Here is a 115343-nt window from a genome sequence, read left to right on the forward strand (position 1 = left end):
CAGCCCCGACGACCCGGTAAAGCGCCCCCGATCGTCGAAATAATAATTGTCGCCATAGATCAGGCGCCGGGGATGTTCGGCGATGATCTGCACCATCTGCCCCTTCGTCCGCGGATCGTGGACAATGACATAATAGGCCGCAACGTCCGGAAAACGCGCTTTCATCGTGCGCAGCGCCGCGGCGATGTCGGGCAAGGGCGCGGCGGCCTCGTCCGTGACGGCATCCCGGCCAAAGATCGGCGTATAAACATCTTCGACCTTGCCCTTGTAAAAGCCCTCGGCGAGGCCAAAGCTCACCACCGATCCCAACCCGATCGCGGCACCGGTAACGGCAATCGCCAGGGTGAAGGGCAAGGTCCACACCCCCAGCCGGTTGTGCCAGTCGGCAAGGCCGACGCCGCCCCGGCTGCGGGCGCGCAGGCGAAAGGCATCGCGAAAGATGCGCGGGTGGGCCAGCACCCCCGACATAATCAGGCCGACCATCATGACGCCCAGCCCGCCGACGATCGTGATGCCGAGTGTCGAAGGCAGGTGCAGACGGTAATGAAGATGCAGCAGGAAATCGGACCAGCCATTCTCCTCGGGCACCGTCAGTCGCCCCGCACCATCGACATGCCAGGCCTGTGTATCGGTGATAACGGTGGTCCGCGGCAGGTCGCTGGTCGGCAGATGGAGGTAAAGATGCGTCGTGGGCTTGATACCCGAAGCATCCTCGCGCGCGAGGATCGATGCCGCCGCGCGCGCGGCGGCGTCGGGGTCGGCGTGGATCATTTCGGGCGCATTCGGCTGTTCGATGCGCTGCCACTCATCGTAAAAGACCAGCAGCGTGCCGGTAAGGCTGATCAGATAGAGCAGCGCCCCGGCGAGCAGCCCCACCGCCGCGTGCGCCGACAGCGCGCGTTTGACGACGTCCTTGTCGACGGCAACGCTCATATATTCCCTCCCGATATGATCGCCACGCCGCCGGCCAGCGCGGGGGCCGCAAGCCAGAGCGACTGGCGCGCCCGGCTTGGTTCGATCAGCAGGATGGTCGACAATATGGCCCAGATCACCGGCACCGCCATCAGGGCCAGCACATTGCCGTCGGCGTCGTGCCAACCGGCCATTCCCGCCGCCGCCCGCAGCGCGAGCCCGGCCAGCAAGGCGGCGATCAAGCCCAAGGGAACGGTGAACAGGAAGGTCAGCGTCCGGCGCCCGAGATGCCAGGGCTCGCGCCCTTGCGGCATCATATGGGCGCGCCGCTGCGATGCACCGCCACGCCCAGGCGCGGCGGTATAGGCCGCTCGGCCAAGGCAGGCCGTCGCCGCCGCCATCGCCGCCAGCGATGCCATGGCTACGCCCCAGGCGCCATGTCCTGCCGCTGCCAGCAACACCCCTAGCGCCAGCACGGCCCAGGCCCGGCCGTTCGCATGGGCATCGCGCCGCTCGCCTCCCCAAGCGGTGCGGAGCAGCAATATTCCGCCCGTCGCCGCCGCGGCGCCCGCCGCCACCGTCATCGCCCCGCTGTCCATCAGAAGCTGTAGGTCAACGTGCCGAACACATTGCGTTCGGATCCGATGAAACAGTCGCCGCGCGCCAGGCAAGCGGCATAATATTTACGGTCGAACAGGTTCGTCGCGTTGATCGAGAAACGCCACTGGCGCCAGGCAAGCTCTGCCAGGGCATCGACCAAAGTGTTCGCGGGCGTGCGAACGACGCCGCGTGAATAATTGGCGCCCGAATGGCGCACGCCCGCACCGATCCGCAGCATCGCGTCGTCGCCAAGCGCAATGCTTTTGGTGCCCCACAGCGAGGCGTTGTGCTGGGGTACATTGTCGAGTTGAAACGCGCTGCCCGACACCCGCGCCTGATTATAGCTATAGTTGGCAACGATATCGAAATTGCCCGGCAGGCTTCGGCTTGCCTCGATCTCGAAACCCTTTGACGTCAGCAACCCAGCCTGCATCTGATCGCGCGGATCGGGGGTGGAGGGATCATCCACCGGGCGGTTGCTCTCGCGGATATGATAGGCGGTCGCGGTGATCAGCGTCGCATCGTCGGGATGGAATTTGATCCCCGCCTCAAACTGACGGCCGCGTTTCGGGACAAAGGGATTGCCATTGCTGGCGATTCCCGAAATCGGCTCGAAACTCTCGGTATAGCTGAAAAAGGGCGATACCCCCTTTACCAGTTCGCCGATGATCCCGGCACGAAAGCTGGTTGCATTGGCCTTTTCCGCTGCGCGGCCCGCCGCGCGGGTACGGACATGATCGCGGCGCACGCCCAACACCAGCGATACCCGGTCATAAAAGCGGATCTGGTCCTGAAGATAAAAGCCGAGCTGACGCTGGCGGCTGTCCTCGAAAGAGGCGCGAATGAAGCCCGGATGATCGGCCGTCGGCAACCCGCCGCCAAAGTCCGACAACGCATCATAATCGATATCATACAGGTCGATCCGTTCCAGAGCGAGACCGCCGCGTTTGCGCACCCGGTTCCAGCTATAGTCCGCACCGACAAGCAGCACATGTTCTATTCCCGGGCCGGTGTTGAAATCGACCCGGACATTATTGTCGGTCGAAAAGACATTCATCCGGGCAAGGCTGCCGCTCGCATAATTGCCGATGATGCGCGCGCCCGCGTCAAGGAACGGATTGGCCGGATTGCTGTAGCTGTTCGGATAATGGGTGAAATAGGTGACGTCGCTGTCGATGTAGCGCGCCTTCAGGCTGATCCCGACCGCTTCGCCAAAACGGTGTTCGACGACCGCGCTGCCCTGCAGCAAGCGCCCGTCGTACCGGTCCCAGCCCGGCTTGCCCACGAAAGTACTGTTGGGCAGTTTCCCGTTGGGATTGTCATATAGTGTGCCGACAAGCGGCAGGAACTGCACCGTCGATCCGCCGTCATCCTCCTGATACAGGCCGAGCAGCGTCACGCTGGTATCCGGGCCCGGCTGCCAGAGCAACGACGGGGCGACCATCACGCGGTCGTCCGGCACATGGTCGGTCTGCGTATCGGCGTCGCGTACCCGCGCCACAATGCGCCCGGCGAGCCCGTCAACGACCGTCCCCATTATGTCCGCCAGCACTTCCTTTCGGTCGTATGCGCCGTACCGCAGCGCGATCTCGCCGCGAGGCGCAAACTCGGGGCGCTTTGACACGCTGTTGATCAGGCCGCCAATCGATCCTGAACCATACAGCACCGATGCGGGGCCGCGCACGACTTCGATCTGGGAAAAATTATAGGGGTCGGACCGGATGCTGGCATAATAGCTGAACAGGTCGCGCATGCCGTCGCGGAATTGCAAAGCGCTGATGCCGCGGATGAAACCTCCGTCGACGCGCGAATCCTCGCCAAAACTATTGGCCTGCACCCCGGCGACATAGCGAAGCGTGTCGGCCACCGAAATTGCCCCCTGCGCCAGATAGACATCGTCGGTGACGACGGTAATCGGCTGCGGCGTTTCGACGGTCGGCGTGTCGGTCTTCGTGCCCGCCCCACTGAAGGGCCGCTCGCCTGTGACGACAATGGCGCCTCCCTCGTCGGCCGCCTCTTCGGCGGCAAAAGCGGGCGATACGCCGAGTGCCGTGGCTCCCAACAGCGCGAGCTTCGCAAATCTCATGTCTTCCCCTTTTCAATGGCTCGCGGCGGCCCCTCCCCCGCGATTCGCGAAACCAATAATGAGAGTCACTATCATTATCAACATTTCACCAATCTTTGATCGACGCCGCGCGCTTTTTTGGGGAAACGGCAGTTCGGGCTGGCGCATCGGCAAGCGATGCCGCATGCTGGCACGATGCAAATCCCAGCCTTCCTCGCCCTGCTTTCACTCGCAACTGGACCGAGCGCCCCTGCGCAACCGAATGTTATGCTTGGCGAATATCGCGTGACCGGCAGCCCGGACATCGGCGGTGGACTGCTGATCCGCGACGACGGGCGCTTCGCCTATGTCCTGATCGCCGGTGCGCTGGATGAACGCGCGGAGGGCCGGTGGGAACGGCGCGGCGACCAGATTTGCCTGTTCACCGAACCCGCCCCCGTCCCGCCCGCCTTTACCCGGATCGACCCGGTAAAGGTCGACGATGCCATTCCCACGATTTTCGCGAGCTGGCCGAACGGATCGGGAATCGCGGGCATCGATTTCGTCATCGGCTTCGATGAAGGCGATCCGATCACGGGCTATACGCAATCCGACGGCTGGACGATGCCCGACGATGACCAACGGGTTCCGCGCTGGATCGAAGTGCAGGAACCGATCTACAATGTCACCGCCCCCCGTTTCGAACTCGCCGATAGCGACGGGGGCAGATTGCATGTCCGCTTGACCCCGAATGACATGGGGATTGTCCGTTACGACGGCACCGCCTGCCTTCGGCAACAGGGAGACGGTTTCGTCCTCGACCGGAACGACGGCCGGATACGCTTCCGCCGCGTCGTCGACACCCAATAGCCGCCCTGGCAATGCCCACCCAGTAAAGAGCACCCCGCAGGGGCGCCCCTTCCCCCTTGCGCTAGCATCGCAAATCGTCCACAACTTTACGTGAACGTAAAGGTAAAGGCCTGCCCCAGCGACGAGAGGATTCTTCCCCATGACCGACCTGCCCAGTTTCGACACCATCAAGTTCGGCGTCGCCGACAATGTCGCGACGATCACGCTGAATCGGCCGGACCGGTTGAACTCGATGCCGCCGGCCATGGCCGACGACATCCGCGCGGCGCTCGACTGGCTGGGCGTGGCCGGCGCACGGGCATTGCTGATCACCGGGGAAGGGCGCGGATTTTGTTCGGGGGCCGATCTGGCCGGCGATCGCACGGGGTCGGCCATCGGTGGCGGCGCGAACAGCCGCAAGGCATTGCGCGCGCACTATAATCCGATGCTGCTGGCGCTTGCCAACCTCGACATTCCGGTCGTGACCGCGGTCAACGGGCCGGCTGCCGGCGTCGGGTGCAGCTTTGCCCTGTCGGGCGACTTCACGATTGCGGGACAAAGTGCCTATTTCCTGCAGGCCTTCGTCAACATCGGACTGGTTCCCGACGGCGGCTCTTCGTGGCTGTTGCCGCGCCTCGTCGGCGTCCCTCGCGCGCTGCAGATGATGATGCTGGGCGAAAAGATCGGCGCCAATCAGGCCGCCGACTGGGGCATGATCTATAAATGTGTCGATGACGCCGACCTGATGGACGAGGCGCGCGCACTCGCGACCCGCCTTGCAAACGGCCCGACGGTCGCGCTGGGCACGATGCGCAAGATTTTGCGCGACGGTTTGTCGCAAAGCTATTCCGACACGCTCGACGCGGAAGCAAAGGGCCAGTATGTTGCCGGCAACAGCAGCGATGCCGTCGAAGGCGTCATGGCCTTCGTCCAGAAACGCAAGGCCGCGTTCAAGGGCAATTAGGCCGCGGCTTCCCGGCGCCGATGCGCCGAAACAAGTTACCTAGGGAACTGCCCCGGCCAATGTGCCGGGGCATTTTTTATTCGGCGGCCTCTACCGCCCGCCGCTTGTAGATGCTCTGCCGCGGCTTTCCGCAAAGGCGCATCACCATGGGTTCGAAAAATTCGAGCGGCAGCGTGTCATAGTCCGGGTCGAACGCGGGCTGATCATATTTCTCGCAAAAATCAGCGCACGCCTGGAAATAGGGGTGGCCCCGGAACTGGTCGCGCATGTCGCGGTCCAGGCCGACATAGTGAAAGAAATAATGCCCCTGGAAAATCCCGTGATGCTGCACGATCCAGTGATTCTCCTCCGACAGAAATGGCTTCAGGATCGCGGCGGCGATGTCCGGATGATTGAATGCGCCCAGCGTGTCGCCGATATCGTGCAGCAGGGCCATCACGACATATTCCTCGTCGCGTCCGTCGCGATGGGCGCGGGTTGCCGTTTGCAGGCAATGCGTCAGCCGGTCGATCGGAAAGCCCCCATAATCGCCCGCCAACAATTTCAGATGCGCCAGAATGCGGGCACCATTATCGGGTGCGAACCGCTTCTGCTCGGCCGAAATAATGTCCCAGTCCTGCTGCGTTCCTTCGGCCATCGCGCGAAAACGGGCACGCGGATGCGACATGTCGTTCATGATGAGCTCTCCCTTGTGCCCACCAGTTTACGCAATCAGTTGCACTTTGCAACGCTGGCGCCAGCCGCCGGGGCGGGTATCTTCAGTCCCCGGTCGCGTTGGCGACATTATATTGCAGCACCTCGGCCTGTGTCAGACAGCGGCGGGTCGATTTGTCGGCGCCCTGACCGGCCACCGCCTTTTGCTGATACATGATGTCGGTCAACAGCTTGCGCGACACGCCCATGCGGATCAGGAAATCATTGTCTTCGCTCGCCAGCAACGCCGCATCCTGTTCGATTTCCCCGATCAGCTCGGTCGTCGCATCGGTCCCCATTGCGACGCTCATGTCGATCGTCCCGCGATCGCCTGTGCGCGTGAACATATGGACCATGAAAATCCCGCCGGGTTCAACGACGCGAAGTTGACCGCCCATGAAAATGAAATTGCACGCGCTGAAACAGGTCCACCCCTTGGGGATGCGGGTCAATATGCCCGGATTCTGCCGGATGATCCGCCCGGCGGCATTTCCGGCCCGCGCATCGCCCCCGGGCGAACTCAGCCACACCTCCTCAATGTCGGAATTGGCGGCGAGCACGGCCTTCAAACGATCCGGCAAACCGGAATCGACGCGCCCCTCGCCCGCCAATATCTTTCGCCCGCCAACGTCACGCACGGTCAGCTTCATCACCGGGTTCGCGGACCAGCCGGGCGAGGCCGGGCAGGTCGGATTCGCGGAATCCATCGGCGCGGCCCCCATCAGGGCGCTGGCGGCAGCAACCGCGCCCAGCGATCGGTAAAGGCGCCTGAACTTAGGCTGCGATGACATAGCGCGCCTCGCCCGGCCGCTTGCACATGCGCTTCGACACCATTGTTTCCTCGCCTTCGACGATGATGACGTCGGTGACGTTCATGCATTTGCGGCCTCGGCCGCCATCGTCGATCGATGCGATGGTCGACGACCCGCTGACCCCTTCGCGGGTTCCGCTTGTCCAGCTTGCGGTCGCGCCGACCTCTTCGCCGCGCGTGACCTCTTCGGTTGCGGCGGCGGCCTGCACCTGCTCCGCGGGGTCGAGACGGCAGGCAATGGCGTCGGTCAACGTCCCGCTCACCTCGGCAATCGGAACATAGCTATAGACGCCCGCCTTGCTGGCGGCGTCACCGACGGCATCGCGAATGACGCCGCCCAGAATGTCGCGTCCCACGCTGCTGCCCGATTTGCCCTTCGGACAGCCACCATTATCCTTTTCACTCGGGCTAGGCGCCGGAGTCGGACTTGTGACCTTCCGCAACAAACTGCCGAACTGTGCACCCGCCGGAGCAACCGCCAGCAGGGAAACCGCCAACGCCGCGGGAACACTCCAAATTTTGCGCATGTCTTCTTCACCTTCGTCGCGCCGCATAGGGCCTGTTTCGCGACCTGTTTTATCGGTCGATCATGCCACCCGCCGTGATTTTCAGCAACACCTTCGGAAATCTCATCCTGACAGGTTGAATTAAGCGGCAATATGGCTCACTAAGCGCCGCCATGCTTTCGCAAAAGACCCGCTACACGATCCGCGCCTTCCAGCATCTTGCCGACCATTGGGGCAAGGGGCAGGTGCAGCTGGCGGACATCGCGGACGCACAGAATATCCCTCCCAAATTCCTGACCGTGATCCTGTCCGAAATGGCGCGCGAGGGATTGCTGATTTCACAGCGCGGACGGGACGGCGGATATCAGCTCGCACTGCCACCCATCGATATCAGCTATGGCGATCTTGTCCGGTTGACGCGCGGTTCGCTGGCGCTCGTTCCGTGCGCCAGCCGCAACGCGCACGAGCATTGCAAAAACTGCCTGCCCGAGACCGAATGCCGTATGCGCAGCCTGATGCTGAAGGTACGCGACGATACCGCGGCGATCCTCGACCGCATCACATTGGCCGATCCGATCCGCATGGAAGCGGTGTTCGAGAACGAACCCACCGCCCACTGATCGCGCGAATACCGGCCCGGCGTGGCCGTGACCCTCCCCAACCCAGCTGCCCCGACAGGACTCCGGCAAGAAAAAAGGCCCCGGCGCGATGCGCGGGGCCTTTTTCGGGGAATGGTGGAGCCTAGCGGGATCGAACCGCTGACCTCTACAATGCCATTGTAGCGCTCTCCCAGCTGAGCTAAGGCCCCGTGCCATTTCCGAACGATCGCGTCTGGGTGATGCGATCGGGACGCCGCCTTTACCAGTGCGGGCGTCCGATGCAAGGGGGCAAATGCATCCAGCGATGCTTTTTTGTCCCCTCGCCCGAAAACTCAGCTTTCGTCTTCGTCGTCGTCGCCGGTCGCGACGCCCAGATCGTCGTCACCGCCAAGGTCGACGTCATTATCCGGCGAATCATTGTCCTCGTCGACGTCGACGTCCAGATCCAGATCGTCGTCGGCCGTCTCTTCCTTGACCTTGCCCGGCTTTTCGACTTCCTCAAACGGGATCGGCTGCTTCGATTTCAGCACCGATTCCGGGATCCAGGCATAGCCGCAATTGATGCAGGTAACCGGATCATCCTTGGTCAAATCATAGAATCGGGTGGCGCATTTCGGGCAGCTGCGCTTCGCGCCCCATTCAGCCTTTACCATATATGCCTCGTATCCCTCTGGAAACAGGATGGAAATATCGGAAAAACAACGGCGCCTGAATAGCTATCCGTCAAATCGGCGTGCGCCTTGCCAGATTGTCGGGCCGCTGTCAAAAGCCGCACGCCATGATAGACCCGATCGCCACGCCGCGCAGCTTTTCCGCCTCACCGCCGCTCAGGGGGCAGATTGCCATTCCCGGCGACAAGAGCATCTCGCACCGCGCGCTGATGTTCTCGGCGCTGGCCGTCGGAACCAGCCGCGTGACCGGCCTGCTCGAAGGGCATGATGTGCTCGCCACCGCCGCCGCCATGCGCGCAATGGGCGCCCACATCGAACGGGGCGCATCGGGCGAATGGCGCATCGACGGCGTCGGCGTCGGCGGCCTGCTCCAGCCGCAAGCGGCGCTCGACATGGGCAACAGCGGGACCTCGACCCGCCTGCTGATGGGGCTGGTCGCCAGCCACCCGATCACCGCCACCTTTATCGGCGACGCCAGCCTGTCGGGCCGCCCGATGGGCCGGGTCATCGATCCCCTGTCCCAGATGGGCGCCGACATTTCGGCATCGCCCGGCGCCAACGGGACCCAGACACTGCCGCTGATGGTGCGCGGCATGGCCCCGGCCATCCCCCTCTCCTATCGCCTGCCGATGGCGTCGGCACAGGTGAAAAGCGCGGTGCTGCTCGCCGGGCTCAACACGCCGGGCATCACCGAGGTGATCGAACCCGTCGCGACGCGCGACCATAGCGAACGCATGTTGCGCGGCTTCGGCGCCGACCTCTCGGTCGAGATCGACGCGGACGGCGCCCGCCATATCCGCATTCGCGGCGAGGCCGAACTGAAGCCGCAGACGATAGAAGTGCCCGGCGATCCGTCGTCGGCCGCCTTCTTCATTGTCGCGGCGCTCTTGGTTCCGGGGTCGGACGTGACGATCGCCAACGTCGGCCTGAACCCGACCCGCGCCGGCCTGGTCGAGGTTTTGCGCGCGATGGGGGGCGACATCGAACTGGTCGACGCCCGCGACGTCGGCGGCGAACCGGTCGCGGACCTGCGCGTCCGGCACAGCAGCCTGTCGGGAATCGACGTCGACCCGGCCGTCGCACCCAGCATGATCGACGAATTCCCTATCCTCTTCATCGCGGCCGCGTTGGCCGAAGGGCGCACGGTGATGACGGGCCTTGACGAACTGCGCGTCAAGGAAAGCGACCGCATAGCGGTGATGGCGACGGGGCTTCAGGCGATCGGCGCCCGCGTCACCGAGACCGAGGACGGGATGATCATCGACGGCACCGGCGGCGCACCGCTTCCCGGCGGGGCGACCGTCGCGGGCCATCTCGATCATCGCATCTGCATGAGTTTCGCGATCGCGGGCCTCGTCAGCAAGGACGCCGTGACGATCGACGACATGACGCCGGTCGGAACCAGCTTTCCCAATTTCGAAACCCTTTTGACGGAGTTGACCCCATGAAGATGCTCCACCTGCCGGTCGCGGCCCTGGCCATGATCGCAACGGGCGCCTGCGCCGCTTCCGCCCCGACCGCCGTGTCGGCGACGCCGGCCGCGCCCGCCACCCTTCAGGATCGGGTCGACAGCAGCTTTTCGCCCCTGGCGATCAACAGCCGCCTGGCCGACGTCAAAGCTGGCCTCCAGATGATCACGGAAAATGATTGCCTGGAAATGGACGAATGCGAGTGGCGCGATGCGGAAGGCGTGCGACACTTCTTCTGGAGCGATTCGTCGGACACGCCGAAATTGCTGGTCATCAAGTTCGTCGTCGCATCGGAATTCGAAGGACGGGCAATTTCGGCGCTCGGCATCGGCAACGCCCGCATGAAAGCCGATGTCATCGACCGCGTCCGCGCCTTCGACCCGCGCATGCAGGTCGAATGCGACGGAAAGAATGTGTCCGGCAACGTCGGCGTTCAGGAATGCGCCGCAACGGTCGGCGACGGGTGGGTTCAGATCGGTTTCGATGCCGATGACCGGCTGACGAAAATCCGCTTCGACGGCTATCAGTTCATCTGAGGCGAGGAGCGAAGCCGATGATCATCGCCGTCGACGGCCCGACCGCTTCGGGCAAAGGCACCATCGCCAAGGCGCTGGGGTCGCATTTCGGATTGCCTGTGCTCGACACCGGCCTTCTCTATCGCGCGGTCGGATATCAGACCCAGCTCAACCACGGCGATGCCGACAAGGCCGCCGATGCCCTGGCTGCCTGCGCCTTTCCCGACACCCTGCTGGACGACCCGGCGCTGCGCTATGAAACCACCGGCGGCCTCGCAAGCCGGGTTTCGGTCCATCCGGAGGTGCGCGCCGCCCTTTTCCAACGCCAGGTCGATTTCGCGAACCAGCCCGGCGGTGCCATACTCGACGGGCGGGATATCGGGACGGTCATTGCCCCCCATGCGGACGCAAAGCTGTTCGTTACCGCCTCCGCCGACGAGCGCGCGCGGCGGCGCCATGCCGAATTGCTGTCGCGCGGGGTCGAGGTCGGCTTCGATGTCGTGCTGGCCGACATTCGCGCCCGCGATGCCCGCGATACCGGACGCGCGGATGCGCCACTGGTCCGGGCGGCCGATGCCCTGCTGCTCGACACCAGCATGATGGACCGCGACGCCGCTGTCGCTGCCGCGATCGCCTTCGTCGACCAGCAGCGCGAGCGCGAGCGCTAGAATTCGGCCTTTTTCCTTGCTCGGGGGCTGGCCAACGCCTATAGGCGCGCCGTCCGATGGGCGTTTTCGCCGGTCGAGGCATGGACAATCCGCCGCCCGATATCGGGCGTCGGGCGTGACGGAAATACCCCGTTGCGCCCCTTTTGCGTTGCCCGTGCCTTGCCGGTGCCGCGTTCAAAGGATGTTTTGCATTGCATTCGGCAGGCAAGACGGATCGGCCAAAAGACCAGCGGAACCAACCGCTTGGCCGGAACAAATGAAGTAAGGAACATATTTATGGCCTCTACGGCTTTTCCGACTCGCGACGATTTTGCCGCGATGCTCGATGAATCGCTGGGCGGCGCCGACGGCGGCTTTGAAGGCCGCGTCGTCAAGGGCACCGTAACCGGCATCGAAAACGACATGGCAGTGATCGACATCGGCCTGAAGAGCGAAGGCCGCGTTGCGCTTCGCGAATTCGCGATGCCCGGCCAGAAGGCCGATCTGAAGATCGGTGACGAAGTCGAAGTCTATGTCGACCGCGTCGAAAACGCCAATGGCGAAACCATGCTGTCGCGCGACCGCGCTCGCCGCGAAGCCGCCTGGGACCGCCTGGAAGAAGAATTCAACAAGGAAGCTCGCGTCGAAGGCGTGATCTTCGGCCGCGTCAAGGGCGGCTTCACCGTCGACCTCGGCGGCGCCGTGGCCTTCCTTCCCGGAAGCCAGGTCGATATCCGCCCCGTGCGCGACGTCGGCCCGCTCATGGACCTGCCGCAGCCCTTCCAGATCCTCAAGATGGATCGCCGCCGCGGCAACATCGTCGTGTCGCGCCGCGCCATCCTCGAGGAAACCCGCGCCGAACAGCGTTCGGGCCTGATCCAGAACCTCGAAGAAGGTCAGATCATCGAAGGCGCGGTCAAGAACATCACCGATTACGGTGCGTTCGTCGACCTCGGCGGCATCGACGGCCTGCTCCATGTCACCGACATGAGCTACAAGCGCGTCAACCACCCGAGCGAAGTCATCAACATCGGTGACACCGTCAAGGTTCAGATCATCCGCATCAACCGCGACACGCAGCGCATCAGCCTGGGCATGAAGCAGCTCGAAAGCGATCCGTGGGAAGGCGTCGCCGCCAAGTACCCGGTCGGTGCAAAGCTGTCGGGCACCGTCACGAACATCACCGACTATGGTGCGTTCGTCGAACTGGAACCCGGCATCGAAGGCCTGGTCCACGTCAGCGAAATGTCGTGGGTCAAGAAGAACGTCCACCCCGGCAAGATCGTTTCGACCAGCCAGGAAGTCGACGTCATCGTCCTCGAAGTCGACAGCGAAAAGCGCCGCATCAGCCTGGGTCTCAAGCAGGCTCAGTCGAACCCCTGGGGCGCGTTTGCCGATGCGCATCCGGTCGGCAGCGTCGTCGAAGGCGAAGTCAAGAACGCGACCGAATTCGGTCTGTTCGTCGGCCTGCCCGGCGACGTCGACGGCATGGTTCACATGTCGGACATCGCCTGGGGCATCTCGGGCGAAGAAGCGCTGCACCTTCACCGCAAGGGCGAAAATGTACAGGTTGTCGTTCTCGACGTCGACGTCGAGAAGGAACGCATCAGCCTGGGCATCAAGCAGCTTGAAAAGGGTGCACCCGCGATCGGCGCCGGCGCTGGCGCTGGCTCGCTGAAGAAGAACGACGTCGTCACCGTCACCGTCCTCGAAGTCCGCGACAACGGCCTCGAAGTTCAGGCTGGCGACGATGGCGCGACCGGCTTCATCAAGCGCGCCGACCTTGGCCGCGACCGCGACGAACAGCGTCCGGAACGCTATCAGGTCGGACAGAAGTTCGACGCGATGGTCACCGGTTTCGACCGTTCGAAAAAGCCGAACTTCTCGGTCAAGGCGATGCAGATCGCCGAAGAGAAGCAGGCTGTCGCCCAATATGGTTCGTCGGACTCGGGCGCATCGCTCGGCGACATCCTCGGCGAAGCGCTGAAGGCTGGCAAGAAGGACTAACCCTTCTTCCTCTCAAGCCATTGGAAAAGGCCCGCAGAGTGTCTCTCTGCGGGCCTTTTTCGTAGCGTCATATCTTTTGACCGAATGCCGATTCATGTTACTCTCCACAGTGCGTAGGGAGGGGTCCTCACGCACTGGTTTTCCGGCAACGACCGGAAGATGATTGCGTCCGTCGCAGACGCGCGTGAAAACAAGGGGAAGCATATGATCCGGTCGGAACTGGTTCAAAAGATTGCAAGCGAGAACAGCGACTTGCGCCTGGAGGAGGTCGAACGCATCGTCGACGCCTTCTTCGATTCCATTGTCGAACAGCTGGCCGCCGGGGGGCGGGTCGAGCTGCGAGGCTTCGGGGCCTTTTCAACCCGGGCGCGCGAGTCGCGCACGGGACGCAATCCCCGCACCGGCACGCCGGTCGCGGTGAGTGCGAAAAATGTGCCCTATTTCAAGCCCGGCAAGGAAATGCGCGAGCGGCTGAACGGCTAGCCTCGAACCGAACAATCCGCGACGGCTACCGATTCAGTTCTTGAGCCGGTAGCCCGTCCGGAACATCCAGAAGATGACCGCGAGACAGATCGCGAAGAACAGGGCCACCGCGCCCATGCTCACCTCTATCGCCACATCGCCCTGACCAAAGAAGGTCCAGCGAAAGCCGCTGATCAGATAGACGACCGGGTTGAACAGCGTCACGGTCTGCCAGGCCTTGGGCAACATATCGAGCGAATAGAAGGCACCGCCAAGGAAGGTCAGCGGATAAACGACCAGCAGCGGGATCACCTGCAACTGCTCAAAGCTCTGGGCCCAGATGCCGATGATGAAACCGAACAGGCAGAAAGTCACGGCCATCAGGATCATGAAGGCCGCCATCAACAGCGGATGCGCGACCTCGACATCGACAAACAGATGCGCGGTCGCAAAGATGATGCTGCCTATGATCACCGATTTGGTCGCCGCCGCCCCGACATAGGCGATCAGCAGTTCGAGCGGCGACATCGGCGCGGACAGCATCTCATAGATCGTGCCGGTCCATTTCGGCATATAGATGCCGAAGCTGGCGTTGCTGATGCTCTCGGTAAACATCGTCAGCATCATCAGCCCCGGTACGATGAACGCGCCATAGGAAATGGCGCTGATCTCGTTCATCCGGCTGCCGATCGCCGACCCAAAGACCACGAAATAGAGCGCGGTGGTAATCACCGGCAGCATCAGGCTGGTCCAGAACGTCCGTCCGAAACGCGCCATTTCGAAAAGATAGATGGCGCGGATGCCGCGCATATTGCTGATCATCGCCCTTGCTCCTCGCCGTTCCGATTGTCGTGGACCAGTCCCACGAAAATATCCTCAAGCGAGCTTTGCTTCGTATTGAGATCCTTGAAGGCGATGCCAAGATCGCTCATCCGCCGTAACAGGGATGGCACCCCGGTCGCCTCCGCCTGGCTGTCGAATTCATATACCAGTTCGTGCCCGTCACCGGTCAGCTCCAGCTTCCAATCGGCCAGCGCTTCGGGGATCGCGTCGAGCGGTTCGGCAAGGTTCAACGTCAGTGTCTTGCGCCCCAGCTTCTTGATCAGCGCATTTTTTTCCTCGACCAGAATCAGCCGCCCCTTGCTGATCACCCCGACGCGGTCGGCCATCTCTTCGGCCTCCTCGATATAGTGGGTCGTCAGGATGATGGTGACGCCGCGTTCGCGCAAGGACCGCACCATGTTCCACATGTCGCGGCGCAGCTCGACATCGACACCGGCGGTCGGCTCGTCGAGAAACAGGATTTCGGGCTCATGGCTCAGTGCCTTGGCAATCATCACGCGGCGCTTCATTCCGCCCGACAATTCCATGATCTTGCTGTTGCGCTTGTCCCACAGCGACAGGTCGCGCAGCAATTGCTCGACAAATGCCGGATCGCGGCGCTTGCCGAACAGCCCGCGCGAAAAGCTGACCGTCGCCATCACCGTTTCAAAGGCGTCCGTATGGAGTTCCTGCGGTACCAGTCCGATCATCGTGCGGGCGCCGCGATAATCGCGGGCATGATCGTGGCCGCCCACGGTAACGGTTCCGCTGCTCGCGGTGACGATACCGCATATGATGCTGATCATCGTCGTCTTGCCCGCGCCATTCGGCCCAAGCAGCGCGAATATCTCGCCCTTCGCGATTTGAAGATTGACGTCGGACAAGGCCTGATGCCCGCTTTTATAGGTTTTCCCGAGGCCGACGATATCCAGGACAACTTGCATGGGGCCGACACCTAACCGACTGAGCCCACTGGGTGAAGCGCTAAACATTGCTTGACCTTGCCCCGTCCATCGGCTTTTCCCGGCGACGGTGCTGCGGACGTGGCGGAACCGGTAGACGCAGCAGACTTAAAATCTGCTATCCTTTTGGGTGTATGGGTTCGAGTCCCATCGTCCGCACCAACGGACCGTCGCGGCGACGCGGCATGGCTATCGACGGCGATCGATGGCGACAATGTGGTCGCCGACCATTGCGACTTCCCCCTTCGACGGGCAACGCCTATTCGGGTGTCGGACCGCAAGGCCAGGATCGGCCGGAACAAGTGAAGGATCGGATGCAATGGCGGGAATGCGCAGCCTATGGCGAACAGCGGCTCGCGCCGTGGCCGGAGGGCTCCTGCTTTCGGCGACAGGATGCGGCCTGTTCGGCGAACCAGGCCCAGTACGCGTCGCGGCGATCGGCCCCCTCAATCCGAGTGCGAACCCCGTCAACGGTGAACTGTCGGCCGCCAACGCCGCCCTGCTCGACGCGACGTCCCAGGGCCTTGTCGGGTTCGACAATGAAGGACAGATCGAACCGGGGCTCGCCGAACGCTGGACAGTGACCACCGACGGGCGCAGCTATATTTTCCGGATCCGCGAGGCGAAATGGGCCGATGGCCGCAAGGTAATGGCGGACGAGGTGGCCACGATCCTGCGCTCCTATGTCGCCGCGCGCAGCCGTCATGTTCTGAAGGATGATTTTCCGGAGGTCGAGGCGATCCGCGCGATGACCGACAGCGTCATCGAAATTCGGCTCGGGGTTCCGCAATCGGCGCTGCTCGAACTGCTGGCCCAGCCGTCGATGGCGATTGTCGGAAAAGGTCGCGGCTGGGGGCCGATGCGGGCGCGCCGGGCGGGCCGCGCCATGCTGCTCTCCCCCGTTCCAGACCCCCTGGCCGAGGATGCCGAAGCCGCACAGGCGGCCGCGAACGACCCGGCCGCATCGGTCGAACTGATCGGCACCGACGCGCCGCGCGCCCTGGCGCGGTTCAAAAATGGCTATGCCGACGCCGTGCTCGGCGGTCGCTTTTCCACCCTGCCCTATTTCGCTTCTTCGAACGTCGCGCGCGCGCGATTGGTCGTCGACCCCGTCCCCGGACTGTTCGGCCTCGCCTTTGTGCGCCCCGAAGGATTTCTGGCAACCGATACCAATCGCGACGCGCTGACCCGGCTGATCCGCCGCGAACGGCTGACCGAAGCCTTTGGCCTGTCCGAATGGCGCCCGCAATTCACCCTGCGCCCGTCGGTTCACGCCCGCGATGGCGGCCCCGCCGCACTGGTGCCGGCATGGACCGAATATGACGATGCCTCGCGCTTGACTCAGGCGCGGCGGGTCATCGACGCCTGGCGCGGGGCCGGGCGCGACATACCGACGCTGCGTATCGCGCTTCCCGACACGCCGGGCGGGCGGATATTGTTCGCCTATGTCGCCGCTGATTTCGCGCGGGTCGGCATCAAGAGCGAACGAGTGGCCCTCGATGCCGTCGCCGACCTGAAACTGATCGACGAGGTGGCGCCGAACGACGATCCCGTCTGGGCGCTGCGCCGCCTTTCGTGCCGTCGCGATACGCTGTGCAATCGCGACGCACAGAATTTGATCGATCAGGCGACAGCCAATGTCGACGCGGGGCAACGCGGCCAGCAAATCGGCGAGGCAGAGGCCGTCCTTGCCCGCTATGTTCCCTTCATTCCGCTCGCGACGCCGCTCCGCTGGTCGGTGGCGGCCCAACGCCTGACCGGGCTGCGCGCCAATGGCCGGTCGCAGCACCCATTGAATCGACTGATCGCCAATCCCAACTAATGATTGGCGCGCGCCGTGCGCGCTTGTTGAAAGGACCCCGATGGCCCCTTCGAAGGCGAACCCCGATGCGATCTTCGACGCATTCATACCCGATCGGAACGATCCCGCCGCGCTGCGCAAGCGCGTCGAAACGCTCGAAATGCTGCTCGAACGCAGCTTCGTCATTCCCGGCATCAATCGCCCGGTCGGCTTGGACGCGATCGTCGGGCTTGTTCCGGTCATCGGCGACGTCGTGACCGCCGCCATGGGCGCCTATCTGATCTGGGAAGCGCGAAACCTGGGCATGCCCAAGTGGAAAATTGCGCGCATGATGGGCAATCTCGGCGTCGATACCGCGCTGGGCGCCATTCCGTTCGTCGGCGATGCCTTCGACTTCCTGTTCCGTTCGAACAGCCGCAATCTGCGGATCATCAAACGGCACCTCGACAAGCATCATCCAGGCACGATCGTCATCGACCAGTAAGCAACACTCTTCCATCGCGGTGTGTGATGGTGCTAGCACAGCCCATCCGCACCGCCTTGGAGATGACGATGATCCGCGCCCGCCTTGCCGCGCTTGCCTTTGCCTGTTCCACCGCCGCCATCGCGATCGCCGCCGAACAGGGCGCCGATCCCTGGCTGTGGCTGGAGGATATCGAGGGCGCAAAGGCGCTCGACTGGGTGAAGAAGGAAAATGCCGCAACCGACGCGCTGTTGCTGAAACGGCCGGGGTTCGAGGCTGACCGCCAGCGCGCCCGCGCGATCCTGGACGATGATCGCCAGATCGCGATGCCCGGCACGGTGATGGGCGACAGCATCACCAATTTCTGGCGCGATGCCAAGAATCCGCGCGGCGTGTGGCGGCAAAGCCCGCTCGACGCCTGGCTGGCGGGCAAGCCCCAATGGTCGACGCTGATCGACGTCGATGCGCTGGGCAAGGCCGAAGGGAAAAGCTGGGTCTGGCACGGCGCTGACTGCCTTGCCCCCGAATATCGGCGCTGCCTCGTCTCGCTGAGCCCAGGCGGCACCGACGCCGATGTGGTGCGCGAATGGGACCGCACGACCAAAAGCTTTGTCGCCGACGGCTTTACCCTGCCCGAAGCGAAGAGCAGCGTTACCTGGGAAGATGCCGACACGCTGCTGGTCGCCACCGATTATGGGACGGGCAGCATGACCGCGTCGGGTTATCCCCGCATCGTCAAGCGCTGGAAACGTGGCACCCCGCTCGCCCGCGCGGCAACGGTGGTGGAAGGCGCGCATGAAGACGTCGGCATGGGCGTGTTCGCCGCGATGGACGGCGATCAGCGCTGGACGATCATCAGCCGCAACAAGACCTTCTATACCAGCGACTATTTCATCCCCGGCGCGGGCGGCGACAGCTATGTTCAGGCGCCGATCCCCGACACCGCCGACCTGCGGGAGATATTGGCGGGCCAGGCGATCATCTTCCTCAACAAGGCGCAGGACGGTTTTGCGCAAGGGTCGCTGATCGCCATGCCGCTCGCCGACATGGCGGCAGGACGCAAAGCGGCGCCGGTCGCGGTGATGGCTCCGACCAAGGCACAGGCGATCGAGGATGTCGCGGCGAGCGACAATATCCTGTGGGTCAAGGCACTCGACGATGTCGAGGGTCGGTTGTTTGCGCTGCGCCGCGACCCCGCAACGGGGACATGGCGCCAACAGCCGGTGCCGCTCGCCGACAATGCCACGGTGCAGATCGCCGGGACGGTCGGCAAGCGCGACATGGTTCTTGCCACCGCAGAAACCATGCTGACGCCCCCGACCCTCTATGCCGCCGGAACCGATGGCATGCCGCGGGCGGTGCAAAGCCTGCCTGAAAGCTTCGACGCTGGCGGGATGACGGTCGAAAAGCGCTTCGCAACGTCAAGCGACGGCACGAAAATCCCCTATTTCCTCGTCCGCAAAACGGGCGCCAAAGGCCCCGTCCCGGCGCTCATCCACGCCTATGGCGGCTTCCGCTCGGCACAGACCCCCGCATATCTGACCGGCCAGCCCTATCGCGCGGGTCCGCTCGGCCTGTTCTGGGTCGAGGACGGCAATGCCTATGTCCTCGCCAATATCCGCGGTGGCGGCGAATATGGCCCCGCCTGGCATCAGGCGGCACTGCGCGAAAAGCGCCAGAACAGCTTCGACGATCTCCATGCGGTGGCAGAGGATCTGGTCCGCACCGGGGTCAGTGCAAAGGGCCGGATCGCGATTTCGGGTCGCTCGAACGGCGGCGTACTGGTCGGTGCGGCGATGACCCAGCGCCCCGATCTTTATGGCGCCGTCATCTCGGGCTCGCCGCTCAAGGACATGCGGCGCTATAACAGGATGCTCGCGGGCGCCTCGTGGGTCGCCGAATATGGCGATCCCGACAATCCCCAGGATTGGGCCTTCCTGTCGAAATATTCTCCCTATCAGAATATCCGCAAGGGCGTGAAATATCCGCCGATCTTCCTTTACCTCTCGACCAAGGACGATCGCGTCCATCCCGGCCACGCGCGCAAATATGCGGCGCGGCTCAAGGAAAATGGCAACCGCGTCTATTATCACGAATATCTGGAGGGCGGCCATTCGGTCGGCGCCGATCATGCCGAGGATGCGGTGCGCGCCGCGATGCTCCACGGCTTTTTACAGCGCGAACTGGTCGAACCCAAATAATCGTGTGGCTCCCCCGGCTCCGGCCGGGGGCGTTTCGCTAACGCTCGAGCTTTGTCGCCAGGATCACCGAAGTGGTCGTGCGCTCGACCCCCTCGAACAGGCCGACATCGTCGATCAGCTCGTTGAGCTGGACGCTATCGTCGGCTTCCAGCATCGCGATCATGTCATATTCGCCGCTGATCGCATGGATCGCCTGCACCTGCGGCAGGCTGGCGAGCGCCTGTTCGACCTCGCGGTGATAACGGGGCAAGGTCTTGATCATCATATGCGCCCTGACGCGACTGGCAGCGAAAGCATCGCCCAGGCGGACGGTATAGCCCGCAACCACATTTTCTTCTTCCAGCCGCGCCAGGCGCGAATAGATTTGCCCGCGTGAAATGCCGACTTCCTTGGCAAGCTGTGCTATGGTCTGGCGCGCATCATCGCGAAGAAGGGTGAGCAGGCGTTCATCGACCTCATCCAGATTGATGCCGCCCGGCAGCATCAATCAGCCCACGCTTCGTCGGCAAAAATCGCCGTTTCCGGAGGCTGCCCCGCACTCATGCGCCCTCTATACATGCCAAGGTCGTTGATGGCAAAGGCCGGGCGCCCGTCAGGTCCGATGGCGATCAGGCCGCCGTCACCGCCGATGGCGCCCACCGCCATGATCGTTGCCTCGGCCGCCGCCTTCAGGCTCTCGCCCTTCCAGGCCACCCGGTCGCAAAGCTGACGGGCCGCGCTTTCACGGATAAAATATTCGCCCGAACCGGTCGCGGACACCGCGCACCATCCGTTTTTTGCATAGGTCCCGGCGCCGATCACCGGCGAATCGCCGATCCGTCCCCAGCGCTTTCCGGTCATTCCGCCGGTCGATGTCGCGGCGGCCAGATTGCCCTCGCTGTCGATGGCGACCGCGCCGACGGTCCCGAACAAATGCGTCGGATCGACCGCCGCCGCCTGTTTCTCGCGCCAGCGGAGCATCTGTTGCCACCGGTCCTCGGTCCGGAACCAGACCGGATCGACCTGCGCAATGCCGCGTTCGACCGCAAACCGGTCGGCGCCCGCGCCCGACAGCATGACATGCGGGCTCTTTTCCATCACCGCGCGGGCAAGGTCGATTGGATTGCGGGTCCGGGTGACGCCCGCGACCGCCCCCGCCTTTTGCGTCCTGCCGTCCATGATCGCGGCATCAAGTTCGTTCCGTCCCTCGGCGGTAAACACCGCGCCGCGCCCGGCATTGAACAGCGGATCATCCTCCAGCACCCGAACCGCCGTCGCGACCGCGTCGAGCGCCGCCCCGCCCTGGTCGAGCACCGCGCCGCCCGCGCGCAGAGCGGCGTCGAGCCCGGCGCGATAGGCCTTGTCCTTGTCGGGGGTCAGCGCGCCGCGCTCGATCACGCCCGCACCGCCATGAATGGCGAGCGACCAGCGCGGCACCTCCACCAATTCGCCAGCCCGCGCGGCATAGTGGCGCTCGAACACCGGTCGGTCGACCCGTCCCGACGGCAGGTGGACGACCGATCCCGCCCCCACGCCGGTCACTTTGACGCGCGGCGCATCGAGCGGCCCGCGTCCCGCGACGCCGCGCAGCCTGGCGCCGTCGACGACCCACGCATAGCCGTCGGGCGCGGTGGCATAGATGCGCCCCGTCCCGTCGGGCTCAACGGCCAGTGCCGCGCTTTCATCGACGCCCAAGCCGATCATTGCCGGGCGATCGTCAGCGCGGCCGACCTGCGCCTTCGCGACAAAGGCGAACAGGCGGCCGAGCCGGTCGCGTTCCTTGAAATGCGTGTCGGTGACGATACCGGTCAACAGCGGGAAATGCAGGAAATCGCCCTCGATCGTATTCGCCGGGCCCAGCGGGTCGGCGAGCGCCTCGGGACTTTTGATGCTGCCATCGTCCATCGCGCCATAGAGTTTCTCGCCCTGGATCGCGAGCCCCGCGCTGGTCCCGGCGAGCGGTTTGCCCGCTGCGACATGCGCGTCGAGTATCTCGGCCACCGGCGTCCCGCGCCAATATCGGACATAGCGGGCCTGGTCGCCGCCCGCGATGAATATCCCGTCGGCCTTGCGCAGCCGGTCGAGGATCCGGGGGTTCGTCGCCTGTGACCGGGCGTGAAAGACGAAGATCTCGGTCGACTGGATACCGCCGATCTCGCGATAGAATTCCTCGCCAATCTCCTTGCCATAGGACGCGCTGATCACGACGATATGGCCATGTCCGGCTTTGGCGAAGAACCATTTCATCGCGTCGATGTTGCGGTCCCCCCCACCCATCAACAGCAACCCGCCCGAGACCGGACCGGGGGTCGGCGTATCGCGCTTTCCGAACACATAATGCTCATAGGGCTTTTCCTTGCCCGATCGGGCCGCCGCCGGCGTCATCGACAGACTTACGGCCGCGAACAGCAGCCCCAATATTCTCACCACTCGACCAAGCACCGCCCTCTCCTTCCGCCCGCGCCATCACGAGGCACGATGTTACATAATGATTGTACATATCGACAATATGATTCCGTAAACAATCATATTGATTGAAATATTGAACGATATTTGTTCAGAGGGATCGGATTTTGATCGAAAAATAGGGCGCGATTCGCGCCGCACAGATGGTGAGGGGTGGATAATGGTTGGTTTCCGACACAGGTCTTTTCGTACACTGCTGGCCATCGGGGTTTGCGCGCCGGCGATGATCAGCTCTGCGCATGCGCAGGAAAGCGCGGCGGGCAGCGATGAAATCGTCGTGACCGGATCGCGCATTCCCACCATTCGCGACCAGGGGCCGGCCCCCGTTACCACGATCGATTCCGACAGCATCCGCGCCAATGGCTATACCAGCGTCCCCGAACTGCTGGCGGCGATGACGCAGAACAGCGGCGAAACGCAAAGCCCGCAATCGGGCAGCAGCGCCGATTTCACGCCCGGCGCGCAACAGGTCGACCTGCGCGGTCTGGGGCCCAACCATACGCTGGTGCTGGTCAACGGCCGCCGCATCGCCGACTTTCCCCTGCCCTATATCGGACGCAGCAATTTCACCGACATTTCGAACATCCCGGTCAGCCTGATCGACAAGGTCGAGATATTGAGCGGCGCCGGATCGGCGATCTATGGCTCCGACGCGATCGCCGGGGTCGTCAATTTCAAGATGAAGGAACGGCTCGACGGCGTCACGCTCGACTATCGCCACGGCCGCACCCAGCACGGCGGCGGCCTGTCGCACCGTTTCACCGCGACCGGCGGCTGGTCTTCGGGCCGCTTCAATATCGTCGGCGGGATCGAGTATCTCGACCAGCGGCCGCTGTGGGGTTTCCAGCGCAGCATCCAGGACAGCACCGACGATGGCCCGACCGCGTCGAGCCGGGTGGCGCGGCGCACCTTCTATCGTGCCGATTACTGGGACGATTATATCGCCCCGGCCGCCGGAACGTGCGAGGCGCTGTCGCACCTCAACAACGGCTCGGTCGCGCTCTACAACCGGCCGCGTTACGGCGATTTCTGCGGAAGCAAGGAATCGATCGGTTACGGCACGATCATTTCGGGGCGAAAGGGCTTCAACAGCTTCGCCAGCGCTTCCTATGAACTGTCGGACGATGCCAAGCTGTTCGTCGATGCCCAATTGGGGATCAGCAAGGTCCGGTTGATGTACGACGTCACAAAATGGGCGTTCGAACAATCGTCGAGCAGCAGCGACAATTATTTCTACAACAGCTTCACCGACCAGATCGAGGATTGGGGGCGCCAGTTCACGCCGGAGGAAACCGGCGGGTTCGAAATGCAGCGCAGCAAGCAGACGACGTACAGCATCACGCCGGGTATCCGCGGCAGTTTCGGCAAGAGCTGGGACTATGAATTGTCGTTCAACTACAGCCGCTACCAGTCGGTGGTGCGCTGGCCGCAGATCATCAACAGCAAGGCCAAGGATTTCTTCCTCGGTCCGCAACTGGGCATCGATCCCGACAGCGGGTATCCGATCTTCAACGCCGACCCCGCCACGCGCCTCTATCGCGCGTTGACGCGCGCCGAATATGACAGCATCTCGGCCGATACCGTCTATCGGCCGTTCAGCTGGACGAGCAATGCGCAGGCGACGCTCACCAACGGCGAACTGTTCCAGCTCCCCGCGGGACCCGTCGGATTCGCAGCGGTCGCCGAATATGGCAAGCAGGGCTATAACCTCCGTCCCGATCCGCTCGCGCTCACCGACTATTATTACAGCTGGAAGGACAGCGACGGCAAAGGCAAGCGCAGCCACGCCGCGATCGGCGGCGAGGTGCGCGTGCCGGTGCTCGAATTCGTGACGCTGACCGGCGCGGGGCGCTACGACACCTTTGGTTTCGACAGCCGCAATGTTGACAAGTTCACATATAATGGCGGGCTCGAAATCCGGCCGACAAACAGCCTGCTGTTCCGCGCCGCTTACGGCACAGCCTTCCGCGCGCCCGATCTTCACTATCTCTTCACCGGACCGGGCAATGTCGAGGGCGGGGTCGCCGACTATTATCTGTGCCGCCGCGACGAGCCGGGCGTCGAGATCGAGGATTGCGAACGCGGCGATGAGGGTGTTGTCCTCAACCGCAACGGCAACCGCGACCTGAAGCCGGAAACGGGGCGGACACTGACGGCGGGGCTCGTTTTTTCACCGTCGTCGCGGCTGCATGTCTCGGTCGATTATTTCCGGGTGACGCTGGACAATCAGGTTAACGATCTCGACACGCGCAAGCTTGTGCGCGACGAAGCCGATTGTCGGCTTGGCGTGACCGAGAATGGCGCCGCCGTCGATCAGAATTCGCCGACCTGCGTCGATGCCATCGCCCGGATCCAGCGCTTCAGCGGTGGTTCGCTGAACGAACGCATTTCGTCGATCCGGATCAACCCGATCAACGTCGCGCGCGAAAAGACGAGCGGGATCGACGTCGCCTTCCGCGGCACGCTGCCAACCAGCTTCGGGGACTTCACGCTGTCGCTGGCGCACAGCCATGTGTTCAAGCACAGCTTTGTCCAGTATCCGGGCGACCCGGTCGAGAACAAGCTCGCCGCCGACAGCGGCTATTATATGCCGCGCGACAAGTCGAACGGCAGCCTCAGCTGGTCAAAGGACGGACTGCGTTTCACCCTGTCGGGCACCCGCCTCGGCAAGCTTCCCAATTATGACGAAGACGCCTTCATAAAGGCGAGCTATCTCTTCAACGCGACGCTGCAATATGACTTTACCGACCATCTGCGCGGCTCGCTGACCATCCGCAACCTGTTCGACACGATGCCGGTCAAGGATCCGACCTGGTCCGGATACCCCTATTACAACGCAAGCTGGTTCGACAGCATCGGCCGCAGCGTGTTCCTGCAGCTGACCTACAAGCTCGGCGGCGCGCCGCTCTGATGCGCGGACTCCGGGAACCTGCCCAGGCAGCAGGTTCCCGGCCGCGTCCAGCATGGGACAGAACAGGCACCGCCCGGCCGCGCCTCTGGCAAAAACCCCCATGCTACAATGCGGCGGTCGACATATGTTAAGAAGACTTCGATAACGAGGCGCACGCCATTGCGCCGCCGTTCGGAGAAATCAGTGATCCGCCTTTTCCTGTCCGTTGACATGGTCGGTTCGACCGAGTTCAAGGCCCGTTTCGCCGCACAGGGCAATCAGGGCTGGCTCGAAATCTTCCGCGCCTTCTTCTCCAACTTCCCGCTCATGCTGGCAGGTCAAGTGGGGTTTGAGTTCATCGACGACGAATGCACGCCGTCCATCGACGTCTGGAAGGCGATGGGCGACGAGATTATTTTCGCGGCCGAACCGCAAAGCCCGGACGAGGCCGTTTCGATCCTCCGCGCCCTGCTGCGCGCCATGGCGCTGTACGAAGCGAAATATTTCGACCGCCTGCCACTGCGGTTGAAGGGGACGGCCTGGATCGCCGCGTTCGGCGAACAGAATATCGAACTCGACATTGCCGAACTGGCGGCCGGCGATGGCGCCAGCCACATCGATTTCATCGGCCCCGATGTCGACCTTGGTTTTCGCCTGTCCAAATTTTCGCGGCCATCCAGCCTGGTCGTCTCCCTCGACCTGCTCGAACAATTGCTGGATGCCGGCAACGTCGGCACGCTGGCCTTTCACCTCGTCGGCCGCGAAGAATTGAAAGGCGTCATGTTTGGGCGCCCCTATCCCGTCATTTGGGCCAGCGACGCCGATTGCGGTTTCGACTTTCTGCCGTGGGAGGTCGAAGCCTGCCCGCTTATGGCCGCCGCCATGGCCAGCGGCCCGACCGACAGCCAGCGATTGCGCGACACGATCGACGATATGCGCCACTATCTGCGCAAGATGCATGGGGTCGATCGCGCCCCACTTGGCTTCGGCAGCCCCGACGCGCGCGACCCGCGTTAAGTCGGCATCAGGGCCGGGTTGGCCCTTCGTAACAGACCACCAATATCGCGATATCGTCGGACTGAGGGACTTCGCCGACGAAAGCGCGAACGCTGTCGGCCAGTCCTTCGACGATATAGCGCGCCGACGGGTTCGACCGCGTGCGGTCCAGCGCGGTGCGGATACGATCGACCGTGAACAACTCGTCGTCGGGGCCCGTTGCTTCGGACACGCCGTCGGTGAACAGCACCAGCGCATCACCGGGCGCCAGGGTAAAGCGATCGGCCTGATAGGCGACATCGGCAAAAATGCCCATCGCAATCCCCTGTTTCTTGACCAATCGTTCGACGCGGCCGTCCGCCCGCACCAGGAATGGCGCCTCGTGCCCCGCGTCGCTATACGTCACCGACCCGTCGCGCAGGTCCAATATGCAGGCAAAGGCCGTCACGAACATTTCGGCGACATTGTCGCGCGCTAGCTCGGCATTCACCCGGTTCATGATTTCCGCCGTCGACGCGACCGACAGCGCCTGCGCCTTGAACAGGGTTGTCGTCATCGCCATGAACAGCGCCGCCGGAACGCCCTTCCCGGCGACATCCCCGACCACGAAAAACAGCCTGTCGCGATCGATCAGGAAATAATCGTAAAGGTCGCCGCCGACCTGCTTTGCCGGCTCCAGCATCGCAAAGACGTCAATGTCGGTGCGATCGGGGAAAGGTGGAAATTTACCGGGCAGCATCCCCAGTTGAATGTCGCGCGCCGCGGTCAGTTCGCCCTCGACCCGCTCGCGCGCCGCGGTCGCGGTCTCGACTTCCATCAGATAGCGTTGCAGGCGCGCGATCATTCCCGACATCGCTTCGGCCAGGCTGCCGACCTCGTCGCCGCGCGAACCGCCGATCTGCCGGATCTCGGCCAGCTCCTGTTCGTCGGGCTCGAAACTGCGTTCTTCCATGCTGCGCGTGAATGCCGTCAGGCGGGTCAGCGGCTGCACGATCCGGCCGATCAGCAACCAACCGATCGCAAGCGACAGGGCGAACATGACCACCCCGACGCCGATCGACTGCAACAAGGCAGCGCGCAGCTTTGCATCGAGGTGGCCAAGGTCGATATCCGCACCGATGACATAGGTGCGCCCGTCGCGCATCCGAACCGGCGTATAGATCGACCGGAAACGCCCAAAGGCGTCGCTATATTCATCATACCGAATCCGGTGGTCGACAAAGCTCCGGTGCAGCTTCGCCGGCGCCGTGTCGTACAGCGCGAAATAGCGCGTCTGCGACCCGGCCCGCATCTCCTCGACCGTCGCGCTGGTCGCGACGGTGCGGATCTGCGCCCCGAACTTCATATAGGTATAGGCATAGGACAGGCCCGACGCATTGGCGAAGCCTGACAACCGGTCCTGCAGCGCGTCAAACTCTTCGGGCGAGATCGAATCCATGTGGCGGATGCGCTCATGATATCCCGGCGGCACGATTTCCTTCACCGCATAGGCGGCGGTGCGCAACTGATTGTCGATCCCGATCAGGATTTCGGCGCGGTCGATCCGGTACAGGACGAGCGAATAGGCCGATGCCGCGACCAGATTCAGCACGAACAGCAACAGCAACAGCTGGGGCTTAAGCCCGAATTTTCTTTTTCGTTCCGACATCGCCCCTGGCGCCATCATCGCCGCTTTATACGATGCTGGCAACCGTGCGACTGACTTCGTCAACATTTTGTTGCTATGCGCAAATATCGAAGGGCCGGGACGACAGGGGAGGGGCGGGTGATCGACAGGCTGAACCGTCTGCTTCGCGTCGAGCGGCACGAATGGTCGAAACTGTTTCAGTTCGGGCTGTTCGGCTTTCTGCTTCAAATGGGCATGGGGGTCGGGTTCAGCGCCGGCGACGCCGCCTTTTTCGGCAATGTCGGCGCGGGCGCGCTGCCGGTCATCTTCATCCTCACCCCGCTCGTCATGCTCGTTTACACGGGCCTGTTTTCGGCGTTGATGATGCGGCTATCGCTCGATCATGTCGTGACGGCAACGCTGGTCCTGCTCGCGGTCGGCGGGCTGGCCTTCTGGTTCCTTCTGGGCCGCGCGGAAGGCAGCGAGCCGCTCTACTATGCGCTCAAGCTCTATCTCGCGATGTGGTACATCGCGCTCTACAGCCTGTTCTGGAATTATACCGACGCATTTTTCGACATTCAGGATGCAAAACGGCTATTTCCGCTGTTCGCCGCATTTTGTGCGCTGGGAACCGCGACCGGCGGACTGGTCGTCAGCCTGCTCGCCGAAACCGTCTCGCTGGCGGGATTCCTGCTCTTTTGGGCCGCAATCGCGCTCGCGACCATCCCCCTCGCCCGCGCGCTCGGCCGCCGCTGGACGAAACTCAACGAAAATGACCTGGAAGAATCCCCCCCCTCCCCCAACATTGCGGGCCAAGTCGCTATTTTAGCGACCAATTTCCGGAAATCCCCGTTCACGCTGGCGTTAACCGCGACGCTGTTCGTCACGCTGTTGATGACCAACCTCGCCGAGTATCAATATGCGGAGGTTTTTCAGCAGGGCCGAACCGAAGCCGAACTCGCGGCATTGTTCGGATCGCTTTATGCGTTTTCGAATATCTTCAATCTTTTCGTATGTCTCTTTTTGTTCAACAGGTTGATCGCGCGGATCGGCGTCCGCAACGTGGCCTTCATCCTGCCTTTCGCTTATTTCGGCGTGTTCGGATTTTTCTTCCTCGACGGCGGCTATTGGGCGGCGGTCGCGGCTTTTGTCGCGTATCACGGCGTTTTGACGTCGATCGAATACAACAATCAGAACCTGCTGTTCAACGCCATGCCATCGGGCGTCAAACGCACGCTTCGCACGATAATAGAGGGCATGTGCGAACCGCTCGCCAGTCTGGTCGCCGGTCTTTTCCTCCTTTACGCGGCCAAATATGTCGATGCGCGCGAGCTGTCGGGAATAGGCGTCATGCTGGGCGCGCTGCTGATCGCGATCGTCGTGACGCTGCGCCAGCTTTATCCGGCAGCCATGGCCGGCAACATGCGCCGCGGCTGGCTGGACTTCGGCGCGATAGCCGCATCACCCGATGGCGACGATCGCCAGCCTGTCGCCCATGACCGCATCCGGACCTTGCTTGCGGAGACGGCGGCCGCGACGCCGCGACGCCGCCGTCAGATTGGTGCGGCACTGATCGACCATGGCGAAACCGCCATCCCGCCGCTCGTCGCCGCGCTGCGCGATCGCCGACACCCCTATCCGACGCGGGCCGTCGCCGCTCGCGCGCTTGCAAGCCTCTCGCTTGCTCAGTTCGTCGTTCAATCCGACGCGCTGCTCGAACTGGAAATCGGGGAAGCCCGGCAGGCGGCCGATGGCGCCGCCAGCCTCGACGCCGCCGCCGATGCGTCAGGGCTGACCGCGCTGCTCGCCCGGGCCCAGCGCGAACGCGCGAGCGCCGCGATCGATTTCCTGCTGGAAATTCTGGCCCTGCGAGGCCTGCTGCCCGACGCCGACCTGTTGATCGTGTCGCTGCATTCGTCGAATGCAAAGGTTCGTGCCAATGCGATGGAGACGATCGAAACCGGGCTCGGTCACAAATTGTTCCGGCAGATCGATAGCATATTGCGCCCAAACCCGCGCGAGCGGGACGCGCCCCCGTCCCTCGCCAACATCACCGAATTGGCCCGCGCCTCGCTCGACCAGGGAAGCATGATCGAGGCGGCGATCGCGCTCGCCCTTCTCGACGACCGGCTGTCGATCGCGGATTTCGCGGCGATCACGGCACCGATCATTCGCGCCGACATGCCGGAACCGCTGCGGTGCCAGATATTGGCGCAGATGGCGATGCGCCCTCAACAGGGCCCCGGCCTCGTGCCCATGGTCGATGCCTTGGCCCGCCATCCCGATTTCGGCGGAGCAACCCTTGAAGCGCTCGCCGATCTGGCCGCCATGGCACAATGCACCCCGCCAGGCGCAACGCCAGCGTTCGGTTGCGCCGCGCGCGGCGGCGAAGCCTTCTGGATCGGTCATGCCCATATTCGCGACGTCGCCGCCCGACGCCCCGATCTGGCGCTCGTGATGCTGCGTGTGCAGGACGGGCGCGCCCATGCGGCCTGAGCGTAAACTCGGCATCCGGGCGCTGCTCCTAAGGGTCTTTCTGCCCATCGTCGTGGCGGTGGCGACGCTGTTCGCCACGCTCGTGTATCTGCGGCTCGACGCCACCATCATACGGCAGTTCGACGACCGGCTGATCACGACCAGCGCGCTCGTCGGCGCCCTTGTCGACCCGGAAGATCACGACTGGCTGATCGAGACGGCAGCGGCCGGCGGCGATTTGACCGCTGCGGAAGCGGACATTCGCTATCGCCGCAATGTCGAGCCGATGCGCCGGATCCGCGCGCAACTGGGGCTGACGTATATCTATACGCAAGTCATCACGTCGCCGTCGGAGGTACGCTATATTCTGGACGGCACCGAGGGCCCGGAACACACGAACCTCGGCGCACCCGACACGCTGCCGCCCGATACGATGGCCGGGCTTCATGATGTTCAGGCCCAGGCGCACACCTATGTCTCGCCGGTGGAATATCAGGAACAATGGGGATTGCTGAAAGCCGGAGCCGCGCCCGTTTACGGCGCCGATGGAGCGATCCGCGGAACGGCCGGTGCCGACGTCAATGTATCGGTGCTGCGTGTCGCGACACAAAATGCCCTGTACCTGAGCGCGATGGCCGGCCTCGCTTCGCTGCTCGCATGCCTGTTGGTGACGCTTCGGATCATGCGGCATGTCGCGCGGCCCATCCAAAAGCTGACCCAGGACGCCCTGCGCATCGCGGCGGGCGATCACCATGACCCGGCCACGATCGACAGCCCCGCCGAGGTCAAAAGGTTGCAGCGCGCGCTGGCCGGATTGAACGATCATGTGACCGCCGACCTGAGGGCGGCCGAGGCACGGGCCGACCGGCACCGGTCGGCGGCGACCGAACGCTGGTTTCTCGGCCGACACGCGCCCGGCCGCGCGCCCGTGGTCCTCGCCGACCGCCCCGATCTGCTGCTGCTATGGCTGCCCCTGACAGACGACAGCTTGCCCGTCGCCCTGGCCCATCGCGCCATGATGCTGCTGGGCGACAGGATCGCCATATGCCCCGAACTGGCGGAACAGGTCGAGCATCTGGCGGACCGCGATCATGGGGCCCTGCTTCGTTTCGACCGACAAGCCCGGCGGCTGTCGCAGTCTGGCCCCGCGCCCATTGATCTGGAGAGTGAATCCGGGCCGCTCCACCTGGTTCCCGGTCGGGCAATCCTGCTGGCGACCGACGTTTCGGACCTGCGATACCGGAACATGCCGATCCCGCTGACGAAAGGCGGCAAGCGATGATGCAAGAGATCACCGCCATGCTGAAGGCCACCCCGCCTTTCGACTGCCTGACCGACAGCGAATGCGCCCTTGTCGCGGCGCAAGTCCGTCCGGCGCGCTTCGAAGCCGACGCGCTGCTGGTCGAAGCGGGCAAGCCCGCGGATGTGCTGCATATCGTTACCGACGGATGGGCCGTGGCGGGGAACGTGCGAATGCCCGCCCTGTTCGATGTCGCGTCATTGCTTTTTTCCCTGCCGGTCCTTGCGCCTTATCGTGCGGGGCCAGAGGGCATGCATTCGCTATGCCTGGCGCGGCCACACCTGTTCACCATTGCGCGGGAATGCCCCGAGTTCATTGTCGCTCTGCTCGACCTCGGTTCCCTGCAATCATGCGCTTGAGAAACATCATATTGGCCGCCTCTGTGCCGCTGTTGATGCTGCTGGCCGCGATCAATGGCGCTTTGCTCTATTTTCAAAGCAAGGCGGAGATGCTGCGGGGTATCGACAACCGGGCGCTCGCCGCCGCCGTCACCGCGGCAGAGTTTCTGTCCTCCATCGACCACGCCTCGCCCGTCGACGTGGCTTCGGAACGCCGCGATGCTCTCGCCGCCGCCGCCAGGCATGTGGATGGGCTGGACGGATATTATCTGGTCGACGGTGCGGGAAATATCGTGGCGCTGGCCCCCGCCACCCGCCGATGGGTGCCCGGTCGCGACCAGCCGCCTTCCGGCCGCCGCGTGACACCGCTTATGCGCGACCCCGATGGCCGCCGCTACGTCGCCGCGCAGGCGCGCCTCGCATCCGGCGGCTTCGTCGCCGCTCGCATCGATGCCGAACCCATGTTCCAGCAACTGGATGCCCTGTTGCGCCGGATCCTTGTCGGCGTCGCCTTCGCGGCCATGATCGGTATCGTGGCGGGCTGGTATGTCGCGGGTCGGATTCGCAAGGAATTGGCCGCCAGCCGCGCGATTATCGACGCGATCGACGGCGGCTTGCCGCTTCCCGATACGGATGCGCTGCGAATTGCCGAAGCCGCCGACCTCGCGGCGGCCCTGCGATTGCTCGATGCTGGCCGCAACGCCGCCATATCCGCGCTCGACCAAAGCCTTGCGCGGGAGGACGAGGGCAGGGACGAAGCCAGCGCCTTCGCCTCGTTGCGCCGCGCGCATGTCCCGCCGATCGATACCGCCTTGGCGGGTGCCGCCATTGCGGTTCGTTTTTGCGGAAATGTCACGCCCGGCAGCTTTGCCGCCCTCTGCCATTCGGGTGACAAGGCCGCACTGGTGATCGGCGAATGTTCCGCGACAACCCCGATCGACGCTCTGGCGATGGCGCTGTCGGCCCGGCGTTTCCTGGAAAACGGCTGGTGGGACATGCCCGAACGGCCGATATGCGATATCGTGCGATCGGCGTTCAACGTGACGCGAATGGCCCATATGACGTGGTCCGCCGAAACGCGGCCCGGCAAGCTGGTCCTGACCTGCCTTGCGGATGATGCGACGGCGAGCGCTGCCGAAACCTATATCGCGGCGACCCCCGATGGATCGCCGCGTGCGGCGCTCGACCGGATCGCCGCCCTTCTCAAACCCGACGGGGTCTTCGCCTTGATCGGGCCCGCCGATTAACCGATGGCCGCAAGCCCGGCGTCGATATCGTCGGCGATCGTGAAGATGGCCGTAAAGCCGCTGATCTCGAACACCTCATATACGGAGGGCGACAGACCCGTCAGAACAAGCTTGTGCCCGCTCGCCTTCGCCGCCTTCACGCCCTTCAGAAAGACGCGCAGCCCTGCCGAACTGACATAGGCGACCGAGGAAAGGTCCATGATCGTTGCCGCATGCTGCTGCACCCGCTCCGGCAACACCGCTTCCAATGCCGGAGCGCTGTTGCTGTCGATCCGGCCCGATGCCGCGACGAGCCAGGCGCCATCGATCTGCTTTTCCGTGATATCCATGCCTGCCCCATAAGCTTCGCGTAACGCGGCGTCGCCAACCATTATGTAGTGATTGTGAAATTTTTCCACTCGATTAAGCTGAAGCCCCGCAAGCGTCCGCCTTGCCTTCTGGAACGATCGGTGTCGTGAAGACAGAATTTAGCCGCACCCTGTCCGATGGAAATGCGGGCTTGCAGGCCTTGCTGGATGCTGCGGAGCAGTTTTTCACGGACCATGCGGTTCCGGATCGAACGGCGGCGCAAATTCTGGTCGCTCTGGATGAAATCACCAGCAACATCTTCGTCCATGGAAGCAGCGCTGCCGAACCAACCGTTCACGTCCGCCTGCGCAAGGCGCCGGATCGCGTAGCCATTGAAATCGTGGACGATGGCGCGGCTTTCGATCCGCTTGCGGCAACGCCCCCCGATATCAGCCTGCCGGTGGAAGAGCGTCCGATCGGTGGGCTGGGGCTCCATATCGTGCGCAAAACCATGGATAATCTTCGCTATGATCGCGATCACGGACAGAACCGGCTACGATTTTATAAGAGATTCGCACTAGACGATGGGGTTTAGGGACCGCGGGCCGTGACGGTGGGATGTCCGGCAGCACAGGGGTTTGCGAATGGTTTTGGCATCGCGAAAGGGCGATGGCGCTCCGATAAAGGAAGCGCCAATGTTGGGCATATCCCGCGATGATGATTTCGGTCTTTGCGTTCGCGCGCGGCGCGACTGCATAGAAGGAACCGTAATCGAACGCTTTGACGGCAACGTCGGTACACTCGTGTCGCAGCACAGCCTGCAGATCCGGCCCGGTCTCCATATTTCCGGAACGCGCCATATCGGCTTTCTTTCGCACGGCTGCGATCCCAATTGCCGTCTCGACATGACGCATTTCGAACTGGTCGCGCTTCGCCGGATCAGGAATGGCGAACTTTTGACGATCGACTATTCGGAAACCGAAGATCGCCTGTTCGCGCAATTCGCCTGCATTTGCGGATCGACCCGTTGCCGCCGTTGGATCACGGGACGAAACGAGGCGGCGACCCCGACCGGGCAACGCTTTCTGGCGGCGCTGACCCGCGTACCGGCGTGACCCCCGACGCGGCAGGCACGGGGTTCTGGTGGGAGCGTGACGAGCTTCGATATCGTCATGGACGATTGACCTTTGCGGGCGCCGACGTTGCCGCGCTCGCCGCCACGGCGGAAGGCCCGCTCTATCTTTATTCCGCCGCCCGCATCCGCGCCAATCTGGCCCGGCTGCGGGAAGCGCTGCGCAGCACCGAAAGGCCCCACCGCGTCTATTATGCGATGAAGGCAAATCGGAACCCGCAGATCCTTTCCATGCTGGCCGGGACCGGCGAATGCGGCATCGACATCTGTTCGCCGGACGAACTGGACCATGCCTTGGCCTGTGGCTTTCCGGTAGAACGCATCAGCTTTACCGGCACCGGCGTGTCGCGGCGGGACATGGCCCGGTTGCTCGCGCACGACGGGCTGACGATCAACTGCGATTCGATCGGCATGATCGACCGGATCGGCGATCAGCTTCCAGGGCGCGAAATAGGCATTCGGGTCAATCCCGGTCGCGGCGTTGGCTATGGCGACGATCCGCGCCTGACCTACGCCGGGATGCGAACGACGAAATTCGGTATCTATCGCGAACAATGGGACGCGGCGCTTGCCACCGTCCGCAATCGCCATCTGCGTGTCACCAGCCTGCATTTTCACGTCGGTTGCGGATATCTGGATCGGCAACTTGGCGATTGGGAGGCCGCACTGGCGGCGGGGCTGCAATTTCTCGACCAGCTTCCCGACGTCCGCGTCGTCAACATCGGCGGCGGGCTTGGCCTTCCCCACCGCGCCGGCGACCAGCCGCTCGATCTGGCGCGATGGGCGAGCGCGCTCCGCCACCATTTCGCCGGCCGTCCGGTCGAAATTGCCGTCGAGCCCGGCGACTATCTGGTGAAAGACGCCGGAATGCTGGTCCTCGGCGTCACCAATGTCGAACGCAAGCGCGATACATTGTTCGTCAGCGTCGATGGAGGCTTCAACCTGCATCCCGAACCCGCATTTTACGGCCTGCCATGCGAACCGGTCGCCTGCGTCCCGCGGACCGCCGATGTCGCGGCGTGGCAGCGCTGCACGATCGCAGGGAATATCAATGAAGCGCTCGACCTGTGGGGCGAGGATATCGCCATGCCGCCATTTGAGGAGGGCGATTATATCGCCCTACTCAACGCCGGCGGCTATGGCGCGGCCATGAGCTCCAACCATTGCATGCGCGGAAAATTCCAGGAGCGGCTGATCTGACAAGCCGCCCCTTTCTCCTGACGATATAGGGCGAAAACGGACAGGGCGGCGTATAGCGGGCCGTTGATGGCGGGGTGACGCGAACCGGGACTCGCGGCGGGGCCGCCAATCTATCGCCGCACGTCGCCCGCCCCCACCGACGCGCTTTCGACGACGGCGCGGGAAAAGGGGGCGAAATCACCGCGCAGCCCGTGCTTCAGCAGCGACAGGCCCAACCCGCGTGCGGCGGCCTCAAGCCCCTCCCCCTGCCACAGGCCGTCGAGCACGCCCGCCGCGAAGGCATCGCCCGTCCCGACGCGATCGACGATGGGCGCGACCGTTGCCGGCTGGGTCGATACGGCGCCATCCCGGCTGTCGATCCGCGCCGTGATGTGATGCTCCCCTTCCCCGACAATATGCCGGGCGGTCGATGCGACATAATCCAGCGCCGGATACTGGTCGAGCAGCGCCAGCGCCGCTTCGCGCCGCCTTTCCGTTCCCTCGCCCGAAAATGGCCGCCCCAGCAACAGGCTGGCATCGCGGTGATTGCCGAACAGCACATTGGCCTCCGCAACGATCGCGCTCAATATCGATCGGGGGTCCGCCTCCCAGCGTTCCCAAAGCCGTCCGCGCCAGTTGCCGTCGAACGATACGCCGATCCCCGCGGCGCGTGCGGCCCGTACCGCCGCCAACGCCGCCTGCGCGGAACTCGCCCCCAGCGCCGGCGTCACGCCCGACACATGCAGCCAGTCGGCGCCGGACAGAAGATCGTCCCACCGCCATACGTCGGCATCAAGGCCGGCAAAGGCAGACGCGGCGCGGTCATAGGTCACTTCCGCCGGACGCCCCGGCCCGCCCGAAAGATGATAATATAACCCCATGCGCCCCGGATGGCGGCCGACCCTGTCGACGGCCACGCCATGCCGCCGCAACTCCCCCAGCGCGCCATCGCCGGCCGGGCCGTGCGGGACCGCGCTGATCATCCGGCTATCATGACCCATCGCGGCAAGGGCGACCGCGACATTCGCCTCCGCACCGCCGACGAAAGCGTCAAAGCGCGGCGACTGAAACGGCAGCTCGCCCGGCGGCACCGACAGGCGCACGACAAGCTCGCCGAAACAGGCGACGGTGCGGCGGGTAAAAGTCATGATGAATATCCGGTTTCGGGAACGGCGACACAGGAAATGGCGAGATCGGCGCCGAAGCGCGCCGTCGCCACCTCTCCCGGCGCGAAAGGATGAACCCCGGTGATCGCGCCCGCCGAAATCCACTGCCCAGGCGCCAGCACGATCATCCCGCGCAGGTGAAGATCGACCAGAAAGCGAAGCGCGCCCAAGGGGCCATCCAATATGTCGACGGCGCGCCCTTGTCCGACCAGCGTTCCGCCAATCCGCGTTTCGACGGGCACATGGTCGAAATCGTCAGCGGACAGCGACGGCCCGATCAAAATGCCGTTGTTGATGCCATTGTCGGAAATGATGCCAAAGGGCGCGTGATCATGAACGTCGGGGGCAGGAGAACTGGCGACCTCGAAGCCCGCGCAAACGGCATCGACATAGCCGCGAGCCTCCGCATCGTCCCGCAGCACCCGGTCCGGCACGCCGGCAAGGCGCAGCATCACCTCGACTTCGATCGCCGCCGCGCCGCCCACAAAAACCGCGGCCTCGCCCGGCGCCTCGCCAGACAGCATCGCACAGCGGAGCACCGGCCCCGCCAGCCGCTCGGCAGCCAGCACGCCCGTCATCGCAGGCGGAATGCGTCCCACCTTCCACCCCCTCACGGGCGAACCAAGCCCGGCAAGGAGGCGGCGCTGACAGGCATAGGCGTCCTCCAGCGTATCGGGCACCGGCCCCGGAAAGGCCGCCAATGCCGCACCGGACTGGCGCGCCGCACAGAGGATCGCCGCCGGATCGCCGGCGTGTGCACCGTCCTTCATGCGGGCGTCCAGATCGACATCAGGCGAGCTTTGCGCTCAGCAAGTAACGCTCGCGGCTTTCGGCCGAGCGCTGACGCAATTCGACCAGCGCGCGTTCTTCGGTTTCGTCGAGCATCGATTCGAGCAGACGATTGAAATGACGCCGCATCGCCAGGCGCGCGCCCGCCGCGTCCCGCTTTTGCAGCGCGACGACGACGTCGGCATGCTCGGCTTGCCGCGCCTTGCCGTCCTTGCGGCAAACCATCGAATGGCTGGTGCGCACATCGGGCAATTCCATCCGCATCCGCCACAGGCTTTCGATGACATGGATGATGGCCTTGTTGTTCGATGCGGCCGCAATGGTCATATGGAACTCGCGGTCGATGGCGCTGATCTCGTCCTCGCTGGCCTGTTCGTCGGCCATGGCGTCGAGCAGTTCTTCCAGCCTGGCGAGCGTTTCGGCCGAAATGGTCGGCGCGGCGAGCGCCGCCGCTTCCGCCTCGAACAGCGAACGCGCCTCGGTCAGTTCGAACGCGCTGACCTCCGGCAAGCGGCCGTTGTTGCCGGGAAGTTCGGACGCGACATAGGCGCCCGCGCCGGTCCGGATATGGATCCACCCCGTTGCCTGCAACGCGATCTCGGCTTCGCGGATCGTGACGCGGCTCACCTCGAAACGCTCCGACAGCTCCCTTTCGCCGGGCAGGCGCGTCCCCGGCGGATAGATTCCCTCCAGAATCAAACGGCGAATTTCGTCCGCGACATCCTCAAAAAGACGGCGTTCGGCCATGGCTCAATCAACTCCCCGCTTAAGTACAGCAAGGTTCATACAATCCGGTATGACAAGTTTGAAGCCCATGACCGCGATGATCATCAGTTTTTCGAAACGCAAACGGCAGCATCCAGCAATTTGCGCCCGCACAAAAAGGAAATGGCCCGGCCGACGACAGCGCGATTGCTTTCCGGATCAAATTTTCCGTGGCCCCCACCCGCAACGACGAACAATTCGGACGGAACCTCCAGCGCGTCGAGGCGATGCTTGAGATCGATCGACTGCGCGACGGGCACCACAGGGTCGGCATCGCCATGCACGATGAAAATGGGCGGGCTGTCGGCCGCGAGCCAGGTCACGGGCGACATGGCACGTTCCAACGCCGCGGCGTCAGGCCCCTCGCCGATCCAGTTCGCCACCGTTCCATGTCGCGCAGCGGAGCCCGCGCTGGCGGCGGCAAGATCGGATGGGCCATAGAAATCAAGGATCGCCGCCGCCTTCGGCACGTCGCGGCACGCGTCGCTGTCCACCATATTGGTGGCCGGAAGCAAACCCGCCATCAGCGCCAGATGCCCACCCGCCGAGGTGCCGGTGACGATGATCCGTTCCGGGTCGAAACCGAAACGCGCGGCATTGGCCGCCACCCATTGCAGCGCACAGCGGGCATCGGTCACGGCCGCGGGGGCTCGCGCCTGCCCCGCCAACCGATATTGCACGGTCACAAGCGACATGCCCGCCGCAAGATAGGGCCGAAATCCGGTCCAGTTTTCCGGGCGTTGCCCCCGCGCCCACCCCCCACCGTGGAAATGGACGAGCACCGGCGTCGGCGCCTTGGCCGCATCGCGGTGGACATATATGTCAAGGTTCAGCGCGGTATCGTCGACCATTCGATAGACGATGTTTCGAACGATCGTTTCGGGCGCCGGATCCTGTCCCATGGCGGGGCTCGCCGCCGCCGCGATGATGCTCGCCAGCACAAGCCGTGCCCTCGCCCAGGGTCGAAGGACGAAAGCACGGCAGACTGAAACGAACGACAGCTTCATATCGAACGCGCCCTAGATCCGTGCCCGGATACCGATGAAATATTTCGACCCATAATAATGATACTGCCGGGTGCTGCCATAGACCGGCATATATGTCGATTTGGGTTCGTTGAAGATGTTCAACGCTTCGAACCGCAGCGAAACCCCCTTCATCAAGTTCAGCGACGCCCGGAAATCGACGGTCTCGCTGGGGCCGACGAAACGAAGCTGCGAATTGCCGCCAACAAAATCCTGATAATATTTCGACCGGTAATTGTAGATCGCCTGCAGCGATACCGGGCCGATATCATAATAGGCCTGCGCCGACAGCACATGCTTGGAATATCCCGACAATCCCGCCGCCGGGATGATACCGGGCGACACGCTGTCGGTTTCAGGATGATATTCGTCGCCAAGGCGGATGTCGTGATTTTCGAAGTTCGAGTCCGCATAATTATAGCTGACCTTCGCCCCCAATCCGTCGAGCGGCTTGGGCAGGAAGCTGAAGCGCGTCGCCGCGGTCAACTCCAGGCCATAGATGCGCGATTTGTCAGGACTGTTGCGCGTCTGGCTGACCGGAATGGTCACGGCCTGTCCGTCGATCGTGAACTCTTCGTTGAAGACCACCGGCTGGAAGCCGCCATTGAACTGCTTGTAATAGAGCGTCGCCGACAGAAGGCTGTCCTTGTTCGGATACCATTCGACCGCGGCATCGGCGTTCCATGACATCAGCGGCTTGAGGCGCGGGCTGCCCGTCGCCGTGATGTTCCGGATCGCATCTTCGATCGTCGTGTGGCTATTGCCACTTTCCAGCAGGATGTCGCGACCGGCACCAAGCGCGCTCGGCGCGGGGCGCGACATGGCGCGATAACCTGCGAGCCGGACCAGCACATCCGGCGCCGCTTCGAAAATCGCATTCACACTGGGAAGGATGCGCGTATTGCGGCTCTTGATCGTGACGGCGTCGAAATCCCCGGTCGTATCGAGACGGATCGTGCCGTCACCATTATCGATAACGATCAGATCGCTCCGCAGACCCACCGATGTCACCCGCGTGTTGACGACGCGCACGCCAACATTGCCCCTTACCGGCATGTCGCCAAGGTCAGCATCATATTCCGCCATTACATAACCCGCGAGCGTCCGTTCGGTGACATTGCGACTGCCGATCGAACGAATATCGTCGGGAAGACCGGGATCTTCGACGCCGACATATTCGCGGAAAAGGCAATTCGTATCGAAGGTTGCCCAGCTGTTGATGATATTGCCCTTGGCGGCCGTCAGGAAACCCGTCTGCGGAAAGCTCTGCCTGCAAAGATTGTTGATGCGATTGTCTTCGGCCAGCGATGGATTGAAGTTGAAATCACCGTTACGGGCCGAATAATCTTCATAGCTCAGCTCTGACCAGCGAGCGCCAGCCGAAACACGACTGAGAAAGCCGTCCATTTCATAGGACGCATCGAACCGCGCGGCGACAATCTCATTCTCGCGGCGGCTCTCGTCGCGGCGGAAACGGGCATCATCCCAGAACAGGTCGTGATTGTTGAGATCGAAACGCGGATCGATCGTGATCGTCGGCACGAAACTGCCGGGTGCCAGTTCATATGTATAGGGAACGCGGATGTTGTTATTGTTTGGACCGGCAAAGAAATTGAGCGCGCCGTTGACGTCCCTCTGATCGGTACGCAGCCGGAAGTTGCGCGCGACATCCTTGCGAATGGTCCGCGAATAGCTGCCATCGACGGTCAGCGTCAGCCGCTCGCTCGGCTGCCATTCAACCGAAAGGCCACCGCCCAGATATTCTTCGCTGCGCGACTGGATCGTCCCGTTCGATTCCAGCGCGCTTTGGCCTTCGGCATAACGAATGATATGATTTTCGTCATATTCGACATTGGCCAGGCTGCGGCGCGCTTCCGAGATCGTCAGATCGTTCCGGTTCTCGACAAAGCGGCGGTCGGAATATTGCACGTCGAGATTGACGTTGAACTGGTCCGAAGGACGCCACTGGATCGCGCCGAAAATGGCGTCGCGCTTGTCCTTCTCGCTGATCTGGCGGAAAATATAGCTGTTCGGGACCAGATAAAAAGGCAAATCCTGATCATATTGGTCGCGGGCATATTCGGTGCAATTGCCGTTGGCGACGACAATGTCGGCGCGGCACGCGGTCCAGGTGCTGCTGCCCGCCATCGTTTCTTCGGGATTGTTCGTGTCGTTGCGCTGCACGCCGATCGCAATACCGATCGTATCATTCGCGAACTGGTCGACATAGCTCAGCGTCCCGCGCCAGCCGATGCCGCCTTCGCCGACAATGCGGTCGCCATAGGGATTATACTGTGCCTTCAGCTCGCCCTGCAGGCGCCGCTTGCCAAAATCGAGCGGACGCAGCGTGCCGATCTCGATCGTTCCCGCGACGCCACCTTCGACCAGATCGGCCTGCTGCGTCTTGTATATCTTGATATTATTGACCAGTTCCGACGGAAACTGGTTGAAATTGACCGACCGGTCGCCGCTGCCGTTGCTGGCGTCGCGACCGTTGAAGGTTGAGTTGCTGAGAAAGGGCCCCAGGCCCCGCAACGCGATTTCCGACGCATCCCCCTTTTCGCGGTGGGTCGTCGCGCCGGTGATGGTCTGAATGGCCTGGCCTACGGAAATGGCGGGGATATCGCCGATGTCGTCCGCCGACAGCGCATCGACAATCGCGGTTTCCTGGCGCTTCACATTGATCGAATCCTGGATCGTCGCACGGATGCCGCTGACGACAATCGCGTCCCCTTCGGCCTCGCTCCCCTGCTCGGCCGCCACATCCTGCGCCGCCACCGGCCCCGCGACCAGCAACAGCGCCGGCCCCACACCCGCAAGCAACGCGGCGCGCAGCGCCCGGACACGATCCTGGTCGTACGAAATCACACTCTCTCTCCCTCGAATATCGATTCTGTTCTGACCAATGTGGTCGCCCACTCAGGCCATATTGTCAACCAATATGTAAGCCATCATGGACTAACCACTTTGAAAGTCCAATTTCGTCAGCGGACGAGTTGGCTCCGCAGCGCGGGGACAGCCTGCGCCAGGGCGTCAGTCACCAGCCGTGCGGTCACTTCCGCTCCGACATTGCCCAGATGGGTGTAATCGAACTTGCGCGTCACTTGACCGCGGGCGCCCTTCCCCTCGATCGCCGGGGGAGGCGGAGGGGCCGGACGCGCCGACAGCGTCGTCCCGGCCTTTGCCGCCGCCAGTTCTTCGGCGGTCGGCGGCTCCTGTGCCAATTGGGTCGCGGTCTCCGCCCCCATTTTCTGTGTCTGGGCGGCGCTCAGGGCGTTGAGGTCGACAAGCGGAACGTCCATCGCCTTGGCGACGCCGCGCACCTCGTCCGACCAGCTTGCGAGGCTGTTGTAAAGCTGGCCATCACGAAATTCGCGCCGGGTCAGCGGCGTGACGAGCACCGGCACCGCGCCCGCCGCGCGCACGTCCGCGACGAAACGGCGAAGATTGGCGGGAAACTCGCCCTTCTCCTCCGTCCAGCGTTCGGGCCGGCTCGATTGGTCATTGTGCCCGAACTGGATCAGCACCCATGCGCCGCGATAACCCGGCACGCTCGCTTCGGCGACCGCGATGTCCCACGACCCTTCCTGGCGATAGCTACGGCTACTCCGTCCCCCGCGCCCGGCATTGACGCAGGCGACGGATGATTTGACATGATATGCGCAAAAGGCGCCGCCCCATCCGCTGTGCGGCGCCATCGTCGAATCGCCGACCAGAATGATCTTGTAGGGCTGAAGCGCGGGCGCATCGCTCCGCTCGCGCTCCTTGGCCTGGACCCCGCCTGCCAATGCGGCGGCGACAATCGCCGCCGCGCCTAGAAACCTGCGCATAACCATCTCCCCAGAAGGCCTGTTGTCAGGACAGGAACAGTCCACCGTTCACATCGAGATTCACGCCCGCCAGGAACCGCGACGCGGGCGATGCGAGGAAGGCAATCACGTCGGCCACTTCGTCGGGATGCCCCTCGCGGCGCAGCGGCGTATTGCCTGCGGTCGCCGCGCGGCCTTCGGGTTTCGAGAATATGTCGTGAAAGCTGGTTCCGATCAGGCCCGGACAGACGGCATTGACGCGAATGCCCTGCGGCCCCAGTTCCTTCGCCATCGCGCGCGTATAGGTCATGAGCGCGCCTTTGGCGGTCGCATACACCGACGCCCCCGGCCCGCCGCCATCGCGGCCTGCCTGCGATGCGACGTTGATCACCGACGCCCCTTCGCCCAGGAAGGGATAGGCGGCTTGCAGGACCAGAAAGGCCGATTTCATGTTCAGCGCCATGACATGATCGAAAAACGCCTCGTCCATCTCGGTCAGCGTCTTGCGCGCGACCATGCCGCCCGCGAGATTGACGAGGATGTCGAGCCTGCCGCTGAAGGCGACCCCGACCTCTTCAAGCATGGCCTTGACCGCGGGGCCGTCGGTCACGTCGGCCTGGACGAGAAAGGCCTCGCCGCCGGCATCCTTGATCGCGGCGAGCGTTTCCTCTGCCGCTTCGCGGCCGCTCTTGTAGTTGATGGCGACGCGCGCACCGGCGCGGGCGAGCGCGATCGAGACCGATCGGCCGATATCGCGTCCACCGCCGGTGACGAGCGCGGTCTTGCCCTGGAGAGTCATGAGATGCAGTTCCTTATTCTTGGGTGTTGATGGGGGTTGTGGCGACCGGTTCGACGCGGCCGCCGATCAGTCGAAAGGACAGGAAGGCCAGCGGCACGATGGCCGCCGAAAGCGCGAAGATCGGCGCGTAGCTGGTCTTGGTGAGCAGCGGGACGAGCCAGGTCGTGATCAGCGTCCCCGCAACGGCGGCGGTGCCGCTGATGCCCGCCAGACTGCCGACCGCACCGCCACCGAACCAGTCGCTCGGCAACGTCTGAATATTGCCGATCGCCATCTGGAACCCGAACAGGATACACGCGATCAGCAACACCGCGGTCAACGGATCGTCGGCGCGGATCGTCAGCAACAAGGCGGGAAGCATGATCGCGCAGCCGATACCGATCGCCAGCGTGCGCGCCTTGTGAACGCTGCCACCGGCACCAATAATGCGTCCCGCGAACCAGCCACCAAACAAACTGCCGAACATAGCGCCGACAAAGGGAACCCAGGCGAACAAGCCGATCTGCTTGATATCAAAGCCGAAAGTTTCGGCGAGATAGATGGGCAGCCACGAAACGAACAGCCACCAGACCGGGTCCAGAAAAAAGCGGGCGAGAATAACCCCCCAACTCTGCCGATACCCCAACAACTCGCCAAGCGGGATGCGGCGTCCCTCATCACGTCCGGACTCCGTGCGGCCGGATAGGATATACTCCCGCTCCGTGTCGCTCAGCCCAGGATGTTTTTCAGGGTCGGCCTTGTAGAACCAGAGCCACGGCACCAGCCACACAAAGCCGAGAAGGCCAATGAAAACGAAGGTACCACGCCAACCGAAATAGACGAATAGCAAGGCGATCAGCGGCGCCGATACGATCCCGCCCAGCGAGGCGCCCGCGTTAAAAATGCCTTGCGCCAGTGCGCGTTCGCGCGATGGAAACCACAGCGCATTGGCCTTGGTCGCACCGGGCCAGTTACCCGCCTCGCTGATACCCAGGGTCGCGCGCAGCACCCCCAGCAGCGGCAAGGAACGAACCAGCGCGTGCGCCGCGATCGACAGCGACCAAATGACGATCGAGATGGTGAAACCCATCCGCGTCCCGATCGCATCGAATATCCGTCCGAACAGCGATTGGCCGAAGGCGTAGAAGATCATGAAGATCGTCACCAACAGCGCATAATCTTCCTTCGTTGCGCCGATGTCCTTCGAGACTTCGGGCCACATCACCGCGAGCGCGTTGCGGTCTATGTAGTTGATCACGGTGGCGAGGCCGATCAGGCCGATCACGCACCAACGCAGTTTCCCGTTCATTTGCGGGTCTCCCTGGAAAGATCGAGGCGGCCGACGGGGCCGGTCCATTCGAAAGCGCGCCCGTCCACCGTGGTGCGGTGGCGCGCCGTGGGCGCCACATCCTCGGCAACCGCGACTGCAAAGCGGCGCCCGTCCGCAAAGGTAACGGTCAGAATATCGGCGCCGTCGGCACGGCGATGATCCATCGCCGAAACGCGAGCCTTGCTCGCCACCACAGATTCTGACGATGCGTCATATTTTCCGTGAGGTTCGAGCAGGCTGACAAAGACCGCGTCGGCCGCACCCTCCACCCTTTGGATCAGCGCCGGTTCGCGGCGCAGATTGAACTGCGGGTCATTGGCACCGCTTTCGGCAAGGATAAAGCGCGCGCCAGCAGGTGGGAGCATGTGATAGCTGTAGAAACGGCTTCCCTGCATCCATGTGAGCCGTGCCTTTCCAGCCCGTGCACCCACTCCATCGACCCACAGATGCTGATAGCCGTTCGCGGTGCCCAGCACAGGCCGTTCTGCCAGATGGCGTGCGAAATCAATGTCGCTATCGATTATATGTCCGGAAAAGTGCAGCGGCAGGTCATAGACATGTCGGCCGCCGCCAGTGGCGCGGAGAATGTCGATCGTCAGCGGATTGGCGAGCCCCTCAACTTCAACCAACAACAAGGCGCGGCGCATTGCGACGCCCTTGTAGGCGGTGTCGATCGCGGCGATCGAATAGCGGGTGGGACCCGCCAAGCCAGCGGCGAGTTGTTGCGTCGGCCGTTCTTCACCGACCTTCCATTTGCCGCCGAACTGGTTCTGCTCGTCAACCACCAGCGTATTGTGCGCGATGCTTGCCTTTGCCCAGCTATTGTTTTCAGGGACGTAGCGCCCACCGTGCTTAGCCTCGACATTCAGGAACCGCGCGGCGCCATAGTCAGTCACGACCGGACCCGTTTCGTCGAAGTACAGCCAGTTCAGGCGATCGAAATGGCCATGCCCCATCCCCTGTACGCTGTTCTTTGCGACGAGCAGAGGGCCATCGCGCCCTCCATCGGTTCGCAGCAGAACAAGCGCCCCCTGCTTGCCGTCGGGACCGTCGCCAAGCGCGCGCGAATCAAAGCGCCACGGCTGCGCCTTTCGGGCGGCAAGGTCGCCCGCGAGTTGTTCGCCGGCCGGGGTCAAAACCGTGCGCCCCTGCCAGTCCGCAATCGACAGAAAGGTCGGATCCTTGGTCGCACCATAGGCGATAGCGACCGCATGATAGAGTTCCTCGGTCCGCAGGCTCTTGTCGCGGATCGCGTCATTAACCGGGATGAAATAGCCGTTGTGGGTGACATCGATCGCGGCTCGAACGGCCTTCAGCACGATGGCATCACGATAGGCGAAGATTTCGCGGTCGGGGTCGTGGGCCGCGATAGCCGCCGCGAAAACGACGAACGGTTGAAGCGCGTAGCGCTGGTAATAGGGGCCCTCGGCATAATAGCCGTCAGGCGAAAAGAGCAGATCGAGCTGGCGCAGGAAGCCCGTCTTGCCGCTCTTGTCGAGGCCGAGCAAAGCCTTGTCGACCAAATCGCGGTCGCCGAGAAGATAACCCGACAATCCCACCCCGGCGGCGGCCCAGGTCGCATGATTGTGGATCCGGTCGATCACCTCTGGCGATTCGTCAGACAGAAAATGTGCCATCGGGCAGATCACATTATCATCGATCCGCTGACGGTCGGCGGCCGGGAGCACGTCGCGGATTTCGGCATAACCCTGCACCGCATTCACCAAAAACACGCTGTCGTTCAGGCTTTGCCAGAACAGACGCCCGGCCACCTGATTGGCAGCGGCAGGGTGACGCCCGAGGCCTGGATAAAGATCGGCATAAGCGAGCAGAAGCGCACGCACATGATCAAGATAACGCCGGTCGCCAGTGAGCCGATAGAGCTGCCCGCCCTCGAAAATGGTGCGATAATTACGTTTGTGCTGTTCGTGCGTGACGCCGCCGCCCGGATCCCGCGGCACCGGCACATTGACCCCGGCCCGAATAGCCGCATCGACCTCGTGCCTGGCGCGCGCGACTTCCTCAGCAAAAAGCGAGGCCTGGACCGACACGGCAGCCCCGCCTTCCGGTTGGGCGAAGGCTGGCCACGAGGCCAGTGTCGCCGCAGCGATGAGCAGGGCAAGCGAGCGGGTCATGGACGAGCCTCCAAAATATTACCGGACAGATGCGCCCGGAGCGGACCGGAATAGACAAGCTCTTCGATCCGCGGCGCGGGCGTGGCGACGAAGCGATTTCCAACAAGGCGCGTGTCAGGCGTTCCGACCGAGTGGATAATCGCAACCCCGCCGGATCGCGCAAAGCGGTTGCCCGACAGCAGCGCGTGCTGCGCTCCCGAAAGGCGTAGCGACACGCCATCAACGCCGCTGTCGGCGACGTCGGATTGGGTCATTTCGAAATGCGGCCCAAAGGTACTTTCATCGCTTCCCTTGCGCAGCAGGTCAGCAACCATCGCGACGCGGTCGAAATGGCTGTCGGCGATCGTCAGGCGTTCGACCGGATACCAGCCCTTGGGGCGGTCCTCACCCGTTCCGACCACAACGACGCCCATGTCGGCGAAACGACTTCGCGTGATCGAGATAGCGTTGGCGAACGTGCCTGGCGCCATGACGATACCGTCAAAACGACCCCTGGCCGGGCCGCGCACCGACACATCTTCAAGGACAATGTTGTAATTCGGCGCGACACCCGATCCGACGGCAATCAGGGCGCCCTCTGCTGCAATCTTGCGAGCCTCGACCGCGATATTTTCGAGCCGTAATCCACCACCACCTTCAATCCTTGCGAGCCCTGACGCCACACGGAGCGTCGCATCGCGTCCCTTGGGGCCGGCAATCGTCAGCTGGTGGCGCAGCACTAGCGGCGCAGCAACCTCATAAACGCCCGCGGCAAGCAGGAGCGTGTCGCCTGCAGCCGTCGCCGCGAAAGCGTCAGCGAGCGAAGAGCTCGAACCCAGTGCGATGATGCGTCCGGTCCCGACCGCCGCAACTGGCGCCGCCGTTCGATACCATGGCACCCCCACTTCTTCGCGTGTCACCGGTACAAGATCGCGCGGCGCCCCCACGCCGGCCAACGCAGGGTCAACGGGATAGAGAAGGCCATTTGACGCGCGTTCGAGCTGTACTTCGCGCTGGGTGACGCCGAGGGTGAACAATGGCCTCTGGGTCTGCGCTTCGACATTGCCTACCATTTCAATGCCCGACACGTCCCCGTCAGCACGAAAAGGGTCCGCACCCTTGGCCCCGACAATCAGATTGAACGCGAAACGGCTGCTCACCGGCGCGGCGGACCGCTCTGCGTCAGCGCCGGCGGCAAGGGTGATCCGGGCGCTGTCGATCACAGAATTCCGCTCGAGCACCGCGTTCGACACCTGATGATAGCGGTTGATCGCCGAGTTCGGGACACCGTTCATCACACTGATCGCGCTCTTGAAATCCTGGCCCGCCAACCCTTCGAAATAATTGTCGCGGACGACCTGATCGCCATTGATGATGCGCACACCGCCGCTGTCCGGGATATGGTTCCCCAGAAAAATATTGCGCTCGATCCGATTGCCGTTGCCGTGGCGAAGTACGAAAGCCCCCTGCGATGAAAGCACCAGATTTTCGCGCACGACATTGCCGCCGGATTTGACCGACACGATTTCCACTTCGCCGCTGGTGCGATCAAAGATGTTGCGCTCGACGGTCGTGTGGCTGCTGGATAGCGATTCCTCGCTGGTTCCAATACGGATCGTCTCGCCACCGTTCGATCCAAGCGGCGGTCGCGGTCCGAAATAATTATGATCGATCCGGTGACGGTTATCGAGGGGACCGCCTGCTTTGCGGATCACCGCCAAAGTAACGCCAGCGTTGGTCTTGCCTTCGAAATGCGAGTGGTCGACGCGATTGCCGCTGCCGTAAAGCGCGACCCAAATATCCTCGGCTCGGCGATCGGGTTTGCTGAAACCGTCAATCACCACCTCCGTGACGCGGCTGTCGCTGGCCAGGACTTTCGAATCGCGGCGAAAGCTGATCACCTCACGCGACGGGCTGAACCCGCCGCGAAAGACGAGGCCCGATACGTGCAAATGCCGCCCACCGATCCGCAGATTGGATTGGCCAGTCAGCAGCACCTGACCCGGCGTCTGCGCAACAAGCCTTATCGGTTGTCGCGCGGTTCCATTGCCAACGAAGAGAATCTGGAAGTCGCGCCATTCACCGTTGCGCAAGACAATCGAGTCGCCCGGCCGCACCGCCTTGACCGCCGATGCGAAGCCGGCCTCGTCGCTGACGAGAAACTCGCGAGCTTCGGCCGATCCCAGCACAGCGCCGGATGCCGACAACAGGAAAATCGCCCCTCTCAGCATCGCACCCCCCGTCCCTCTTCTAACCGACGAAAGAGAGGACTACACATCTGGTATGACATGATCAAGAAACATTGTAAGCCATAGCGCCAAACCAATAAGGCCTGGCGACGGCAGCCGCCCACATAGTCGACAAAGTTCGCGGCGCGGCGCGCCGCTGTTCCGGGTTTCGATTGACCCCCTTACCGCCTTGCGACTATTCAAATTTTCGATTGGATTAGGGCATGAACGACACAGAAGCGCCGCGTTGGGCCGTCGAAGCGCTGGGCGCATTGGCACACGAAACCCGGCTCGCGGTATTTCGCAACCTTGTCATGGCGGGACCAGACGGCTTGGCCGCGGGAAATCTGGCAGAGGAAGCGGGTGTCCCCCCGTCCACCATGTCCCATCATCTGGCGACGCTCGAGCGCAGCGGGCTCGTGCACTCGGAACGCGAAAGCCGCCAGATTTTCTACAGCGCGAACTTCGCGGCGATGCGGCAGTTGCTGGAATTTCTGATGCAGGATTGCTGCCGCGGCTTTCCGGACACCACCAACAAGCCGGCCCATTCCGGCGATTGATGCGCTGAACCGCCAAACCAGCAACAGGCGCAGCGCAGACCTGGCCACCGAACCCCACCTCCAACGGCAGTGCTCTTGACCTTCCCATATATTTCGATATTTGCGGAAATATCAAATATACAAAGCACGCCGCACCAGACGCATCGGGAGGGACAGCCATGACAACAACTGACATCGAACCAGTCGACACCCCCGCCCCATGGCGCGGAGCCGTGCTGCAACAGCGCGAAGATATCTGGCGACGGGAGTTCGAACCGGCTGAGATGACGGAACTGCTCGAAACGTCGGAGCGCGCCCTGACCGCAACGCCCGACATTACCGCCATCGATTCAGATCATTTCCCCATGCCCCGCGTCGCGGACCGGTTGCGACAATGGCGGTCGGAATTGGCCGATGGGCCCGGCATGTTGCTGATCCGCGGCCTTCCGGTTCGCGACATCGGCAAGGCGCATGCCGCAGCCGCCTATTGGCTGGTCGGCGCGCAGCTTGGGGAGCCCAAGGCACAAAATGGAGCGGGGCAGCGACTGGTCGATATCCGCGACGTCGGCCCGGACGGCATCGAAAAACGATCGCGCCTATACAAGACGCGAAAGGAACTGACCTTTCACACCGACGGCGCCGACATCATCGGCCTGCTATGTCTGCGCGCGGGAAAATCCGGCGGCGTCAGCCGCATCTGCTCGTCGGTCCATGTCCACAACGAGATTGTGCGGCGGCGGCCAGACATCGCAGGTCTGCTGTACCAACTGTACCACCACCACGCGCATAATGAATTCGGCCCGGAGGGTCAGCGCACCTTCGAATATCCAATTGTATCGCGATCTGGGACGATGTTTCGGATGCTGTTGCTCAGTTGGTACATCCGTGCCGCGGCGGACGATTTCCCCGACATCGCGACACTTTCGGCCGATCAATTGGCGCTGCTGGACCTGCTCGAACAGATTCCCCAGGAAGACGGCGTCGCGCTCGACATGAATTTCCAGGAAGGCGATATGCAATTCCTGCGTAACGCGGTCGTGCTGCATGCCCGCACCGAATATGAAGATTGGCCACATCCCGACGACAAGCGGCATTTGCTGCGCCTTTGGCTTACCGCGCCCGATTTCGAAGATGGCGATGCCCGTCTGCGGTCCGGTTTTACGGCTTCAGCCGAGACATGAGCGACCATGACATCATGGTGATCGGGGCGGGTCAGGCCGGCTTGGCCGCCGCACATATGCTGCATGCCGCCGACGCTGACTTCACCATCGTCGATGGCGCCGACAAGGCAGGCGGATCATGGCACCGCTATTATGACAGTCTGACGCTCTTTTCACCGGCACGCTATTCCGAACTGCCGGGCGCTCCCTTCCCCGGCAATCCCGACCACTATCCGACGCGGGACGAAGTGATCGCCTATCTCGACACCTATGCTGCGCGCTTCGCGCATCAGATTGAAACGGGGCGACAGGTCGGGAAGGTAGAGGTCGACGGAGCTCGCTATCGAATAAGCTTTCACTGCGGCGAAACCCGGCACGCGCGCGCGCTGGTCGTTGCAACTGGAAGCTTCGGTGCGCCCAACCTGCCGTCGATCTCCGGCGCCGCGCATTTTGCGGGAGAGATATTGCATAGTAGCGACTATAGGGAGCCGTCGCGCTTTGCTGGACAGTCCGTTATCGTTGTCGGCGGCGGCAATTCAGCCATTCAGATCGCTGCCGAACTCGCAGAGTATAGCGCCGTCACCCTGGTTTCCCGCGACCGACTGCGCTTCATTCCTCAGCGTATCTTGCGCCGCGATATTCACTGGTGGTTCGACAAGCTTCGGCTCAATGGCACCGGCCTCTTCTCTGACCATGGCGTTCCAATCATCGATGACGGTCGCTATCGCGCCGCGATACGCGCGCACCGCCCCGCCGTAAAACCGATGTTTGAACGCTTCGGTCAACGAGACGTCCAATGGGCCGATGGCAGCAGCATAAACGCCGATGCGGTGATTTTTGCGACCGGGTACCGACCCTCGCTCGACTTTCTATCCGGCACCCCGGCCGTTGATCGTCACGGACACCCCGTCCATCGTCGCGGCATATCGAAAACCTTGCACAGACTCGGCTTTGTTGGCCTCTCTGGTCAAAATGGCTTTGCCTCGGCCACACTGCGCGGTGTCGGCCGCGATGCAGCATATGTCATCCAGAGGCTGCTTCGGCGCTAGGCGGCACCGCATTGATAAGCGTGCCTTGTTCCAAGACCAGAAGCGGGCGGATTGCGAGACCCGCCGCCGGATGATAGCCCTTTGACCATGGAACGGATCGCCACCGAAATCTCGGGCGGGTGCCAATGCGGTGCGGTACGCTATCACGCGACCGCCGTACTGGACACGTCGCATATCTGCCACTGCAGGATGTGCCAGAAGGCATCGGGAAACTTCTTCGCCGCCCTGATCGGTGTACCACGTGACGCGCTATGCTGGACGCGAGGCGCAGCATCGACCTTCAACAGTTCGGACAAGGTCGAACGTGGCTTTTGTCGGGACTGCGGCACTCCGCTCTACTATGATTATCGCGAAAGCCGTCACCTTAGCGTAACGACCGGATCACTTGACGAACCGGCGCGCTTTCCGCCCAAGGTGCAGTTCGGAACGGAAGGTCGCATGTCCTGGTTCGACACCCTTCCGCGGCTTCGCGAAGAAGGGACAACTGAAGAGACGATGGCCGAAATCGTCGAATCGATCCGCACAAGTAACCATCAGCACCCCGACCATGACACCGATGCATGGCCCGAGTGAGCGTTTGAACCTCGCCCGTTGCTATAGCGCCATTCCTCTGATCGCCGCACTCGGCGTCAGCCCGAAGATATGACGAAACACCCGCGACAGGTGGGCGGTATCCGAAAAGCCCGCATCCATTGCAGCCGTTCGAACGAGCGCACCACCCACAAGTTGCTGTGTTGCATATTGCAGCGCGCTCCACAGCTTATATTCGCGAAACCCCTGCCCTGTCGCGGCCTTGAAACAGCGCAGGGCCTGTGTTCGCTCTAGACCGAGCCGTCGCGCCAATTCGCCCTGTGACATCCGCCACATCGGATCCGCGTGTATGGCGTTCACAACGCCCCCCATCGCCGGCGTCAGCAAGCGAAATGCCGGTGTGAGCTGAGCGCGGAGATTTGCTGCGGCATCACCACTCCCGTTCAAAGCGTCTCGCGCCGCATAGGCCAACGCACCATCGAGCGGCACCCCAAGCGGGGCATCGAAAGGACAGTCCAATCCATTGAGATAAAGAACATCCGCGCCGCGCGCCGGGAGCGTCACCGAATGGGCCACGCCCGGACGGACGAGCAACACCTCGCCTTCGACACACGAATCCTGGCCGTTCAGTCGCACCGAACCGTTTCGCCCCGCCAATATGCAGGTCACGATGTTGGCGTGAACCGCAAGGCCATGACAGCCAACCGGAAAACAGGCATTTCGAAAAGGCGACAGGACATCGCGCATAAAGCCACTATCCGCCGTTCGCAGGCGATGCACAAGCTAGGAGGTCAACGAACGATCCCGGCACGGGAAAATGCCTCCGCCATCCCCAGGCTGTCCGGGTAAATGTCCTTGCGTGAGACCAGGCCATCGGCATCGACGGTCACGACGTCCAGCATCTTGATCCGCGCCGTGAAAGCTGTGCCGTCGGGCTCAACGAGCGGAAGAATCATCATCCATTCGAAGACCCAATGATCGTCAGCATATAGACGTCGGCCCATTTCCATCGAGAATTCATATGTCTGGAACATTTGACGACAATGGTCGCGCAGCGGATCGCGTCCAGTCACCACCGGCGATCCGTCATGAAGACAAAAAACGCTGTCTTTCGAATGCAGTGCCGCGATCTGGTCCGGATCTTTGGCTTCCCAGCTCGCGTGATAGCGGTCGAATAGATTTTCGGTCGTGATACCTTCCAACGCAGCGGTAGCACTTGCCATGGCCATTCTCCTTCAAAGCATGCCACAGGCTATTCGATGACCGGCCGGTCGCGTTGAACAAACGTGCATTGCGCGGCGACGCCATATCGGGTCAGGAGAGACCAAACAGAATCGGAGCATTCCATGACCCCCACCGCCACCATCCTCCTGCTCGGTTCGGGCGAACTCGGGCGCGAATTCGTCATATCTGCAAAGCGCCTTGGTTGCCGTGTGATTGCATGCGACAGCTATGAAGGCGCGCCGGCAATGCAGGTCGCGGACGGATATGAAGTATTTTCGATGCTCGATGGCGACGCCCTGCGGGGCGCGGTCGATAAGCACCGCCCGGATCATATCGTGCCGGAGATCGAGGCGATCCGCACCGAAATATTGGCGGAGGTGGAATCCGAAGGGTTCCACGTCGTACCCTCCGCACGCGCAGCACAGCTCACAATGAACCGCGACGCCATTCGCGATCTGGCCGCCAGCGAACTGGGCCTTGTCACGTCAACTTTCGAATATGCGACGAGCCGCGCAGAGCTTGCCGCAGCCGCGGAGCGCATCGGCTTTCCGTTGGTGGTAAAGCCCGTCATGTCTTCATCGGGCAAGGGGCAAAGCACGGTCAGGGACGCGACCGGCATCGACGCTGCATGGGATTATGCCGCTGCGGGAATGCGCGGCGACCGGTTGCGCGTGATCGCAGAGACCTTTATCGATTTCGATTACGAAATCACCCTGCTGACCATACGCCACAAGGACGGCGTGGCCTTTTGCCCGCCTATCGGTCACCGTCAGGAACGCGGCGATTATCGCGAAAGCTGGCAGCCCGCCGCGATGTCCGCGACGGCGCTCGCCGCTGCGCAGGAAATGGCGACAATGGTCGTCGACGCGCTCGGTGGTCACGGCATTTTCGGGGTCGAATTTTTCGTGAAGGGCGACACGGTCATCTTTTCCGAACTCAGCCCACGCCCGCACGATACCGGCATGGTGACACTGATTTCGCAATCCTTGTCCGAGTTCGATCTGCACGCGCGCGCGATTCTGGGTCTCCCCATCCCGACGATCGAAGTGGCACAGCCAAGCGCGAGTGCCGTATTGCTCGCCGATCGCGACGCGGCCGATTTTGCGATCACAGGCCTGGCCGAAGCGCTCAGCCCGCCGAACGGGCAAACGGCGGTCGATGCCCGTATCTTTGGAAAGCCCGTGACGCGGCCCTATCGACGCATGGGCGTTACCCTGACGCGCGTCGAAGGCGGCACGATCGAAATCGCGCGCGATGCCGCAGTAGCGGCCGCCGCGAAACTCGTCATCGACTACCAATAAGCGGTATCCTATCGCCCCGACAAAGGCGGGCGCGGCAGGACCACACGCACAATGAAGCCATCACCGGGGCGATGAAAGCTGATCTCTCCACCATGGCCGCTAACGATATCGCGGCAGATCGAAAGGCCAAGCCCCGATCCGCCCGTTTCGCGGTTTCGTGACATTTCCAGCCGTTCAAAAGGACGAAAGGCCCTTACTTCCTGGTCGGGCGCAATCCCCTGTCCCGCGTCATGAATGTCGATGACAAGCGCGGCACCGGTGACGCAAAGCCGGATGCGGACGGCTCCGCCATATTGGCAACCATTGATGATGAGGTTCGAAAAGGCACGCTTCAGCGCCAGTGGGCGGCACGGCAGATCGGCATGGTCCGGTCCTTGATAGGAAACGCTATGCCCGAAATCGCCATATTCATCGGTCAGACTGATCAGCAGTGCCGCGACGTCGGCGTCCTCCACCCGTTCACGCCGTGCCTCCTCGTTCATGAACGCCAGCGTGTCGCCGATCATCGTCTCCATCTCGTTCACATTCTGAAGCAATTGCTCTCGCTGATCGGCGTGGCCGACATATTCGGCCATCAATCGAAGCCGTGTCAGCGGCGTGCGAAGGTCATGCGAAATCGCCGCCAACATTCCCATGCGCTCGTCGATGAAGCGCTTCAACCGCATCTGCATCGTATCGAACGTGTCGGCAATCGCTGCATGTTCGGGAAGATACATGGGACCGATCGGCGTGGGTTCACGGTTGCGCCCAAGCCGCTCGGCCGCAGCAGCCAAGCGGTTCAAAGGCAGCACGATGCTGCGCGCAATCCATATCGACAGAAGGATGACGATCAACAGATAGCCAGCGACGCCTACGCCGACCCGCGCATAATGGCGCCACGGCGCATCGACATTGCGTGGTGTCACCGTCAGCCAGCGCCCCTTGCCGATCCGCACCCAGATAGACAGATCGCCAAGAACGCTGCTTTCGTTGCTGGCCAACGTATCGGCCGTCAGCATCGTCGGTAGCTCCGGAACGATCACCACCGCCGTCCGAACGGTGCGTTCCGTATAATTCTGGTCATATATCTTTGACATGACGCGAACGCGGTCGCGCGGCACTGAAAGCGCCTCGGCGATCGCACGACGAAGTCCTTCCTCCAGATGCGAAGGGCGATGCCCGGCGCCAAAATCGGCCTGCACCCATTCGAAATCAAGCTGACGAGCCGCAGGCAGTCGGCGCAACGTGCTGGCATCCCCTTCACCTCCTTGCCGTGCGCGTTCGGCGGCCCGAACCCCGTCCGCCACCGCATCGACCAGCCAATCGCGCTGAACGATCAAAAACGGCGGAGGAGGAATAAGGTAGCGCAGCGCCTGATTCAGGAAATAGGCGGCACACACGGTCAGCAAGATAGCAAGGCCGATACGCGGCGCCAGTTTCAGCCGCGACGGGCGCAGGTCGAAGCCTGTCATGCGCCTGCACCTTCGCTTTCGACATCAGCGGCAAAGAAATAGCCGCCGTTGCGTACCGTACGGATCAACAGCGGCTGTTGCGGGTCCGCCTCTATCTTGCGGCGCAACCGACTGACCTGAACATCGATGCTGCGATCAATGTTCAGATTGCTGCGCCCGTGGACCAGATCGAGCAACCTGTCCCGGCTCAACACATGCTGTGGATGCTGGACCAGCGCCGCCAGCAGATCAAATTCACCCGTGGTGAGATCGACACGGGCGCCCCTAGGCGACGCGAGGGCGCGCCTGGACATATCGAGCGTCCATCCCGCGAAATGAAAGCGCGTCCGTTTTGCAGCGGCAACGGCGTCGGGCACCATCGACGCGCGGCGCAGCATCGCGCGGATACGCGCCAGCAGCTCGCGCGGATTGAAAGGCTTGGGCACATAATCATCGGCACCAAGTTCAAGACCGATCACGCGGTCGGTTTCGGTGTCGCGCGCGGTGAGCAGGATGATGGGGACCGTGCTGCGTGCCCGCAGCCGCTGGCAAAGCGTAAAGCCGTCATCGCCCGGCATCATGACATCCAGGACGACAACGTCAAAATGATGGTCAGCCAGTAAATCCATCATCTGCTTGCCGCCGTCAGCCATCGTAACCCGCAAGCCATGGTCGCCCAGATAGCGGGCCAGCATGGTGCGTATCTGATGGTCGTCGTCGACCACAAGGATATGCGATGGTCGATCAGTCGCCATGAGCGCTCCTTACCTCCCGCACATCTGCAAGTCTTTAGCAGACACAAATTGTAACAAACGGAAACCGTGCGGTTATCGGGCTAGCTCGACCGGAATCTACAAGCCGGGGGACATTCCATCCCTTCCCCCGGAGATCTTATGAGCCATCACCCCATCGCCGACCATCTGCCCCTGCCTCCGGTGCGCCCGACATGGCGCCAATCGCTGGCCATCGGCCTGTTCGGCGCCGCTGCCACGGCGGCATGCTTGTTCGGAGCGAAAAGCGCCTTCGCACAGGAAAACGGCGAAGGATCAGACGATTGGACCATCTTGCTTGGCGCCGGTGCCATCTATGCGCCCGACTATGAGGGGTCCGAAGATCATGAGCTCCTGCCCTTTCCGTTCGTCTCGATAGAATACAAGGACATCGTCTATCTCCGCGGATCCGAAATCGGCGCCAATCTGTTGCGTATCCGGCCGGCGGATGACGTGAAGCTAAGCATCGGCCCCATCGCTCGCTATCGCCGCGATCGCCCCGAAAAGCGTAACGACGCCCTGAACGGACTGGGAAAGGTCGACAGCGCGTTCGAAGTCGGCGGGCTTGCGCGCCTGGCCGCTGGTCCGACATGGATCGAAGTCTCGCTGGCCCAGGATGTCGCAGACGGACACGACGGACTGGTCGGCACAGCAACGGCAGGCGCCGACGTGCGCCTGTCCGAAGCGTTGTCCCTCACGGCCAGTGCGTCGGCGAGTTGGGCGGACGAGGATTATATGCAAAGCTATTTCAGCGTGAACGCGGCTCAGGCAGCGCGCAGCGGTCTTCCGACCTTTATTACCGACAAGGGCGTCAAGGATGTCGGCGCGACAATGACCCTGAACTACCGGATCGACGACCGCTGGCTCGTTTCCGCGACAGGCGGCTACACGCGGCTGCTCAACGATGCAAAGGACGCGCCGCTGGTCCGCCTGCGCGGATCCGCCGACCAGTGGCAAGGCGGCCTGTTCCTTGCCTATCGCTTCTGACGGTGAAAGGGCGCGCAACCACGCCAGCCGTCCCCATTTCCGTATGATCTCGCGGTCGACGAGGCAGATCGCGGAAGCGCCGCCGCTTCCGCGTCATTGAGGGGCGAAAAAGGGAGCATCACGCTAGGCCCCCCGCTTCGCCCCTGCTACACCCCGCGCCATGTCCGAGAAGAATCATCTCTATCTGGTCGATGGCTCCAGCTACATCTTCCGCGCCTATCACCGTCTGCCGCCACTGACGAACCCGCAAGGCGTTCCCGTCGGCGCCGTCTATGGCTACACCACCATGTTGTGGAAGCTGGCAAAGGACCTGCATGAGGCCGACGGCCCAACCCATTTGGCCGTGATTCTGGATCACAGCAGCCAGTCGTTCCGCAACGAAATCTATGACCAGTACAAGGCGAACCGGCCCGAACCGCCGGAAGATCTGCGCCCGCAATTTCCGCTGATCCGCGATGCGACACGCGCCTTTTCTTTGCCCTGCATCGAAATGGAGGGCTTCGAGGCCGACGACCTGATTGCCAGCTATACCGAAGCGGCGGTCGCCGCGGGCTGGGACGTCACCATCGTATCGTCCGACAAGGATTTGATGCAGCTTATCCGCGAACCCAATGACGGCCCGCATGTCGACATGCTCGACACGATGAAAAATCTCCGGCTTGGCATCGCAGCGGTCGAAGAGAAATTCGGCGTTGGCCCCCAACTGGTCGGGGACATATTGGCGCTGATGGGCGACAGCGTCGACAATGTGCCGGGCGTGCGGGGCGTCGGGCCCAAGACGGCGACCAAGCTGATCGTCGAATATGGCGACCTGGAAAAGACGCTGGACGCCGCCCCTGCGATGAAGCCGTCAAAACTGCGCGACAATCTGATCGAACATGCCGACATGGCGCGGCTGTCGCGCATACTGGTCGACCTCAAACGCGACTGCCCGCTCCCCGACGCGCTCGACGACCTGAAGCTGGGAGCGATCCCGCCGGCCCCACTCAAGGCCTTTCTCGACGAGCATGGCTTTCGATCGCTTTCGGCAAAGCTTGACGTCGGCGCCGCCCCCGGCGGCCCGCCGACGCTGCCAAAGAATGGCAAGAGCGCGTCAACCTCTACAGCGCCGTTCACCGATACAGCGCCCGCAACGCCGACGCTGCTGCCTATGCCCGCGATCGACCGTGCCGCCTATGAATGCGTCACCAGCCTTGATGCGCTCGACCGCTGGATTTCGGACGCAAGGGCGGCCCACATCGTCGCGATCGACACCGAAACCGCCAGCCTCGACAGCGTAACGGGCGAGCTTGTCGGCGTCAGTCTGGCTACCGCGCCGGGCAAAGCCTGCTATGTCCCGCTCGGCCATGGCGGCACCGACATGTTCGCCGAACGGCTCGATCAGATTCCGATGACCGAGGCGCTCGCGCGGCTTGGCGCGCTATTGGCCGACGATGCGGTGCTGAAGGTCGGTCATAATCTGAAATATGATATGGGCGTGCTGGCACAGCACGGGGTCCACATCGCCCCCTATGACGATACGCTGCTGATCAGTTTCGCGCTCGATGCAGGCCAACATGGTCACGGCCTCGACGAATTGTCAAAACTGCATCTTGATCATGAATGCCTGTCGTTCAAGGAAGTGTGCGGGACCGGGAAATCGCAGATCAGTTTTGCTGAAGTGCCGATTTCCCGCGCAACCGAATATGCCGCCGAGGATGCTGATGTCGCGCTCCGCCTGTGGAAGCTCTTGACACTGCGCTTGCCGCTAGAGGGCGGCACCCGGATTTACGAGATGGTCGATCGCCCCCTCGCCGCCGTGGTCGAAACGATGGAACGCGCGGGAATCATGGTCAATCGCGACTATCTGGCTCGGCTGTCGAGCGAGTTTGCCAGCGAGATGCTGCGTATAGAGGGCGAGATTCACGAACTGGCGGGCCAGCCCTTCACCATCGCCAGCCCCAAGCAATTGGGCGAGATATTGTTCGACAAGATGGGCCTGAAGGGCGGACGCAAGGGTAAGTCGGGGGTGTGGTCGACCGACCAGAACGAGCTGGAAAGATTGGAACGCGATGGCGTTCCGATCGCCCGCAAAGTGCTCGAATGGCGCCAACTCGCCAAGCTGAAATCGACCTATACCGACGCCCTGCAGGAACAGATCAACGCCAAGACCGGTCGGGTTCATACCAGCTATAGCCTCGTCGGGGCGCAGACCGGACGCCTGTCGTCGACCGATCCCAATTTGCAGAACATCCCGATCCGCACCGAAGTCGGCCGCCAGATCCGTGACGCCTTTATCGCGGCACCGGGGCATGTTCTGATTGCCGCCGACTATAGCCAGATCGAATTGCGGCTGGCGGCGCATATGGCGAATGTCCCGGAACTCAAGGACGCCTTTGCCCAAGGAGCGGACATTCACGCCGCGACCGCGATCGAATTGTTCGGAGAGGTGAACCGCGACACCCGCGCCAAGGCCAAGACGGTCAATTTCTCGATCCTCTACGGAATTTCGCGCTGGGGTCTCGCCGGCCGGCTCGAGATCAGCCCCGACGAGGCGCAGGCGTTGATCAGCCGCTATTTCGAACGTTTTCCAGGCATTTCCGATTATATCACCGACACGCTGGAGGGCGCGCGGGCGCGCGGCTATACTGAAACCTTGTTCGGTCGCAAAACATGGTTCCCGCGACTGAAGGCCGCCAACCAGAATGAGCGCGCCGGCAGCGAACGCGCCGCGATCAACGCCCCGATACAAGGAACAAGCGCCGACCTGATCAAGCGCGCAATGGCCCGCATGCCGGCGGCGCTCGCCAATGCGGGCCTTGGCGACGTCAAAATGCTGCTCCAGGTCCATGACGAACTCGTTTTCGAAGCCCCGGAGGACAAGGCGGCTGCAGCAGGCAATGTGATCCGCCAGGTGATGATGGGGGCGGCCGAGCCCGTGCTGGCGCTGTCGGTACCGCTGGAAGTCGAAATCGGCATCGGCAAAAGCTGGGGCGACGCGCATTGATCCTGAGCTTGCTTGCGGCCGCGGCGCTGACATCTGATGTCGCCGCACCCATCGACGTGCCGCCCCCGCCAACGAGCGCACGCACGGAAACGACGCCTCCCGTTGCGGATTCCGACGTCCGCGAATTTGCTGCAATCGCCGGCCGGAAGGTCGCCGGGCGGCCGGTCAACGGCCCGCTGGGAAATGCCGACAAGATATTGCTGCTGACCCGCGACAAGGCTGGATTTCCCACGATCGGTATCAGCAGCGGCTTTCCGACCCGCCAGTCGCTGCCCGTTCCGCCGGCCGGAACGCTTGCAGTGGTGCGACTGCGCCAGATATCGGAAACGATCATCCCGGGACCGACCGCGGACGATCTTGCCTTTGTCCGGGTGAACCGGATGCCCCTGTTCGTCATTGGCGAATGGGCCCGACCGGCCCCGATGTGGGAGGTCGCCTGGGTCGATGGCACCGTCCTGTATCGCAGCATCGGCGAGGTCGGAGAGATCGGTCCCTGGCGCGATTGAGTGTGCGCGGCTGAACGCCGTGCCCTTCGCCTTGCCATCTTGTCGTCCGGCCAACCGGGTTCGCCTTGGGACGGACCGCACATCTTCCCTATTTTCTATGCGCCGGCCCCTTTATGGAGGGTTGATGGAGAATATGTGACGTCTGGCTGACACAGATGTGACAGTCATGGACGAAGGGCAAATATGAACAACGACAATTCGGCGAACCTCGCGATCACCCCGCCGACGCGCATTCAGCAGAATTTTCTGGCGCGCGGAGAACGCAAGCTTTTGAATTGGATATGTTCTCGATTGCCTCGCTGGGTCACGCCCGACCAATTGACGAGCGTAGGGTTCGCAGGCGCCGTTATGGTAGCCGCAGGTTATATGCTGAGCTGGCTGGGCGGCGCATGGCTGGCGCTGTCGCTGCTCGGCTATGTCGTCAACTGGTTCGGCGATTCGCTCGATGGCAGTCTCGCCCGATGGCGCGGCATCGAGCGGCCGTCTTATGGCTATTTCGTCGACCACAGCGTCGATGGCATGGCGATATTCCTGATGGTCGGCGGGATCGGGCTCAGCCCTTATGTCCGCTTTGACGTCGCCCTGATCGGCGTGGTCAGCTATTTGCTCCTCGCCATCCATACCTTCCTGGCCGCGAAGGTGATGGGCGAATTCCGCCTTTCCTATATGGCAGGTGGGCCGACCGAAATGCGGCTCATGCTGATGGCCATGACCGCCCTGATGCCTCTCGTCGGGACCGGGGACGTCGGCCAGATCAATTTCACACCCTTCGACCTGTTCGCACTGTTCATCGCGAGCATTCTGATGACGTTGTTCGTGGTCCAGAGCCTGGCGACGGCCCGCGTGCTCCATCGCCGCGATCGCGGCTAAATCAAGACGTCGACCGTGTGAATCGCGACACCGACGAGGCCGCCGACAAGCGTACCGTTGATGCGGATATATTGCAGATCGTCGCCGACGGCATTTTCCAGACGATCGGTAATCGTTTTGGCGTCCCAGCCGCGAATCGTGTCTGAGACGAGTTTCAGCGCGGTTTCGCCATAGCTATCGACCACGCCGACCACCGCCCGGCGAGCATAGCGGTTGAGCGTACGCTTGATCCGCTCATCCTCTCCCAGCATCGCGCCAAACTGGGTGACAAGCTCACCGATCCGGCCGGCCAGCATCGTATCGGGATCGCGCGCAGCGCGCAGCAACGCGCCGCGCCCCTGTTCCCACAATCCATCGAGCCAATGCTTGACGGCCGGGTTGTCGAGCAGTTCGTCACGGACCCGCGCAACCTTTGCCTGCACTTCGGGGTCATGCTGAAGGTCGAGGGCAAGCTTTGCCAGCCCATCCTCCACACGGATGCGGATCGGGTGGCTTTCATCCACCGCCATTTCACTGAGCAACTTGCCGAGCCCGGCAACGATCCGGTTCGAAATGCTCTCATCGAGCCCGGTGAAACGCACGATGGCGTTGGAATTGTCGTGCACCATCTGATGAATCAGATGTTCGTTGAGATCGAGCGTCTTCGATCCCCATTTAACCATCGCGTCGAGCAACGGTTGGTGCCGACCTTCGGCGAGCGCCGCCTGTAGCGCCTGCCCCAGCAACGGCGCAATGTCGAGTTCACGCAGGCGGTCGGCTATCGCCGATTTCACCATCCCACCCAGCCGCTGCTGATCGAGCGCGCCCAATCCGTCGGCAATAATCCGGGAGGCTCCGCGCCTAAGCCGCCCACCGCCCTCGGCTGGCTGTGACAGGAATTTCCCGACCGCGCCTGCCACATCGACCTCGCGCATCTTTCGCGCGATCAGACGCGGCAACAGGAAATTGTTCAGCAAAAAACGCGCCAGCGTGTCACCTATCCGGTTCTTGTTACGCGGCACAATCGCCGTGTGCGGGATCGGCAGACCCATCGGGTGACGAAATAGCGCGGTGACCGCGAACCAGTCCGCCAGGCCGCCCACCATCGCAGCCTCCGCAAAGGCCCGCACGAAGCCGATCGCTGGGTGAACGTCCTGAAAATATTTGGCGCTGACGAAGACGAGCGCCATCATCACAAGCAACCCGGTCGCCACAAGCCGGATATTCAGCCCCCCGGTCGGCACGGCCACGCCCCCCCGCATTGAGCGAAGGTCAAGTGGATGGGACGTTCGTTCGGTCATGCAATGCAAATGGCGAATGGCGCGGAAGGTTGCAACCGGCGCCGCATCAAGCTGCGCCGGTTGCCCCTGTTGTCATTCGGCGCCTCATTCCGCGGGTTGCGGCACCGCGTCGGCGTGCAGCTTTCCGTCATCGCCCTTCCGGTAGGTCAAAAGATTGCGCGAGAAGAAACCGCCCAGACGCTTTTCGATGCTGTCGGCAAGGCTGAAACCCGCCGGCACGATCACCAAAGTCAACACGGTCGAAAGGATCAGGCCCCCGATCACCACCACGCCCATCGGCGCGCGCCATGCCCCGTCGCCCGACAGCGACAATGCGGTCGGAACCATGCCCGCGACCATCGCGACCGTCGTCATCACGATCGGCTGGGCCCGCTTGCGTCCCGCATCCATCAGCGCCTCGGCCTTGGGAATGCCCTTGTCCATTTCCTCGATCGCGAAATCGACGAGCAGGATCGAATTCTTCGCAACGATACCAAGGAGCATCAGCAGGCCGATATAGACAGGCATCGAAATTTCCATGCCTGTAATCAACAAACCCAACAACCCACCGAGCGGCGCCAGCAACAGCGAGGACATGTTGACCAGCGGCGACAGGAAGCGGCGATAGAGCAACACCAGCGTCGCAAAGACAAGCATCAGGCCGGACACCACGGCAATGATGAAGTTGTTGATCAGTTCCGCCTGCCATTTGGCATCACCCTGCACCACCTTGCGAATGCCCTGCGGCATCTTCTTCACAGCGGGCAGCGCATCAATCTTGGCCTGCGCATCGCCCGTCACCAGTCCCGGAGCAAGATCCGCGCCGATGACGATGCGCCGCGTCTGGTTATAACGGCGAAGCTCGGTCGGACCCGCACCGAAGCCGATTGCCGCGACAGATTTCAACGGCACGGTCCCGCCGCGTGCCGTCGGCACGGGCAGATTTTCGATCGTGGCAAGGCTACGCCGCGAATCTTCGGACAGCAGAACGCGGATCGGAATCTGGCGGTCGGACAGCGAGAATTTCGCGGCATTCTGATCGATGTCGCCGAGCGTGGCGATACGGATCGTCTGGCTGAGCGCCGCTGTCGTTACCCCGAGTTCGGCCGCAAGATCCAGGCGCGGCGTGACGATGATCTCGGGCCGTGGAATATCACCTTCGATACGCGCTCCGCGCAACTCTTTCAGCTTCGATATCTGAGCGACGATTTTGCGCGCATGCGCCTCGAGCGCGACCGGGTCATCACCACCAATGATGAAGGTGATGTCACGACCCGAAAATCCACCCGACTGACTTTGGAAATTCACCCGAGCATCGGGGATCGCGGACAATTTCGGTTGAAGGCTGCGTTCCCAATCGACGCTGGAAACCTCGCGCTCTTTCTTCAGCGTGATATAGGCGTTGCCGCCACCAACGCGGACATCGTAAAAGGCAGTTTCCACTTCCGGACTGTTGTCGAGAACCGCGCCAATCTGCCGCGCGATGGTCTGGCTCTGTGCCAGCGTCGATCCGGGCGGAAGTTCATAGCGGACCTGGCTGTAATCGCTGTTGATCGTCGGCTGGAACTGCTGAGGCAGGGTCGCAAACAAAATGATGCTCGACACGAAAGCCAGAATGCCAATGCCGACAATCCAGATACGGTGATCGAAAAGCCGCGCGAAAGCGCGTTGCAGCATGAACTTGGCCCAATCGGGATAGCCATATTGGCGCATGCCGATCAGCCACAGGAGCGCCCCCAGGAGGATCGTAATCAAGCTTGCGATCAATGTGATGGCGATCGCGTTAAAAGGCGTTTTGAGCAGGAAATAGAGGGCGGGGTTCGGGCCATCTTCACCCAGCGGCACCGGCTGAAAATAGGCATGGACCGCATAGAGAACATAGATTCCGCCAAGAATGAGCGGCACCGCGAAATAGGAGAGGCGCGTCGATACCGGCTGATAGCGGGCACGAACGGCCTTTTGCTTGCTGCTGTTGAGAGTCCAGGCAAGCAACCTTTCATAGCGATCGATCCAGGGCCCGTTGGCGTGATCCTGTTCGCCCTGCGCCGACAGAAAATAGGCCGCAATCATGGGTGTGATCATGCGTGCGACGGCAAGGCTCATCAGCACGGCAAAAACGACGGTCATCCCGAACTGGATGAAGAACTGCCCCGATACGCCCGGCATCATCGCGACCGGCAGGAATACGGCGACGATCGACATAGTGGTGGCAACAACCGCGAGACCGATTTCGTCCGCCGCGTCAATCGACGCCTGATACGCGCTTTTGCCCATGCGCATATGCCTGACGATATTTTCGATCTCGACGATCGCATCGTCGACGAGGACGCCGGCCACCAGGCTGAGCGCGAGGAGCGACAGACTGTTGAGCGAGAAGCCCATCATTTCCATGAACCAGAATGTCGGGATCGCCGACAGCGGAATCGCGAGCGCACTGATCATCGTTGCGCGCCAGTCGCGCAGGAAGAGAAACACTACGACAACCGCCAGCACCGCGCCTTCGATCATCGCCGCCATCGAGCTGCGATATTGTTCCTTGGTATAGCTGGTTCGCGTGAACAGGATCTTGAAATCAACCTTCGGATTATTTTTCTTGATCTGCGCCAGCTTTTTCATCGTTTCGTCGTGGACGGTCACGTCCGAAGCGCCCTTCGCCTTTTCGATCGAGAAGGACAGCACCTGTCGTCCGCGGATCTGCGCAAGACTGCGCTGTTCGGCATAGCCGTCCGTCACCTTGGCCACATCCGACAAGCGGATCGTGCGGCCGTTACCGATGGCGATGCGCGTTTCGCCAAGCTGGAAGGCATTGGCAGCGTTGCCGAGCACGCGAACGGCCTGTTCGGACCCCGCAATCTCGGTTCGTCCGCCCGCCGCGTTCAGGTTCACCTGCCGAAGCTGCTGGTTTACCTGACTGGCGGTCAGACCATAGCTTTGCATGCGCGCGGGATCGAGAATGACACGGATTTCTCGATCGACGCCGCCGGCGCGGCTGACCTTTGCCATGCCAGGAATCGACAGCAATTCCTTGGCAATCGTATTATCCACGAACCAGCTCAGCTGTTCGAGCGTCATGTCCGATGTTTCGACAGCGAAATAGGTAATCGGACCGCCAGCGGCGTCGACGCGCACCACCTGGGGCTCCAGAATGCCATCGGGCAGGTCGCCGCGGATCTGCGAGATCGCCTGATTGACGTCATTGTAGGCGCGGTCGATCGGGGTTCCGATCGCGAATTGCACCATCGTCCGGCTGTTGCCTTCATTGACGTACGACGACATTTCATCGACGCCGCTGACGCTGCGTACCGCCGCCTCAACCCGCTGCGTCACCTGCGTTTCCAGTTCGGTCGGCGCGGCCCCTGGCTGCGACACGATCACCTGAACCAACGGAAATTCGATGTCGGGATTGTCGTTGACGTCCATCCGGTTAAAGCTGACGATCCCTGCCAGCATCAACAACACGAACATGACGATCGGCGGCACCGGATTACGGATGCACCAGGCGGAGATGTTACGAAAGCTCATGATTCAAACGCCCTTGTGCGCATGCTGACTCCGACGGCGACGCCCCTTATTGCGGCGCCTTCTGCAACACCGGCTTCACCTTGTCGCCAACATTGAGGAATGCCCCTGCGAGTGCCACGACACGCTCGTTTCCAGTAAGTCCCGACGCAATCGACACGCCGTCATCGGACACGGTACCGACCTTCACCAGTTTGCGCGCGATCCGGTCGTCCTTGCCGACCACCAGCACATAATTACCCTCGGGGCTGCTTTGCACCGCGCTTTCCGGCAGCAGCGGCGCCTCGGCCGAGCCCGACACCAACCGCGCATCCGCGAAGCCGCCGGGCCGTGTCGCCGCGCTATATGGGAGCGCGATGCGCACCATGCCCTGGCGGGTTTCGGCGTTCACCACCGGCGACACCTGCCAGATCTGGCCCGCAATGTTGAGCGCGGTTCCCACCGGCGTAACGGTCGCCCGCGTACCGACACTGACACGCTGAAGATCGGCTTCGGCCATCTGGGCGAGCATTTCCATCTCGCCGCCCTTGGCCATACGGAACAGAACGCCGCTGCCACCGCTCACGATCTGGCCCGGCTCAACCTCGCGGGTCAGCACCAGGCCGGCAGCGGGGGCCACGATATTGAGGCGGCCGTTACGCGCGACCGCTTCGCGATATTGCGCCTGCGCAACGCGTACCCGGGCCTGCGCGGAATCGCGCGTCGCACGCTTCCGATCCATGTCCGCCTTTGAAATAAAACCACGCGAGACCAGCGCCTCGGCCCGCTCAAGCTCTGCCTGCGCCAAATTGGCGTCGGCCTGCGCGACGCGGATCGACGCCGCCAGCCCTTCGGCCTGCTGCGCCTGAACGGAGCGATCGATCACCGCAAGCGTCTGCCCCGCACCGACCCACTGGCCAGGCTCGACCAGCACACGCACGACCTGTCCGCCCTCACCCGCGACACCGACCGGCATCTCGCGCCGTGCGGCGATCGTTCCGTTGACCGAGATCACAGCCTCTACCGACTGGCGCCCCGGAACCACCACGGTCACGCTGGGCGTACTTGCTGCGCCGCCAGCCGCAGCATCGTCCGCCGCAGCCCCCTTGCCCGAAGAAAAGGCATACCATGTCCCCGCGAGCGCCAGCGCGATCAGCACCAGGGCAATGATCAGCCGGGTACGCTTGCGGCGATTGTCCGCATCCTCGTAAAAGCTCTGGGTCGATCCCGCCAAGCTATCCATCGAATCCACTTTCCGCTCGTAGTTCACGCCGAATTCCCCATCCGCCGCCCGCAGCAGCCGTCCAGCGATCGCCCTAGGCGATGCACTCCGCCCGCACGACAGGATCGAAATCCCGTTGAGGTGTATTATCCAATTAAATCACCGCATGCAAGGGCCAATGACAATCGGCACACACGCAGCCTGGAAAGCGAGTGATAAGTAAATTCGAACCTTGTTTCCACCATTTATCGCAGCGCAAAGAAAAGGGGCGGCCCATCTTGCGATTGCCGCCCTGATCCGGGATAATAATCCCGGCGAATATTGTACCGATCAGCGAACGCGTCCGCGTCGAACCAGATTCACGATCGCGAGCAAAATGACCGCGCCAAGAAAAGCGGTGAGCAAGGTCATCGGATCGAAATAGTCGCCGCCGGACAATTTCCCGCCGCCCATCCAGCGCCCAAGCAGAAAGCGTCCAAGGATAGAACCAACGCACCCTACTATGATATTCAGGAAGATGCCTTGCTGAGCATCGGTTCGCATCACGATGCTGGCAAGCCAGCCGATCACACCGCCCACGATAAGCGCCATAATGAAATCAATCATGCCATGACCCCCTTCAAATCATTGAACCGCCCGCCTTGACGAGCCGTGTAGTGGTAACGCAATTGCCCATAAACGCCTAGCCATATGGCGCGCCCACCGGACGCGCCACACCGCATCAACGAACGCTGCCGCGTCGGACGAGATTGATGATCGCCAGAAGAACGACGGCACCGATGAACGACCAGAGGAGACCGATCGCGCTAAAGCTGCTGAGCGTTGCCCCCATGCCGAACATCCCGCCCAGAATATTGCCGATGAATGCGCCGACAATCCCGACGACGACGTTCAGAATAATACCTTGCTGTGCGTCGGTGCGCATGACGATGCTGGCCAGCCAGCCGATAATGCCACCGACGATCAAGGTGATGATAAGTCCCAACATGATGCTTCCTTCCTGAACCTGCCGGCGCGAAAAATGGCCGACGTTCCTGCGAACGCCCTGTCGCGTTCCGACATCGTTTGAACGATGCCGACATAATGGCCAGAAAGGTGAAAAGGTTCCCGGCCGTTCCGATTGGACACGGCCGGGACTAGTGGGATCGGCTCCGGTCGGGGAACCTCTCCGGGTCGCGAAATCGGGTATAGATGTGCATCAGGCCCATCGGCTGTGATGGCGATCACAGGCCAGGATTTTCGCGGTGCCGCGGATCAATGACGGGAAAGAAAAACAGCTTCGGCCAGACGGAGCCGAGGCAGAAGAGCCCAAACAGCAGGCCCATACGAAATGGGAGCCGACATCGCTGTCAGCTCCCACTATCCGGCTTTGCCGCCTGCGCAATTCAATCGCATCAACCCGGACCACCCATCTTGCGATGGACATCCGCGAATGCTGCGGCTCAATCGCACCGGAACAATCCGGCGATGGTTTGGTCGGCCCCCTTTCGGGGGCCGGCCGCACCTGGAAAGCTGTTCATCATCTTGTTCGAACGTCTGCCGAAACAGTCATCCATCTCAAGCGATGGCCTGCGTTTCCACCCCAATCGGGTCCGCACCAACTCGTGGGAATCGCTACGTTCCGTGATCGGGTTATCGGTAGGTTTCTTCGTCGATCCTGCCCGTTCTCTTCCGGCCAGTCTTGCAACTGCCCTTCATGTCCCGGCGGTTCGTCGCTTCTGCCGTCCGATGATTGGAAGCTGACATGAAGCTCCCCGGCCGCCAACAGAAAAACGCCAATCCGTGGCGTTCGGACGACCACAATTGTGGATAACTCCGACACTAGCAACATGACTTTGCTGCGCAGCATTTTTGTAACAATGCCGCAGCATTTTCGGATTCAATGGACGAGGAATTTTTTGTCGTCCCGCGACCGACTCGCTTGCTCATGCCTCCGCGAGGGGCGATTCAGCCCCACCCTCCCGCTCCGACGCGAAGGCTCGCCGATGCTGGTCGGCTCGTGACCTCAGCCGACGCCGGGAACGCCGACGTCCCCCTTGCCAACCGTTCCGGACGCCATTTCGAGCATCCGATCGAGACTCCTGCGCGCCGCGAGGCGCAGTTCTTCGTCCATTTCGATCCGCGGCTGCAGGTCGCGGAGCGCCAGATAGAGCTTTTCCATCGTGTTCAGCGCCATATAGGGGCAGATGTTGCAGTTGCAGTTCCCGTCAGCGCCCGGCGCTCCGATGAAATTCTTTTCGGGCAGCGCCTTTTCCATCTGGTGGATGATGTGCGGTTCGGTGGCGACAATGAGCGTGTCGCCCGGAAAGCTTTTCGCGAACTGTAAAATGCCGCTGGTCGACCCGACATAGTCGGCATGGTCGACAATGTGCGGCGGACATTCGGGATGCGCGGCAACGGGAGCATCGGGGTGCTGCGCCTTGAGCTTGAGCAGTTCGGTTTCGCTGAACGCTTCGTGGACGATGCACACCCCCGGCCATAGCAGCATGTCACGCCCAAACTTGCGATTCATATAGCCGCCGAGATGGCGGTCGGGGCCAAAGATGATCTTCTGTTCCGGCGGGATCTGGCTGATGATCGTTTCGGCACTCGACGATGTGACGATGATATCGCTTAGCGCCTTCACCGCCGCCGAACAATTGATGTAGGTCAGCGCGATATGGTCGGGATGCTGCTCACGGAAGCGCTTGAACTGTTCAGGAGGGCAGCTGTCTTCCAGGCTGCATCCCGCGTCCATATCGGGCAGGATCACGATCTTTTCCGGCGACAATATCTTTGCCGTTTCAGCCATGAACTTTACGCCGCAAAACGCAATGACCTCAGCGTCGGTTTCGGCGGCCTTGCGCGATAGTTCGAGCGAATCTCCGACAAAATCGGCCAGATCCTGTATCTCCGGTTTCTGATAATAATGGGCCAGGATCACCGCATTGCGTTCCTTGCGCAGCCGTTCGATTTCGGCGCGCAGGTCAAGGCCGGACAGATTTTCGCGGATCGGAGCAGTCATCATTCTTCCTTGTCAGGCAGGAGTTGCCCTTCCCCTACACCTCGCTCGCTGCGGGGGCAATTGACGCATCAACGTGCCGCGAACCCAACAGTCACCCGCGCGTCGATTCCCGCGGCCTTCAACGGCATGGCAAAGCTTTGGGCAACAGCCGTGCGCGCGGCGCCTTCGGCAAGCCGCATTGGGGTTGCCCCCTTTGCCTGCTTGATCAACTCTTCCTGAGCGGCCTTGCGGTTCGCCGCGTCAAGTACGTCCTCAGCACCGGTCAGAGTCAGCAATATGGCGCCATCGCGAAACTCACTGATCGCGTCGATGTCGATTTCGGGCCCCGCAAGACGTAATCGGGGTAATGTCACCGTCAACACGCCGGCTTCGGCATCCCAGTCGAGGTCGGATGGACGCAACTTGGCCAGATCCACCTCGTAACGCACCGTTCCAGGCATGATCAGCGTCTTCTTCGCGCTGAGCCCCATGCGGCTCTGGGTCGAGGTGACGACAGCGACATAGCGCGCAGTGAAGGGCACTAGTATATTCTGCTCCTGCAGCCCCTGCAGGCTTGCCGCCACGATGGTTTCGGGCGGCGGCCCTTCGCGCCAGTCTCGCCACGCCGACACCGCCCACCAGACAGCCAGCGCGAAAAGAACCGCAGCCAGAAACAGGATCAGGCGCGGTACGATCCGCGGGCCGGAAGCTGCCGTGCCGGTCATGGATTGGTGTAGGTCGAGCAATCAGGCCCCGGCCGGTCCATTTCATAGCGCGCTGTCGCCGGATTATAGCGCAAGACACGCTGATAGCTGCATTCCGGGTCGCGCCAATGCGTCAAGTCGCTCTTTTTCAGCTTCTGCCCGCTATTATCCTCCCATCGCCGCGACATCTGCGGAAAGGCGGTCGCCACGCTGCGATAGGTCAGCGAAGGCAGTTCGCCGCCGTCACCGACAGCCGGGGTCAGGGTCGCGACATATTCATATTCATCGTGGCAGGCGCCCAGCCGATCCTGCGCCTCGACCTCGGTGAAACAGGCACGGATCGCCAGATCACCCTTCCAGTCGACATCCAGCACCTCTCCACCGAAAGCCATGGCATGGGGCGCCATGACAAAGCGCAGCAGATGCAGCCGCGAGCCCGATCCGCCGCCGCCTGAATAGCCGGCGCTTTCGGTCGCGACGACGCCGACGAGATATTCGAGCGAACTGCCCTGTCCGGGTTCATCCTTCGAGGAAACGAAAACCAGATTCGGCCAGAGCGTCAGATCGCGGTCCGTGCCCAAGCCGGACGGAAGGGCGACAAGCGCCCCCTCGGCGTCGCCCGTAGCAGGCGAACTGATCCGCATCGCGCGACCGCCATCGCCGTCCGACAATGCGATGCAAAGCTCCCGGTTCGCGACACAATGGACACCATTGCCTTCTGCTTCAAGCATGACGATCGGCGAATCCATTGCGCCAGCCCCCGGCGGCACCGCCGCGGCCATCAAGATCGTCCAGAACATTCAGGCAAGCTCCCATTGCTGGTCCTGCGCCCGGACCATTCCGCGCGCGCTGAGATCAAGAAGGTGGGCAAGAACCGAGCGTCCAGCCGCACCGGTCAGCCGCGGATCGAGGCCTTTGTACATGACAGCGACCATATCGGGTACGCCGCGTGGCCCTTTGTTCAACTCGCGCAATATCTGGCGTTCTCGCTGTTTGCGATGGCCCAACATTCCGCGCACCAACTGCTTCGGCCGCGTCACGGCGGGGCCATGGGCCGGATAATAGACGCGATCGTCGCGGTCGTAGAGCTTGGCAAGACTGGCCATATAGGCGGCCATATCGCCGTCAGGCGGACTGACGACGCTGGTGGACCAGGCCATAACATGATCGCCGGTAAACAACGCCCGGCTTTCAAGCAGCGCATAACAAAGATGGTTCGAGGTATGGCCGGGCGTAGCCACCGCCGCCAGCGTCCAACCGTCGCCAGCAACCTTATCACCGTCGGCCAGAACCCTATCAGGGGCATAGTCGGCATCGAATGCGGAATCGGCCCGCGGTCCATCGTCTTGCAAAGCCAAGGGTGCACAGCCGACAACCGGCGCGCCCGTCGCGGCCTTCAGCGGCGCCGCCGCCGGGCTATGATCGCGGTGCGTGTGGGTGCAGAGGATCGCAACGACGCGCTGCCCCTGCACGGCGCGCAGAATCGCCTCGACATGCCCGGTGCCATCAGCATCGGGTGGATCGCCGACGCTTTTCCCGGATCCGGTCGGTCCGGGATCGATCACCGCAACCTCGTTACCGGCACCAACGACCCAAGTCTGGGTTCCGGTGAAGGTATAAGGCGAAGGATTAGGGGCGAGCACCCTCCGGACAAGAGGCTCGTGCCGTTCGCAATCACCGGCACGGATCGTGTCGGGCCAAGGCTTTTCATCGCTCATGCCGATCATGTGGCATTGCGGTGTGGAAAGGAAAAGGGTGGACATGAAAAAGGGAGCGGGACGGACCGCTCCCTTTCCCACCCCCGAACGCCGGCCCACCGGGGAGCAAGGCTGGCGCCGGAGATCTGCGCTCCAAAAATTTGGCGCTTAGTGATTTTCGCGTTCGATATCGGCGATCGCGCGATCAAGGTCGGCGACCATCTCTGCCCGCATTTCGGGGGTCAGTCCCGGCATCGACCGCGCCCGGGCAAAATTGTCGCGCGCCGCCCTCAGAGCCTTGACCTTGCTCTTCGCAATATCGCTGCAGCTTGTCAGGAGAACACGGCTGCGCGTTGCACCCTTGCGTTCGTCACGCTCCACCAGCGCGACCGGCTTTTTCCCTTCACTGCATTTCGAGAAAGCGAAAGCCTGGTGATCCACCACCGCGAGCGCCTTTGGAGGAATGGGTGGAGCAGGAGGGGCTGGGTGCGCCGGAAAGGTCACGGTGAAGCGTTCCTTGCGGCGCGCCTCCAACTTGTCGGCAATGGCCTCGGCCTTGTGACCGGAAATGCCCTGCTCCTTCAGCGTCGTCAGAATTTCGTCACGCGACAGACTGCCCGGCACGCGGAATTCGACCGCGCGGGTCCGTTCCTTGACAGCCGCCCCCTCCTGTCCTGGCGCGCCAACCTCGCCTTCAGACCCTTGTCGATCGTGTTGAACGATCTTGTGCGGCACATCACGGTGCTCACGGTGGCCGCGCTTGCGCTCGGCTCCATCATCCTTGACCTTCCGGATCATCACGACATGGCTTGGCCCCGCGACTGTTTCGACCGGCGCAGACGGCTCAGCGGGCAGCGTCAGCGACACATCTTCCGTTGGGAACATATCTACTGGCTCCGCAGGCGCAGCAGCCACCACGGCATCGATCTCCGGCGTGCCGGCCGCCGCCGCCGGAACCAACGTCACCGTCGTCGCCAGGACCGCGAGTGAGGTGCTTCCAACCAGCAACTGCCCCACAAGCCCGCGCCGTTTTGAAATATCCTGCTTCGTCAACATGATCAGCCTCTCCTGCAGATTATCATGTACAGCCATCGGGGCGGCAAGCGACAGGCGCGCGCCCGTAGCCGCCTTGGCAATGGCAGTGGCGTATTGAGCCGTCCGTTCCGCACACGGCTGGGTCCCGGCCATGGTCAGGACACGCGCATCGCACGCCGCCTCCTGATCGAACCGAAAGGCGCGGATCGCGCGCCACGCGAAGGGGTTGAACCATTGCGTGGCAAGCAAGAGCAGCGCCGCCGCATTGGCCCACAAATCACCATAGCGGTGGTGCGAGAGCTCATGGTCGATCGCAAGCGCCCTTTCGCTCGCGGCGTAGCGGCCGAAAAAGTCCTGCGGAACCGCGACGCAGCGACGCAGCAAGCCGAACGCCACGGGACCGTCAACGGCATCGCTTATCACCAGACGGATCGATCCGATGGGTTCCAACTCCACCGCATCGCGCAACACTCCATGCAGAAAACGCCGATGGGCGATGAGCGCCGCCACCAGTACCGCCACGAAACCAGCAGCCCAGAAACCGAAAAGAACGGGAACGAGGTCAGACAGCGACCAAAGGGGTTCAGCCGCGGCCGGAGCGATGTCGGCAAGCTCGGTCGGCGCCCGCACATGCATCGTGTCAGTCATCGACGATGCGGCAGCCGGGACGGGCGGCACAGGGTCCGCAAAGGGAAGCGGCGGCAGAAACAGACGCATCACGGGGAGCAGCCACAGCATATAGGCAAGGCGGGGACCGAAATGCCGCGCAAAGGGTTTGCGTACGAACAGGATCGCAGCGACGAGAAGGCCGGTTGTAACAAGCGTGTCCGACCAGACCTGAAGAAACATCGCGCCGCTCATGACTTGAGCTTCCGAAGCAGCGCCTCAATCTCTGCAATATCGGTGTCAGTCAGCGCCTCACGTTCCGCAAGATGCGCAATCAGCGGGCTAACCCGCCCGCCGAACAAGCGATCGACGAAGCGTTGCGATTCATCCGCAACGGTGTCAGCGCGAGCAATGGCGGGGCGATAGAGATAGCGACGCCCATCAGCCTCGGTCGTCACCGCTCCCTTTTGCACGAGCCTGGCAAGCAAGGTCTTGACCGTCGCCTGGGTCCAGCCATTTGCCGCCCCCACTCGGCTCGTCAGTTCCGAGGCCGTCTGCGGGGAATCATCCCAGAGCGCCCCCAGCACCTGCATTTCGGATTCGCTTGCTCGCTCGGCCACCGACGTCCCTCCCTTTGGCGCGTTCGCTCCACATCGACTACAAATGTAGTCAATACGCTGAACGGTCGATGAATGGGAACAGGAGGCGGGGTGTCGGAATTCTTGACAGCACCGGATCGGCGTCGATTTTCGTTAACCACTATAATGATCGAAATTCCTGTGTTCTCGAAAGTTGGCACAGCGTTTGAATGTCATATCGCGTTCCCGAGTGTTCCGCTCAATGGAGCGGCGGGGGTTTCGGTCTGGTCCCTGAAATCCCCGCCCCACCGGGAAATCCCCACTTACCCCAAGCAGACGGGGGCGGAGCGGCCGAAAGGCCCCGCCCCCGAATGCTATTACGCGCCAACAATTCCCCTTTCAGGCCCTGAGGCGGCATGCGGGAACATATCCGCGGTTGCGACGTTCATCGAAGGTTCCAGATTGCCTCGGCAGAATTGAGGCGAGATAAAAGGGTCGGAACGCCAAAAGCCAAGAAGGAGAGTTGAGGGTGAAACGACTGATTGCCGCAGCGGCGCTTGCCGCCGTCGCCATGCCCGTCGGCGTCGCCTATGCGGACCCGCCGCCCTGGGCGCCGGCACATGGAAAGCGCGCCAAGGACCGCGCCATCTATGACAGCTATGGCCGCTATTATGAGCCGCGTCGCTTGTCGAGCAACGACCGGATTTGGCGCGGCGATGACGGACGTTACCACTGCCGCCGTGACAACGGGACGACAGGCCTGATCATCGGCGGCGCGGTTGGCGCCCTGCTCGGACGCGAACTCGATGGCGGCCGCGATCGTACCGTCGGCACGATCATCGGCGCCGCTGGCGGCGCGGTTCTTGGCCGGGCGATTGATCGCGGCGAACTTAAGTGCCGATGAGTGGCCACCGGCTTATCGATCGGACATAACAAAATATACAAGGAAAGGCCGTCGGCACGCCACAATCGCGCGCCGACGGCCTTTATCTTAACAAACGCGCCCGCCGCCGGATAGCCGCAGCCGCGGAGTGCCAGCCTATTCGGCTCGCGTCGGGATACCCGCCATCAACTGGTGCAGTTCACCGGCTTCCCACATTTCCATCATGATATCACTGCCGCCGATAAACTCGCCCTTCACATAGAGTTGGGGAATCGTAGGCCAGTCCGAAAATTCCTTGATGCCCTGGCGCACTTCCATGTCCTGCAGAACATCGACGCTTTCATACTCGACGCCAAGCCGATCGAGCATGGCGATCGCGCGCGACGAAAAACCGCATTGCGGAAAAAGCGGCGTGCCCTTCATGAACAGCAGCACGGGATGTTCGGCGACCAGCTTTGCAATGCGGTCCTGGGTGGCGGGGTCACTCATATCAGTCTCCGGTCCGGGGCCGCGATCCGCGCCCCATTGATAGCCATGTCCCCTATGAAGGGATGGCGGTGGTCAATTGCAAGGCATGGAGCTCTCCGCCCATGCGCCCGCCCAGCGCGGCATAGACTGCCTTATGCTGTGCAACGCGGCTCATCCCGCGAAAATCCTCACTCACCACATGCGCGGCATAATGGTCCCCATCTCCGGCGAGGTCGGTGATCGTCACCTCCGCACCAGGAAAGGCCGCCAGGATCATGGCCTTCAGATCCGCTTCCCGCATCGCCACGACGCGCGCCTTCAGTCCGGCTGCGCTTCGATGAACTGACGGCGGGCCTCTACGGCCTTTTCGTTCAGCGCGGCGCGAATTTCGGCATCGCTGATCTCCACCTTTGCAGCAGTCAGATCGCCCGCGATCTTGCGGATCACGTCTTCGTCGCCCGCTTCTTCGAAGTCAGCCTGCACCACAGCCTTGGCATAGGCGTCGGTTTCCTCGGGCGTCAGCCCCATGCGCTCGGCCGCCCATTCGCCAACCAGCCGGTTGCGGCGGGCGGTGATGCGGAACTGCACCTCCTGATCCCGCGCGAATTTCGTTTCGAATGCCCGTTCACGATCGTCAAATGCGCTCATTTTTTCCTCACCGGATTAAAACTCGCCTTCCAGATAGGTTGCGCGGCTATCCGGCGCAAGGCGCCTGTGCGGCAGATCACTTCCCTTTTATCCGAGAAGGGATTAGGGTCAGCCTTAAGGGATTTGGGTCGTACCACAGCGTTAAAGACTGCCCCGTGCCGCAACCGCGCCGCACGGCGGACTGGTATGATTTTAGGGGATTTACATCATGGCCGCTCGTCGTCCTTTTCATCTGCCGGCGTTTGCGGCGCTGGCTGCGCTGGCTGTTGGAGCCGCCCCCGGCACCGTTGGGATAGCGCGCGCCCAGGGCGACGACCCCACATTGCGCGACAGTTTTTCAATCGGCGACCAGGGCGGATCGCTTTGCGAGGTACAAGCCACAGTCCGCGACACCGTTATTTCGGGGATGTTCGACCGGGCCTGGATGATCCTGTGCCGCGACGCGAGCCAGCCGGTCGGCTTTGTCCGCATGTTGCGGGCATCGAGCGCAGAAGCACAGACCCGCATCGCGGCGGCGCGCAGCGGGCGCATTGAATGCGCCGCAGACGGCGGCTGTACGATCGCAGGAAGCAATGTCGCCTGGCGGACACGGATCGAAACCGACGGCAACACCGCGTTCACCGTCGAGGGCTTCGCCGCCTATGACGACGCGCTGAACCTCGCGCTCGAGTCGGTTCGCAGCCACAAGGTGATGCCTGGCGTGATCAACGTCGCAACGACATCGGTGGGCGGAAACGACGGATTTGCCCGTACGCTGGCGGGCGCCATCGACATCGACAAGGCGCTGGCCGAAGGATATCGGCGCAATCACAGCGGCGATTATGCGGAGGCGGCCGAGTTCTTCGAGGCGCTGTCGCGGCGGGCGCTCGACGACCAGAGCGCGGCCGAACTTGACCCCACAGAATTCACGCTCAACCGAGCGCTTCAGGAATCGAACCTGGGCGAATTTGCGGAAGCCGAGCGGCTGTTCGCCGAGGTTGAGGCCATTCCGACCAGCGACGCCGTTCAAATGCGCCTGCGCCGCAATTTTCGGGCGATCCACGCCTTGAATCAGCGCGATTTCGATAGCGCGGCGACATTGCTACAAACGCCGATGCCGCAAATTGTCGGCGGCGTGATCGTCGCCGAAGACGGTGTAACACTGTCGCCCGGCATCGTGGCGGGAATCAACGGCAATGGCGCGATTGGTCAGGTTTCGGATCGCGAACGCCTGAGCCCTGCCGAGCGCGCCCAGATCATCGATGCGCAAGCAGTTCACCTGCTCGGCACGGTCGAACGCCTGCGCGGCAACCCTGCCGCCGCGAAGGCCGCGCAGATCAAGGGATTGAGCGATGCGACCACGGTGCGCGACGGCCGCGTCACATCGATCATCCGGCTCCGCTCGCAAATGCTGGGCGAACTGGCGCTGGCCGAAGAGGCACTTGGCAATATCGCAGCTGCCGACGCAGACTTCGTCCAATCGGTCAACGCACTCGCCGTCGAATATCCCGAAACGACGGCGCTGGCCTCTGCTCGCGCCCGTTACGCAGCCTTTTTGACCCGCCAGGGCCAGGCCGACAAGGCCATCGGCATCTATCGCGACGTTGTCGGTTCGCTGGCCCAGTCTCAGCGGTCAACCACCGGCATGGCGAACATGATGGCCCCCTATTACAAGTTGTTGGCCGAGCGCGCATCGAGCGATTCTTCCGCCGCGAACGACTTTTTCGTCGCCAGCCAGTTACAGGTGCGTCCCGGCGTCGCCGACACCCAGGCCGTGCTGGCGCGCGAATTGTCCGGGGGCAATGGCGAGGGAGCGCGCCTGTTCCGCCAGGCAACGACGCTGAACCGCGACATCGAACGCGCCCGGATCGAGGACGCCCGGCTGGCCCAGTTGCCGGTATCCCCCGAAATCAACGCATTGCGGGCCGACGTCAAAACTCAGATCGACAATCTGTCCTTTCAGCAAGCCGAGACCGTGGCCCGCCTGTCGGCGTTCCCGCAATATCGCGTGGTCGCGTCCGGCAAGCTGGACGTTACCGAGTTGCAACAGGTTCTGCGGGCCGACGAAGCCTATCTGAAGATGCTGGTCGTCGGCGAGGCCGTGTACGCCATGCTGATCGACCCCAGGGGTACAGACTTGTGGAAAGCCGATATCACGGCATCCGACCTGGAGCGCGCCGTCGACACCATCCGTTCGACGATTTCGATCGTCGAGAACGGGCGCCGTGTCACCTATCCGTTCGACGCGGCAACGGCGCGCAAACTATATACTCAACTCTTTGCGCCCGCTGCCGACCGGTTGCCTACGATACCCCATCTGATCTTCGAACCCGATGGCGCAATGCTGCGCCTGCCGGTCAATCTGCTTGTCACCGCCGATACCGGGTTGGCCGATTATGAGGGGCGCCTGACCGATCCAGCCGCCGATCCCTTCGACATGCGTCAGATCGCCTGGCTGGGCCGGTCAACGCGGCCCAGCACCGCCGTATCGGCGCTGGGTTTCCGAAACGCACGCCAAGCCGCCCCTTCGCATGCGACCAATCAATATTTCGGCCTGGGCCAGAACCAGCCGGTCAGCGGTACATTGCCCTCACTCGGGACCCGCGGCGCGACGTCTGGCGGGATCGACGGCAGTTGCCAATGGGACATCAGCCAATGGGCACGCCCCATCTCCGCCGACGAGCTGGTCATCGCGCGGAACGCGATGAACCGCGACGCCGCAACCCTGCTGACGGGGGGCGCCTTCACCGACACGGCAATCAAGAACCGACAGGATCTGGCCGACTATCGCATCATCCATTTCGCGACGCACGGCCTCGTCACCGCGCCGCGCCCCTCCTGCCCGGCGCGCCCGGCGCTTGTGACTTCGTTCGGCGGCGAAGGGTCCGACGGCCTGCTGACCTTTCAGGAGATTTTCGATCTCAAGATCGATGCCGACCTTGTCATTCTGTCGGCATGCGACACCGCTGCCGCGGCATCGGTAGCCGCGACGCGCGAGGCGGGGGTCGCCAGCGGCGGCGGCAATGCCCTTGATGGACTGGTCCGCAGCTTCATCGGCGCGGGCGGACGCTCGGTGATCGCCAGCCACTGGCCCGCCCCCGATGATTTCGACGCCACCAAGCGCTTGATCGGCGGCCTGTTCTCCGCCGCAGAAGGCGAAAGCGTCGCGGACGCTCTATGGACAACGCAGACGCAGTTGATGGCCGACGCCCAGACGTCTCACCCTTATTATTGGGCCGGCTTTGCGATCATCGGAGACGGTGGCCAGGCGCTGCTTCGCAGCGACGCAGCAACGGTCGAGCGTCCAATTGGCGGCGAAGGGTCCGGCCGCGCGGCGCGCTGAAACCATGACCGATATCGAAGGGATCAACCAGACACCGCCACCCGTCGCGGAGGATGGATCGCCGTCGGCGGAGCCGCTAAGCAAGCGCATCCGCCGGCTCGTCATGCAGCTTGGCCCCTCGCGCATGGTGGCGACCATCCTGTTCCTGATCGTCGCCACGCTGATCGCCCGGTTCAGCTGGCAGATGCCGCTGCTCGGCGATGCCGAACGCGCACTATATGACGCACGAGCAACCGTGATGGCGCCGCATGTCGGGCAGGACAAACGGATCGTCATGATCACCTATAATGACGAAACCTTGTTCAACACAGGCATACGGTCACCCCTCGACCGCACATTGCTGGCGCGCGCGCTCGAAAATATCGATCAGATGGGAGCGAAAGCAATCGGCATCGATATCGCGTTCGATTCTCCGCGCCCCGACGATGATCTGCTGAAGGCCCAGCTGAGGTCGATGCATACCCCGACATGGCTGGCCTATGCCGAGCAGGGAAGCAATCCCAACACCATATTCTACGAGCAGCAGAAGTTCCTGGAGTCCTTTCTGGCCGATGTGCGAACGGACAAGACGAAGCCCACCAGCGTGCTGTTCCGTACCGACAATGACAGCGTTATTCGCAATTGGCCCGATCGTCCAAAGAACCTGCCGCCCTTGATGGCCAATGCGATGGCACCGATTGATCCCGCCTATGCCGACTACCAGGGCAATATTCGCTTCCTCGTGCCCGCGCGCGCGGAAAAGGGGCAGGAGGAACCGGTCTTCGCCAATATCCCCATCGATACATTCGCGATGCCGATGGACGCAGAAATGCGCGCCGGATTTTCGGACCTGATCAAGGACCGCTATGTACTGATCGGCGGCGACATCATCGACAATGATCAGTTCAACACCCCGCTCAGTCGCTTCACCGATCCGTTGACCGGGCTTCACGAAACGATGATTGGGCTGGAAGTTCATGCCCATATGCTGGCTCAGCAACTTGACGGCGCCTGGGCCAGGCCATTGTCGGCACCCGCGCTGTGGGTGCTAGCGCTTCTTGTCGTGCTGGCAGGCGGGTTGACCAGCCTGATTGATATGCGGGCCCGCTGGGTCGCGCTCGCCTTTGTCTCGCAGATGGTCTTTTTTGCTGCTTTCCCTTTCTGGATGCAGGGGCGAGGAATAGACACGACCACGCTTCCCGCTGCCGGATGGGCGCTAGCCTGGCTGTTCGGTTATGCCGCCGTCGGTACCGCCGCGCGTACAATCGGCGCACGCCAGCGCGCCTTTGCCCAGTCGGCGCTTGGCAAATATCTGCCGGCCGACGTTGCCGCACAGATCATGCGCGATCCCGAACGCCTGTCACTGTCAGGTGAAAAGCGCGAGATTTTCTGCGTGTTCACGGATCTGGAAGGCTTCACCAGATTGAGCCACGCGATCACACCAGAAACGGTGGCGCGGCTACTCAACGAATATCTCGATCGCCTGTCCGACGTCGTGCTCGACCATGGCGGCACGATCGACAAGTTCGTGGGCGACGCCGTCGTGGCCTTTTGGGGTGCACCGCTCAGCCTGCCCGGCGATGGCCAGCGTGCCGCCGATGCCGCCCAGGCCATGTACGAAGCAGGCGAAAAATTCCGCGTGGACATGGCTGAGGGCGTCCCGCCGCTGGGGATGACGCGAGTAGGATTGCATGTCGGCGACGCGATCGTTGGCAATTTCGGCGGCGAGGACCGGATCCAGTACACTGCGCTGGGCGACAGCATGAACACCGCCTCGCGCCTGGAATCAGCGAACAAGAGTCTGAAGACCGGTGTTCTTTTCTCGGGTGAGGCGGCGGCTCGGTCCGAGCGGGGCGATTTGATCCCGATGGGCCGGGTTACGCTGCGCGGTCGGGCACAGCCGGTCGACCTATTCACCCCGCGCCCGGACCTGACCCAGGAGCAGCGAAACCGTGTGGCGGCGCTTGTCGCCGCGCACGCGGCGGGCGATAAACAAGCCTATGTGACCAGCGCCACAGCGCTGGCCAAGGAATTCGCCGAGGATGCCGCCATCATGTTCCTGATCGAACGCCTGAACCAGACGACCAAGGGAGAAAGCTATGTCCTTTCCTGATTTCCGTGCCCGCCGCCTGGGCCTGTCCGCCGCCGTGGCCATCGCCGCCGTCACCATCGTCGGCACCGCGGCGGCGCAGTCCATGGTAGTCCGTTCCACCGGCCCGTCGGCGAGCAAATACCCAACCGGCACCAAGTTGAAGGCAAGCGACCGTGTAACATTGGTCGCGGGCGACAAAGTCGTGCTGATGCAGTCGGGCAAGACCCGCACGCTGTCCGGACCCGGAACTTTCGGCGCGACCGGCAACGTGCAGGCGAGCCAGTCGATGGGCACCACAGTTACCCGCATGCTCGCCAAGGGCCCGACGATGCGGGCGCGGGGCGGTTTCTCGCGCGATGCCACCATGCCGGCGCCGCTCGAGATGCGGGCCCCGAACCTGTGGCTGCTCGATTATCGCGAAGCCGGAACTTTCTGTGTCGCCGATCCCGCCACGCTGATGCTGTGGCGTCCACATATGGATAGCGACCAGTTGCTGCGCATCGAGCAAGGGGACAAGAGCGAGACCGTCGCCTTTGTTGCGGGAGCGAATTTCCGCAAATGGCCGACCGACATTCTGCCGGTGCAATATGGCGTCGATTACCGCCTGTCAGGCGCTGGGCTGGCAGCACCGGTCACGGTTCGTTTTACCGCGATGGAAAGCACCCCCGACACGCCTGAAGCCTCGGTCGATGCACTGATGGTCAAGGGTTGTACGCCGCAGCTCGATCGACTGGTCGATGCGATGGAGGAAGCGACGGCGGGCTGATCGTACGGACCGGGCAACCATTGAACCCGCCCGGTCCATCTGTTAAAAATCGGGAAAGAAATGCCGCAAAGACGGCGGCCTTCCTTTCCTTGGGTCGATATTTGCTGCGCCAGAAAACGGCGCGGTGCACGGAACGGACACGCGCCTGGCGCGCGTGCCTGTCCATACGCGAGGGGTGGTAATGGCCGTGATGGCAAAAGGGGAAAAAAACGGGCGCAACGCGGCCCCGCGAGCCGTGGCCCGTGCCGCGCTGGCAGGAGCGACGGGACTGGCCACGGCGATGATCTCGACGATGGCTTTTGCCCAATCGACGCCGCAGATTCCGACCCGCGAGGAAATACAGCAACCCTCGTTGCCCACCGCGGTCCAGCCACGCGAGCGGATCGTCACGGCAGACGACAGCATCGAACGTGCCCCCTGCCCCCTCGCCAGTCCCGAGTTCGACAGCGTCCGCTTCACGCTGCGTGGGGTCGAATTTTCCAACGTCGATGGCATCGACAATGATATGCTGGCACCCAGCTGGTCAGACAAGGCCGGTCAGGATCTGCCGATCGCAGCGGTGTGCGATATTCGCGACCGTGCCGCGACCATCCTGCGTTCGCGCGGCTATCTGGCCGCCGTTCGCGTTCCGCCGCAGACCATCGACAATGGTATCGTTCGTTTCGACATTCTGGCGGCGCGCATGTCCCGCGTCGAAGTGCGCGGCGATGCGGGGCGCAACGAAAAGCTTCTCCAGCGTTATCTGGCGAGACTCGACGATCAGCCGGTTTTCAATATCACCGATGCCGAACGTTATCTTCTGCTCGCTCGTGACATACCGGGAATGGATGCGCGGTTGACCTTGCGCCCGGGCGGCGCACCCGGCGAAGTCGTGGGTGAAGTGCTGGTAACGCGAACGCCCGCAATCTTTGATGCCAGCATCCAGAATTTCGGATCACGCGACGTAGGCCGATGGGCGGGGGTCGCCCGGGCACAGGTCGCCGGCCTGACCGGCATGGGCGACCTAACGACGGTCAGCCTCTATTCGACCGCTGATATTGACGAGCAACAGGTGCTGCAACTCGCACACGAATTCCGGGTCGGTGGCAATGGGCTCCGCTTTGGCGCCAGCTATACCTATGCGTGGACACGTCCCGACATCACCGGGCTGGCAATCAAGTCGAATACCCAGATCGTCAGCCTTTTCGGTTCCTATCCCGTCACGCTAACCCAGGCGCATCGCCTGACCGTCGGCGGCGGGCTCGACCTCATCGATCAGGATATCCGTCTGGGCGGAATTCCCATCAACCGCGACCGACTGCGCGTCATCAACCTGCGTGCCGACGCGAACTGGATCGATCCCCGTTCGGTCGCCGGCGGCGGCGGCTTTAATCCGGCCGAACCGCGCTGGGCATTCGGCGCCTCGCTGGAAGCCAGACAAGGGCTGAACTTCCTTGGCGCCAGCGACGATTGCGGCCCAACCGGCGCGGCTTGCTTCCTTCCCGGCGCGGTCCCTCTATCGCGGATAGAAGGCAAACCCGACGCCTTTCTCGTTCGCGCCAGCGCACAGGCCGAATGGCGCCCGGTGAAGAATTTCACCCTATCCGCGGCGCCGCGCGGTCAATGGGCAAACGATCCCCTGCTTGCCTATGAAGAGTTTTCGGGCGGCAATTTCACCGTCGGGCGCGGATATGATGCCGGTACGGTGATCGGCGACAGCGGCGTCGGCGTCGCGATCGAGGCACGCTATGGTTCCTTCGTTCCAGCCAATACCAAGGCTTTTGCCTTTCAGCCCTTTGCCTTTTTTGATGCGGCGTGGGTCTGGAACAGGGACACGGCATTCAACGGCCTCAACCCACAGAAACTCTATTCCACCGGAGCCGGTCTGCGCGTTGCCTATGGCAATCTGGGACGTCTCGACATGACGCTGGCCGTCCCGCTGAATCGAGCCGGTTTCCTGACCGAACGGCCCGATCCCCGCTTCCTGGTGTCGTTGACCACCCAATTCGGCGTGCGGGCGCGCTGATCGATGATCCAATTTTCGAGGATGAACGCCATGCGTGCAGCAGCCAACCCCGCTTCGGTCCGTAGCAACAAGAGCCACCTGTTCGATAGCTGTGCGATTGCCGCAAGCCTCGCAGCGCTGGCCCTTGGCGGCCCTGCGCTCGCCCAGGTTGCGGGGACCGGAACGGTCGTTGGTGGCTCAGCGATTATCTCACCCCCCACTACGCCGTTGCCCCTCCCGCCCAACACGACCCAGGTGGAGGTATCGGGGGCCCAGACGATCATCAACTGGACGCCGACCGACGGCGCGGCCACCGGCGGCGCCATCGACTTCTTGCCCGTCGGAAGCGCGCTCGAATTCTATGGCCCGGGCGACTACACCGTCCTCAATCGCTTTGTGGACGGTGGCGGCGGATCGATCAGCCGCCAGGTCGCACTGAACGGCACGGTCAACAGCTATGTCGGCACGCGCTTTTCAACAGGCGGCAATGTCCAGGGCGGCAATATCTGGTTCTACAATGCCGGCGGGATACTGATCGGATCGACCGGCGTGATCAATGTCGGCAGCCTGGTGCTGACCGCGAACGATATCGACACAACAGGCCCGGGCGGCTTGTTGGGCCCTGGCGGCGAAATCCGTTTTCGCGGGGCAAGCGGCAGCACCGCCGCCGTCCAGATCGACGCCGGTGCCCGGATCAACGCAACCGGCGTCTCGGCAAACAGCAGCTATGTGGCGCTGGTTGCACCCCGCGTTGTCCAGCGCGGAGCCGTCAGCGTCGATGGATCGGCGGCGCTCGTCGCTGCGGAGCAGGCTGACGTTCTGATTAGCAACGGCCTGTTCGACATCAACGTCCAGGTCGGGGCCGAGGGCGGTACCGTCATAGACCACAGCGGCAGCACGACTGGTCCCGAACAGAATTCGGGGAATTCTGGCGGTATATATCTGGTTGCCATTCCCAAGAATGACGCCGTGACCATGCTGGTATCCGGGCAGTTGGGCTATGACGATGCCTCGAGCGTAACGCTCGACAATGGGCGGGTCGTCCTGTCGGCTGGACATAATATTACCGGCGGCGCCATCAGCGCAGCACCTGCTTCGACGGCGGCCGCCTCCATCGTGGCGAGCGATACGATCGTCCACAGCAACCTGTTCGCGCGGGCCTCCGGCAGCTTCACCGGCGGACCACGGAGCGAGCTTCCCGATCCTAGCGGCCCAGCGCAACCCGCCCACATCGGTCGCTTCACGGTCGAAGGCGATGCGTTGATCAATGCAGCCGGCAGCGCGACCTTCACCGTCGGAACCAATCAGGAAGTCGATGTTTCCGGCGCGTTGACGATTCAGTCAGACGGGCCGACGGGGAACGCAGCGGTGGCGGTCAACGGGGGCCAGTTTTCCGTCGGCGGGCTGTTTATCCGGGCGGATGACATCGCATCGACCGGTAACGCCCAGGGCGGAACGGCGAGCTACACCCAAACGGGTGGATCAGCATCTATTGGCGCATTTCTGGTAAGCGCCGATGGCATCGGCAGCAGTCTTGGCGGGTCCGGATCGGGCGGCACGGCGACGGTGGACATCGCGGGCGGAACCCTGACATCCGACGAAATCCATGCTTCGGCGGCGGGCATCGGCGGAATGGGTCTCGATGGATTTGATTCGGGTTCCGGGCCAATTATTCCGGCCGGGAATGGCGGCGACGGAACGGGCGGCGACGCAACTATCACGATCGCGGGCAATGCGGTGGTCAACACTGCCGATGTCTCCGCCTCGGCGCGCGGCGTGGGCGGCAACGGCGGTTCTTTCTCGACCAGCTTCCTCGGCGGACCCGGAAATGCGGGCAATGGTGGCAGCGGCAACGGCGGCTCTGCCGCTATCCGTCTTTTGTCTGGATCGCTGGTCGCGGGGGACACAATTTCGGTAAGCGCCAGTGGCGAGGGCGGGCTGGGCGGCAACCGCTTCGATTCGAGCAGCAGCGGCAGCGCAACCAGCATGGGTGCAGGCGGCAACGGCGGCTCTGCCGACGGCGGCTCCGCAGTCGTCGAGATGTTCTTTACGCCGGATTTCGCTGGCACGCTGGAGGTTTCGGCGCTCGCCACCGGCGGCGCGGGCGGAAGCGGGAATGACGGCGGCAATGGTGGCGACGCCTTTGGCGGAAGCGCCGGCGTGGTCGTCGATAGTTTCGACGCAGGCGATGTCGACTTCAGCCTTGATGTCCGGGGTATCGGCGGAAACGGCAGCGACGGGTTTGACGGTCGCGGCGGCAATGGCGGCGAAGGATCGGGCGGCAGCGCCGACATCGACGCCTTTGGCCCCAATGCCCGCGTTTCGACGGGGGCGGCGCAATTCGCCGCCAATGGTCAGGGTGGCAACGGCGGCAATGCAGGTCTCGGCTTCTTTTCGAGCAGCGCCACTCCTCCTGCGGGCGGGAATGGTGGCGACAGCTTCGGCGGTGCAATCACGATCCGCGCCGACGATGGCGCTACCATTGCCCTAGCCTCTTCATCCGGCGACATTCAGTTCGATAGTGGCGGAACGGCCGGGAATGGCGGCAATGGTGCAGCCAATGAATCCATCCCGGGCCTGACCGGCGGCGCCGGAGGAAATGCCGGAAGGGCAATCGGCGGTCGAGTGTTCTTGATTGCAAGCGGCGGGACGATCGATTCCAATGGCGCCGCAGTTACGATCAATGTCAATTCCGTAGCCGGGAATATTGGCATCGGCGGCATCGGCACGGCCGGAAACGGAGCGAATGGCACAGCGCAACCGACCCGCGGCGGCCAGGTCGTGATCGATGCGCGGACCCCGGCAGGCCAGGTCGTACTGGGCGACACGATCATCAACGCCAGTGGCGACAACGCCGGGCGGATCGACCTGAGCGCCGAAGGCAGCATCAGCATGGCCAGCCTCAGCGCCTCGACGCAAGGCTTTGCACCGCCCACCGGTATCGGCGGGGTCGGGGAATCCTTTGGCGGCATTTTGCTGTCGCCGGACGGCGGCACGATCTCCACGACCGGCAACATGCAGCTGATTTCCGGCGGAGCGATCGGCATTTTCGCAAGTGGTGACGGCAATGCCAGCGCCGGGGGCAACATACTGATCCAGGCAGCCGACCGAGTGGATATTCGCCGGACGGGCGGCACGAATATTGTTCCAACCGCATCGGCAGGTGGGACACTGACCATCAATGCGGTGAACGGCTTGACCGCGATCCCGACGACCCAACTCAACAGCGCAGCGGCAATGTCGCTGAGTGTTTCAAACGGTGCAATCGATGTGGACCGCCTGATCGGCGGGAACATCTCGGTCATCAGCAGCGGTGCCGCGTCGGTCGAACATGCCGAATCCGATACCGACTTCTTTGCCGCCGCCGCCAGCTTCCGCACCGGCCTCAATTCGATCATCACTGGCGGCAACATCATCATCTCCTCGCCCGGCGCCGTCGATCTCGGCAATTCCAGTGCCGGGGGGCTGGTGTCGATCAGCGGTCAATCGATCACGTTCAACAGCGTATCGGCCGGAACCGGAATCGACATGACTGCGAGCGGCACGGTCGCGGGTGCCGAAGGGATCAGCGGCGGCACGCTGACGGCGGGCACCGACATCAGCCTGACCGCGAACAGCCTGTCGCTCACGGGGGCTGCCAACGGCGGCGGGTCGCTCTTCGCCTTTGGACTGGGCGGGCCGGTCGCAATCGCCCAAGCCAATATGGGTGGCACGATCTCCATCTTCTCAGCAGGCGATCTGACCGGAAACTATATCTCTGGCGGCGACATCCGGTTGAACTCCGACGCCAATGTTACCGTCTCGGCCCAGGCGAACGGCGGCTATATCGACAGCAGCACCGGCCTTACCGCCGACGGAAATTTGCTGGTCGATGCCGTTGGCGATGTTACGCTGACGAACAGCGGCGCGGCCCGCATGTTCGGGGTCAATGCCGGACAGAATGTATCGATCAATGGCGGGAGCGCAGGCGAGGATATGCTTGTCCTTGCCGCAGGTAACGCAACGCTGACCAGCATCAGCGCGGGCGACGATGTCGATGTCAGCGTCGGGGGCGACATCAGTGCAACGAACGTCAGCGCGACTGCGGTCGGGCCCGACACGGCAGACATCGTCTATACCGGCAACGGCTTTTTCATCACTACAAGCGCGGCCGATGGCGCCGACATCAATTTTTCGACCAGCGGAACTGTCGACGCCGCCAACCTTTCCGCCGGTGACGATATCTCCATTTTTGCAGGCACCGCTTTGTCGCTCGATGGCGCGACCACGCTGGGTCTTGGCGTTACTGGCGGCGACAGCAGCATCGGCGCGTCTGGAGACGGCATGGCGCTCGCCAACCTCAACGCGTTCGACAATATTTTCGCGAGCGCGAGTGGAACCGTCGCGATCACCGCGCCAATCATCGCCGGAGCCAATGTCACGATTAACGCGGACGCCGTAACAATGACGACGCTGGCCGCGCCCACCGACACCGTATCGGCGGGAGGCGACGCGCTGATCGAAGTGGGGAACGACATCAGTGGCGGTCGTGTCGCGGCCGCGGGCGGCGCAACACTGTCTGCGGGCGGTGCGATTGGCGTCGAATCCGTGACCGCTAACAATGTGGCGATAAGCGGCGCGGGCGGTGTCGCGGCAACCCGCGTTACCAGTATTGGCACCGCCACGCTGACGAGCAGCGGCGGCAATATGACGGTCGACACACTGAATGCGGGCGGTGCCGTCGATGCCAGCGGCAACGCTGTCACCATCGGCAACAGCGGCAATCTTGCCTTTTCCAATCTGGTGGCGACGACCGGCGATGCCCGGGTCAATACAACGGGCACCCTTTCCGTCGCGAACGCCAATGTCGCCGGCACCGCGGACCTGCGTAGCGGCGGCGACCTCAGCATATCGAGCCTCAGCGCCGCGAATGCGCAGCTCGCCTCGACAGCCGGTGCCATGACATTGACCGATCTTTCCGTCACCGGCACCCTGAACGCGAACGCTCAGGGCCTGATGCGGGTCGATGGAACGCTTGCGGCGCCGACAATCGCCTTGACGTCGGGCGACATCGACGTAACCGCGACCGGTCAGGCGGGCGCGGACGGAACGACGACCAGCCTGATCTTGACCAACGGCAATGGCGCGGTTCAGACCTTCATAGGCGGCACAGGCACGCGCAGCGGCTATCATATCGACGCCGCCGAATTGGCACGCCTCTATGGCTCGCAAATTCGTATCGTGGCGCCAGACGTTACCGGAACCACCGGAATCGCTGCGGAGCCGGACGCCGTGATCGACGACTTCACCCTGACAGGCGGCATATCGGGTTCCAACCTCGGAACAAATGGCAGCTTCACGATCCAGACCGCAGGCAAGGCACGCGTTATAGGCGACGTAAGGCTGACCGGCATAACGTCCGGCAACAGCTTTGCCATTTCGGGCAACGAAGCGGTCGAGGTGATCCTGGGCGACGGATCGATCCGCATGACTGACGCCAGCGGCGCGATCGCCGGACAGCTTAACCTGGCGGGACAAAGGGTTAGCATCGCGACGCTCGCGGCGATCGCCGACGTCGCTGCCGCGACATCGACCAACGCAATCGAAACCCGGCTCGCACAAAATGACGGCGTCGTCATCGACGATGGCGCCCTTTACGCCAGTGGGATATCTGCGGCGGTTGGTGAAGGATTTTACGTCCAGAACAGTGGAGCGACGACCGCCACCGCCGACCGGCGCGGTCTGACCTTTGGCGCGTTGGGGTTGGATGTCCAGACAAGCACGCCAGCGCGGATCGTGGCCAGCGGCGTTCAGATCGGACCGTCGGGACAGGTAACGGGCGCCGATGCGCTCGCATTGTTGACCGTCAATGGCGTCGCGCCGGTGGTCGGCGCCTATGACCCGCAATCGCGTTTCAACGGCTGCCTGATCGCCAATCCGGCGATCTGCGGGCCGGTCCAGCCAGTCAATGATCCTCTATTCCCCGTTCAGGACGTGATCGAGGACAAGAATGATCCCGACGACGGCGAAAAGAGCAAGGGACGTAATCTTCCCAACCCGTTGATCACGATGCGCGATGTGGACCCGATGACCGGCGAGCCGTTGCTGGACGACCCCGTTACGGGTGCCGGTAATGACGATCTGTGGACACCGCCCGCCGATTGATCCGCCTTTCGGTTGACGTATCGCCCCGACGCGGGGCATGGGCGCCTCTATGATCGACGCCCCTGCCCCCGTTTCGGATTCCGGCGCTCCGCTGTATCTGTTCAACAGCCTGACGCGCGCGCTGGAAATCTTCCAACCCGTCCATCCCGGCGAGGCGCGCGTCTATTCATGCGGACCGACCGTCTATAATTATCAACATATCGGCAATATGCGCGCCTATGTTTTTGCCGATACGCTGGGGCGCACCCTGTCGTTCAAGGGCTATCACCTGCGCCACATCATCAACATCACTGACGTCGGTCATCTGACGTCGGACGCCGATGCCGGCGACGACAAGATGGAAAAGGCCGCGGCATCGCTCGGCAAATCGGCGTGGGATATCGCCGCCTTTTACACCGCCGAGTTCAAGCGCGACCTCGCTTGGCTCGGCGTGCGCGGTCCCGCAAAATGGACAGTCGCTACCGATTACGTCCCGCGAATGATCGACTTTGCAAAGCGCATCGCCGACACCCATTGCTATGAACTCGAGAGCGGCCTCTATTTCGATGTGTCGACCGTCGCCGACTATGGCCGTCTCGCGCGCGCCGTCACCGATGAAGGCGAAGGCCGAATTGACGAGGTGGAGGGCAAACGCCACGCTGCCGATTTTGCCATCTGGCGCAAGACCCCCGCAGGCGAAACGCGCCAGATGGAGTGGGATTCACCCTGGGGCCGCGGCGCGCCCGGCTGGCACCTGGAATGCTCGGTGATGGGCGAAGCCGAGCTCGGCATGCCCTTTGACATCCACACCGGCGGCATCGATCATCGAGAGATCCACCACCCGAACGAGATTGCGCAGAACCAGGCCTATCGCGGCTGCGGTGGGCTGGACCATGCCGAACATTCGGGCGCGCGGCTGTGGATGCACAACAATTTCCTGATCGACCGCGGCGGCAAGATGTCGAAATCGGCAGGCGAATTCCTGCGCCTCCAGCTCCTTTTCGACCGCGGCTTTCACCCACTCGCCTATCGCCTGATGTGCCTGCAGGCACATTATCGCAGCGAACTGGAATTTTCGTGGGAGGGCCTTGCTGCCGCGCTGACCCGGCTCAAACGACTGGTAATGGCGGTCGCGCCGCTGCGCGATATCGAAGCTTCCACAATCACCGACAAGCGCTTGACCGACCTGCTCGCCAAATTCGACGCAGCGGTTTCCGACGATCTCAACACAGCGGTGGCGCTGACCGTGATCGAGGAAGCGGCAGCGATGAAGAAGATCGATACGGCGCAGAAGCGCGCAGCCATTGCGAAGATGGATGCGGTTCTCGGGCTCGACCTGCTAACCATCGCTCGCGCCGACCTGAGGCTGCGACCCAAGGGTGCAGCGATCAAGGATACGGCGATCGAAGCGATGCTGGTACGCCGCAAGGAAGCACGTGCGGCCAAAGATTTCGCGACATCAGACGCACTGCGGGACGAGTTGATCGCGGTCGGGGTCGAAGTGATGGATGGCGACCCGCTCGGCTGGGAATGGCGCCTCTGATCTATCCGCTGGGCGGCGGCGCTTGCCCCATCAGGCCGGTCGCTCGGCCTTCAGTTCGCGGACCAGCGGCTGCAATCGCTGATCATATTTGGCGAGCATGGTATGCGCCCCGGCATGATCATAAAAGCTGACGAGTTCACGCCCGTTCCAGCGATGGAGCGCATAGGCAGGATCTTCGGCAACGATCATCGGGCGGTCATCGGGAGCGTCCTCGTCAATCGGCCGAAGGTCCAGCGAGACCTGAGGGGCGGTCGATGAACAGATAGCAATTGTCCGCCCTTCCCATGCGACGGTAACGCTGCGGTGCAAATGGCCGCAGATCAGGCCGCGAACCTGGGGGTGACGACGCACGACATCCGTGAAGCGGAGCACCCAAGGTTCTTCTGGATGCGTGTTCATCCATTCGATACCGCTTTCGACCGGCGGATGGTGCATGACGATATAGGATGGTTTGTCCGGAGCCTTTGCCAATTCGGCATCCAGCCATTTCGCCCGCTCCGCGCAAAAGGCGCCGCCGTGCCGCCCCTCTTCCAGCGTATCGATCGTCACCAACCGAAGTTCGGGAAGTTCGATCGCATATTGGACAAAACCGTTTCCATCGCTCAACCCCGGAAAGCGAGCGTGAAAATTATCGCGCAAATCATGGTTTCCGACACTCGGCCAAACTGGGAAAGGGCACCGCGAAAAAGCGGTTTCAAGCCGCCGATAACTGTCGGGATCGCCACGATCGGTGATATCACCGGTCGCCAGCAGCAGATCGGGGCGATTCGGGCCTTCGATAAGCACGTCGAGCACCTCGTCGAGGCGCTTACGATTATATTCGGCCGGATTGTCCGGATCGAAACCGATATGAATATCGGTGATCTGGGCGATCAGCATGTGCGTCCCCTGCTCCGGCCGTCAGGTCCCAATCCCGGCCACTGTGTTATCATCCACCCTGCCTGATGGCCGGCAGCGCCTGCGGGCGCCATGACACGTCATATAGCCCCTGTCGCTGCTGACCTGTGATCAGGCTCACATCATAGATGCCACGCATTGGTCTTTCTGTGATCGCCGTCACATTTTTGCGCCGCTGACGTTCCGGCACCCACGGCTTGCCACCATCGGAATGATATTCGTGACACATGGCGCAAGGCGATTCGGTAGCCGTGTTCACCTTGACCAGCCGGGCGCCGGTTTCTCCGACATGACAATCGCGGCACTGACGCAAGCCCGGGACCAGCAGTTGGCTCGCCTGTTTCGACTGCGGTGCGGTCGTGTGACAATCGGCACAATCGGTTTCCTTGTGCGCATCATGGTCGAACCAGCCCTTTTGGAGGAAGCGGGGCGTCTGGTTCACCGCCATGACCCGCCACCCACGACCAGCCTGAGGCGCAAAAACGGTATGGCAATCGTAACAGGCACCGCCCTTTGAAAAGACCGCCCGGATCGCATCCGCGGCCCGGCCGGGTCGCACCGCGGCCTCACGGAAATAGATGCTATACACCTGCCCTTCGGCATATTGGCCGGGCCGCCGCCGTGCCATGCCACCAAGCTGAAGCGGCCGTGCCGGCGGGGTCGAGCGATAATAAGCCATGAGGTCCGCCGCGACCTGATCGGGCTGGCCATGTCGTAGCGTGCGCGTCACGCCGCCAACCGTTTCGAAGGCCAGGCTGTGACACATGGCACAGTCGCGTTGCATCTCCACCGGTTTCATGCCGACACCGTCGGCTTCGGGCCGGTGACAGTTTTCGCACTCCAGCTTTTGTCCGAAATCGTAGCGCCCCCGAAAACTCGCCGCCATGCGCGCCACGCCGCCGGTCGCCTGCAAGTGCAAGTCGTGCGGAAACTTGAGACCATTATAATCGACAACACCCTTGCCCGCCGGTGCGCGTGCCTGTTTTGCGCCGGGCGCCAGGCGGACAAGAGGACGAAATTCAGGATGCCCGGTACCGAAATCGGCGGCGTCGACCAGCATCGTGGGATGTCCGGCAGTTTTCAACCGCTCCGCCATGCCATCATGGCAATCGGCACAGAATTTCTGCGGCGTCGCGGGCATGGGGCCTGCCCCTTCATGCTCTGTATGACAATCGACGCAGCGCCCCTGAGGGCGATTGAAGGTCTTAGCAAAGCTTGCGAGGATTTTCTCCCCAGCCCCCGGCGGGTGCCGCGCAGCGAGAAGCATCGCGGAGGGCGCGCCCGCGTGAGCCTGGCTCATCGCCTTATGCTCACCGGTATGGCAATTGACGCATGCCTTGTCTGTCACAGCAACGAACGCGTCGACGTGGCACGACTGGCAATCCTTCTTCAAATTCGCATGCGCGGTCGACAATGGTCCCGACAGCCAGGCACGGTCGGCGTGATAGCCTTCCGGCCGTTCGTCGACCTGCCGATAATTATACCAGGCCCAGATCGGTCCGACGAGAAACGCCAGCACCATCACCACCGCAAAGGTCCAGGCCCCAAGACGCTTGCCAGGCAACACGCCCGCCAGCGAAAAGGCCTTTACCTCGTCGACGTCCTTTGACGATTGAGAAAGTTCGTCAATCCGTTCGACGAGCAGGATGATATCTTCGCCTTCGCGAACGATCGTCAAACGATGACCACCAAAGCGCAGCTCCGCACCGGCGGCACTGTCGATGTCCGCGACATCAAGCGTACGACCGTTGAGATCGAAACCAAGCCCCTCCAGCGCGGCTACGCGAACATGGCGCCCATCGGCACTACTGATCGTCGCGTGATGCGGGTTCACCGCCAGATCGGCGATGTGAATGATGTTGCCGCCTTCGCGGCCGAGTGTGATCGTGTCGCCCGGCAGCGCCTGGTCACGAACGATCTGCTTGCCGGTCTTCGTCGTTGCGATGCGGCGCAGGATGAAGCTCATGGTCCCCTCTCCCTTGCCTTACCAGTAAAAGAAAACGCTGATGATATGCGCCGATAGCGCCGCAATCAGCGCAAAGGTCAGCGGCACATGCACATAGAGCCAGATTTCGAGTAACGCACGCAATCGCAAATGCGCGCGCAACCGCGCGAGCGCAGCCTGTTTCTGCCCCAACAAGCCTATAACCTTGGTACGTGCTTCGGCATTACCGCCGCGTGAGGCGGATAGCGTGCGATAGGCGGCGGCCGTGGCGCAACGTGGGTAGCGACCGCTGAGCCGCGCTCCGATACCGCCGGCAAAAGGATCTTCATCCAGGGCCGCGAGCACAGGTGCTGTATCTTCCGGATCGAGCGGCTGCGCCGCGCTGTGCAATTGGCGGTCGAAAGCGCGGATCGCCTCCAGCATCTGCATCTGGGTCATCTGATCGCGATTGTTCGACAACGCCTGCGGCAGGGTCGCATAGACGATCACGCCAAAAAGGCCCGACAGAATGACGAGCATCATCAGCGCCCAAGCGAGTGTATGAACATTCCAGCCAAGCTGGAACCCCGTGTGCCACGTTCCGATGACGATCAGACTGAGCCCAAGATAGACATGCGCAGAGGTCCAGGCCTTCAGCGACCAATAATCGCTGGTCATCCTGCGCTTGCGATAACCGAGCGCCGTCAGCCATATGATAAGAAGGGCCCCGATCGTACCCAGCGTATAGCCATACCAGCTGCCGCCATTATGCCGCGGCGTCACGTCAATAAGCGCGTAACCAATGATAACAAACAGGCAAAGTGCCCCGGAAATCTTGGCCCAGCGAAACCCGGCGTAGCGCAAAAAGCCCTCATGGCGCCGTTCGCGGACGCGCTCGACCTGGGTCGCTCTGTTGCGGCGACGCTGAAAGAGGCTGGCCATCAAGGCGCCTCCTCTTCCAGTCGGGCGATCGAAAGAAACTCTTCGGGCGATACGCGAATTGCCGCTCCGGTCGGACAGGCACGAACACAAGCTGGACCACCCGCGATCCCCTTGCACATGTCGCATTTCACGGCAATTTTCTTCGGCTTTTCATCACCCAGCTGCTTTTTGGTCCATTTCGGCGAGGGCTCCCCCGGGCCTGGCCCCCTCGCCAGCAACAGCCAGCTCAAAAGGCCAGGTCGCGGGGGAGGTGAGGCCTCCATGCGGATCACGCCATAGGGGCAGTTGCGCATACAATTGCCGCAGCCGATGCAGCCGGGTTCCATGAATACTTCGCCGTCAGGACCGCGATGAATGACGTTGGGCGGACAATCGGCCATGCAATGCGGGTGCTCGCAGTGACGGCAGCTGGTCGGCACGTGGAGATGGGCAAAGCTCTTGCCCGCCTCGCGATCGAGCCGCGACAATCCTTCGTGGCTGTCGGCGCAGGCCTTTTCGCAATTGTCGCAGCCTACACACAGATTTTCGTCGATAAGCAACGCATCGGTGGCTTCGCCCAACCCCTCCTTCATGATGAAGCTTGCGGTATCCGAATAGAGGTCGACCGCGCTCGAATAGCTGGCTTTGCGGGATTCGATAAAGCTGTTCATCGCGGCGCGCTCCGCAACCGCCTTTTCCGTCGCCTCGCGCACCTGCGGCCGCGCCGCCAGCATCGCCTTGAAACCCGCACCGGTCAGCTTGATCACTTCGCTGCCCACCGCAGCTTTTACCGTCGCATTGCGGCGCTCGCCACTCAGCACAGCCATTTCGCCGAAATAGCTGCCAGCAGGCAAATATCGGAGGAAAATCGGCTTTCCGCCAATGTCCTTTTCCACCACCATCGAACCGGAGCGGATGACATAAACGTCGTCGCCCTCGTCCCCTTCCTGGAGCACGACCTTGCCGGCCGGCACGCGGACCACCTCCGCCTCGTCAACCACTTGCCCGAGGTCTTCGACCGTCAACCCGCCCTTGAATATCTGAAGCAACTGGCGCTCGAGCGAGATGCGATTGATAACGCGTTTGGCCCCAGGCACCGCCGCCATCAGCTTCAGCGCCGCGGTGCGCGACATTTCGACGAAGATGGCGTCGGCGCCCGCACGGATCGTCGCGCCCCGCTTGCGTCCGGAAATCAATCCAACTTCGCCAAAAATCGAGCCTTCCTCGATCGGAACCGTAACGCCCGGCCCCACCTCGACCAGTGCATGCCCATCGGCAATCGCGAACAATGACGATCCCGGCTCGTCCTTTTCAAACACCACGTCGCCCGTGCGATAGAAACCAACCTTCGAATCCAGCATGAACTCGCGCATCTGAAGCGGCGAGACATCGGCAAAGATACGAACCCGCTCACGCAGATATTCCAGCCACTCGCTGACCGAGCGTCGTCCAGGAAGCTCGGCAAAAATCGCCGCCAGGTCCTTTTCGTCCGCAGGAGTCAGCGCGCTGTTGCCATTGATGAACTCGACGACGTCATAGCCCTGGTTCATGCAATGCTTGATCAGCGGATAGCCCGCGAGCGCACCGATGACATAGATGCCCGGCACGGTCGTTTCAAAGGTCGGCGAAAGCTTTGGAAAAGCCTCTCGATCCGGTCCCGTGAATTCGATCCCCATCGCTTCGACGAAAGCGCGCGGCGCAACAGAGCCTAGGCGCGCAACGATGACATCGCACTCAATCCTCTCATCACCGGACGGCGTTTCAAGCGTCAGCCAACCGGCTTCGACCGCTTTCGGCTGAGTTTCGGTACGGATAGAAAGGAAACCATTTTCTCCCGCCTCCATCATATCCGAGACGTTTTTTGCCTTAGCGCGCGCAAAATCCTTTGAGCGATTCAGGATGGTGACGGTATTTTCCAGCGCCTCTTCGGCAACGCCGAGCGCATTCTCGATCCCCGCATCGCCCGACCCGACGACGGTGATATGCTGATCCTTGAAATCCTCTGGATCATCAACCTGATAGATGATGTGCGGCAGTTCATTGCCGGGACAGCGCAGCCGGTTTGGATTGCCCTGGGTTCCAATGGCAAGGACGATATGTTCGGCGGCGATCGTGTCACCCTTTGCCGTCCTGATCTGGAAAGCTCCTTTGGCGCCAGTTACTTCGACCACTTCGGCGTGATAGGCGACATTGACCTTGTTAACGGCAGCATCCTCGTCCCAATTGGCGAGGATATGCTCACGCGCGCCCTCGGCAAATCGGCAGTCGGACCGAAGGTCGAGCCTTTCCGGCGTTGCCAGGACGCGCTTGCCCTTCTGATATTTGAAGATGGTATCGGACAGATGATCGGTCTTTTCGAGCAGCACATGGGTTAGACCCAACTGCGCTGCGCGGGCGGCCGCGCTGAGACCAGCCGGACCCGAACCGATGATCGCGACCTTTACAGGTTCGGTCACGAGCGCGCACCTTTTGAAGGCCACAGCCCCGAAAATGCGCCAGTCATGATGCAGCCAACCGTTTTCACGGGCATCCCTTCCCCCTAATCGCCCACCCCTGGACGATCATTACCTTGGATGCGACCCGGACTTCACGTCCTCAGCGCAAGGCTATGCCCTTGAAAGCGGGATAAGGTCAACCGCCGCTGAACAAAGAGGTTCGGCTGGTGGGACAACCCCGCCGGAAAGCCGCGCTCTCTTTGGGGTGCCAACCGGATCAGGCGAGTTCCAACAGCGCCGCAATCTTGTCCGACGCCGCCGGATCGAAAGGCGCCCAGCCATCCGGCCCAAGCCGTTCTAGCGGACGGAAACGGGCCTTATAGGCCATGCGCGTGGACCCTTCGATCCAGTATCCGAGATAGACGTATGGAAGCCCGGCATGCGCCGCGCGCTGAATATGGTCTGCGATGATGTAAGTGCCGAGCCCTTCACGCAGGGGGTGATGAGAATCGAAGAAGCTGTAAATCATCGACAGCCCGTCGCCTTGACGGTCCGTGAGGCAGCAGCCGACAAGACGCCCGCGGCCGCCGTCCGTTGTCGGTTCCCGATATTCGATCATGTAGGAATCGACGGGAGTCTGCTCGACCATGTCGGCGAAATCCTGTTCGTCCATGTCGGCCATTCCGCCGTTCGGGTGGCGCGAGCCGAGATAGGCGCGCAGCAGCGTATATTGCTCTTCAGTGGCCCACGGCTTGCAGGCGGAGGCGACAAGATCGCGGTTGCGGCGGATCGTTCGCTTTTGGGAATTGCTGGGTCGGAACGCGCCCGCACAGACACGCACCGAGACGCAAGCGCTGCAATCGGCGCAGCTTGGGCGATACGCAACCGACTGGCTGCGTCGAAAGCCGATGCGGCCCAGCGCATCGTTCAACTCATTTGCGTTATTCCCGCTCAGTTCGGTGAAAACCTTCCGCTCGGTCTTGCCCTCAATATAGGGGCATGGAGCGGGACTGGTCACAAAGAATCGAGGAAAACGAAACGGTGCCGACACGCGAATGAAACCTCCGGACTTGCGAATGCGCGCGCCGTCGCGAGCATCAACGCATCCCATGTCCAAGACTATGGCCCGCGCCGTCAATGGTGCAAAGAGCGTTTACCATTTTTAAGCGTCCCGTTCTGAATCAGCTCGAAAATTTTCTGAATCGTCCGGTAACTTTTGTGCCGATTTGAATCGATCCGGCCCAACGCAGCGCGGCGGACCGGATTCGCGACATACATCACTGCGTCAGTTATAGCCCTTCAACTCATCACCGGTCAGCGTGGCGACATGCAGCACATTGGTCGATCCCGGCGTGCCAAAGGGAACGCCCGCCATCATGACCAACTTGGAACCCGCATTGCCGATGCCGTGCCGCAGCGCCATGCGCTTGCCCTTGGCAATCATCTCTTCAAAGCTGCCGATATCCTTGGTCGGAACCGCGTGCGCGCCCCACAGAAGGCCCATGCGACGCGCCGCTTCCCGACGCGGGGTCAGCACGAGCAAGGGCGCCCCCGGGCGCTCGCGCGCCACCCGCCGCGCGGTCGATCCCGACGCGGTGAAACAGATGATCGCATCGGCGGCAATCGTCGTGATGATACCGCCCGCCGCTTCTGCCAGCGCATCGGCGGTTGTGGCGTCGGGCGCGGTTTCGGTGAAATGCAGGCGGCGGAAATAATCGGGATCGCTCTCCACCGAGCGGGCGATCGAATCCATCATCGTCACTGCCTCGACCGGCCACGCCCCGGCGGCGGTTTCGGCCGACAGCATGATCGCATCAGCGCCGTCATAGACGGCTGTTGCAACGTCGGACACCTCGGCGCGCGTCGGCGAGGGCGAGACGATCATCGATTCGAGCATCTGGGTCGCGACCACCACCGGCTTGCCCATCCGCCGCGCCGTGGCAACAATCCGCTTTTGCAGCGGAGGCACAGCTTCGGGCGGCAGCTCTACACCAAGATCACCGCGCGCGACCATGGCCGCGTCGGCGAGTTCCAGTATCTCTTCCATCCGGGCCACGCCCGACGGCTTTTCGAACTTGACGAGCAGCGCCGCCTTGCCACCGATCAGGCGCCGCGCCTCGGCGACATCCTCCGGCCGCTGAACGAACGACAGCGCGATCCAATCGACCTGCTGCTCCAATGCAAAGGTCAGATCCTTGCGGTCCTTTTCGGTCAGCGCGGCAAGCGGAACCACGACATCGGGGACATTGACCCCCTTACGATCCGAAATCCGGCCGCCAACCTCGACGATCGTGTCGATCCGGTCGGCACTGACGCTCTGCACGCGCAATACCAGCTTGCCATCGTCGATCAGCAGGCGGGTGCCTTGCTCCAGCGCGGCGAACAGCTCGGGATGCGGCAAGTGAACGCGCGTTGCATCGCCTGGCGCCGGATCGGCATCGAGCGCGAACCCCTTGCCCTTCACGAGATCGGCCGGCCCGTCCCTAAACGTCCCGACGCGTAGCTTCGGCCCTTGCAGATCGACCAGGATCGTCGTCGGGCGCCCTGTGTCCTTCTCGAGCGCACGGATCGCGGCGATCACCTTGGCGTGACCAGCATGGTCGCCATGACTCATATTGACGCGAAAGGCGTCGGCACCAGCGCGATGAAGCGCCGCAATCATTTCAGCATTGGCACTCGCAGGACCAAGGGTCGCCAATATGCGCACCTTGCGCTGGCGGGGGGTAAAGATATGCGCCACAAATGCTCCGCTAGAAATATGGTCCTGAATATGCACGGGGCATGGCGCGTTGCTTGCGTCAAGGCAACCACCGTATAGCTATTCACATTCACCTGGGCGATCAGCGGGGCAGATATCATGGCATGCAGCGAAGAACATAACGAGCCGAACGATACGCTTGACGCCCTCGACGATGCGGCCGCAGCAGCGGCCTTTCGCCGTCTCGTCCGCCTGCTTCAGCACCGCCACGACGCGGCCAATATCGATCTGATGGGTTTGGCCGGATTCTGTCGCAATTGCTTGGGGGACTGGGTCGCCGAAGCGGCGGAACTTGACAGGGAAACCGGGCGCGCCATCGTCCACGGCATGCCAAATGCGGAGTGGAAGGCGCGTTTTCAGACACCCGCCACCGCGGAACAGTTGCGCCGGATGGAAGAAAGCATGGCCAAGAATCCCGGACCTCGCTAGGGGATCGCCCGAGGCGATTCTTGCGCCACCCCATTCATTCACCTGCGGAGTAAAAAATGAGCGAAGCCACTGTGTCCGACGAACAACTGCGCCTTTTCATCGAGCGTATCGAGCGGCTCGAAGAAGAGAAAAAAGGCATCGCCGACGATATCCGCGACGTCTATCTGGAATCGAAATCGCAGGGATATGATCCCAAGATCATGCGCCAGATCGTCCGCCTGCGCAAAATGCCCGTCCATGACCGCAAGGAAATGGAAGCCATCCTCGACGTTTACAAATCGGCGCTCGGTATCGCCTGATACACCACCCGTTCAGAACAGGAGACGGAATGATGTTCAGCACCACCACCAACGCGGTAGAGGGTCGCCCGGTCCGCGAGTATCTAGGCATCGTCACCGGCGAGGTGATCGTCGGCGCGAACCTCTTCCGTGACCTGTTCGCGAGCATCACCGACATCGTCGGCGGCCGTTCAGGAAAATATGAAGATGTGCTAGCCCGCGCCCGCAAGGAAGCATTGGGCGAGATGGAAGCCGAAGCCGCACGGCTCGGGGGCAACGCCGTGGTGGGTGTCGACATCGACTACGAAGTACTCGGCCAGAATGGATCGATGCTGATGGTGTCGGCAAGCGGCACGGCTGTCGTCCTCTGACAGGCGCGGTTGTCTCGAAAGCCTGCACGCGCTAGGGCGGCGCCACAATTTTCCATATGTGATGGAGGTAGGCCGTGGCCGGCCATAGCAAATTCAAAAACATCATGCACCGCAAGGGCGCGCAGGATAAAAAGCGCAGCGCCCTTTTCTCCAAGCTCAGCCGCGAAATCACCGTGGCGGCAAAAATGGGTCTGCCCGATCCTGACGCCAATGCGCGCCTGCGCGCAGCCGTGAACGCCGCGAAGGCGCAGTCGATGCCCAAGGATAATATCCAGCGCGCGATCGACAAGGCGAGCGGCGGCGAAGGCGACAATTACGAGGAAATCCGCTACGAGGGCTATGGCCCCGGCGGCGTGTCGCTGATCGTCGAAGCGCTGACCGACAACCGCAACCGCACCGCAACCAACGTGCGCACCGCCTTTTCGAAAAATGGTGGAAATCTGGGTACGTCAGGCAGCGTCAGTCACGGCTTCGACCGGCTGGGCCTGATAAACTATCCTGCCGCCGCGGGCGATGCCGACACGGTGTTCGAAGCCGCGCTGGATGCCGGCGCCGACGATGTCGAATCGTCCGAGGATGGACATGACATCTGGACCAGCATCGACAGCCTGCACGAAGTGGCCAAGGCCCTGGAAGGCAAACTGGGTGAAGCCGAAGGCGTGAAACTCGCGTGGCGTCCAACGCTGAAAAGCGAAGTCGCGGACGAAAACGTCGCCCAGACTTTATTCAAACTGATCGACACACTCGACGACGACGACGATGTCCAGACCGTTTGGGGCAATTACGAAATCCCCGACGCCGTGATGGAAAAACTTGGGTGACAAACCCCTCCCCTCCCGCTTGCGGGAGGGGCCGGGGGTGGGCCGATGCACGGCACGCCGCCAGCCCGCCCCAACCCCAGCCCGCAAGCGGGAGGGTTTTCTGACATGATCATCCTGGGTCTCGATCCATCGCTCAGTTGTACCGGCTGGGGCATCATCCGTGTCGACGGCAGCCGCCTGATCCACATCGCCAACGGGCAGGTCAAGACCGACGCCAAGACCCCCCTGCCCGACCGACTAGCGTATCTCGATACCGTGCTAACGGCGGTGATTGTCGATCACGCACCGACGGCGGCCGCCGTCGAGGAAGTGTTCGTCAACGACAACCCCCAATCAACGCTGAAGCTCGCGCACGCACGGGGCGTTTCTCTGCTAGCCTGTGCGCGCGGCGGCTTGACGGTGGCCGAATATGCCCCGCGCCTCGTCAAGAAGGCGATCGTCGGCACCGGCAGCGCAGCAAAGGAGCAGGTACAGGCCATGCTACGTATCCTGCTGCCGGGCGCGAAGGTGGTGGGCGCCGATGCGGCCGATGCCCTGGCGGTGGCGATCTGCCATGCCAATCATCGCCGCCGCGCCTGACTTTTCGGTACACGCAAATTTGTTCCCTTTTCATTCCTGCCGCGCTAGGCATGTTTCATGATCGCGAAACTCAAGGGAAAGCTGGATAGCAGCGGCGCAGGCCATGCGGTGATCGATGTCGGCGGCGTGGGTTATCTGGTCGAGGCGTCGGCGCGCACCCTGGACGCGCTCGGCGCGGTTGGTGGTGAGGTTACCATCCATACAGAGATGCTGGTAGGCGAAGATTTCCTGCGGCTACTGGGCTTCGCCCGTGCCGAGGAACGCGACTGGTTCCGTCTTCTCACCAGTGTTCAGGGCGTGGGTGCAAAGGTTGCCCTCGCGATCCTCTCGGTCCTCGAGATCGCCGACCTGCAACGCGCGCTCGCGAGCGGTGAGAGCGCGATGATCGCGCGCGCCAATGGGGTCGGACCAAAGCTCGCGCAGCGGATAACCCACGAATTGAAAGACAAGGCTGGCGCCCTCGGCGGAATAGCGGGTTCGGGGCCAGTCCTGTCCACGACCACCGGCCCCCTCGGCGACGCCGTTGCCGCCCTCACCGGCCTTGGTTTCAAGCCCGCCGAAGCCAGCGCCGCAGTCGCAGCGGCAAGTGAAGAGTTGGGGTCAGGTGCAACATTGGACGGACTTGTCCGACTGGCGCTCAAAAAGGCTGCGAAATGAGCGGTCGGGTAAAGAACGCCCTCCATCCCGCGGCCGTCAGCTTCGCCCGGCCGATCGCGGCGGCAAAGCCCCATTTTCTTCGCCCTTGCGGGGCAAAGGTGTAGAACTCCCCCGTGACCGACCTCACCACTCCCATCCGCACTCCCGAAGATGCCGACGCAGCGCTGCGGCCAAAGTCACTGACCGAATTTGTGGGGCAGGCAGCAGCGCGTGAAAATTTGCGGATTTTCATCGAAGCAGCAAAGGCACGCGCCGATGCACTCGACCATGTACTTTTCTATGGGCCGCCAGGGCTGGGTAAAACCACGCTGGCCCAGATTGTCGCCAAGGAGTTGGGCGTCGGCTTTCGTTCCACCTCTGGCCCGGTGATCGCGAAGGCGGGCGACCTTGCCGCACTGCTCACCAACCTCGAGGACGGCGACGTCCTGTTCATCGATGAAATCCATCGGCTTTCGCCCGCAGTCGAGGAAATCCTCTATCCCGCGATGGAAGACCGTGCCCTCGACATCATGATCGGCGAGGGGCCGTCGGCGCGTAGCGTGCGCATCGACCTGCCGCAATTCACGCTGGTCGGAGCCACCACGCGGCAGGGCCTGCTGACAACGCCGCTGCGCGACCGCTTCGGGATTCCGGTGCGACTCAATTTCTACACCCATGCCGAACTCGAACAGGTCATCACCCGCGCCGCGCGGCTGCTCGGTCTGGCGATTGCGCCTGATGGAGCCCTGGAGATTGCCCGACGCGCGCGCGGAACGCCGCGTATCGCGGGTCGTCTGCTACGCCGCGTGCGCGATTTTGCGCATGTCGCGGGTCATGCGGTGGTCGACCGTTCTGCCGCCGATGCCGCGCTCAACCGGTTGGAGGTTGACGCACTCGGGCTCGATGCCATGGACCGCCGCTATCTGACCATGATCGCCGACATTTATCGCGGCGGCCCGGTCGGCGTCGAAACGCTTGCCGCTGGCCTGTCCGAACCGCGCGACACGATCGAGGATGTGATCGAACCCTATCTACTGCAAATCGGACTGATTGCACGCACCGCACGCGGCCGCACGCTGAACGCAGCAGCCTGGAAGCATCTGGGGCTCAATCCCCCGGCCGGAGCGCAAGACGGATTGTTCGACCAAGGAAAGTAGATGGATTTCCGTCAAACGTCGCTTGGCTGCGACGAACCCGCGTTAATCCTCTTTGCGACGAGTCGTTAGCTCGCTATCCATCGCGGCGATGACGCAAATGCCTCCCCCTTTCGTCCCCGGCGCCTTCGTCGGGACCGCGCATCATTATCGCGCGCGCGTCTATTTCGAAGACACCGACCTGTCGGGCATCGTCTATCACGCCAATTATCTGCGTTTCATGGAGCGAGCACGCTCTGACATGCTGCGACTTGCCGGAATAGACCAGCGCGCAGCGATGGAAGCCGGCGAAGGTGCCTGGGCCGTCACCGACCTTTCCATCAAATACCGTCGCCCGGCAAGGCTCGATGATGACCTGCTGGTGGTCAGCACTGTCGAAGCCGTTCGCGGAGCCAGCGTAATTATCGCGCAACGCATCCTTCGCGGTCATGATACGTTAAGCCCCGAAACGCTTACGGATGGGCAAGTCACCGCAGCCTTCCTGTCTCCCGGCGGCCGGCCGCGCCGCCAGCCAGATGATTGGGTCGGACGGTTCACCGCGATCATGAATGGAGAGAATTTCCCTTGCTAGACAATATCTCGCTGGCCGCCGACGCGGCGACCCTGTCCCCCATCGCGCTGTTTATGCAAGCCGACTGGGTCGTGAAGGCCGTGATGATCGGCCTGTTGCTGGCGTCGATCTATGTTTGGGCAGTCATCATTGGGCACGGGCGCGGCGTCGGCAAGCTGATGGGCGCTTCCGAACGGTTTGAGCGTGATTTCTGGCGCGCCGGCAACATCGACAAATTCTATGACGAAAACGGCCGCGAAGAACTGCCGAGCGCCAAGGTACTGGCTGCGGGTATATCGGAATGGCGCCGCTCTACTACCGGAAAGCGGGTCGATCGCGACGGCACCCGCGAACGACTGGGCATCGCCATGAATAGCGCCATCGCGGGCGAGATCGACAAGCTGGCCGACAAGATTGGCGCCCTGGCAACCATCGGGTCGGTTGCCCCCTTTGTGGGCCTGTTCGGCACCGTCTGGGGTATCATGCGCAGCTTCACCGCGATTGCGGCGGAGAACAACAGCAGCCTTGCCGTCGTCGCACCGGGCATTGCAGAGGCGCTGTTTGCGACCGCCATCGGCCTGTTTGCCGCCATTCCCGCGGTGATTGCCTATAACAGCTTCTCGCAGCGGCTGAATCGGCTTGAATCGCGGCTCGGTCGCTTTGCCGACGGGCTGCACGCAACCTTCAGCCGCGAACTGGAGGTCGAAGGCTGATGGCCATGACCGGACCCTCGGGCGGCGGTGGCAGTACGCGGCGTGGGCGCGGGCGCCAACGCGCGCCGATGTCGGAAATCAACGTCACGCCGCTGGTCGATGTGATGCTGGTGCTGTTGATCATTTTCATGATCACCGCACCGATGCTGGCGTCTGCCGTTCCGGTAAACCTGCCTGAAAGCCGGGCAAAGCCGATGGACAATGAGGAACAGGAGCCGATCCAGCTGTCGATCACCGCCGACGAGACGATCTATATCGGCGAGGATGAGGTGAGTGAAGCCGCGCTGCCCGCACGGCTCGACGCGATCGCACGCGCCGATGAACAGAATGAACGGCCGCGCCAGATCATGCTGCGCGCCGACAAAGCTTTGCTGTTCGGCCGGGTCGCCTGGGTGATGGGCGAACTCAATCGCGCCGGACTGACCCGCATCTCGATGGTCACAACCGGTTCAGACAATGAGCCCTAGGCACGGATGATGGCAGCCGCACGTGCATCTTGGGGAACGGAAAGGAGGGGCGTCGCCGTTGCGGTCGCGCTCCATGTCGTCGTGATCGGTCTATTGTCGGTGCAATGGACAGCCGGTGAACGCCGGTTCGATAACCCGCCGATGGAAGTCGATCTGATCGCCGAGACCGCCCCGATCTCGACCGCCCCGATCATCAGCGAAAGCCCACCCGCTGCACGCTTGGGCGAAGAGTTCACCAACGACATCGCCGCCCCTGCCCCCGTCCCGACACCCGCTCCGCCGATCCCCGATCCCATCGTGCGGCCGAATCCGGCCCCGGCGCCCAAACAGGTCAAACGCCCACCCCCGACGCCGCCGAAGAAGCAGGCGCCGCCCGCGCAGAAGAGTCAGCCCAAGGCAACACCGAAAGCGCCATCAGCGAAGGATCGGACCACTCGGCCGACAGGACGGCTCGACGGCATCGCCGAAGGGCTTTCGAAAACGCAGCCCAAAACCCCGGCAAGCAAGGGCGCCCCCGCTGCGGCGACCGCGGCCGAGGTGAAACGGTCGATCGACGTCAGTATAAAATCTGCTGTTGCTCCGCGCTGGAACAGCTGCCGCGTCAGCGGGGTCGATGTCGATCAGTTGAAAACCGTCGTCAAATTTCGCCTCACTCGTAGTGGTACGTTGGCGGGCTTCACCAGTGTCACGACCAGCGGCGATAATGAAAGCAACAAATTCCAGATTCAGCGGCATCAGGAATGTGCCAAACGTGCGGTCGAACTTTCCGCCCCCTTCGACCTGCCGGAAGACAATTACGACTTCTGGCAGAATTACACGCTCGATTTCATCAAGAGGTAAGCGAGATGCTCCGTCCAATCACCCTGACCCTCGCACTGGCCTTCGCCGTAACGCCCGCTCTGGCGCAGGAGGTGAATGCTCCTGCTCCACCCGCGATCACCAGCACGTCGGAACCGCGCGAAACCATCGAAGGCACGCTATCGCAAGATCGCACGGTCGTCGCCATTCCGGCGCTCGCCACCCCCGAGGTTCAGAATGTAGCGGGCCTGCGCACCGACAGCCTGGGACGCCAGATCGCCGAAGTGATCGCATCGGACCTTGAACGCAGCGGTCTTTACGCTCCGCTCGGTCCCGGTAGCGTCCGCGCGATTACCATGGGCGAAGTCACGGCGCCGCGCTTTGCCGACTGGCAGGCACGCAACGCCGAAAATGTCGTCCACGGCTTTGTGCGGGCCAACGGCACCGGCGGACTGATCGTCGGATGCTATCTCTACGACACCGCGCTGGGTAGCGAGCTTGTCCGGCAAGGGTTCGAAATCCAGCCCGGCGACTGGCGCCGCGCCGCGCATAAATGCGCCGACGCCATTTATTCGCGACTATCGGGCGAAGCTCCCTTCTTCGACAGTCGTGTTGCCTATGTCGCGGAAAGCGGTCCCAAGGGGAACCGTACCAAACGCCTTGCGATCATGGATTCAGACGGGGGCAATCACCGTTTCATCACCAACGGCCAGGCGCTGGCCATCAGCCCGCGCTTTTCACCCGACTACAAAAAGATCGTCTATGTCAGCTATTTGAACAACCGCGTCCGCGTGTTCATCTATGACGTCACGGCGGGAACGCAGAAGCTTGTGACCGAAAGCGGGAACACGACCTTTGCACCGCGCTGGTCCCCCGATGGCAGGCAAATCCTGTATTCGATGGCGGTCGGTGGAAACACCGATATCTATCGTGTCTCGGCCGACGGCGGCACGCCGGTACGGCTGACCAGCGCACCGGGTATCGACGTCGGCGGCAGCTTTTCTCCCGATGGCAGGAAGATCGTTTTCGAAAGCGATCGGTCGGGAAGCCAGCAGCTTTACACGATGAACATCGACGGATCAGATCAGCGCCGGATCAGCTTTGGCGGCGGGCGTTACGCAACACCCGAATGGTCGCCGCGCGGCGACCTGATCGCCTTTACTCGGCTGGGTGGCGGCGAATTCCGTGTTGGTGTGATGACACCGTCGGGAGGCGGCGTCCGGATGCTGACCAACAGCTGGCAGGACGAGGCCCCAACCTGGTCGCCGAACGGCCGCGTGATTCAGTTTTTCCGCACCACGCCGGGCCGCGAGGGCAAGTCCAGCCTGTGGCAGGTCGATTTGACCGGCGTAAACCTGCGGCGCCTGCCGACGCCGCAGGACGGGTCAGACCCGAGCTGGGGCCCCATCCTTCCCTGATCCCCGGGAAACGACGGGAACCAAAGGAAATCCACGGGGTTCCATTAGCGCATTCAACATGGGTTAATCCCGCCCGATCACCAGTCAAACCGCAACAAGCAGAGGACGGAAAAGATGACGATACGTAAAACCACCGCAATGATCGCGGCGATCACCATGCTTGCCGTTGGCGCCTGCGCCAAGAAGGCGCCGGACGATCTTCCGCCGCCGCCCACCGGGACCGAAACCGGAACGGGCACCGATACGGGAACCGGCACCGGCGTTGTGCCGGGTTCGCAGGAAGACTTTGTCGCGAGCGTATCGTCCGACCGCATTTTCTTTGGCTTCGACCAGTATAATGTCGATGCCGAGGACCAAGCGACACTTCGCAGCCAAGCGCAGTGGTTGCAGCGCAACCCCGCAGTGCGCGTCACGCTAGAAGGGCATGCCGACGAACGCGGCACCCGCGATTATAATATCGCGCTCGGTGAACGACGCGCCAATGCTGCTAAAAATTATCTGGCCTCGCTGGGCGTTGATCCGTCGCGTATCCAGGTGCTGAGCTATGGCAAGGAACGCCCGGCCGCTCTTGGTTCGACAGAGGAGGCTTATGCCCAGAACCGCCGCGCGGTGACGGTCGTTATCGGCCGCTGAGCAACGGCCAAAAAGGCACCGCTACCCAGGCAGCGGAGCAGGCAAAAACACCGAAGGGGACCCGTCGCTGGCCTAGCGATCGGTCCCCTTTTCTTTGGGTGACAAGCGCCCAGATGATGCCGCCCAAGCTGGCGAGCAGCAATATGAGCGGCAGTACTTGCCAACCCGTCCAAGCCCCAACCGCCGCAACCAGTTTTGGATCACCGCCCCCCATACCATCGCCACCACGCTGACGCCGATACACCCAGGCAATTGCGGCGAGCGCCGCACCACCGACCACCGCGCCGATCCAGCGATCAAGCAGCGACATGCCGAGCATAGGCCCGGCGAGCAACAGGCCGGCAAGCGCCAGCAACAGGTTGAGCCGGTCCGGTAACCAGAAATGGCGCGCATCGAGCAGTGCGAGCGGCAACAGCAGCCAGCCGAACAGGGCCCACAACCAACCGGCCACACCGGGCATCAACGCGACAGCAGTGGCGCCTAGTGCCGCCGCCGTCCATTCGACGCGGCTATGAAAAGGGTCAATGGGACTGCCGCAGCAGCGACAACGCCCACGCTGGACGGCAGCCGATAGGACCGGGATCAGGTCGCGTAGCCCCAGCACGCGCCCGCAACCGTCACAACAGGATCTGCCACGCACCGAGCGCCCGGCTGGCCAACGCAATACCAGCGTCGCAATGAAACTGCCAAGGATTAAGCCGATCAATGCGGCAAGAAGGACGCCCGCACCATAGGGCAGAGCGCCAAGATCGAGCATGTCAGAAACGGCCCGTTGTCGTCAGCACAAAACCACCGGTCCCGGCCTTGAACCCCATGGCGGCAAGCGCGGCGGCCATCGCAGGGTCGCGATCGACATTGATCGCAAGGCGGGCGCGATACGCTCCCTTGCCGTCAAAGGCCAACGTCAGTCTTTCCATACCCGACTGGCTGGCCAGAGCTGCCTGCACGCGCCCACCCACGCAAGACAGTGGCCCCGACAGCCCGCGCGACAGGTCGAGTCCGGCGATCGGGGCAGCGATCACGAGCTGCAGACGCCCGCCCGCCTCGACACATTTTCCTGCCCCGTTGAAGCGCGCCGTCGCGCCTTCGAAGCGCAGCGTGTCGAGAGGGATCACGCCCAGCCCGCCGATCAGCATCGTCGCACCCTGTACGTCCGATACGCCGCGCGGATGGCTGCCGTGCAACCGCCCGGTAAGCGCACCAAGCCGTTCGTCAGCGCGCGCAAAGATCAGTTCGACACGCCCGGTCAACAACGCCAGAGGCGACAGGCTGGCGTGCACGGTACCAAGCGGCAATACGCCGAGACGCGCGTCGGCCAGTTCGCCCGACCACACCGACCCGTGAACGGCGCGCGCCGTGATCCCCGCATCGCCGGCCCCCGACCAGCCGAGCGCAAGCCGCATCGGAAAGGTCGCAACAATCAACGACAGCGCAAGGACCAACCCGGCGGCGATCCAGCGACCGCGCGGCACTCTCATTGTCCGTCCTTTCGCAGTTCGGCGGTCATCCCGACGGTACCGTCGGCTGCCGGGGTGATAGTGAGTTGATCGACGACAAAACCCTGCGCCTCCAGCGAAGCAAGCCAGTCCGTCAGAACGGGTGCTTTCGCGGTCGCGATGGCGATGGCCGCGACATGCGCCCCCCGCGCCTCATTGCGATCAAGCGTCAGGCCTATCTCACCAGCCGATTGTACCAGATATTGATCTATCGCGACTGCATCGACTGCCGCGGCGACCGCTTTGGCAGGACGCTGGGCTAGCAATTGCACCTTGGCCGCAACGCGCCCTTCGCGTTCGACGGCGGCGCGGTGCTGCACTTCCAGATCAACGAAAGCGGCATAAAGCGGACGCGCAAATGCCCAGGCAAGCACCGCAAGGGTCAGTCCGCCCGCGATGCCGACCAGCCACTGCTCTCGCCGTGACAGGGCGATCCACCAGTTTTTCGCGCCGTCCATCATGGCACCGCCCGGATCGTCACATTGGCCATTTGTTGTCCGTCATTGCCCGCCATCGGCTGTGCCGTGATACGGTAACCACGCGCCTGGATCGCGATCAGCACCGCGTTGATATCCTCGACCCGCGGTGCCGCGAGCGTGGTCGTCAGCGTCCCGTCGGTGCGGTGCGACATTGTCTTCAAGGATACGCCCGGCGTATCCCTCAGAGCATCGTACAACGCCGATGCTGGCACAGAAAAAGCGAGCGGCCCACCGCCCACAGCAGCAAGGCGCCGGTCAAGTTCTGCCTCCGCGGCAGCCGCATCGGTGGCGGCTACGCCTGCCTTTTCCGCCGTCACCACAGCTGCTGCATCGGCACGCCGGGTATCGGACGACAGGCGCAGCGCGTAAACGATCGGGATCAACAGGCTGACGACCATCAACGCTGCCGCCAATTGCTTCGCCAGCCGCGCCATCGCGGGGTCGACCACCCAGGTCCGCTTCGGTTTCCATGCGCCGGAGAGAAGATCGAGCGGCGGTGCAGCAAGCGAAAGCAACAATGCCGTGCGCATCCGATCGGTATCAAGTGGCATGACAGGACGCCCGGCGGCGATTAGCGCATCCAATTCGAGGTCGGAAGCATAGGCGCGATCTTCGCTGCGAATGATCTGCTCGCCGCCGCACTCCGCCACCCACAGCGATCCGGGTTCCGGCGGCGGCACGATAGCGGCTGCGGGAATAATCACGTCGGCCGTCAGCCCTTGATCGGCAAGCCAAGCCGTCCAAGCGGTCATCGCGGGGTGTGTAGTAATGGCAACCGGAACCGCCTGCCCCGCATCGGCGGGTTGCCCCGCAGCGACATGCAGCGCGGCGGGATCGCCTAGGCTGTCCTTCAATATGTCGACGCGAGCGGCTACAGCCGCCTGCGCGGGTGTCGCTTCGGGAAAATGGTACCAGCGCAGCGGCACATCGGCGGCAGGGGCGAGT

100 protein-coding genes and 2 tRNA genes (2 of these 102 only partly in view) are annotated in these 115343 nt (G+C 62.6%); 50 read left to right on the forward strand and 52 right to left on the reverse strand.

All coding sequences use genetic code 11. The features are described from left to right. The 3 genes in view from U0S50_RS12820 to U0S50_RS12830 are tightly spaced (each overlapping or abutting the next) and all read right to left on the reverse strand, a layout consistent with a single transcriptional unit that may run on beyond the window. A protein-coding gene (locus tag U0S50_RS12820; RefSeq protein ID WP_322309151.1) for a PepSY-associated TM helix domain-containing protein crosses the window boundary here: on the reverse strand, positions 1-933 show its 5' portion. 420 nt of this gene lie to the left of the window's left edge; 933 of the gene's 1353 nt are visible here — the first part of the coding sequence; its start codon is at positions 931-933; the stop codon falls past the left edge of the window. Next, positions 930-1511, reverse strand: coding sequence for a hypothetical protein (locus U0S50_RS12825; RefSeq protein ID WP_322309152.1), 582 nt, complete (start codon positions 1509-1511; stop codon positions 930-932). Before U0S50_RS12825 ends, U0S50_RS12820 begins: the two co-directional genes overlap by 4 nt. Further along, complete coding sequence (locus U0S50_RS12830; protein WP_322309153.1) at positions 1511-3598, reverse strand: TonB-dependent siderophore receptor; 2088 nt, start codon at positions 3596-3598, stop codon at positions 1511-1513. The genes U0S50_RS12825 and U0S50_RS12830 overlap by 1 nt, the downstream gene beginning before the upstream one ends. 264 nt (positions 3599-3862) lie before the next feature. Between U0S50_RS12830 and U0S50_RS12835 the strand changes: the two genes are divergently transcribed. Together U0S50_RS12835 and U0S50_RS12840 are read left to right on the forward strand one after the other, a co-directional pair. Next, on the forward strand, positions 3863-4426 hold the full coding sequence (locus tag U0S50_RS12835) for a hypothetical protein (RefSeq protein WP_322309154.1): 564 nt from the start codon (positions 3863-3865) through the stop codon (positions 4424-4426). A 139-nt stretch (positions 4427-4565) separates the two neighbouring features. Next, on the forward strand, positions 4566-5369 hold the full coding sequence (locus tag U0S50_RS12840; protein ID WP_322309155.1) for an enoyl-CoA hydratase-related protein: 804 nt from the start codon (positions 4566-4568) through the stop codon (positions 5367-5369). Between the two features lie 76 nt (positions 5370-5445). Here U0S50_RS12840 and U0S50_RS12845 read toward each other — a convergent pair whose 3' ends face one another. From U0S50_RS12845 to U0S50_RS12855, 3 genes are all read right to left on the reverse strand, one after another. Next, the gene (locus U0S50_RS12845) at positions 5446-6045 is read right to left on the reverse strand and encodes an HD domain-containing protein (protein WP_322309156.1); all 600 of its coding nucleotides are present in this window, start codon (positions 6043-6045) and stop codon (positions 5446-5448) included. 82 nt (positions 6046-6127) lie between these two features. Beyond that, entirely contained in the window at positions 6128-6769 is a 642-nt protein-coding gene (locus U0S50_RS12850; RefSeq protein ID WP_322309157.1) for a hypothetical protein, read from the reverse strand. A gap of 67 nt (positions 6770-6836) precedes the next feature. Then, positions 6837-7400 (reverse strand): hypothetical protein, encoded by a 564-nt coding sequence (locus U0S50_RS12855; protein WP_322309158.1) that lies wholly within the window; start codon positions 7398-7400, stop codon positions 6837-6839. Between the two features lie 152 nt (positions 7401-7552). Between U0S50_RS12855 and U0S50_RS12860 the strand changes: the two genes are divergently transcribed. Then, positions 7553-7999 carry an Rrf2 family transcriptional regulator gene (locus U0S50_RS12860; RefSeq protein ID WP_322309159.1) on the forward strand — a complete coding sequence of 149 codons (447 nt, stop codon included), beginning with the start codon at positions 7553-7555 and terminating at the stop codon, positions 7997-7999. Positions 8000-8111: 112 nt separating this feature from the next. Here the strand turns inward: U0S50_RS12860 and U0S50_RS12865 are convergent. Together U0S50_RS12865 and U0S50_RS12870 are read right to left on the reverse strand one after the other, a co-directional pair. Continuing rightward, positions 8112-8187: transfer RNA gene (locus U0S50_RS12865), tRNA-Ala, on the reverse strand. A 123-nt stretch (positions 8188-8310) separates the two neighbouring features. Continuing rightward, the gene (locus U0S50_RS12870; protein WP_322309160.1) at positions 8311-8631 is read right to left on the reverse strand and encodes an FYDLN acid domain-containing protein; all 321 of its coding nucleotides are present in this window, start codon (positions 8629-8631) and stop codon (positions 8311-8313) included. A 125-nt stretch (positions 8632-8756) separates the two neighbouring features. Between U0S50_RS12870 and aroA the strand changes: the two genes are divergently transcribed. The 5 genes from aroA to U0S50_RS12895 all read left to right on the forward strand — a co-directional run bounded on the left by aroA (position 8757) and on the right by U0S50_RS12895 (position 13770). Then, entirely contained in the window at positions 8757-10097 is a 1341-nt protein-coding gene (aroA, locus tag U0S50_RS12875) for a 3-phosphoshikimate 1-carboxyvinyltransferase (protein ID WP_322309161.1), read from the forward strand. Beyond that, positions 10094-10654 carry a hypothetical protein gene (locus tag U0S50_RS12880; RefSeq protein WP_322309162.1) on the forward strand — a complete coding sequence of 187 codons (561 nt, stop codon included), beginning with the start codon at positions 10094-10096 and terminating at the stop codon, positions 10652-10654. Before aroA ends, U0S50_RS12880 begins: the two co-directional genes overlap by 4 nt. 17 nt (positions 10655-10671) lie before the next feature. Then, the gene (locus U0S50_RS12885; protein WP_322309163.1) at positions 10672-11301 is read left to right on the forward strand and encodes a (d)CMP kinase; all 630 of its coding nucleotides are present in this window, start codon (positions 10672-10674) and stop codon (positions 11299-11301) included. A 276-nt stretch (positions 11302-11577) separates the two neighbouring features. Further along, entirely contained in the window at positions 11578-13287 is a 1710-nt protein-coding gene (gene rpsA / locus U0S50_RS12890; RefSeq protein WP_322309164.1) for a 30S ribosomal protein S1, read from the forward strand. Between the two features lie 204 nt (positions 13288-13491). Next, on the forward strand, positions 13492-13770 hold the full coding sequence (locus tag U0S50_RS12895; RefSeq protein WP_322309165.1) for an integration host factor subunit beta: 279 nt from the start codon (positions 13492-13494) through the stop codon (positions 13768-13770). Between the two features lie 33 nt (positions 13771-13803). Here U0S50_RS12895 and U0S50_RS12900 read toward each other — a convergent pair whose 3' ends face one another. Both U0S50_RS12900 and U0S50_RS12905 read right to left on the reverse strand, forming a co-directional pair. Continuing rightward, a complete protein-coding gene (locus tag U0S50_RS12900) occupies positions 13804-14571 on the reverse strand; it encodes an ABC transporter permease (RefSeq protein ID WP_322309166.1) in 768 nt (255 codons plus the stop codon). Continuing rightward, positions 14568-15515 (reverse strand): ABC transporter ATP-binding protein, encoded by a 948-nt coding sequence (locus U0S50_RS12905; protein WP_322309167.1) that lies wholly within the window; start codon positions 15513-15515, stop codon positions 14568-14570. The genes U0S50_RS12900 and U0S50_RS12905 overlap by 4 nt, the downstream gene beginning before the upstream one ends. A gap of 93 nt (positions 15516-15608) precedes the next feature. Between U0S50_RS12905 and U0S50_RS12910 the strand changes: the two genes are divergently transcribed. The 4 genes from U0S50_RS12910 (at position 15609) to U0S50_RS12925 (ending at position 19998) form a co-directional block, all read left to right on the forward strand. Beyond that, positions 15609-15695, forward strand: a tRNA-Leu gene (locus U0S50_RS12910). Positions 15696-15894: 199 nt separating this feature from the next. Then, positions 15895-17355 carry an ABC transporter substrate-binding protein gene (locus U0S50_RS12915; protein WP_322309168.1) on the forward strand — a complete coding sequence of 487 codons (1461 nt, stop codon included), beginning with the start codon at positions 15895-15897 and terminating at the stop codon, positions 17353-17355. 40 nt (positions 17356-17395) lie between these two features. Next, complete coding sequence (locus tag U0S50_RS12920; protein ID WP_322309169.1) at positions 17396-17818, forward strand: DUF4112 domain-containing protein; 423 nt, start codon at positions 17396-17398, stop codon at positions 17816-17818. A gap of 68 nt (positions 17819-17886) precedes the next feature. Then, positions 17887-19998 (forward strand): prolyl oligopeptidase family serine peptidase, encoded by a 2112-nt coding sequence (locus tag U0S50_RS12925; RefSeq protein ID WP_322309170.1) that lies wholly within the window; start codon positions 17887-17889, stop codon positions 19996-19998. Between the two features lie 37 nt (positions 19999-20035). On the opposite strand, the gene U0S50_RS12930 is transcribed toward U0S50_RS12925, so the two are convergent. Together U0S50_RS12930 and U0S50_RS12935 are read right to left on the reverse strand one after the other, a co-directional pair. Next, entirely contained in the window at positions 20036-20482 is a 447-nt protein-coding gene (locus tag U0S50_RS12930; protein ID WP_322309261.1) for an Lrp/AsnC family transcriptional regulator, read from the reverse strand. After that, positions 20482-22419: an isoaspartyl peptidase/L-asparaginase gene (locus tag U0S50_RS12935; protein ID WP_322309171.1), complete on the reverse strand. Its 1938-nt coding sequence runs from the start codon at positions 22417-22419 to the stop codon at positions 20482-20484. The genes U0S50_RS12930 and U0S50_RS12935 overlap by 1 nt, the downstream gene beginning before the upstream one ends. A gap of 247 nt (positions 22420-22666) precedes the next feature. On the opposite strand from U0S50_RS12935, the gene U0S50_RS12940 reads away from it, so the two are divergent. Next, positions 22667-25354 (forward strand): TonB-dependent receptor plug domain-containing protein, encoded by a 2688-nt coding sequence (locus U0S50_RS12940; protein WP_322309172.1) that lies wholly within the window; start codon positions 22667-22669, stop codon positions 25352-25354. A gap of 183 nt (positions 25355-25537) precedes the next feature. Continuing rightward, positions 25538-26350, forward strand: coding sequence for a hypothetical protein (locus U0S50_RS12945; protein WP_322309173.1), 813 nt, complete (start codon positions 25538-25540; stop codon positions 26348-26350). Between the two features lie 7 nt (positions 26351-26357). On the opposite strand, the gene U0S50_RS12950 is transcribed toward U0S50_RS12945, so the two are convergent. Next, positions 26358-27977: a PP2C family protein-serine/threonine phosphatase gene (locus U0S50_RS12950; RefSeq protein ID WP_322309174.1), complete on the reverse strand. Its 1620-nt coding sequence runs from the start codon at positions 27975-27977 to the stop codon at positions 26358-26360. Positions 27978-28094: 117 nt separating this feature from the next. Between U0S50_RS12950 and U0S50_RS12955 the strand changes: the two genes are divergently transcribed. Genes U0S50_RS12955 through U0S50_RS12970 form a run of 4 tightly spaced genes read left to right on the forward strand, consistent with a single transcriptional unit; the run spans position 28095 to position 33295 of the window. Continuing rightward, positions 28095-30431, forward strand: a complete 2337-nt coding sequence (locus tag U0S50_RS12955) for an MFS transporter (RefSeq protein ID WP_322309175.1) — start codon at positions 28095-28097, stop codon at positions 30429-30431. Next, the gene (locus tag U0S50_RS12960; RefSeq protein WP_322309176.1) at positions 30421-31692 is read left to right on the forward strand and encodes a HAMP domain-containing protein; all 1272 of its coding nucleotides are present in this window, start codon (positions 30421-30423) and stop codon (positions 31690-31692) included. The genes U0S50_RS12955 and U0S50_RS12960 overlap by 11 nt, the downstream gene beginning before the upstream one ends. Next, positions 31689-32069 (forward strand): Crp/Fnr family transcriptional regulator, encoded by a 381-nt coding sequence (locus U0S50_RS12965; protein WP_322309177.1) that lies wholly within the window; start codon positions 31689-31691, stop codon positions 32067-32069. Before U0S50_RS12960 ends, U0S50_RS12965 begins: the two co-directional genes overlap by 4 nt. Further along, positions 32060-33295 carry a hypothetical protein gene (locus U0S50_RS12970; protein WP_322309178.1) on the forward strand — a complete coding sequence of 412 codons (1236 nt, stop codon included), beginning with the start codon at positions 32060-32062 and terminating at the stop codon, positions 33293-33295. Before U0S50_RS12965 ends, U0S50_RS12970 begins: the two co-directional genes overlap by 10 nt. Here U0S50_RS12970 and U0S50_RS12975 read toward each other — a convergent pair. Then, on the reverse strand, positions 33292-33624 hold the full coding sequence (locus U0S50_RS12975; RefSeq protein WP_322309179.1) for an STAS domain-containing protein: 333 nt from the start codon (positions 33622-33624) through the stop codon (positions 33292-33294). The genes U0S50_RS12970 and U0S50_RS12975 overlap by 4 nt on opposite strands. A 101-nt stretch (positions 33625-33725) precedes the next feature. On the opposite strand from U0S50_RS12975, the gene U0S50_RS12980 reads away from it, so the two are divergent. From U0S50_RS12980 to U0S50_RS12990, 3 genes are all read left to right on the forward strand, one after another. Next, positions 33726-34178 (forward strand): ATP-binding protein, encoded by a 453-nt coding sequence (locus U0S50_RS12980; protein ID WP_322309180.1) that lies wholly within the window; start codon positions 33726-33728, stop codon positions 34176-34178. Between the two features lie 100 nt (positions 34179-34278). After that, on the forward strand, positions 34279-34698 hold the full coding sequence (locus U0S50_RS12985) for an SET domain-containing protein (protein WP_322309181.1): 420 nt from the start codon (positions 34279-34281) through the stop codon (positions 34696-34698). Then, the gene (locus U0S50_RS12990) at positions 34695-35915 is read left to right on the forward strand and encodes a diaminopimelate decarboxylase (protein WP_322309182.1); all 1221 of its coding nucleotides are present in this window, start codon (positions 34695-34697) and stop codon (positions 35913-35915) included. Before U0S50_RS12985 ends, U0S50_RS12990 begins: the two co-directional genes overlap by 4 nt. A gap of 110 nt (positions 35916-36025) precedes the next feature. Here the strand turns inward: U0S50_RS12990 and U0S50_RS12995 are convergent, their stop codons facing one another. From U0S50_RS12995 to U0S50_RS13040, 10 genes are all read right to left on the reverse strand, one after another. Then, positions 36026-37042, reverse strand: coding sequence for a sugar kinase (locus tag U0S50_RS12995; protein ID WP_322309183.1), 1017 nt, complete (start codon positions 37040-37042; stop codon positions 36026-36028). Then, positions 37039-37830 (reverse strand): 2-keto-4-pentenoate hydratase, encoded by a 792-nt coding sequence (locus U0S50_RS13000; RefSeq protein ID WP_322309184.1) that lies wholly within the window; start codon positions 37828-37830, stop codon positions 37039-37041. The genes U0S50_RS12995 and U0S50_RS13000 overlap by 4 nt, the downstream gene beginning before the upstream one ends. A gap of 19 nt (positions 37831-37849) precedes the next feature. Further along, positions 37850-38596 (reverse strand): FadR/GntR family transcriptional regulator, encoded by a 747-nt coding sequence (locus U0S50_RS13005; protein ID WP_322309185.1) that lies wholly within the window; start codon positions 38594-38596, stop codon positions 37850-37852. 83 nt (positions 38597-38679) lie between these two features. Further along, positions 38680-39555 (reverse strand): alpha/beta hydrolase, encoded by an 876-nt coding sequence (locus U0S50_RS13010; RefSeq protein WP_322309186.1) that lies wholly within the window; start codon positions 39553-39555, stop codon positions 38680-38682. A gap of 78 nt (positions 39556-39633) precedes the next feature. Next, positions 39634-42507, reverse strand: coding sequence for a TonB-dependent receptor (locus U0S50_RS13015; RefSeq protein ID WP_322309187.1), 2874 nt, complete (start codon positions 42505-42507; stop codon positions 39634-39636). Positions 42508-42623: 116 nt separating this feature from the next. Further along, complete coding sequence (locus tag U0S50_RS13020; protein ID WP_322309188.1) at positions 42624-43469, reverse strand: rhamnogalacturonan acetylesterase; 846 nt, start codon at positions 43467-43469, stop codon at positions 42624-42626. Between the two features lie 25 nt (positions 43470-43494). Then, positions 43495-44247 (reverse strand): glucose 1-dehydrogenase, encoded by a 753-nt coding sequence (locus U0S50_RS13025; RefSeq protein ID WP_322309189.1) that lies wholly within the window; start codon positions 44245-44247, stop codon positions 43495-43497. A gap of 13 nt (positions 44248-44260) precedes the next feature. Then, a complete protein-coding gene (locus tag U0S50_RS13030) occupies positions 44261-45535 on the reverse strand; it encodes an MFS transporter (RefSeq protein WP_322309190.1) in 1275 nt (424 codons plus the stop codon). Beyond that, positions 45532-47691 (reverse strand): heparinase II/III domain-containing protein, encoded by a 2160-nt coding sequence (locus tag U0S50_RS13035; RefSeq protein WP_322309191.1) that lies wholly within the window; start codon positions 47689-47691, stop codon positions 45532-45534. The genes U0S50_RS13030 and U0S50_RS13035 overlap by 4 nt, the downstream gene beginning before the upstream one ends. Beyond that, complete coding sequence (locus U0S50_RS13040) at positions 47688-49901, reverse strand: polysaccharide lyase 6 family protein (protein ID WP_322309192.1); 2214 nt, start codon at positions 49899-49901, stop codon at positions 47688-47690. Before U0S50_RS13040 ends, U0S50_RS13035 begins: the two co-directional genes overlap by 4 nt. Before the next feature lie 221 nt (positions 49902-50122). Between U0S50_RS13040 and U0S50_RS13045 the strand changes: the two genes are divergently transcribed. The 4 genes from U0S50_RS13045 to U0S50_RS13060 all read left to right on the forward strand — a co-directional run bounded on the left by U0S50_RS13045 (position 50123) and on the right by U0S50_RS13060 (position 53219). Further along, positions 50123-50458: a metalloregulator ArsR/SmtB family transcription factor gene (locus tag U0S50_RS13045; protein WP_322309193.1), complete on the forward strand. Its 336-nt coding sequence runs from the start codon at positions 50123-50125 to the stop codon at positions 50456-50458. Between the two features lie 158 nt (positions 50459-50616). Then, a complete protein-coding gene (locus U0S50_RS13050; protein WP_322309194.1) occupies positions 50617-51618 on the forward strand; it encodes a TauD/TfdA family dioxygenase in 1002 nt (333 codons plus the stop codon). Then, on the forward strand, positions 51615-52646 hold the full coding sequence (locus U0S50_RS13055) for an NAD(P)/FAD-dependent oxidoreductase (protein WP_322309195.1): 1032 nt from the start codon (positions 51615-51617) through the stop codon (positions 52644-52646). The genes U0S50_RS13050 and U0S50_RS13055 overlap by 4 nt, the downstream gene beginning before the upstream one ends. An 87-nt stretch (positions 52647-52733) precedes the next feature. Beyond that, positions 52734-53219 carry a GFA family protein gene (locus U0S50_RS13060; protein ID WP_322309262.1) on the forward strand — a complete coding sequence of 162 codons (486 nt, stop codon included), beginning with the start codon at positions 52734-52736 and terminating at the stop codon, positions 53217-53219. A 21-nt stretch (positions 53220-53240) separates the two neighbouring features. Here the strand turns inward: U0S50_RS13060 and U0S50_RS13065 are convergent, their stop codons facing one another. After that, positions 53241-53924: an AraC family transcriptional regulator gene (locus tag U0S50_RS13065; protein ID WP_322309196.1), complete on the reverse strand. Its 684-nt coding sequence runs from the start codon at positions 53922-53924 to the stop codon at positions 53241-53243. 44 nt (positions 53925-53968) lie between these two features. Continuing rightward, the gene (locus U0S50_RS13070) at positions 53969-54400 is read right to left on the reverse strand and encodes a nuclear transport factor 2 family protein (RefSeq protein WP_322309197.1); all 432 of its coding nucleotides are present in this window, start codon (positions 54398-54400) and stop codon (positions 53969-53971) included. Between the two features lie 123 nt (positions 54401-54523). Between U0S50_RS13070 and purT the strand changes: the two genes are divergently transcribed. Continuing rightward, positions 54524-55702 (forward strand): formate-dependent phosphoribosylglycinamide formyltransferase, encoded by a 1179-nt coding sequence (gene purT / locus U0S50_RS13075; protein WP_322309198.1) that lies wholly within the window; start codon positions 54524-54526, stop codon positions 55700-55702. 8 nt (positions 55703-55710) lie between these two features. Here purT and U0S50_RS13080 read toward each other — a convergent pair whose 3' ends face one another. Next, positions 55711-57153, reverse strand: coding sequence for a sensor histidine kinase (locus U0S50_RS13080; RefSeq protein ID WP_322309199.1), 1443 nt, complete (start codon positions 57151-57153; stop codon positions 55711-55713). Then, positions 57150-57887, reverse strand: coding sequence for a response regulator (locus U0S50_RS13085; RefSeq protein WP_322309200.1), 738 nt, complete (start codon positions 57885-57887; stop codon positions 57150-57152). The genes U0S50_RS13080 and U0S50_RS13085 overlap by 4 nt, the downstream gene beginning before the upstream one ends. Before the next feature lie 138 nt (positions 57888-58025). On the opposite strand from U0S50_RS13085, the gene U0S50_RS13090 reads away from it, so the two are divergent. The 4 genes from U0S50_RS13090 (at position 58026) to U0S50_RS13105 (ending at position 63251) form a co-directional block, all read left to right on the forward strand. Continuing rightward, positions 58026-58889 (forward strand): MipA/OmpV family protein, encoded by an 864-nt coding sequence (locus tag U0S50_RS13090; RefSeq protein WP_322309201.1) that lies wholly within the window; start codon positions 58026-58028, stop codon positions 58887-58889. A 160-nt stretch (positions 58890-59049) separates the two neighbouring features. Continuing rightward, positions 59050-61875, forward strand: coding sequence for a DNA polymerase I (gene polA, locus U0S50_RS13095; protein ID WP_322309202.1), 2826 nt, complete (start codon positions 59050-59052; stop codon positions 61873-61875). Then, a complete protein-coding gene (locus U0S50_RS13100) occupies positions 61872-62381 on the forward strand; it encodes a hypothetical protein (protein ID WP_322309203.1) in 510 nt (169 codons plus the stop codon). Before polA ends, U0S50_RS13100 begins: the two co-directional genes overlap by 4 nt. A gap of 183 nt (positions 62382-62564) precedes the next feature. Continuing rightward, positions 62565-63251 (forward strand): CDP-alcohol phosphatidyltransferase family protein, encoded by a 687-nt coding sequence (locus tag U0S50_RS13105; RefSeq protein ID WP_322309204.1) that lies wholly within the window; start codon positions 62565-62567, stop codon positions 63249-63251. On the opposite strand, the gene U0S50_RS13110 is transcribed toward U0S50_RS13105, so the two are convergent. The 11 genes from U0S50_RS13110 to U0S50_RS13160 form a co-directional block, all read right to left on the reverse strand. Then, a complete protein-coding gene (locus tag U0S50_RS13110; protein WP_322309205.1) occupies positions 63248-64492 on the reverse strand; it encodes a DUF445 domain-containing protein in 1245 nt (414 codons plus the stop codon). The two genes, U0S50_RS13105 and U0S50_RS13110, sit on opposite strands and share 4 nt — an antisense overlap. A gap of 123 nt (positions 64493-64615) precedes the next feature. Next, positions 64616-68032 carry an efflux RND transporter permease subunit gene (locus U0S50_RS13115; protein WP_322309206.1) on the reverse strand — a complete coding sequence of 1139 codons (3417 nt, stop codon included), beginning with the start codon at positions 68030-68032 and terminating at the stop codon, positions 64616-64618. 46 nt (positions 68033-68078) lie between these two features. Beyond that, a complete protein-coding gene (locus U0S50_RS13120) occupies positions 68079-69251 on the reverse strand; it encodes an efflux RND transporter periplasmic adaptor subunit (RefSeq protein ID WP_322309207.1) in 1173 nt (390 codons plus the stop codon). 309 nt (positions 69252-69560) lie between these two features. Continuing rightward, complete coding sequence (locus tag U0S50_RS13125; protein ID WP_322309208.1) at positions 69561-69836, reverse strand: GlsB/YeaQ/YmgE family stress response membrane protein; 276 nt, start codon at positions 69834-69836, stop codon at positions 69561-69563. Positions 69837-69951: 115 nt separating this feature from the next. After that, positions 69952-70215 carry a GlsB/YeaQ/YmgE family stress response membrane protein gene (locus U0S50_RS13130; RefSeq protein WP_322309263.1) on the reverse strand — a complete coding sequence of 88 codons (264 nt, stop codon included), beginning with the start codon at positions 70213-70215 and terminating at the stop codon, positions 69952-69954. 1020 nt (positions 70216-71235) lie between these two features. After that, the gene (gene nadA, locus U0S50_RS13135) at positions 71236-72234 is read right to left on the reverse strand and encodes a quinolinate synthase NadA (protein WP_322309264.1); all 999 of its coding nucleotides are present in this window, start codon (positions 72232-72234) and stop codon (positions 71236-71238) included. Between the two features lie 68 nt (positions 72235-72302). Then, positions 72303-72938 (reverse strand): DUF4230 domain-containing protein, encoded by a 636-nt coding sequence (locus U0S50_RS13140; RefSeq protein ID WP_322309209.1) that lies wholly within the window; start codon positions 72936-72938, stop codon positions 72303-72305. Next, entirely contained in the window at positions 72935-73717 is a 783-nt protein-coding gene (locus U0S50_RS13145; RefSeq protein ID WP_322309210.1) for a hypothetical protein, read from the reverse strand. Before U0S50_RS13145 ends, U0S50_RS13140 begins: the two co-directional genes overlap by 4 nt. Beyond that, positions 73718-74635: an MBL fold metallo-hydrolase gene (locus U0S50_RS13150; RefSeq protein ID WP_322309211.1), complete on the reverse strand. Its 918-nt coding sequence runs from the start codon at positions 74633-74635 to the stop codon at positions 73718-73720. A gap of 147 nt (positions 74636-74782) precedes the next feature. Continuing rightward, on the reverse strand, positions 74783-76510 hold the full coding sequence (locus U0S50_RS13155) for a M56 family metallopeptidase (RefSeq protein ID WP_322309212.1): 1728 nt from the start codon (positions 76508-76510) through the stop codon (positions 74783-74785). Continuing rightward, a complete protein-coding gene (locus tag U0S50_RS13160) occupies positions 76507-76875 on the reverse strand; it encodes a BlaI/MecI/CopY family transcriptional regulator (protein ID WP_322309213.1) in 369 nt (122 codons plus the stop codon). Before U0S50_RS13160 ends, U0S50_RS13155 begins: the two co-directional genes overlap by 4 nt. A 487-nt stretch (positions 76876-77362) precedes the next feature. On the opposite strand from U0S50_RS13160, the gene U0S50_RS13165 reads away from it, so the two are divergent. Continuing rightward, positions 77363-77737 (forward strand): glycine zipper 2TM domain-containing protein, encoded by a 375-nt coding sequence (locus U0S50_RS13165; RefSeq protein WP_322309214.1) that lies wholly within the window; start codon positions 77363-77365, stop codon positions 77735-77737. 135 nt (positions 77738-77872) lie between these two features. On the opposite strand, the gene grxD is transcribed toward U0S50_RS13165, so the two are convergent. Genes grxD through U0S50_RS13180 form a run of 3 tightly spaced genes read right to left on the reverse strand, consistent with a single transcriptional unit; the run spans position 77873 to position 78832 of the window. Further along, positions 77873-78205, reverse strand: coding sequence for a Grx4 family monothiol glutaredoxin (grxD, locus tag U0S50_RS13170; RefSeq protein ID WP_322309215.1), 333 nt, complete (start codon positions 78203-78205; stop codon positions 77873-77875). Positions 78206-78257: 52 nt separating this feature from the next. Further along, positions 78258-78485 carry a BolA family transcriptional regulator gene (locus U0S50_RS13175; protein ID WP_322309265.1) on the reverse strand — a complete coding sequence of 76 codons (228 nt, stop codon included), beginning with the start codon at positions 78483-78485 and terminating at the stop codon, positions 78258-78260. Between the two features lie 17 nt (positions 78486-78502). Further along, positions 78503-78832 carry a DUF1476 domain-containing protein gene (locus U0S50_RS13180; protein WP_322309216.1) on the reverse strand — a complete coding sequence of 110 codons (330 nt, stop codon included), beginning with the start codon at positions 78830-78832 and terminating at the stop codon, positions 78503-78505. A gap of 208 nt (positions 78833-79040) precedes the next feature. On the opposite strand from U0S50_RS13180, the gene U0S50_RS13185 reads away from it, so the two are divergent. From U0S50_RS13185 to cysS, 6 genes are all read left to right on the forward strand, one after another. After that, positions 79041-82154, forward strand: a complete 3114-nt coding sequence (locus tag U0S50_RS13185) for a CHAT domain-containing protein (RefSeq protein WP_322309217.1) — start codon at positions 79041-79043, stop codon at positions 82152-82154. Positions 82155-82158: 4 nt separating this feature from the next. Beyond that, positions 82159-84246: an adenylate/guanylate cyclase domain-containing protein gene (locus U0S50_RS13190; RefSeq protein ID WP_322309218.1), complete on the forward strand. Its 2088-nt coding sequence runs from the start codon at positions 82159-82161 to the stop codon at positions 84244-84246. After that, positions 84233-84991 carry a hypothetical protein gene (locus tag U0S50_RS13195; protein ID WP_322309219.1) on the forward strand — a complete coding sequence of 253 codons (759 nt, stop codon included), beginning with the start codon at positions 84233-84235 and terminating at the stop codon, positions 84989-84991. The genes U0S50_RS13190 and U0S50_RS13195 overlap by 14 nt, the downstream gene beginning before the upstream one ends. Positions 84992-85172: 181 nt before the next feature. Then, the gene (locus U0S50_RS13200; RefSeq protein ID WP_322309220.1) at positions 85173-86996 is read left to right on the forward strand and encodes a ShlB/FhaC/HecB family hemolysin secretion/activation protein; all 1824 of its coding nucleotides are present in this window, start codon (positions 85173-85175) and stop codon (positions 86994-86996) included. Between the two features lie 30 nt (positions 86997-87026). Beyond that, the gene (locus tag U0S50_RS13205) at positions 87027-93119 is read left to right on the forward strand and encodes a hypothetical protein (RefSeq protein WP_322309221.1); all 6093 of its coding nucleotides are present in this window, start codon (positions 87027-87029) and stop codon (positions 93117-93119) included. A gap of 49 nt (positions 93120-93168) precedes the next feature. Next, positions 93169-94641, forward strand: coding sequence for a cysteine--tRNA ligase (gene cysS, locus U0S50_RS13210; protein WP_322309222.1), 1473 nt, complete (start codon positions 93169-93171; stop codon positions 94639-94641). A gap of 30 nt (positions 94642-94671) precedes the next feature. On the opposite strand, the gene U0S50_RS13215 is transcribed toward cysS, so the two are convergent. From U0S50_RS13215 to pyk, 6 genes are all read right to left on the reverse strand, one after another. After that, positions 94672-95520: a phosphodiesterase gene (locus tag U0S50_RS13215; protein ID WP_322309223.1), complete on the reverse strand. Its 849-nt coding sequence runs from the start codon at positions 95518-95520 to the stop codon at positions 94672-94674. Between the two features lie 49 nt (positions 95521-95569). Beyond that, complete coding sequence (locus U0S50_RS13220; RefSeq protein ID WP_322309224.1) at positions 95570-97504, reverse strand: cytochrome c3 family protein; 1935 nt, start codon at positions 97502-97504, stop codon at positions 95570-95572. Positions 97505-97522: 18 nt separating this feature from the next. Continuing rightward, the gene (locus U0S50_RS13225; protein WP_322309225.1) at positions 97523-98404 is read right to left on the reverse strand and encodes a hypothetical protein; all 882 of its coding nucleotides are present in this window, start codon (positions 98402-98404) and stop codon (positions 97523-97525) included. Then, positions 98404-100839, reverse strand: a complete 2436-nt coding sequence (locus U0S50_RS13230; protein WP_322309226.1) for an NAD(P)-binding domain-containing protein — start codon at positions 100837-100839, stop codon at positions 98404-98406. The genes U0S50_RS13225 and U0S50_RS13230 overlap by 1 nt, the downstream gene beginning before the upstream one ends. A gap of 256 nt (positions 100840-101095) precedes the next feature. Beyond that, positions 101096-101869 (reverse strand): arginyltransferase, encoded by a 774-nt coding sequence (locus tag U0S50_RS13235; protein WP_322309266.1) that lies wholly within the window; start codon positions 101867-101869, stop codon positions 101096-101098. Positions 101870-102103: 234 nt separating this feature from the next. After that, positions 102104-103558 (reverse strand): pyruvate kinase, encoded by a 1455-nt coding sequence (gene pyk / locus U0S50_RS13240; RefSeq protein ID WP_322309227.1) that lies wholly within the window; start codon positions 103556-103558, stop codon positions 102104-102106. Positions 103559-103675: 117 nt separating this feature from the next. Between pyk and U0S50_RS13245 the strand changes: the two genes are divergently transcribed. The 13 genes from U0S50_RS13245 to pal all read left to right on the forward strand — a co-directional run bounded on the left by U0S50_RS13245 (position 103676) and on the right by pal (position 112423). Further along, positions 103676-104005 carry a DUF1244 domain-containing protein gene (locus U0S50_RS13245; RefSeq protein WP_322309228.1) on the forward strand — a complete coding sequence of 110 codons (330 nt, stop codon included), beginning with the start codon at positions 103676-103678 and terminating at the stop codon, positions 104003-104005. Positions 104006-104061: 56 nt separating this feature from the next. Beyond that, a complete protein-coding gene (locus U0S50_RS13250) occupies positions 104062-104304 on the forward strand; it encodes a DUF2312 domain-containing protein (RefSeq protein WP_058814959.1) in 243 nt (80 codons plus the stop codon). Between the two features lie 32 nt (positions 104305-104336). Then, positions 104337-104654 (forward strand): YbjQ family protein, encoded by a 318-nt coding sequence (locus U0S50_RS13255; protein WP_322309267.1) that lies wholly within the window; start codon positions 104337-104339, stop codon positions 104652-104654. A 74-nt stretch (positions 104655-104728) separates the two neighbouring features. Next, positions 104729-105475, forward strand: a complete 747-nt coding sequence (locus tag U0S50_RS13260) for a YebC/PmpR family DNA-binding transcriptional regulator (RefSeq protein ID WP_322309229.1) — start codon at positions 104729-104731, stop codon at positions 105473-105475. A 105-nt stretch (positions 105476-105580) separates the two neighbouring features. Beyond that, on the forward strand, positions 105581-106054 hold the full coding sequence (gene ruvC, locus U0S50_RS13265; protein ID WP_322309230.1) for a crossover junction endodeoxyribonuclease RuvC: 474 nt from the start codon (positions 105581-105583) through the stop codon (positions 106052-106054). Between the two features lie 57 nt (positions 106055-106111). Further along, on the forward strand, positions 106112-106711 hold the full coding sequence (gene ruvA / locus U0S50_RS13270) for a Holliday junction branch migration protein RuvA (RefSeq protein ID WP_322309231.1): 600 nt from the start codon (positions 106112-106114) through the stop codon (positions 106709-106711). 113 nt (positions 106712-106824) lie between these two features. Continuing rightward, positions 106825-107847: a Holliday junction branch migration DNA helicase RuvB gene (ruvB, locus tag U0S50_RS13275; protein WP_322309232.1), complete on the forward strand. Its 1023-nt coding sequence runs from the start codon at positions 106825-106827 to the stop codon at positions 107845-107847. An 88-nt stretch (positions 107848-107935) separates the two neighbouring features. Beyond that, positions 107936-108415: a YbgC/FadM family acyl-CoA thioesterase gene (locus U0S50_RS13280; protein WP_322309233.1), complete on the forward strand. Its 480-nt coding sequence runs from the start codon at positions 107936-107938 to the stop codon at positions 108413-108415. A gap of 53 nt (positions 108416-108468) precedes the next feature. After that, a complete protein-coding gene (tolQ, locus tag U0S50_RS13285; protein WP_322309268.1) occupies positions 108469-109107 on the forward strand; it encodes a protein TolQ in 639 nt (212 codons plus the stop codon). Next, complete coding sequence (locus U0S50_RS13290; RefSeq protein WP_322309234.1) at positions 109107-109574, forward strand: ExbD/TolR family protein; 468 nt, start codon at positions 109107-109109, stop codon at positions 109572-109574. Before tolQ ends, U0S50_RS13290 begins: the two co-directional genes overlap by 1 nt. Before the next feature lie 6 nt (positions 109575-109580). Next, positions 109581-110414 carry a hypothetical protein gene (locus tag U0S50_RS13295; protein WP_322309235.1) on the forward strand — a complete coding sequence of 278 codons (834 nt, stop codon included), beginning with the start codon at positions 109581-109583 and terminating at the stop codon, positions 110412-110414. Positions 110415-110419: 5 nt separating this feature from the next. Next, on the forward strand, positions 110420-111790 hold the full coding sequence (tolB, locus tag U0S50_RS13300; protein WP_322309236.1) for a Tol-Pal system beta propeller repeat protein TolB: 1371 nt from the start codon (positions 110420-110422) through the stop codon (positions 111788-111790). A gap of 114 nt (positions 111791-111904) precedes the next feature. Continuing rightward, the gene (gene pal / locus U0S50_RS13305) at positions 111905-112423 is read left to right on the forward strand and encodes a peptidoglycan-associated lipoprotein Pal (protein WP_322309237.1); all 519 of its coding nucleotides are present in this window, start codon (positions 111905-111907) and stop codon (positions 112421-112423) included. Here pal and U0S50_RS13310 read toward each other — a convergent pair. The 4 genes in view from U0S50_RS13310 to gspL are tightly spaced (at most 1 nt apart) and all read right to left on the reverse strand, a layout consistent with a single transcriptional unit that may run on beyond the window. After that, entirely contained in the window at positions 112410-113180 is a 771-nt protein-coding gene (locus tag U0S50_RS13310; RefSeq protein WP_322309238.1) for a prepilin peptidase, read from the reverse strand. The two genes, pal and U0S50_RS13310, sit on opposite strands and share 14 nt — an antisense overlap. A 1-nt stretch (position 113181) precedes the next feature. Then, positions 113182-113901: a type II secretion system protein N gene (gspN, locus tag U0S50_RS13315; RefSeq protein WP_322309239.1), complete on the reverse strand. Its 720-nt coding sequence runs from the start codon at positions 113899-113901 to the stop codon at positions 113182-113184. Then, entirely contained in the window at positions 113898-114380 is a 483-nt protein-coding gene (gene gspM, locus U0S50_RS13320; protein WP_322309240.1) for a type II secretion system protein GspM, read from the reverse strand. The genes gspN and gspM overlap by 4 nt, the downstream gene beginning before the upstream one ends. Beyond that, positions 114377-115343: the 3' portion of a type II secretion system protein GspL gene (gene gspL / locus U0S50_RS13325; RefSeq protein WP_322309241.1), read on the reverse strand. The gene runs 173 nt beyond the window's last position; 967 of the gene's 1140 nt are visible here — the last part of the coding sequence; the start codon falls outside the window, past its right edge; it ends in the stop codon at positions 114377-114379. Before gspL ends, gspM begins: the two co-directional genes overlap by 4 nt.

Source organism: Sphingopyxis sp., assembly GCF_034380315.1.
Taxonomy (GTDB): domain Bacteria; phylum Pseudomonadota; class Alphaproteobacteria; order Sphingomonadales; family Sphingomonadaceae; genus Sphingopyxis.

Bases quoted from the DNA above. Each gene is read 5' to 3' on its own strand.
- U0S50_RS12825 (WP_322309152.1), bottom strand. From the start codon at position 1,511: ATGGACAGCGGGGCGATGACGGTGGCGGCGGGCGCCGCGGCGGCGACG.
- U0S50_RS12830 (WP_322309153.1), bottom strand. From the start codon at position 3,598: ATGAGATTTGCGAAGCTCGCGCTGTTGGGAGCCACGGCACTCGGCGTA.
- U0S50_RS12840 (WP_322309155.1), top strand. From the start codon at position 4,566: ATGACCGACCTGCCCAGTTTCGACACCATCAAGTTCGGCGTCGCCGAC.
- U0S50_RS12845 (WP_322309156.1), bottom strand. From the start codon at position 6,045: ATGAACGACATGTCGCATCCGCGTGCCCGTTTTCGCGCGATGGCCGAA.
- U0S50_RS12850 (WP_322309157.1), bottom strand. From the start codon at position 6,769: ATGGATTCCGCGAATCCGACCTGCCCGGCCTCGCCCGGCTGGTCCGCG.
- U0S50_RS12855 (WP_322309158.1), bottom strand. From the start codon at position 7,400: ATGCGCAAAATTTGGAGTGTTCCCGCGGCGTTGGCGGTTTCCCTGCTG.
- U0S50_RS12860 (WP_322309159.1), top strand. From the start codon at position 7,553: ATGCTTTCGCAAAAGACCCGCTACACGATCCGCGCCTTCCAGCATCTT.
- U0S50_RS12870 (WP_322309160.1), bottom strand. From the start codon at position 8,631: ATGGTAAAGGCTGAATGGGGCGCGAAGCGCAGCTGCCCGAAATGCGCC.
- aroA (WP_322309161.1), top strand. From the start codon at position 8,757: ATGATAGACCCGATCGCCACGCCGCGCAGCTTTTCCGCCTCACCGCCG.
- U0S50_RS12880 (WP_322309162.1), top strand. From the start codon at position 10,094: ATGAAGATGCTCCACCTGCCGGTCGCGGCCCTGGCCATGATCGCAACG.
- U0S50_RS12885 (WP_322309163.1), top strand. From the start codon at position 10,672: ATGATCATCGCCGTCGACGGCCCGACCGCTTCGGGCAAAGGCACCATC.
- rpsA (WP_322309164.1), top strand. From the start codon at position 11,578: ATGGCCTCTACGGCTTTTCCGACTCGCGACGATTTTGCCGCGATGCTC.
- U0S50_RS12895 (WP_322309165.1), top strand. From the start codon at position 13,492: ATGATCCGGTCGGAACTGGTTCAAAAGATTGCAAGCGAGAACAGCGAC.
- U0S50_RS12900 (WP_322309166.1), bottom strand. From the start codon at position 14,571: ATGATCAGCAATATGCGCGGCATCCGCGCCATCTATCTTTTCGAAATG.
- U0S50_RS12905 (WP_322309167.1), bottom strand. From the start codon at position 15,515: ATGCAAGTTGTCCTGGATATCGTCGGCCTCGGGAAAACCTATAAAAGC.
- U0S50_RS12920 (WP_322309169.1), top strand. From the start codon at position 17,396: ATGGCCCCTTCGAAGGCGAACCCCGATGCGATCTTCGACGCATTCATA.
- U0S50_RS12925 (WP_322309170.1), top strand. From the start codon at position 17,887: ATGATCCGCGCCCGCCTTGCCGCGCTTGCCTTTGCCTGTTCCACCGCC.
- U0S50_RS12930 (WP_322309261.1), bottom strand. From the start codon at position 20,482: ATGCTGCCGGGCGGCATCAATCTGGATGAGGTCGATGAACGCCTGCTC.
- U0S50_RS12940 (WP_322309172.1), top strand. From the start codon at position 22,667: ATGATCAGCTCTGCGCATGCGCAGGAAAGCGCGGCGGGCAGCGATGAA.
- U0S50_RS12950 (WP_322309174.1), bottom strand. From the start codon at position 27,977: ATGTCGGAACGAAAAAGAAAATTCGGGCTTAAGCCCCAGCTGTTGCTG.
- U0S50_RS12960 (WP_322309176.1), top strand. From the start codon at position 30,421: ATGCGGCCTGAGCGTAAACTCGGCATCCGGGCGCTGCTCCTAAGGGTC.
- U0S50_RS12965 (WP_322309177.1), top strand. From the start codon at position 31,689: ATGATGCAAGAGATCACCGCCATGCTGAAGGCCACCCCGCCTTTCGAC.
- U0S50_RS12970 (WP_322309178.1), top strand. From the start codon at position 32,060: ATGCGCTTGAGAAACATCATATTGGCCGCCTCTGTGCCGCTGTTGATG.
- U0S50_RS12975 (WP_322309179.1), bottom strand. From the start codon at position 33,624: ATGGATATCACGGAAAAGCAGATCGATGGCGCCTGGCTCGTCGCGGCA.
- U0S50_RS12985 (WP_322309181.1), top strand. From the start codon at position 34,279: ATGTTGGGCATATCCCGCGATGATGATTTCGGTCTTTGCGTTCGCGCG.
- U0S50_RS12995 (WP_322309183.1), bottom strand. From the start codon at position 37,042: ATGACTTTTACCCGCCGCACCGTCGCCTGTTTCGGCGAGCTTGTCGTG.
- U0S50_RS13000 (WP_322309184.1), bottom strand. From the start codon at position 37,830: ATGAAGGACGGTGCACACGCCGGCGATCCGGCGGCGATCCTCTGTGCG.
- U0S50_RS13005 (WP_322309185.1), bottom strand. From the start codon at position 38,596: ATGGCCGAACGCCGTCTTTTTGAGGATGTCGCGGACGAAATTCGCCGT.
- U0S50_RS13020 (WP_322309188.1), bottom strand. From the start codon at position 43,469: ATGCGCAGGTTTCTAGGCGCGGCGGCGATTGTCGCCGCCGCATTGGCA.
- U0S50_RS13025 (WP_322309189.1), bottom strand. From the start codon at position 44,247: ATGACTCTCCAGGGCAAGACCGCGCTCGTCACCGGCGGTGGACGCGAT.
- U0S50_RS13030 (WP_322309190.1), bottom strand. From the start codon at position 45,535: ATGAACGGGAAACTGCGTTGGTGCGTGATCGGCCTGATCGGCCTCGCC.
- U0S50_RS13035 (WP_322309191.1), bottom strand. From the start codon at position 47,691: ATGACCCGCTCGCTTGCCCTGCTCATCGCTGCGGCGACACTGGCCTCG.
- U0S50_RS13040 (WP_322309192.1), bottom strand. From the start codon at position 49,901: ATGCTGAGAGGGGCGATTTTCCTGTTGTCGGCATCCGGCGCTGTGCTG.
- U0S50_RS13045 (WP_322309193.1), top strand. From the start codon at position 50,123: ATGAACGACACAGAAGCGCCGCGTTGGGCCGTCGAAGCGCTGGGCGCA.
- U0S50_RS13050 (WP_322309194.1), top strand. From the start codon at position 50,617: ATGACAACAACTGACATCGAACCAGTCGACACCCCCGCCCCATGGCGC.
- U0S50_RS13055 (WP_322309195.1), top strand. From the start codon at position 51,615: ATGAGCGACCATGACATCATGGTGATCGGGGCGGGTCAGGCCGGCTTG.
- U0S50_RS13060 (WP_322309262.1), top strand. From the start codon at position 52,734: ATGGAACGGATCGCCACCGAAATCTCGGGCGGGTGCCAATGCGGTGCG.
- U0S50_RS13065 (WP_322309196.1), bottom strand. From the start codon at position 53,924: ATGCGCGATGTCCTGTCGCCTTTTCGAAATGCCTGTTTTCCGGTTGGC.
- U0S50_RS13070 (WP_322309197.1), bottom strand. From the start codon at position 54,400: ATGGCAAGTGCTACCGCTGCGTTGGAAGGTATCACGACCGAAAATCTA.
- purT (WP_322309198.1), top strand. From the start codon at position 54,524: ATGACCCCCACCGCCACCATCCTCCTGCTCGGTTCGGGCGAACTCGGG.
- U0S50_RS13080 (WP_322309199.1), bottom strand. From the start codon at position 57,153: ATGACAGGCTTCGACCTGCGCCCGTCGCGGCTGAAACTGGCGCCGCGT.
- U0S50_RS13085 (WP_322309200.1), bottom strand. From the start codon at position 57,887: ATGGCGACTGATCGACCATCGCATATCCTTGTGGTCGACGACGACCAT.
- U0S50_RS13090 (WP_322309201.1), top strand. From the start codon at position 58,026: ATGAGCCATCACCCCATCGCCGACCATCTGCCCCTGCCTCCGGTGCGC.
- polA (WP_322309202.1), top strand. From the start codon at position 59,050: ATGTCCGAGAAGAATCATCTCTATCTGGTCGATGGCTCCAGCTACATC.
- U0S50_RS13105 (WP_322309204.1), top strand. From the start codon at position 62,565: ATGAACAACGACAATTCGGCGAACCTCGCGATCACCCCGCCGACGCGC.
- U0S50_RS13110 (WP_322309205.1), bottom strand. From the start codon at position 64,492: ATGCGGGGGGGCGTGGCCGTGCCGACCGGGGGGCTGAATATCCGGCTT.
- U0S50_RS13115 (WP_322309206.1), bottom strand. From the start codon at position 68,032: ATGAGCTTTCGTAACATCTCCGCCTGGTGCATCCGTAATCCGGTGCCG.
- U0S50_RS13120 (WP_322309207.1), bottom strand. From the start codon at position 69,251: ATGGATAGCTTGGCGGGATCGACCCAGAGCTTTTACGAGGATGCGGAC.
- U0S50_RS13125 (WP_322309208.1), bottom strand. From the start codon at position 69,836: ATGATTGATTTCATTATGGCGCTTATCGTGGGCGGTGTGATCGGCTGG.
- nadA (WP_322309264.1), bottom strand. From the start codon at position 72,234: ATGACTGCTCCGATCCGCGAAAATCTGTCCGGCCTTGACCTGCGCGCC.
- U0S50_RS13140 (WP_322309209.1), bottom strand. From the start codon at position 72,938: ATGACCGGCACGGCAGCTTCCGGCCCGCGGATCGTACCGCGCCTGATC.
- U0S50_RS13145 (WP_322309210.1), bottom strand. From the start codon at position 73,717: ATGTTCTGGACGATCTTGATGGCCGCGGCGGTGCCGCCGGGGGCTGGC.
- U0S50_RS13150 (WP_322309211.1), bottom strand. From the start codon at position 74,635: ATGAGCGATGAAAAGCCTTGGCCCGACACGATCCGTGCCGGTGATTGC.
- U0S50_RS13155 (WP_322309212.1), bottom strand. From the start codon at position 76,510: ATGAGCGGCGCGATGTTTCTTCAGGTCTGGTCGGACACGCTTGTTACA.
- grxD (WP_322309215.1), bottom strand. From the start codon at position 78,205: ATGAGTGACCCCGCCACCCAGGACCGCATTGCAAAGCTGGTCGCCGAA.
- U0S50_RS13175 (WP_322309265.1), bottom strand. From the start codon at position 78,485: ATGCGGGAAGCGGATCTGAAGGCCATGATCCTGGCGGCCTTTCCTGGT.
- U0S50_RS13180 (WP_322309216.1), bottom strand. From the start codon at position 78,832: ATGAGCGCATTTGACGATCGTGAACGGGCATTCGAAACGAAATTCGCG.
- U0S50_RS13185 (WP_322309217.1), top strand. From the start codon at position 79,041: ATGGCCGCTCGTCGTCCTTTTCATCTGCCGGCGTTTGCGGCGCTGGCT.
- U0S50_RS13190 (WP_322309218.1), top strand. From the start codon at position 82,159: ATGACCGATATCGAAGGGATCAACCAGACACCGCCACCCGTCGCGGAG.
- U0S50_RS13195 (WP_322309219.1), top strand. From the start codon at position 84,233: ATGTCCTTTCCTGATTTCCGTGCCCGCCGCCTGGGCCTGTCCGCCGCC.
- U0S50_RS13200 (WP_322309220.1), top strand. From the start codon at position 85,173: ATGGCCGTGATGGCAAAAGGGGAAAAAAACGGGCGCAACGCGGCCCCG.
- U0S50_RS13205 (WP_322309221.1), top strand. From the start codon at position 87,027: ATGCGTGCAGCAGCCAACCCCGCTTCGGTCCGTAGCAACAAGAGCCAC.
- cysS (WP_322309222.1), top strand. From the start codon at position 93,169: ATGATCGACGCCCCTGCCCCCGTTTCGGATTCCGGCGCTCCGCTGTAT.
- U0S50_RS13215 (WP_322309223.1), bottom strand. From the start codon at position 95,520: ATGCTGATCGCCCAGATCACCGATATTCATATCGGTTTCGATCCGGAC.
- U0S50_RS13220 (WP_322309224.1), bottom strand. From the start codon at position 97,504: ATGAGCTTCATCCTGCGCCGCATCGCAACGACGAAGACCGGCAAGCAG.
- U0S50_RS13225 (WP_322309225.1), bottom strand. From the start codon at position 98,404: ATGGCCAGCCTCTTTCAGCGTCGCCGCAACAGAGCGACCCAGGTCGAG.
- U0S50_RS13245 (WP_322309228.1), top strand. From the start codon at position 103,676: ATGGCATGCAGCGAAGAACATAACGAGCCGAACGATACGCTTGACGCC.
- U0S50_RS13250 (WP_058814959.1), top strand. From the start codon at position 104,062: ATGAGCGAAGCCACTGTGTCCGACGAACAACTGCGCCTTTTCATCGAG.
- U0S50_RS13255 (WP_322309267.1), top strand. From the start codon at position 104,337: ATGTTCAGCACCACCACCAACGCGGTAGAGGGTCGCCCGGTCCGCGAG.
- ruvC (WP_322309230.1), top strand. From the start codon at position 105,581: ATGATCATCCTGGGTCTCGATCCATCGCTCAGTTGTACCGGCTGGGGC.
- ruvA (WP_322309231.1), top strand. From the start codon at position 106,112: ATGATCGCGAAACTCAAGGGAAAGCTGGATAGCAGCGGCGCAGGCCAT.
- U0S50_RS13280 (WP_322309233.1), top strand. From the start codon at position 107,936: ATGACGCAAATGCCTCCCCCTTTCGTCCCCGGCGCCTTCGTCGGGACC.
- tolQ (WP_322309268.1), top strand. From the start codon at position 108,469: ATGCAAGCCGACTGGGTCGTGAAGGCCGTGATGATCGGCCTGTTGCTG.
- U0S50_RS13290 (WP_322309234.1), top strand. From the start codon at position 109,107: ATGGCCATGACCGGACCCTCGGGCGGCGGTGGCAGTACGCGGCGTGGG.
- U0S50_RS13295 (WP_322309235.1), top strand. From the start codon at position 109,581: ATGATGGCAGCCGCACGTGCATCTTGGGGAACGGAAAGGAGGGGCGTC.
- tolB (WP_322309236.1), top strand. From the start codon at position 110,420: ATGCTCCGTCCAATCACCCTGACCCTCGCACTGGCCTTCGCCGTAACG.
- pal (WP_322309237.1), top strand. From the start codon at position 111,905: ATGACGATACGTAAAACCACCGCAATGATCGCGGCGATCACCATGCTT.
- U0S50_RS13310 (WP_322309238.1), bottom strand. From the start codon at position 113,180: ATGCTCGATCTTGGCGCTCTGCCCTATGGTGCGGGCGTCCTTCTTGCC.
- gspN (WP_322309239.1), bottom strand. From the start codon at position 113,901: ATGAGAGTGCCGCGCGGTCGCTGGATCGCCGCCGGGTTGGTCCTTGCG.
- gspM (WP_322309240.1), bottom strand. From the start codon at position 114,380: ATGATGGACGGCGCGAAAAACTGGTGGATCGCCCTGTCACGGCGAGAG.